The sequence below is a fragment of the Hyphomicrobiales bacterium genome (assembly GCA_017642935.1).
GTDB lineage: Bacteria > Pseudomonadota > Alphaproteobacteria > Rhizobiales > MH13 > MH13.
In genome coordinates this window covers 1,609,075-1,722,450 of record JAEPOK010000001.1, presented here as the reverse complement: position 1 = coordinate 1,722,450, position 113,376 = coordinate 1,609,075, and the positions used below count along the sequence as shown (strand labels likewise).

The 113,376-nt window shown below is 60.5% G+C and carries 116 protein-coding genes and 1 pseudogene (2 of these 117 cut by a window edge); 92 read left to right on the top strand and 25 right to left on the bottom strand.

Features of this window, described 5'->3' with window-relative positions:
* Positions 1-349, bottom strand: partial view of an SDR family oxidoreductase gene (locus tag JJ917_08180; protein MBO6698791.1) — the beginning only. It extends 428 nt beyond the left edge of the window; only the first 349 of its 777 coding nucleotides appear in the window; the start codon lies at positions 347-349; its stop codon lies off the left edge, out of view.
* Between the two features lie 18 nt (positions 350-367).
* The gene (locus tag JJ917_08175) at positions 368-1,060 is read right to left on the bottom strand and encodes a glutathione S-transferase N-terminal domain-containing protein (GenBank protein ID MBO6698790.1); all 693 of its coding nucleotides are present in this window, start codon (positions 1,058-1,060) and stop codon (positions 368-370) included.
* A 121-nt stretch (positions 1,061-1,181) separates the two neighbouring features.
* Between JJ917_08175 and JJ917_08170 the strand changes: the two genes are divergently transcribed.
* The 4 genes from JJ917_08170 to JJ917_08155 all read left to right on the top strand — a co-directional run bounded on the left by JJ917_08170 (position 1,182) and on the right by JJ917_08155 (position 5,022).
* Positions 1,182-2,069: a polysaccharide deacetylase gene (locus tag JJ917_08170; protein MBO6698789.1), complete on the top strand. Its 888-nt coding sequence runs from the start codon at positions 1,182-1,184 to the stop codon at positions 2,067-2,069.
* Between the two features lie 155 nt (positions 2,070-2,224).
* On the top strand, positions 2,225-2,731 hold the full coding sequence (locus JJ917_08165) for a TRAP transporter small permease (GenBank protein ID MBO6698788.1): 507 nt from the start codon (positions 2,225-2,227) through the stop codon (positions 2,729-2,731).
* Positions 2,732-2,791: 60 nt separating this feature from the next.
* Positions 2,792-4,006 (top strand): TRAP transporter large permease, encoded by a 1,215-nt coding sequence (locus JJ917_08160; GenBank protein MBO6698787.1) that lies wholly within the window; start codon positions 2,792-2,794, stop codon positions 4,004-4,006.
* 26 nt (positions 4,007-4,032) lie between these two features.
* Complete coding sequence (locus JJ917_08155; protein ID MBO6698786.1) at positions 4,033-5,022, top strand: TRAP transporter substrate-binding protein; 990 nt, start codon at positions 4,033-4,035, stop codon at positions 5,020-5,022.
* A 66-nt stretch (positions 5,023-5,088) separates the two neighbouring features.
* On the opposite strand, the gene JJ917_08150 is transcribed toward JJ917_08155, so the two are convergent.
* The 4 genes from JJ917_08150 to JJ917_08135 form a co-directional block, all read right to left on the bottom strand.
* Complete coding sequence (locus tag JJ917_08150; protein ID MBO6698785.1) at positions 5,089-5,784, bottom strand: hypothetical protein; 696 nt, start codon at positions 5,782-5,784, stop codon at positions 5,089-5,091.
* Positions 5,781-7,142, bottom strand: a complete 1,362-nt coding sequence (locus JJ917_08145) for a glycosyltransferase (protein ID MBO6698784.1) — start codon at positions 7,140-7,142, stop codon at positions 5,781-5,783. The genes JJ917_08150 and JJ917_08145 overlap by 4 nt, the downstream gene beginning before the upstream one ends.
* Complete coding sequence (locus tag JJ917_08140) at positions 7,139-7,576, bottom strand: host attachment protein (protein MBO6698783.1); 438 nt, start codon at positions 7,574-7,576, stop codon at positions 7,139-7,141. Before JJ917_08140 ends, JJ917_08145 begins: the two co-directional genes overlap by 4 nt.
* A 115-nt stretch (positions 7,577-7,691) precedes the next feature.
* On the bottom strand, positions 7,692-9,461 hold the full coding sequence (locus JJ917_08135) for a dihydroxy-acid dehydratase family protein (GenBank protein ID MBO6698782.1): 1,770 nt from the start codon (positions 9,459-9,461) through the stop codon (positions 7,692-7,694).
* A 177-nt stretch (positions 9,462-9,638) separates the two neighbouring features.
* Here JJ917_08135 and JJ917_08130 point away from each other — a divergent pair, with 177 nt between their 5' ends.
* From JJ917_08130 to JJ917_08090, 9 genes are all read left to right on the top strand, one after another.
* The gene (locus tag JJ917_08130) at positions 9,639-10,406 is read left to right on the top strand and encodes a FadR family transcriptional regulator (GenBank protein MBO6698781.1); all 768 of its coding nucleotides are present in this window, start codon (positions 9,639-9,641) and stop codon (positions 10,404-10,406) included.
* A gap of 10 nt (positions 10,407-10,416) precedes the next feature.
* The gene (locus JJ917_08125; GenBank protein MBO6698780.1) at positions 10,417-11,622 is read left to right on the top strand and encodes a mandelate racemase/muconate lactonizing enzyme family protein; all 1,206 of its coding nucleotides are present in this window, start codon (positions 10,417-10,419) and stop codon (positions 11,620-11,622) included.
* A gap of 36 nt (positions 11,623-11,658) precedes the next feature.
* The gene (locus JJ917_08120) at positions 11,659-12,624 is read left to right on the top strand and encodes a sugar ABC transporter substrate-binding protein (GenBank protein ID MBO6698779.1); all 966 of its coding nucleotides are present in this window, start codon (positions 11,659-11,661) and stop codon (positions 12,622-12,624) included.
* Between the two features lie 106 nt (positions 12,625-12,730).
* A complete protein-coding gene (locus tag JJ917_08115; protein ID MBO6698778.1) occupies positions 12,731-13,711 on the top strand; it encodes an ABC transporter permease in 981 nt (326 codons plus the stop codon).
* 2 nt (positions 13,712-13,713) lie between these two features.
* A complete protein-coding gene (locus JJ917_08110) occupies positions 13,714-14,448 on the top strand; it encodes a sugar ABC transporter ATP-binding protein (GenBank protein ID MBO6698777.1) in 735 nt (244 codons plus the stop codon).
* Between the two features lie 12 nt (positions 14,449-14,460).
* Positions 14,461-15,168, top strand: a complete 708-nt coding sequence (locus JJ917_08105) for an SDR family oxidoreductase (GenBank protein MBO6698776.1) — start codon at positions 14,461-14,463, stop codon at positions 15,166-15,168.
* The gene (locus JJ917_08100; protein MBO6698775.1) at positions 15,169-16,026 is read left to right on the top strand and encodes an aldose 1-epimerase; all 858 of its coding nucleotides are present in this window, start codon (positions 15,169-15,171) and stop codon (positions 16,024-16,026) included. It abuts the gene before it with no gap.
* Complete coding sequence (locus JJ917_08095; GenBank protein MBO6698774.1) at positions 16,026-16,922, top strand: SMP-30/gluconolactonase/LRE family protein; 897 nt, start codon at positions 16,026-16,028, stop codon at positions 16,920-16,922. The genes JJ917_08100 and JJ917_08095 overlap by 1 nt, the downstream gene beginning before the upstream one ends.
* Before the next feature lies 1 nt (position 16,923).
* The gene (locus JJ917_08090; protein MBO6698773.1) at positions 16,924-18,069 is read left to right on the top strand and encodes a fumarylacetoacetate hydrolase family protein; all 1,146 of its coding nucleotides are present in this window, start codon (positions 16,924-16,926) and stop codon (positions 18,067-18,069) included.
* A gap of 14 nt (positions 18,070-18,083) precedes the next feature.
* Here JJ917_08090 and JJ917_08085 read toward each other — a convergent pair whose 3' ends face one another.
* Positions 18,084-18,794, bottom strand: coding sequence for a spermidine synthase (locus JJ917_08085; protein ID MBO6698772.1), 711 nt, complete (start codon positions 18,792-18,794; stop codon positions 18,084-18,086).
* Positions 18,795-18,976: 182 nt separating this feature from the next.
* On the opposite strand from JJ917_08085, the gene JJ917_08080 reads away from it, so the two are divergent.
* The 22 genes from JJ917_08080 to JJ917_07975 all read left to right on the top strand — a co-directional run bounded on the left by JJ917_08080 (position 18,977) and on the right by JJ917_07975 (position 43,426).
* Complete coding sequence (locus tag JJ917_08080; GenBank protein ID MBO6698771.1) at positions 18,977-19,921, top strand: XdhC family protein; 945 nt, start codon at positions 18,977-18,979, stop codon at positions 19,919-19,921.
* Complete coding sequence (locus JJ917_08075) at positions 19,918-20,496, top strand: nucleotidyltransferase family protein (protein ID MBO6698770.1); 579 nt, start codon at positions 19,918-19,920, stop codon at positions 20,494-20,496. The genes JJ917_08080 and JJ917_08075 overlap by 4 nt, the downstream gene beginning before the upstream one ends.
* Positions 20,497-20,681: 185 nt before the next feature.
* Positions 20,682-21,947, top strand: coding sequence for an ABC transporter substrate-binding protein (locus JJ917_08070; protein ID MBO6698769.1), 1,266 nt, complete (start codon positions 20,682-20,684; stop codon positions 21,945-21,947).
* 125 nt (positions 21,948-22,072) lie between these two features.
* Positions 22,073-23,143, top strand: coding sequence for an iron-containing alcohol dehydrogenase (locus JJ917_08065; protein ID MBO6698768.1), 1,071 nt, complete (start codon positions 22,073-22,075; stop codon positions 23,141-23,143).
* A 166-nt stretch (positions 23,144-23,309) separates the two neighbouring features.
* The gene (locus JJ917_08060) at positions 23,310-24,089 is read left to right on the top strand and encodes a helix-turn-helix domain-containing protein (protein ID MBO6698767.1); all 780 of its coding nucleotides are present in this window, start codon (positions 23,310-23,312) and stop codon (positions 24,087-24,089) included.
* 126 nt (positions 24,090-24,215) lie between these two features.
* A complete protein-coding gene (locus JJ917_08055; protein MBO6698766.1) occupies positions 24,216-25,229 on the top strand; it encodes a branched-chain amino acid ABC transporter permease in 1,014 nt (337 codons plus the stop codon).
* Positions 25,230-25,232: 3 nt separating this feature from the next.
* Positions 25,233-26,306: a branched-chain amino acid ABC transporter permease gene (locus JJ917_08050; GenBank protein ID MBO6698765.1), complete on the top strand. Its 1,074-nt coding sequence runs from the start codon at positions 25,233-25,235 to the stop codon at positions 26,304-26,306.
* Between the two features lie 11 nt (positions 26,307-26,317).
* Positions 26,318-27,112, top strand: coding sequence for an ABC transporter ATP-binding protein (locus JJ917_08045; protein ID MBO6698764.1), 795 nt, complete (start codon positions 26,318-26,320; stop codon positions 27,110-27,112).
* On the top strand, positions 27,112-29,322 hold the full coding sequence (locus JJ917_08040; protein MBO6698763.1) for an ABC transporter permease: 2,211 nt from the start codon (positions 27,112-27,114) through the stop codon (positions 29,320-29,322). The genes JJ917_08045 and JJ917_08040 overlap by 1 nt, the downstream gene beginning before the upstream one ends.
* Complete coding sequence (locus tag JJ917_08035; GenBank protein ID MBO6698762.1) at positions 29,319-30,146, top strand: phosphoenolpyruvate hydrolase family protein; 828 nt, start codon at positions 29,319-29,321, stop codon at positions 30,144-30,146. The genes JJ917_08040 and JJ917_08035 overlap by 4 nt, the downstream gene beginning before the upstream one ends.
* A 28-nt stretch (positions 30,147-30,174) precedes the next feature.
* Positions 30,175-33,084, top strand: a complete 2,910-nt coding sequence (locus JJ917_08030) for a flotillin family protein (GenBank protein MBO6698761.1) — start codon at positions 30,175-30,177, stop codon at positions 33,082-33,084.
* Positions 33,085-33,522 (top strand): SRPBCC family protein, encoded by a 438-nt coding sequence (locus JJ917_08025; GenBank protein MBO6698760.1) that lies wholly within the window; start codon positions 33,085-33,087, stop codon positions 33,520-33,522. It begins immediately after the preceding gene.
* Positions 33,523-33,540: 18 nt separating this feature from the next.
* Positions 33,541-33,984, top strand: coding sequence for an SRPBCC family protein (locus JJ917_08020; protein ID MBO6698759.1), 444 nt, complete (start codon positions 33,541-33,543; stop codon positions 33,982-33,984).
* Positions 33,981-34,781 carry an FAD binding domain-containing protein gene (locus tag JJ917_08015; protein MBO6698758.1) on the top strand — a complete coding sequence of 267 codons (801 nt, stop codon included), beginning with the start codon at positions 33,981-33,983 and terminating at the stop codon, positions 34,779-34,781. Before JJ917_08020 ends, JJ917_08015 begins: the two co-directional genes overlap by 4 nt.
* Positions 34,781-35,281, top strand: coding sequence for a (2Fe-2S)-binding protein (locus JJ917_08010; GenBank protein MBO6698757.1), 501 nt, complete (start codon positions 34,781-34,783; stop codon positions 35,279-35,281). The genes JJ917_08015 and JJ917_08010 overlap by 1 nt, the downstream gene beginning before the upstream one ends.
* A 5-nt stretch (positions 35,282-35,286) precedes the next feature.
* Positions 35,287-36,981 (top strand): xanthine dehydrogenase family protein molybdopterin-binding subunit, encoded by a 1,695-nt coding sequence (locus JJ917_08005; protein MBO6698756.1) that lies wholly within the window; start codon positions 35,287-35,289, stop codon positions 36,979-36,981.
* Positions 36,981-38,033 (top strand): xanthine dehydrogenase family protein molybdopterin-binding subunit, encoded by a 1,053-nt coding sequence (locus tag JJ917_08000; protein MBO6698755.1) that lies wholly within the window; start codon positions 36,981-36,983, stop codon positions 38,031-38,033. Before JJ917_08005 ends, JJ917_08000 begins: the two co-directional genes overlap by 1 nt.
* A 3-nt stretch (positions 38,034-38,036) precedes the next feature.
* Entirely contained in the window at positions 38,037-38,918 is an 882-nt protein-coding gene (locus tag JJ917_07995) for a MoxR family ATPase (GenBank protein ID MBO6698754.1), read from the top strand.
* Positions 38,915-40,021 (top strand): VWA domain-containing protein, encoded by a 1,107-nt coding sequence (locus tag JJ917_07990; protein ID MBO6698753.1) that lies wholly within the window; start codon positions 38,915-38,917, stop codon positions 40,019-40,021. Before JJ917_07995 ends, JJ917_07990 begins: the two co-directional genes overlap by 4 nt.
* A complete protein-coding gene (locus tag JJ917_07985; GenBank protein MBO6698752.1) occupies positions 40,018-40,905 on the top strand; it encodes an amidohydrolase family protein in 888 nt (295 codons plus the stop codon). The genes JJ917_07990 and JJ917_07985 overlap by 4 nt, the downstream gene beginning before the upstream one ends.
* Positions 40,906-40,933: 28 nt before the next feature.
* Positions 40,934-41,785, top strand: coding sequence for an N-acyl homoserine lactonase family protein (locus tag JJ917_07980; protein ID MBO6698751.1), 852 nt, complete (start codon positions 40,934-40,936; stop codon positions 41,783-41,785).
* A gap of 45 nt (positions 41,786-41,830) precedes the next feature.
* The gene (locus JJ917_07975) at positions 41,831-43,426 is read left to right on the top strand and encodes an isochorismatase family protein (protein ID MBO6698750.1); all 1,596 of its coding nucleotides are present in this window, start codon (positions 41,831-41,833) and stop codon (positions 43,424-43,426) included.
* Here the strand turns inward: JJ917_07975 and JJ917_07970 are convergent.
* Positions 43,423-44,163 (bottom strand): SDR family oxidoreductase, encoded by a 741-nt coding sequence (locus JJ917_07970; protein ID MBO6698749.1) that lies wholly within the window; start codon positions 44,161-44,163, stop codon positions 43,423-43,425. The genes JJ917_07975 and JJ917_07970 overlap by 4 nt on opposite strands.
* Before the next feature lie 133 nt (positions 44,164-44,296).
* Between JJ917_07970 and dusA the strand changes: the two genes are divergently transcribed.
* A complete protein-coding gene (dusA, locus tag JJ917_07965) occupies positions 44,297-45,388 on the top strand; it encodes a tRNA dihydrouridine(20/20a) synthase DusA (protein ID MBO6698748.1) in 1,092 nt (363 codons plus the stop codon).
* Positions 45,389-45,426: 38 nt separating this feature from the next.
* Here the strand turns inward: dusA and JJ917_07960 are convergent, their stop codons facing one another.
* On the bottom strand, positions 45,427-45,882 hold the full coding sequence (locus JJ917_07960; protein ID MBO6698747.1) for a DUF2267 domain-containing protein: 456 nt from the start codon (positions 45,880-45,882) through the stop codon (positions 45,427-45,429).
* A gap of 185 nt (positions 45,883-46,067) precedes the next feature.
* Between JJ917_07960 and JJ917_07955 the strand changes: the two genes are divergently transcribed.
* Positions 46,068-47,750 carry a DUF853 domain-containing protein gene (locus tag JJ917_07955; GenBank protein MBO6698746.1) on the top strand — a complete coding sequence of 561 codons (1,683 nt, stop codon included), beginning with the start codon at positions 46,068-46,070 and terminating at the stop codon, positions 47,748-47,750.
* A 133-nt stretch (positions 47,751-47,883) separates the two neighbouring features.
* Here the strand turns inward: JJ917_07955 and JJ917_07950 are convergent, their stop codons facing one another.
* Positions 47,884-48,324 carry a DUF1801 domain-containing protein gene (locus JJ917_07950; GenBank protein ID MBO6698745.1) on the bottom strand — a complete coding sequence of 147 codons (441 nt, stop codon included), beginning with the start codon at positions 48,322-48,324 and terminating at the stop codon, positions 47,884-47,886.
* Between the two features lie 31 nt (positions 48,325-48,355).
* Here JJ917_07950 and JJ917_07945 point away from each other — a divergent pair, with 31 nt between their 5' ends.
* The 3 genes from JJ917_07945 (at position 48,356) to JJ917_07935 (ending at position 50,967) form a co-directional block, all read left to right on the top strand.
* Complete coding sequence (locus JJ917_07945; GenBank protein ID MBO6698744.1) at positions 48,356-49,759, top strand: dipeptidase; 1,404 nt, start codon at positions 48,356-48,358, stop codon at positions 49,757-49,759.
* Positions 49,760-49,773: 14 nt separating this feature from the next.
* Positions 49,774-50,355, top strand: a complete 582-nt coding sequence (locus tag JJ917_07940) for a TIGR00730 family Rossman fold protein (protein ID MBO6698743.1) — start codon at positions 49,774-49,776, stop codon at positions 50,353-50,355.
* A 111-nt stretch (positions 50,356-50,466) separates the two neighbouring features.
* On the top strand, positions 50,467-50,967 hold the full coding sequence (locus tag JJ917_07935; protein MBO6698742.1) for a ClbS/DfsB family four-helix bundle protein: 501 nt from the start codon (positions 50,467-50,469) through the stop codon (positions 50,965-50,967).
* Here JJ917_07935 and JJ917_07930 read toward each other — a convergent pair.
* A complete protein-coding gene (locus tag JJ917_07930) occupies positions 50,964-51,623 on the bottom strand; it encodes a haloacid dehalogenase type II (protein ID MBO6698741.1) in 660 nt (219 codons plus the stop codon). The two genes, JJ917_07935 and JJ917_07930, sit on opposite strands and share 4 nt — an antisense overlap.
* 148 nt (positions 51,624-51,771) lie before the next feature.
* On the opposite strand from JJ917_07930, the gene JJ917_07925 reads away from it, so the two are divergent.
* From JJ917_07925 to JJ917_07910, 4 genes are all read left to right on the top strand, one after another.
* Positions 51,772-52,692 carry a branched-chain amino acid aminotransferase gene (locus JJ917_07925; protein ID MBO6698740.1) on the top strand — a complete coding sequence of 307 codons (921 nt, stop codon included), beginning with the start codon at positions 51,772-51,774 and terminating at the stop codon, positions 52,690-52,692.
* Positions 52,689-53,258, top strand: a complete 570-nt coding sequence (locus JJ917_07920) for an isochorismatase family protein (GenBank protein ID MBO6698739.1) — start codon at positions 52,689-52,691, stop codon at positions 53,256-53,258. Before JJ917_07925 ends, JJ917_07920 begins: the two co-directional genes overlap by 4 nt.
* A gap of 188 nt (positions 53,259-53,446) precedes the next feature.
* Positions 53,447-54,046: a superoxide dismutase gene (locus JJ917_07915; GenBank protein MBO6698738.1), complete on the top strand. Its 600-nt coding sequence runs from the start codon at positions 53,447-53,449 to the stop codon at positions 54,044-54,046.
* Positions 54,047-54,121: 75 nt separating this feature from the next.
* Positions 54,122-54,739, top strand: a complete 618-nt coding sequence (locus JJ917_07910) for a response regulator (protein MBO6698737.1) — start codon at positions 54,122-54,124, stop codon at positions 54,737-54,739.
* Here the strand turns inward: JJ917_07910 and JJ917_07905 are convergent.
* Both JJ917_07905 and msrB read right to left on the bottom strand, forming a co-directional pair.
* Positions 54,736-56,835, bottom strand: a complete 2,100-nt coding sequence (locus JJ917_07905) for a S9 family peptidase (GenBank protein ID MBO6698736.1) — start codon at positions 56,833-56,835, stop codon at positions 54,736-54,738. The two genes, JJ917_07910 and JJ917_07905, sit on opposite strands and share 4 nt — an antisense overlap.
* Positions 56,836-56,846: 11 nt before the next feature.
* Entirely contained in the window at positions 56,847-57,284 is a 438-nt protein-coding gene (gene msrB, locus JJ917_07900; GenBank protein ID MBO6698735.1) for a peptide-methionine (R)-S-oxide reductase MsrB, read from the bottom strand.
* Positions 57,285-57,622: 338 nt separating this feature from the next.
* On the opposite strand from msrB, the gene JJ917_07895 reads away from it, so the two are divergent.
* From JJ917_07895 to JJ917_07850, 10 genes are all read left to right on the top strand, one after another.
* The gene (locus tag JJ917_07895; protein MBO6698734.1) at positions 57,623-60,037 is read left to right on the top strand and encodes a putative monovalent cation/H+ antiporter subunit A; all 2,415 of its coding nucleotides are present in this window, start codon (positions 57,623-57,625) and stop codon (positions 60,035-60,037) included.
* On the top strand, positions 60,034-60,453 hold the full coding sequence (locus tag JJ917_07890; GenBank protein ID MBO6698733.1) for a Na(+)/H(+) antiporter subunit B: 420 nt from the start codon (positions 60,034-60,036) through the stop codon (positions 60,451-60,453). The genes JJ917_07895 and JJ917_07890 overlap by 4 nt, the downstream gene beginning before the upstream one ends.
* Positions 60,454-60,455: 2 nt before the next feature.
* Positions 60,456-60,833: a Na+/H+ antiporter subunit C gene (locus JJ917_07885; protein MBO6698732.1), complete on the top strand. Its 378-nt coding sequence runs from the start codon at positions 60,456-60,458 to the stop codon at positions 60,831-60,833.
* Between the two features lie 13 nt (positions 60,834-60,846).
* Entirely contained in the window at positions 60,847-62,430 is a 1,584-nt protein-coding gene (locus JJ917_07880; protein MBO6698731.1) for a Na+/H+ antiporter subunit D, read from the top strand.
* 37 nt (positions 62,431-62,467) lie between these two features.
* Positions 62,468-62,947 (top strand): Na+/H+ antiporter subunit E, encoded by a 480-nt coding sequence (locus tag JJ917_07875; GenBank protein MBO6698730.1) that lies wholly within the window; start codon positions 62,468-62,470, stop codon positions 62,945-62,947.
* Positions 62,944-63,336 (top strand): cation:proton antiporter, encoded by a 393-nt coding sequence (locus JJ917_07870; GenBank protein ID MBO6698729.1) that lies wholly within the window; start codon positions 62,944-62,946, stop codon positions 63,334-63,336. Before JJ917_07875 ends, JJ917_07870 begins: the two co-directional genes overlap by 4 nt.
* Positions 63,333-63,704, top strand: a complete 372-nt coding sequence (locus JJ917_07865) for a monovalent cation/H(+) antiporter subunit G (GenBank protein MBO6698728.1) — start codon at positions 63,333-63,335, stop codon at positions 63,702-63,704. The genes JJ917_07870 and JJ917_07865 overlap by 4 nt, the downstream gene beginning before the upstream one ends.
* Positions 63,705-63,948: 244 nt before the next feature.
* Entirely contained in the window at positions 63,949-64,380 is a 432-nt protein-coding gene (locus JJ917_07860; protein MBO6698727.1) for a MucR family transcriptional regulator, read from the top strand.
* Between the two features lie 292 nt (positions 64,381-64,672).
* Positions 64,673-65,065 carry a chromosomal replication initiator DnaA gene (locus tag JJ917_07855; protein ID MBO6698726.1) on the top strand — a complete coding sequence of 131 codons (393 nt, stop codon included), beginning with the start codon at positions 64,673-64,675 and terminating at the stop codon, positions 65,063-65,065.
* 37 nt (positions 65,066-65,102) lie between these two features.
* Positions 65,103-65,723, top strand: a complete 621-nt coding sequence (locus JJ917_07850; protein ID MBO6698725.1) for a hypothetical protein — start codon at positions 65,103-65,105, stop codon at positions 65,721-65,723.
* A 22-nt stretch (positions 65,724-65,745) separates the two neighbouring features.
* Here the strand turns inward: JJ917_07850 and JJ917_07845 are convergent, their stop codons facing one another.
* Both JJ917_07845 and JJ917_07840 read right to left on the bottom strand, forming a co-directional pair.
* Positions 65,746-66,162, bottom strand: coding sequence for a SufE family protein (locus JJ917_07845; GenBank protein MBO6698724.1), 417 nt, complete (start codon positions 66,160-66,162; stop codon positions 65,746-65,748).
* 125 nt (positions 66,163-66,287) lie between these two features.
* On the bottom strand, positions 66,288-66,680 hold the full coding sequence (locus tag JJ917_07840; protein MBO6698723.1) for a DUF5330 domain-containing protein: 393 nt from the start codon (positions 66,678-66,680) through the stop codon (positions 66,288-66,290).
* A 285-nt stretch (positions 66,681-66,965) separates the two neighbouring features.
* Between JJ917_07840 and JJ917_07835 the strand changes: the two genes are divergently transcribed.
* On the top strand, positions 66,966-68,861 hold the full coding sequence (locus JJ917_07835) for a PAS domain-containing sensor histidine kinase (protein MBO6698722.1): 1,896 nt from the start codon (positions 66,966-66,968) through the stop codon (positions 68,859-68,861).
* Positions 68,854-69,750, top strand: coding sequence for a peptidoglycan-binding protein (locus JJ917_07830; protein ID MBO6698721.1), 897 nt, complete (start codon positions 68,854-68,856; stop codon positions 69,748-69,750). Before JJ917_07835 ends, JJ917_07830 begins: the two co-directional genes overlap by 8 nt.
* 12 nt (positions 69,751-69,762) lie before the next feature.
* Here JJ917_07830 and JJ917_07825 read toward each other — a convergent pair whose 3' ends face one another.
* Together JJ917_07825 and JJ917_07820 are read right to left on the bottom strand one after the other, a co-directional pair.
* The gene (locus tag JJ917_07825; GenBank protein ID MBO6698720.1) at positions 69,763-70,893 is read right to left on the bottom strand and encodes a carboxylate-amine ligase; all 1,131 of its coding nucleotides are present in this window, start codon (positions 70,891-70,893) and stop codon (positions 69,763-69,765) included.
* Positions 70,894-70,915: 22 nt separating this feature from the next.
* Positions 70,916-71,641, bottom strand: a complete 726-nt coding sequence (locus tag JJ917_07820) for a VIT1/CCC1 transporter family protein (protein ID MBO6698719.1) — start codon at positions 71,639-71,641, stop codon at positions 70,916-70,918.
* Positions 71,642-71,847: 206 nt separating this feature from the next.
* On the opposite strand from JJ917_07820, the gene JJ917_07815 reads away from it, so the two are divergent.
* Positions 71,848-73,257: a 3-deoxy-7-phosphoheptulonate synthase class II gene (locus JJ917_07815; GenBank protein MBO6698718.1), complete on the top strand. Its 1,410-nt coding sequence runs from the start codon at positions 71,848-71,850 to the stop codon at positions 73,255-73,257.
* Between the two features lie 77 nt (positions 73,258-73,334).
* Here JJ917_07815 and JJ917_07810 read toward each other — a convergent pair whose 3' ends face one another.
* Positions 73,335-73,889, bottom strand: a complete 555-nt coding sequence (locus JJ917_07810; protein MBO6698717.1) for a septation protein IspZ — start codon at positions 73,887-73,889, stop codon at positions 73,335-73,337.
* A 245-nt stretch (positions 73,890-74,134) separates the two neighbouring features.
* On the opposite strand from JJ917_07810, the gene JJ917_07805 reads away from it, so the two are divergent.
* The 3 genes from JJ917_07805 (at position 74,135) to JJ917_07795 (ending at position 78,051) form a co-directional block, all read left to right on the top strand.
* Positions 74,135-74,932, top strand: a complete 798-nt coding sequence (locus JJ917_07805; protein ID MBO6698716.1) for a dioxygenase — start codon at positions 74,135-74,137, stop codon at positions 74,930-74,932.
* A gap of 61 nt (positions 74,933-74,993) precedes the next feature.
* Positions 74,994-76,700 carry an NAD+ synthase gene (locus JJ917_07800; GenBank protein MBO6698715.1) on the top strand — a complete coding sequence of 569 codons (1,707 nt, stop codon included), beginning with the start codon at positions 74,994-74,996 and terminating at the stop codon, positions 76,698-76,700.
* Position 76,701: 1 nt separating this feature from the next.
* Positions 76,702-78,051 carry a glutamate--tRNA ligase gene (locus tag JJ917_07795; GenBank protein ID MBO6698714.1) on the top strand — a complete coding sequence of 450 codons (1,350 nt, stop codon included), beginning with the start codon at positions 76,702-76,704 and terminating at the stop codon, positions 78,049-78,051.
* 30 nt (positions 78,052-78,081) lie between these two features.
* Here JJ917_07795 and JJ917_07790 read toward each other — a convergent pair whose 3' ends face one another.
* On the bottom strand, positions 78,082-79,218 hold the full coding sequence (locus JJ917_07790; protein ID MBO6698713.1) for a DUF2865 domain-containing protein: 1,137 nt from the start codon (positions 79,216-79,218) through the stop codon (positions 78,082-78,084).
* A 127-nt stretch (positions 79,219-79,345) separates the two neighbouring features.
* Entirely contained in the window at positions 79,346-79,573 is a 228-nt protein-coding gene (locus tag JJ917_07785) for a hypothetical protein (GenBank protein MBO6698712.1), read from the bottom strand.
* Between the two features lie 408 nt (positions 79,574-79,981).
* Between JJ917_07785 and JJ917_07780 the strand changes: the two genes are divergently transcribed.
* The 5 genes from JJ917_07780 (at position 79,982) to JJ917_07760 (ending at position 84,734) form a co-directional block, all read left to right on the top strand.
* Positions 79,982-81,379 (top strand): cysteine--tRNA ligase, encoded by a 1,398-nt coding sequence (locus JJ917_07780; GenBank protein MBO6698711.1) that lies wholly within the window; start codon positions 79,982-79,984, stop codon positions 81,377-81,379.
* Positions 81,376-81,849: a GFA family protein gene (locus tag JJ917_07775; GenBank protein MBO6698710.1), complete on the top strand. Its 474-nt coding sequence runs from the start codon at positions 81,376-81,378 to the stop codon at positions 81,847-81,849. The genes JJ917_07780 and JJ917_07775 overlap by 4 nt, the downstream gene beginning before the upstream one ends.
* Positions 81,846-82,310: a GFA family protein gene (locus JJ917_07770; protein MBO6698709.1), complete on the top strand. Its 465-nt coding sequence runs from the start codon at positions 81,846-81,848 to the stop codon at positions 82,308-82,310. Before JJ917_07775 ends, JJ917_07770 begins: the two co-directional genes overlap by 4 nt.
* A gap of 281 nt (positions 82,311-82,591) precedes the next feature.
* Positions 82,592-84,214, top strand: a complete 1,623-nt coding sequence (locus tag JJ917_07765; GenBank protein ID MBO6698708.1) for a citramalate synthase — start codon at positions 82,592-82,594, stop codon at positions 84,212-84,214.
* Positions 84,215-84,230: 16 nt separating this feature from the next.
* On the top strand, positions 84,231-84,734 hold the full coding sequence (locus tag JJ917_07760; protein MBO6698707.1) for an N-acetyltransferase: 504 nt from the start codon (positions 84,231-84,233) through the stop codon (positions 84,732-84,734).
* Positions 84,735-84,740: 6 nt separating this feature from the next.
* Here the strand turns inward: JJ917_07760 and JJ917_07755 are convergent, their stop codons facing one another.
* The gene (locus JJ917_07755; protein MBO6698706.1) at positions 84,741-85,346 is read right to left on the bottom strand and encodes a TIGR00730 family Rossman fold protein; all 606 of its coding nucleotides are present in this window, start codon (positions 85,344-85,346) and stop codon (positions 84,741-84,743) included.
* Positions 85,347-85,480: 134 nt separating this feature from the next.
* Between JJ917_07755 and JJ917_07750 the strand changes: the two genes are divergently transcribed.
* The 6 genes from JJ917_07750 to JJ917_07725 all read left to right on the top strand — a co-directional run bounded on the left by JJ917_07750 (position 85,481) and on the right by JJ917_07725 (position 91,871).
* Positions 85,481-87,379: a LysM peptidoglycan-binding domain-containing protein gene (locus tag JJ917_07750; protein MBO6698705.1), complete on the top strand. Its 1,899-nt coding sequence runs from the start codon at positions 85,481-85,483 to the stop codon at positions 87,377-87,379.
* 97 nt (positions 87,380-87,476) lie between these two features.
* The gene (locus tag JJ917_07745) at positions 87,477-87,845 is read left to right on the top strand and encodes a winged helix-turn-helix transcriptional regulator (GenBank protein MBO6698704.1); all 369 of its coding nucleotides are present in this window, start codon (positions 87,477-87,479) and stop codon (positions 87,843-87,845) included.
* Positions 87,846-87,925: 80 nt separating this feature from the next.
* The gene (locus JJ917_07740) at positions 87,926-89,785 is read left to right on the top strand and encodes an ABC transporter ATP-binding protein/permease (GenBank protein MBO6698703.1); all 1,860 of its coding nucleotides are present in this window, start codon (positions 87,926-87,928) and stop codon (positions 89,783-89,785) included.
* An 88-nt stretch (positions 89,786-89,873) separates the two neighbouring features.
* Positions 89,874-90,575, top strand: coding sequence for a phosphatidylserine decarboxylase (locus JJ917_07735; protein MBO6698702.1), 702 nt, complete (start codon positions 89,874-89,876; stop codon positions 90,573-90,575).
* A 119-nt stretch (positions 90,576-90,694) separates the two neighbouring features.
* Positions 90,695-91,522: a CDP-diacylglycerol--serine O-phosphatidyltransferase gene (gene pssA, locus JJ917_07730; protein MBO6698701.1), complete on the top strand. Its 828-nt coding sequence runs from the start codon at positions 90,695-90,697 to the stop codon at positions 91,520-91,522.
* Entirely contained in the window at positions 91,506-91,871 is a 366-nt protein-coding gene (locus JJ917_07725; protein ID MBO6698700.1) for a DUF1491 family protein, read from the top strand. The genes pssA and JJ917_07725 overlap by 17 nt, the downstream gene beginning before the upstream one ends.
* A gap of 2 nt (positions 91,872-91,873) precedes the next feature.
* Here the strand turns inward: JJ917_07725 and JJ917_07720 are convergent, their stop codons facing one another.
* A complete protein-coding gene (locus JJ917_07720) occupies positions 91,874-93,127 on the bottom strand; it encodes a DUF2336 domain-containing protein (protein MBO6698699.1) in 1,254 nt (417 codons plus the stop codon).
* Between the two features lie 495 nt (positions 93,128-93,622).
* Between JJ917_07720 and JJ917_07715 the strand changes: the two genes are divergently transcribed.
* Positions 93,623-94,372: a hypothetical protein gene (locus tag JJ917_07715; GenBank protein ID MBO6698698.1), complete on the top strand. Its 750-nt coding sequence runs from the start codon at positions 93,623-93,625 to the stop codon at positions 94,370-94,372.
* A gap of 93 nt (positions 94,373-94,465) precedes the next feature.
* On the opposite strand, the gene JJ917_07710 is transcribed toward JJ917_07715, so the two are convergent.
* The 3 genes from JJ917_07710 to JJ917_07700 are packed head-to-tail and all read right to left on the bottom strand — an operon-like array spanning position 94,466 to position 98,038.
* Positions 94,466-95,200 carry a hypothetical protein gene (locus JJ917_07710; protein MBO6698697.1) on the bottom strand — a complete coding sequence of 245 codons (735 nt, stop codon included), beginning with the start codon at positions 95,198-95,200 and terminating at the stop codon, positions 94,466-94,468.
* Positions 95,200-95,808 carry a DUF1214 domain-containing protein gene (locus tag JJ917_07705; protein ID MBO6698696.1) on the bottom strand — a complete coding sequence of 203 codons (609 nt, stop codon included), beginning with the start codon at positions 95,806-95,808 and terminating at the stop codon, positions 95,200-95,202. The genes JJ917_07710 and JJ917_07705 overlap by 1 nt, the downstream gene beginning before the upstream one ends.
* 4 nt (positions 95,809-95,812) lie before the next feature.
* Positions 95,813-98,038, bottom strand: coding sequence for a PBP1A family penicillin-binding protein (locus JJ917_07700; protein ID MBO6698695.1), 2,226 nt, complete (start codon positions 98,036-98,038; stop codon positions 95,813-95,815).
* 214 nt (positions 98,039-98,252) lie between these two features.
* Here JJ917_07700 and JJ917_07695 point away from each other — a divergent pair, with 214 nt between their 5' ends.
* From JJ917_07695 to JJ917_07600, 20 genes and pseudogenes are all read left to right on the top strand, one after another.
* Entirely contained in the window at positions 98,253-98,801 is a 549-nt protein-coding gene (locus JJ917_07695) for a YcgN family cysteine cluster protein (protein MBO6698694.1), read from the top strand.
* Positions 98,802-99,061: 260 nt separating this feature from the next.
* Positions 99,062-99,574, top strand: a complete 513-nt coding sequence (locus JJ917_07690; protein ID MBO6698693.1) for a hypothetical protein — start codon at positions 99,062-99,064, stop codon at positions 99,572-99,574.
* Complete coding sequence (locus JJ917_07685) at positions 99,567-100,847, top strand: DNA-packaging protein (GenBank protein MBO6698692.1); 1,281 nt, start codon at positions 99,567-99,569, stop codon at positions 100,845-100,847. Before JJ917_07690 ends, JJ917_07685 begins: the two co-directional genes overlap by 8 nt.
* 211 nt (positions 100,848-101,058) lie before the next feature.
* Positions 101,059-102,273 carry a phage portal protein gene (locus tag JJ917_07680; GenBank protein MBO6698691.1) on the top strand — a complete coding sequence of 405 codons (1,215 nt, stop codon included), beginning with the start codon at positions 101,059-101,061 and terminating at the stop codon, positions 102,271-102,273.
* Positions 102,266-102,484 carry a hypothetical protein gene (locus JJ917_07675; GenBank protein MBO6698690.1) on the top strand — a complete coding sequence of 73 codons (219 nt, stop codon included), beginning with the start codon at positions 102,266-102,268 and terminating at the stop codon, positions 102,482-102,484. Before JJ917_07680 ends, JJ917_07675 begins: the two co-directional genes overlap by 8 nt.
* A gap of 3 nt (positions 102,485-102,487) precedes the next feature.
* Positions 102,488-102,703, top strand: a complete 216-nt coding sequence (locus tag JJ917_07670; protein MBO6698689.1) for a hypothetical protein — start codon at positions 102,488-102,490, stop codon at positions 102,701-102,703.
* Positions 102,703-103,242: an HK97 family phage prohead protease gene (locus JJ917_07665; GenBank protein MBO6698688.1), complete on the top strand. Its 540-nt coding sequence runs from the start codon at positions 102,703-102,705 to the stop codon at positions 103,240-103,242. Before JJ917_07670 ends, JJ917_07665 begins: the two co-directional genes overlap by 1 nt.
* 13 nt (positions 103,243-103,255) lie before the next feature.
* Positions 103,256-104,503, top strand: coding sequence for a phage major capsid protein (locus JJ917_07660; GenBank protein MBO6698687.1), 1,248 nt, complete (start codon positions 103,256-103,258; stop codon positions 104,501-104,503).
* Positions 104,504-104,611: 108 nt separating this feature from the next.
* Entirely contained in the window at positions 104,612-105,181 is a 570-nt protein-coding gene (locus tag JJ917_07655; protein ID MBO6698686.1) for a phage head-tail connector protein, read from the top strand.
* Positions 105,178-105,522: a hypothetical protein gene (locus JJ917_07650; GenBank protein MBO6698685.1), complete on the top strand. Its 345-nt coding sequence runs from the start codon at positions 105,178-105,180 to the stop codon at positions 105,520-105,522. Before JJ917_07655 ends, JJ917_07650 begins: the two co-directional genes overlap by 4 nt.
* Positions 105,519-105,923, top strand: coding sequence for a DUF3168 domain-containing protein (locus JJ917_07645; GenBank protein ID MBO6698684.1), 405 nt, complete (start codon positions 105,519-105,521; stop codon positions 105,921-105,923). The genes JJ917_07650 and JJ917_07645 overlap by 4 nt, the downstream gene beginning before the upstream one ends.
* 21 nt (positions 105,924-105,944) lie before the next feature.
* A complete protein-coding gene (locus JJ917_07640) occupies positions 105,945-106,361 on the top strand; it encodes a phage major tail protein, TP901-1 family (protein MBO6698683.1) in 417 nt (138 codons plus the stop codon).
* Positions 106,361-106,669, top strand: a complete 309-nt coding sequence (locus JJ917_07635) for a gene transfer agent family protein (protein MBO6698682.1) — start codon at positions 106,361-106,363, stop codon at positions 106,667-106,669. Before JJ917_07640 ends, JJ917_07635 begins: the two co-directional genes overlap by 1 nt.
* Positions 106,666-106,893, top strand: coding sequence for a hypothetical protein (locus JJ917_07630; GenBank protein MBO6698681.1), 228 nt, complete (start codon positions 106,666-106,668; stop codon positions 106,891-106,893). Before JJ917_07635 ends, JJ917_07630 begins: the two co-directional genes overlap by 4 nt.
* Before the next feature lie 271 nt (positions 106,894-107,164).
* Positions 107,165-107,269 (top strand): annotated as a pseudogene (locus JJ917_07625) (phage tail tape measure protein).
* Between the two features lie 14 nt (positions 107,270-107,283).
* Positions 107,284-107,925, top strand: coding sequence for a DUF2460 domain-containing protein (locus tag JJ917_07620; protein MBO6698680.1), 642 nt, complete (start codon positions 107,284-107,286; stop codon positions 107,923-107,925).
* Positions 107,918-108,799, top strand: coding sequence for a DUF2163 domain-containing protein (locus tag JJ917_07615; GenBank protein MBO6698679.1), 882 nt, complete (start codon positions 107,918-107,920; stop codon positions 108,797-108,799). The genes JJ917_07620 and JJ917_07615 overlap by 8 nt, the downstream gene beginning before the upstream one ends.
* The gene (locus JJ917_07610; GenBank protein MBO6698678.1) at positions 108,796-109,269 is read left to right on the top strand and encodes a peptidase P60; all 474 of its coding nucleotides are present in this window, start codon (positions 108,796-108,798) and stop codon (positions 109,267-109,269) included. Before JJ917_07615 ends, JJ917_07610 begins: the two co-directional genes overlap by 4 nt.
* Positions 109,270-109,278: 9 nt before the next feature.
* Positions 109,279-113,160: a glycoside hydrolase/phage tail family protein gene (locus JJ917_07605; GenBank protein ID MBO6698677.1), complete on the top strand. Its 3,882-nt coding sequence runs from the start codon at positions 109,279-109,281 to the stop codon at positions 113,158-113,160.
* 73 nt (positions 113,161-113,233) lie between these two features.
* Positions 113,234-113,376: the beginning of a hypothetical protein gene (locus tag JJ917_07600; protein ID MBO6698676.1), read on the top strand. It continues 193 nt past the right edge of the window; 143 of the gene's 336 nt are visible here — the first part of the coding sequence; its start codon is at positions 113,234-113,236; the stop codon falls past the right edge of the window.

Genomic DNA, 113,376 nt, shown 5'->3' with positions numbered 1-113,376 from the left:
CTGCCGTCGCATTGAGGCGCAAAGATCGCTCCCAATCATCCAGCGACAGAGACAGGATGCCGCCTTCGATCATAGACCCGGCGTTCGCCGCGACCGCGTCGATCCTGCCGGTGGCTTGAATGGTGGCCTGGACCATGCCTGACACCGAGCTCTCATCGGCAACGTCGGCATGCAGGGCATGGGCTTTCCCACCGCTCGACTGGATGTCTGATGCGACAGCCTCTACGCCTTCAGCGTTGATGTCCGCGCAGATGACGGTGGCGCCATCCTCGGCGAAACGCTGCGCGATAGCTTTGCCGATGCCTGATGCAGCCCCGGTGATCAAGGCCGTCCACGGGCCGTCGCGCAAATGGGAGCCTGGCATAGATCAGACGGGATCAGGCGCGAAAATCTGCGGATACATGTGCCTCATCGCCTCTTCGTCGAACTCCTGCTTGAAGGCGTGCTGAGTTGGCAAGGCTTTCGCTCGCTGTCCGGCTGGTCGCGCGTCCACTTCCTTCATCAAGCGATCAAGATTGGGATACTTTTCCATGATGTTGTCATCGGCCAGCATATAGGTCAGCCGGTCGCCCCAACCCCAGACCGCCATGTCAAGGATCGTGTAGGTTTCGCCCATCATGTAGCGGCCTTTGATAAGGCGATCATCGATGATCTGCCAGTGCCGCCGCGCCTCGAAATCATAGCGCTTGATGGCGTAGGGAATTTGCTCTGGCGCAAACTTGCGGAAGTGTACAGCTTGGCCGGAGTAGGGCCCAACGCCCGAGGCGATGAACATCAACCACGACAGCAGAGCGCCGCGTGCACCTGGCTCGTCCGGTGGCAGAAACTGTCCTGTCTTTTCCGCCAGATAGAGCAGGATCGCATTGCTGTCGAACACCGGTACATCGCCGTCAATGATGGCGGGAACCTTCGCATTCGGATTGATCTGTTTGTAGGTGTTGCTGTGCTGCTGACCTCGTTTGGAATCGATGGGGATCGGTTCATATTCCAGACCACTTTCTTCCAGGAAAAGCGCCACTTTCATTGGGTTCGGCGCGGAATTGTAGAAGAACTTGATCATGGCGTCCTTGGTCGTGCGATATTGTAACACTTGTGCGCATGTTGAACATGCGTAAGCTTGGCTGGCAAGCGCCCCTCGTTCAACACCAATCGCATTGGACTCATTTTTTATGGACCCACGCATGAACGGCGACCAGCCCTGGGCGACCGACGAAGAAACTTGGCGTAGCCTTGTTAATCGCGTGCGCGCCGGCCGCGAGCTTGCGCCAAAAACGTGGCCGGGTGGGGCGCAATGCGCGATGGCACTGTCTTTTGATTGCGACCATGAAACGTTTGAGCTTGGGATGGGCAAGGCCGCTGTCGGACGCCTTGCTTGGGGAGAGTTCGGCCGCCGCCGCGGCGTGCCGCGCATCCTGAAGGTTCTGGACAAGCACGACGTCAAGGCGAGTTTCTTTGTCCCGGCCGTTTCGGCGTTGATTGAGCCGAGCGCCCTCGGTCCGATCGTTGAGGCCGGGCACGAAATAGGCGTTCATGGCTGGATTCACGAAAACACGTCCAAGCTGGATCAAGAGACCGAACGCGAGCTTTTGCTGCGATCTCGCGATACGCTGGAAAAGCTGACTGGAACGACGCCGGTCGGACACCGCGCCGCCAATTGGGATTTGAGTGCTCACACCATCGAGTTGGTCGCCGAAGAAGGCTTTGCCTACGACAGCAGCATGATGGCCGATGACAACTGCTATGAGCTGCTGGCCGAGGGTCGCGAGACCGGCTTAGTCGAGATTCCCGTCGATTGGGTACGCGATGATGCGGTCTACCTCCTCTTCAATCGCGAGCCTGCGACACGACCCTGGACGGCGCCGACCGATGTACTCGACATCTTCAAGCGTGAATTCGACATGGCCTTTGAAGAAGGCGGCGTCTGCCAGCTTGTCTTCCACCCATTCGTCATTGGCTATCGTTCGCGCATCTGGCTGTTAGATGCCTTGATCGATCACGCGAAAGCCCGAGGCTCGGTTTGGTTTCCCACCCACGCTGAACTGGCTGAATGGGTACGTACCCAAGGGTAAGCCAGGAGCGTAAAATCTGCTGTTGTGCGCATCACGAACAAAAATTTGTCTTGCGCACTTTTTGAAAGTGCTCCATCCTTAGTAATTGTACGCAGGCTAACCTCTGCGACTGTTCGGGGATGGGAGGCTGGCCTTTGCGGGTGTTTGTGACGGCTATGGATCGGGTAAACGCGGTTGCCACTGTGGTGGTGGCAGCGCTGCTTGCGATCGTTGCGATCGCCGTCATGGGCCAGGTCACGGTCCGTTTCATTCTCACCGCCTTCGGCATCAATATCTCCGCCCCTTGGACTGAAGAGATTGCCCGTTACACGCTGATCTGGATGGTGTTTCTGGGAGCCGCGATTGGGGTGCGGCATGCCCGCATGATCGCGCTGGAGTTCGGCGTGCGCAAACTGCCCAAGGGTGTTGGTGTGCCACTCCGTTATGCCGTGATGATTATGAGTATGGCCTTTTTCGGTCTGCTCTTCTGGGTTGGCATGGACTTCCTGGAGCTCGGCCGCTCGGAGCGCAGCCCCGTGCTTGGTATCACCAGGGACTATGTCTATTGGGCGATGCCCGTCGGCATGGTGCTGATGATCCTCAACTCGCTGGCCCTGATCGCCGAAACCATCCTTGAGGGTCGCGATATCCGTTTCGCCTCCGACTTCGCGCCGGAGGACTAAAGCTTGGTTTTACTCGTTGTTGTTTTGTTGGCGCTTTTTGTTGCCAGCGTACCCATCGCGATGTCGCTCGGCATGGCTGCGATCCCAACGCTTGTCGATCGTGGCATCCCGTTTATCGCCATTCCGCAAGTCATTTTCGAAGCGCTGGACAGCTTCGCGCTCATGGCTTTGCCGCTCTACATATTGGCTGGGCGGCTCATGCAGCATGGCGGTATCGCCGGTCGCTTGGTGGATTTCGCCAAAGCCCTGGTGAGCTGGGTGCGAGGCGGGCTGGCGGCGGCCGTCGTCATGACGTCCATGCTGTTTGCCACAATATCTGGCTCGTCGGCCGCTACGGCTGCCGCCATCGGGTCCATGCTCATCCCGGAGATGGAGAAGCAAAAATATCCGCGCCCCTTCAGTGCGGCGGTTACGGCCTCGTCCGGCGAACTGGGTGTCATCATCCCACCCTCGGTAGCCATGGTGATCTACGGCGTCATCACCGGCGTCTCGATCACCGATCTCTTCATCGCTGGCTTCCTGCCGGGCTTGATGATTGCCGTCTCGCTGATGACAACCGCCATCCTGATCGCCTGGATCATGGGTTATGGCGAGCGCCAACCCTTTCGCCTTGGCCCTTGGGCGCGCGACGTCGGCCAGGCACTTTGGCGCGCCTCGCTCTCGCTCTTCATGCCGGTGATCATTCTTGGCGGGATTTTTGGGGGAATTTTCACCGCCACCGAAGCCGCCGTTGTCGCTGTCTTCTATGCCCTGTTCTTGAGCCTTGTCGTCTATCGCGAGATCGGCGTTCGCGATCTGCCGCGCATCTTCGCAAGCGCCGCCATCACGTCATCGGTGGTGATGATCATTGTCGCGTTTGCTGCGATGTTTGCCTTTGCGCTGCACCTCTTACGCGCGCCGCAGCAGCTCGGCATGCTACTCACCACGATTACCGAAAACCCCATCCTCTTCTTGCTGCTGGTCAACCTCTTCCTGCTCATCGTTGGCATGTTCATGGAGACGTTCGCGGCCATTGTGATCCTTGGACCGATACTGTCGCCCATTGCAGCCAGTTACGGTATCGACCCGGTCCATTTTGGCCTGATCATGATCGTCAATCTGGCCGTCGGCATGGTGACGCCGCCGGTCGGGGTCAATCTATTCATCGCCTGCGGCATAGCGCGCATCAGTATGGAGCAACTGATGCGTCCGCTGGCGATTTTCCTAGGTGTGCTCATCATCAATCTGTTGATCATCACCTATGTGCCGGGCATTTCGCTCGCGCTGCTCCGCTAAAACCAACAATTGGGAGTATCGATCGCATGACCATCAAAACGACCCTCATTGGGGCCGCTGTGGCATTCGCCTGCACCACGGGTGTTACACAGGCGCAAACCTACACCATGACACTTGCCCATGTGCTCAGCGACTCAAGCCCTTACCAAGTGATCTTGGAAGAGTTCAAAAGCCTGATCGAAGAGCGTTCCGGCGGTGACATTGCCGTGGAAATTCAGTGCTGCGGCCAGGCAGGTAACGAAACACGCGCCATTCAATCCATGCGCACAGGCATCCTGACGGGCGGCTTTGTTGGCGGCTCGACTCTGGAAAACGTTGTGCCTGCCTATCGCGTGCTGTCGCTGCCCTACCTTTTCGAAGACAAGGCGCAGGCCTACGAGATCCTGCAAAGTGAGATGGGCCGCGAGATGCTCGATCTGCTTGGCGAATTCGATATGTATGGCCTCGGCTTTGGCTCTATCTATGAGCGCTCGGTGGCTGCCAAAGAACCGGCGCGCGTCGAAACGATCGAAGACATGCAGGGCCTGAAAATCCGCGTTCTGCCGACGCCAGGTTTCGTGGAAGCCTACAACGCGATGGGCACGCAACCGACTCCAATGTCCTATGGCGAACTCTTCATGGCGATTCAGAACAATGTCGTCGATGCGCTGGAGATTTCGCCCGACGCCATCGTGGCCGATGGTTTCTATGAGACGGTCAACAGCTACACGATGACCCGCGCGCACCAGTCGACGACCGTCTTCGTGCTGTCGGAAAGCTGGTGGGCAGGCCTACCCTCCGACGTCCAGGAGATGATCCAAACAGCGGCTGACGATGCGATCGCCGTCGGTATTGAAGCCCATGATCGCCTGGCCGACGAAGGTCTGGAAACAGCCCGCGCAGCTGGCGTTGAGATCATCGAGCCGGACCTCGGCCCGTTCATGGAAGCGGCACGCCAGAGCTGGGATGTGATCCTCACCGATCAGCCTGAAGCGACCGAGTTCAAGGACCGCTTCGAAGCCTTCATGGCGCAGTAAGCAGACCGTCATTCACGAAATGGCCGTCCGGCGGGTAATACTGCCGGGCGGCCGCAACGCAAACACCTAGCCTTGGCCGTTGAGCCGATCGTGCACTTGCTTCCGCAGCGCCTCGATCTGCGCTGGATTACGCCCAAACCCGTTGGGCACCGCCATGGCCGGACCAACATCCAGCCGGACTTTTGCGAACGGCAGTGGTATTTTGAAGTGATCCCATCGGCTGGTGATCGCCCAGACTGGGCGGCTGGTAACGCGAATGGGCATCAGAGCCGCTGCCATCCGTGCCGCCATATGCAGAGCGCCAAGCTTCACCGCATGCCGTGGACCCAACGGTCCGTCGATCGCGATGCCGACCAACACTGGCCGGTTTGCGTCGCGCGTTTTTTCTAAAAGCACGTGACGCATATCGTGATATCCCTGGCGTCCCGGCGGCAGCAGGTAGGGGTCATAGCCAAACCGTCGGCAGATGCCTGCTATCACCTTTCCTCGAAACGACCTGCTGGTGAAGACCGTGACGGGCCTGCCAGCGGCAAGTGCAAACAGCGCCAGATAACTGCTGTGCCAGAAGACGGCAATAACCGGTTTGCCCGCAGCCAATTGCTCATCGATTTTGGCAAGTGCGTCGGCATCGGACCGCCAACTCAGCGCCAAAAGCCAGACGAAGAACGCGCAAATCCGCCCGAGCAGGGCAGCCAACCGATCCCAGCCCACCGAGCAGGGCTGGGTGTCTTCGGTGACATCATTGGCGGTTTTGACGGTCATGGCAGAGTTACGTCGGATGGCGCTTTCGGCGGCGGCACCAGCACGGCGTCAGAAACCGCCTGTGCAATGTTGGCAACAATATCCAGCTCGCTCTCCAGCCGCCGTCTTGCAAACTCCCAGGCACTTGCCTCTGGTGCCTCGCCTCTGGGCTCGCCTGCGAGCACGCTTTCATAAAGTGCCAAAACACGATCCAAACAGCGCGTTGTTGAAAAGTTATCTGCCGTTTGGCGCGCTGCCTGCCGCAGAGTTTCTCGCCTTTCCGATGGCAGATCGGCAAGCCAACTCAGCGCCTGCGCCAAGGCGCCCGCATCGGCGCTATGCGGTAGCAACCGACCGTTGATCCCGTCTTCGACCACCTCCCGCGCGCCTGGCGCGTCCAAGGCGATCACTGGCACGCCAGCCGCCATCGCTTCGGTGAGCACGAGGCCTTGTGTCTCAGAGATGGAAGAGAACGCAAACACGTCCTGCGCCGCATAGGCGTCCCACAACGGCTCACCGGTCAACACGCCGGTGAACCTTGCCCGGTCAGTCAATCCGGCGTCCGCAAAAGCTTGTTCCATGATTGATCGATAGCTTCCGTCGCCGGTGATCAACACCGCCGCTTTCGGCTCGCGCGCCAAAACATCGGCTATCGCTTGGACGAGAATGTCGAGGTTCTTTTCCGGCGCCAACCGGCCGACATGGCCAATAACAAACTGGTCGGGCGCTAGGTTCCAGCGCCCACGGGCTCGGTCACGCCTGCCGGAAGCAAAGGCATCGACATCGATACCGGTCGGAATCACCGTCATCGGCGCTTGCACACCATGGCGTTTGAGATGCTGAACGATGCTTTGGCTTGGCGCGATCACATGGTCGCAAAGATCGCAGTAGCCATGGGCGAGACTGAGCACGAGCCGTTGGAGCCAGGCGGAATCTTGCGCGATGTAATGGCCATATAGCTCATAGCGCGTGTGGTAGGTGAAGATGATCGGCACCTGGTAGACCGACGCAACGCGCAGCGCTGTATCGCCCAAAAGAAACGGGTGGTGGGTGTGAACGAGATCAGGCGCAAAATCGTCGATCACCTCGCTGAGTGGCCAGGTGAGCGGCAGGGGCATCGAAAAATCGCTGCCGCCAAAGCGCTGCAGCGCAACGATCCGCTCAACGCCCTCTTCCACGGCGGGTGTTCCGGGAAACTCCGGCGCCACAACCAGCACGCTGTGTCCACGCTCCCGCAGGCCAGCCACCAGACCGCTGACGCTACGCGCAACGCCGCCGACATGCGGCACATAGGTGTTGGTGAGCATCAAGATGTTCAAGCGCTGATCCTGCCCGATGGTGCCCTGTGACGACGCCCAACCAAGGTTTGGAGCGATCACACGGTTTTCAACACCGATTGTATGGCATCGATCGGTTGCTGGACATGATCGCCGACAATCTCGCGCAAGAGCGACTTCCTCGCCAGCGCGCTTAGTGAGTCGCGCACATGGCCAAGCGTTTTGGCATCCGCGACAAGGACCAAGGCCCGGTCGGGTTTCTTTGCGATCAGATCATTGAGATGTTCTGCCAAAGCCTTGGAAAACGCTGCCTTGTCGAGCGCTTTCCAATCGGTCTGTTCGACCGCTGTGCGCCGGCCACCAGCGACCGGGTAGCGGCCAGGTCGTTCCGTTCCGATCGCTCGGGTCGATTGCAGCGCAATCTCATCGGTCCAGACAACCTGCAAATCCCAGGCAACCGGTTTGCCGCGATTTTCCAGGACCAGATGGCGTTGCCCATTGGCAAGGGCAACAAGCGATGCATGGGGTAGTTTCAAGACGGCCTCAGCGAAGGAACCAAAGGGAGGCTCAACTCTTCGCATGCGGCGGGCGGGAGCCGTTGACAATCGTCAACCGCGAGCCTTCCGTCAGAACTAATGCAGAAGCCCGGCCTTAGTGATTGTCGCGCGGTAGGTTTCGACCAATCCGCTGGTAGGCAGTTGCCAATTCCAGGCATCCGCCTTGCGCCAGCTGGCCGACATTGGCGCGGTAGATCTCTTGCCAAGGCGTCTGGTGCTCCAGTTCCGGCTCGGTCCAAGCATCGCGCCTGGCCTGCCATTCCTCTTCTGGGACCACAGCATTTAGTGTGCCGTTTTCCACGTCGAGGCGAACCTTGTCGCCGGTTTTCAGCAGGGCGAGGCCACCGCCGACCACAGCTTCCGGCGACGCATTGAGGATGGAGGGGCTTTCCGACGTGCCTGATTGGCGCCCATCGCCGACAGTCGGCAGATGATTGATGCCCTGTTGGACGAAGGCGTCCGGCGGCTGCATGTTCACCACTTCGGCTGAGCCCGGATAGCCAACGCAACCTACATTGCGAATGAAAAGGATCGTCTCTTCATCAATGCCCAGGCTCTCATCATTGATGCGGTCGTGGTAATCTTCGGGGCCTTCAAAGACCACAGCCTTCGCCTCGAATACGCCGTCCTTCAGGAAGCGCGCGCGAAAATCCTGCGAGATCACCGAGGTCTTCATCAGGGCGCTGTCGAACAGATTCCCGGAAAGAACGATGAACCCGGCTTTTTCCCGCAGCGGGTTGTCGAAAGGCCGAATGACCTCCCGGTCTTCGCTGCGCGCGCCGTTGAGCGCTTCGGAGACAGGTTTGCCTGACGCGGTTATGACATCGCCATGCAGGTGACCAGCGGCCAAGAGCTCGCCCATGACTGCCGGCACACCGCCAGCGCGATAAAACCCTTCGCCGAGGAATTCGCCCGCCGGTTGCATGTTCACCAGCAGCGGCAAATCGAAGCCGACCGTTTGCCAGTCGGTGACGTCCAGCTCGACGCCTGCGTGGCGGGCGATGGCTTGAAGGTGTGGCGGAGCATTGGTCGAACCGCCGATCGCCGTGTTGACCCGGATGGCGTTCTCAAATGCCTGACGCGTCAAAATATCGGAGGGCTTAAGGTCCTCATGGGCCATCGCGACGGCGCGTTTGCCCGTCTCGAACGCCATCGCCATGCGCTCACGGAACGGAGCAGGGATCGCCGACGAGCCCGGCAGCGTCATGCCCAGGGCTTCGGCCATCGCGTTCATTGTTGAGGCCGTGCCCATCGTGTTGCAGTGGCCGAGCGAGGGCGCCGAGGCGCATGCTCGATTCATGAACTCATCATAGTCGATCTTGCCTTCGGCCAGCAGGCGGCGGGATTCCCAAATGATCGTGCCTGAGCCGGCGCGTTTGCCCTTCCACCAGCCGTCGAGCATGGGCCCGCCATTGAGCGCGATCGCCGGAATATCGACGGTTGCAGCACCCATCAACTGTGCAGGCGTGGTCTTGTCGCAGCCTGTTGTCAGAACAACAGCGTCAATCGGGTAACCGTGCAGCACTTCGACCAGGCTCAGATAGGCAAGGTTGCGGTCGAGCGCCGCGGTTGGCCGTTTGCCGGTTTCTTGGATCGGGTGAACCGGAAACTCCATCGGAATGCCGCCCGCATCGCGGATGCCAGCCTTGATCCGGTCCATCAGAAACAGATGGATTTTGTTGCACGGCGCGAGGTCGGAGCCAGTGTTGGCGATGCCGATCACCGGGCGACCCGATTGCAGCTCTTCCCGCGTGAAGGTCTGGTTTTGGTAGCGTTCCAGATAGAGCGCCGTCATGCCGGGATTGTTGGGATTGTCGAACCATTCCTGGCTACGGAACCGTTTGTTCGCGCGCGTGTTGGCCATGAAATCTCGTCTCCCGATCAAACTGTTTGTTTGCCTCAGGCTATAGACCCTTCAGATCGTGGCACAAAGGGCATTGTGCGAATGAAGCGACACCGCCGCGCGAAACTCCATTGCCCGGCAAGGCCTTGCAGCCAGCTTTCCCCCTTCAGGCATGTCACGTTGACGTTCTCATCAAAAATGTCTACAGGAATAAAAAACCTGTCGTACAGGTTGGGAGGAAATGGTTTGAATAACTCGGGCAGCCAGTCGGAAAAGAACAGCGCAGGCCGCGTCAGCGAAACGATCGGCGCGATCACGCGTCACATTCGCACGCACGAACTGATGCCCGGCGACCGTCTGCCGTCTGAATCGGCGCTCTCGAAGGATTTGAAGGTATCGCGCACCGTCGTGCGTGAAGCGTTCCGCTCACTGGCGGCGATGCGGATCATCGAACTCAATGTCGGCAAGCGGGCTACCGTCGCGAACATCGACCATGGTGCGATGTCGTTGATCATCGAGCATGGCGTGCATACCGAGCAGATCAATGTGCAACAGATTTATGATGTCCGCCGCACGATTGAGACGCGTATCGTCACCTTGGCAGCAATCCGTAGGTCTGACGATGAAGCCACCACGATCCTGAAGCTGGCTGAAGCCATGGCCGCGGCCGTCGGTACTCCCGAGCGGTTGATGGAGCATGATCTGGCGTTTCATCTTGCGCTCGCCCGAGCCAGCCGCAATCCGGTTTTCGAACTGATTGTCGGCGCCTTTCAGGGCATCACCCGCCAGACATGGCCGATTGGCTGGAAGAGCAGAACCAGCGAGCAAGCACGTCAAACGATGATCGACACCCATCTGCGTATCGCCAAGGCGGTCGCGGCAGGGGATCCCCAGCAGGCGGTGGAAGCGATGAGCAAACACTTCGATGAAAGTGTGCACGCTCTCCTCCAAGCCGGCCTCTCATAGGGGCGCCGGCGTGAAGATCACCAAACTTGAAACTATCCGTGTTGCAGAGCGCCCCAACCTTCTCTGGGTGCAGGTGCATACCGATGAAGGTTTGGTTGGATTGGGTGAGACGTTCTTCGGCGCTGCAACGGTGGAAACCTACGTCCATGAGTACATTGCCCCGCGTGTGATCAGCCGCAATCCGTTGCAGATCGATCTCCTAGCGACCGACTTGGTTGGCTATCTCGGCTTCCGCTCCTCGGGCGCTGAGGTGCGAGGCAACTCTGCGTTTGACATCGCGCTTTGGGACATTTTCGGCAAGGCAACCGGTCAGCCGGTCGCCCAGCTTCTTGGCGGGTTTAGCCGCGAGTGCATCCGCACCTACAACACCTGCGCCGGTACAGAATACATCAAGAAGGCCACCGGTCAGACCACCGCCAACTACGCCATGAATGGCGGTGGCACCCAGTATGATGATCTCAACGCCTTTCTCAACAATGCCGATGAGTTAGCGCTGTCGCTGAAGGAAGAAGGCATCACGGCCTTGAAGATCTGGCCGTTCGACATCGCCGCTGAAAAGACCCGCGGGCAGTACATTTCTGCCACTGATCTGGATGCCGCTCTGAAGCCTTTTGAGAAGATCCGCGACGCCGTCGGCAACAGCATGGATATCATGGTGGAGTTCCACTCCATGTGGCAGCTCCTGCCGGCCATGCAGATTGCCCGCGCACTCGAGCCATTCGAGACATTTTGGCATGAAGATCCGATCAAGATGGATTCGCTCTCCAGCTTGAAGCGCTATGCGCTGGCCTCCAAAGCTCCCATCTCTGCATCTGAAACATTGGGCTCACGCTGGGGCTTCCGCGATCTGCTGGAGACCGATGCCGCAGGCGTCGTGATGCTCGATGTTTCGTGGTGCGGCGGACTGTCGGAAGCGCGCAAGATCGCCTCCATGGCCGAAGCCTGGCACCTGCCGATCGCGCCGCACGATTGCACAGGGCCGGTCGTGCTCGCCGCCTCAACGCACCTGTCGCTCAACGCGCCCAATGCGCTCGTTCAGGAGAGCGTGCGGGCCTTCTACCACACTTGGTATCGCGACCTCGTTACCGCTCTGCCAGAGGTCACAAACGGCATGATCACCGTTCCCCCAGGCCCAGGTCTCGGGCTCGAACTCAACCCGGAACTTAGCCGGGCTTTCACAGTGTCGCGCAAAACGTCCGACGCTTCCACGGTCTAAGAACAGGCCCAATCTGCTCTAGGGAGGAGCAAAACCATGAAACTCAGATATCTTGCCGCCGCCGCCCTGCTGGCATCCGTTTCGACCCCGGCATTGGCGCTCGACATTGTCTTCACCCACCACTCTTCCGCGTCCAACACGTTTTGGCAGGCTGTTCAGAAAGGCTTTGATGATGCCTGTGATCGCGTCGATGCCGACTGCCAGATGATCTTCACGCAGACCGAAGGCTCGGTGCAAGAACAGCTTGCCAACATGGAAGCGGCCCTTGCGCGCGAGCCCGACGCGATCCTGACCTCCATCGTTGACAACACCGCCCTCGACGAGATCGTCCAGCGCGCCCGCGACGCAGGTGTGATTGTCATCGGCGTGAACGTAGATGATTTGGAAGGTGCAGCTGGCAATGCCCGTCAGGCATTTGTTGGACAGGGGTTTCTACCCGCTGGCTATTCGCTTGGCGAAGCCCAATCGGCCAATTTCCCTGACGAGGGGCCGATCAATGTGCTGGTTGGTATTTCTGCACCTGGCCAAAACTGGTCGGAGCAGCGCGGCGCTGGCGTTATGAACTTCATGGAAGACTTCGCTGCAGCCAATCCCGATCGCGAGGTCAATGTTGAGCGGATCGATTCCGGCACCGACCTTGCGACCGTGTCAGACCGCGTCGGTGCTTATCTCGGCGCCAACCCGGAAACCACAGCCTATTTCGACACAGGCTTCTGGCATGCCGGTGTGGCTCGCGTGTTGGCGGATCGCGGCATCGAGCCCGGCGAAGTGCTGCTGGGCGGCTTTGACTTGGTCCCAGAAGCCGTCGAGCAGATGCAGGCCGGCTACATTCAGGTCCAGGTTGACCAGCAGCCCTACATGCAAGGTTTTATGCCGGTGATGCAGGTCTATCTGTCCAAAACAATTGGCCTGGCTCCAGCGGATATCGACACGGGCCAGGGTATCGTGACACCGGACGATGCAGCCGCGATCATGGAGTTATCGGCGCAAGGTCTGCGTTAAAGCTGATCTGCACTAGGCTCTAAACCCCGGTCTTCCCCCTCAACAACAGTCGGCGCCTTAATGCGCCGACGCCTTCTGCTCCTCTGTTCTAAGGACGCCGCGTTCCATGAAACGCCTCCTCAAACTGTCCCTGCAAAAACCCGAACTGGCAGCGCTTTTGCTGCTGGTGATTTTGATCGGCGTCTTCCAGTTCACGTCCAACGGCTTCTTCCTAAGTTACGCCAACATGCGAGGGCTTTTGGGGTTCTTGCCGGAAATGGCGTTGGTTGCCGTTGGCGTCACACTGCTGATGATCTGCGGCGAGTTCGACCTTTCCGTTGGGTCGGTCTTTGCCTTGATGCCAATGACGATGGCCGTTTTGATGGTGGCTGGATGGGGGTTTGTGCCTGCCGCCGCATTCGGTCTTTTGGTGTGCGCGGCCATCGGCTTCATCAATGGCTTTTTGACCATCAAGTTTGGCATACCCTCCTTTATTACCACGCTGGGCATGCTCTTCATGGCGCGCTCGATGACGGTGGTGATATCCGGCGGTTTTCCCCCACGACTGCAAATGGACCGCATCCCGGAGCAATTGTTCATCGCCTTTGTCGGTCCTGGCGATCTGCTGCGCGCCTCTTTTCTTTGGTTTGTCGGTATCGCGCTTTTCATGGCGTTTCTGCTGGGCAAAACCAACTTCGGCAACTGGGTGCGCGCCACAGGTGGGTTTCTTCCCGCCGCACAAGCCATGGGCATACCCACTGCGCGAGTGAAGATCGCGTGCTTCATGATCTGCTCGATGCTGGCGGGCTTTGCCGGCATGATCCAGGTGCTGCGTCTGGGCTCGCCGCTGCCATCAATCGGTGAAGGTTTGGAGCTTCAGGCCGTCGCTGCCGCGGTGATCGGCGGGACGTCGCTCTTTGGCGGTGTCGGGTCCATTTTGGGTGGCGTGATTGGCGCAACGCTGATCCGCGTCATCGACAATGGCATGGTTCTCAGCCAGGTCGATAGCAACTGGTTCAAATTCGCTGTAGGCGCGCTCACAATTCTTGCCGTCGTGGCCAATGCCTGGCTGCGCAAGCGAGGCCGCGCCATGAAAGTGGAGACGTGAGCATGAGCCGCCAGCCCATCATTTCGGTCCACAACCTCCACAAATGGTACTCCGGTGTGCATGCGCTGAAAGGCGTCTCCCTGGACTTCCAACCCAACGAAGCCGTTGGTCTCGTCGGTGACAATGGCGCGGGAAAGTCCACGCTCATCAACATTTTGTCCGGTCTTCATACGGCCGATGAGGGCGATGTTTACGTGGAGGGCGAGAAGGTCTCGATCGCTAACCCTCGCGATGCGATGGATCTGGGGATCGAGACGATCTACCAGTACAATTCCATGGTTCCTATCATGTCGATTGCCCGCAACATGTTCATCGGTCGTGAGCCTTTGAAGATGTCTCTTGGTGGCATCGGCATTCTCGATGAAGCAAAAATGCGCGAGCAAAGCGTTGAGGCCATCGCAGATGTCGATCTGCATCTTCGATCGCCTGATGCTCTAGTCGGCGAGCTTTCTGGCGGTCAGCGCCAGGGCGTTGCCATCGCCCGCGCCATGCATTTCCGGTCGAAAGTGATGATCCTGGACGAGCCGACCAACCACCTTTCGGTCAAAGAGACGACGAAGGTGATCGGCTTTGTGAAATCACTCAAAGAGCAAAACGTCACCGGCATCTTCATCAGCCACAACATGCACCATGTGTTCGCCTGCTGCGATCGGATTGTGGCGATGGCGCTGGGCCAAGTCGTGCTCGACAAACCGGTCAATGAAACGAGCATCGATGAAGTACACGATCTGTTGTGAGGAGAAGGCGGTATGACCGATCTATCGGGCAAGAAAGCATTGATCACGGGAGGTCTTGGCACTCTTGGCGCGGCCATGGCAGCATCCTTCAAGGCGGCCGGGGCCGACGTCACCATCCTTGATCGGCCCGATGGATCGCCCTTGGAAGGCTATGGCTATCTCGGTGTTGATCTGAACAATTTGGCGGGGGCTGAAGATGCGGTGAAGCAGGCCACGCCCTTTGATATCCTCATCAACAATGCCGCGCTCATCATCAACAAGCCACATGATGCTTTCTCGCTCATGGAATACGAGGATCAGATTCGGGTGAATTCGTCGGCTGCGTTTGCTCTGTCGCGGGTCTGTGCTCCGGCGATGAAGGAGAAGGGCTGGGGCAAGATCATCAATCTCACCTCGATCACGCTGAACGGCCAGTGGGATGGCTATGTGCCCTATGTCGCCTCCAAAGGCGCGATGCTTGGGCTGACAAAAGGGCTGGCGCGTGAACTCGGACCTTTTGGGATCAATGTGAACGCTATTGCACCCGGCGCCGTGAAATCAGCCGCTGAAAATCGCGTGTTTGCCGACCGGCTGCAGGAGTACAACGACTGGGTGCTCGATCGGCAGTGCCTCAAATCCCGCATCGAGGCGAGCGACGTAGCTGACCTAGCGCTCTTCCTCTGCTCAGATTCCGCACGCATGATCTCCGGTCAGAATGTGGCCATTGATGGCGGGTGGTAGATGCTGGAACTGAAAGCGGGTGACGCAAGACTCAGCCTGCACCCAGAAATGGGTGGTGGGATTGCTGGGCTTTGGGTCGATGGCAAGCCGGTTTTGCGGGCTTGGTCGGGCAAGGCAGAGGATGGTCCCTTCGCTCTTGCCTCCAACACTCTGGTTCCGTTTTCCAACCGGATTGATGGTGGTTTCACCTATAAAGGCACCTTTCACCCGATGGCGCAGAACATGGATATTGATCCATTGGCCATCCATGGAGATGGCTTCCAGAAGGAATGGTCGGTTGTTTCGTCCAGCGAAAGCGACGCGGAATTACACCTGCCTGATGGCGCTTTCGGACCTTATGCCTACGAGGCGACGCAGACCTTTTCGCTGAGCGAGACTCGCTTCATCAATACGCTGACCATGATCAACAGGGCCGACATCGCGCTTCCCTTTGGCGGTGGATTTCATCCCTGGTTCCCACGCACTGCGGAAACACGCCTGCAGGCCAATGCGCCTGACCATTGGCCGGAAGGTGAGGGCAGTTTGCCGGCCTTAGACAGGTCGCAACAACCGCCTGAGGACTTCGATTTTTCGACCTCCAAGCCGTTGCCCAACCGGTGGATCAACGCCGGTTTTTCGCGTTGGGATGGTAGGGCGCGTATCACGCAAGGCGATGACGCAGTCTCGGTGACGCTCGCCAGCAAAACGCTCACAACGGCCATCATCTATTCTCCAGAACCGGGGTGTGGGTTCTTTTGCTTTGAGCCGGTGTCACATCCCGTCAACGCCCACAATCTTCTTGGAATGCCTGGCCTCCGAGTTCTGCAGCCGGGTGAAAGCCTGGCGTTGGACATGTCTTTGGACTGGGGAGCCACCTAATGGATTTTGTGCCCGTCCATGACGGTCGATACGCCGTCGCCGAAGGTCCGGTTTGGGATGCCCCAATGGGTAAGCTTTTCTGGGTCGACATTATCGGCAAGACCATCCACGCCTTTGATCCGACAAGTGGCGCGCAGCAGGTGTGGTCGTCGCAAGACTTTCCGACTGCACTTGCGATTTCCAAGGATGGAAACCGAGCGCTGGTCGCTTTGGCTTCCGGCATGAGGTGGTTCGATTTCGACACCGGCTCATTCACGTCTTTTGCCGATCCTGATCCCATGCCGGGCAATCGCCTCAACGAAGGCAAGTGCGACCCGCAGGGCAGGTTCTGGACGGGATCGATGCAAACGAACCTCAACGAAGATGGATCAGGACGCGATATGGATCGCAATTCCGGCGCGCTGTTTCGTGTCGACCCGGACGGATCCACCCGCCGTCACACCGAGCATGAGTTTGGTATTTCCAACACACTGGCCTGGTCGCCCGATGGCAAGACCTGCTACTTCGGGGACAGCACCCGCAATGTGATCTTCGCCTATAACTGGAACGCTGACGAGGGCACGATAAGCAACCAGCGTGTTCTCCTTGAAGGCTATGATCGCGGAGCCCCCGACGGATCTGCGATGGATGAGGATGGCTGCCTCTGGAATGCGCGGTTTGGCGGTTCCTGCCTCATCCGCATCACGCCAAATGGCAACTTGGACAAGGTGATCGAGCTGCCGGTGACCAACCCTACAAGTTGCACATTCGGTGGTCCTGACCGTAAGACGCTATTCGCGACATCGGCGCAGTTCACCTTGAGCGAGGCACAGCTAGCCGCGAACGCAACCGAAGGCGCCGTGTTGATGGCATCAATGCCTGTGGCGGGTGTGCCGGACCATCGATTTGGAGCCTGAAATGAAAAATGCCCTGCTACTTGGCCGCGTTTGGCGCGCGGACTCTGGGCGCTCGGTGGGTCCGTCTGTGGTGACCGTGCGTGGCGACGATGTGGTGGACATCACGTCATCAAGGGCGCCGACGGTTCGTGACATCTGCGAATTGGACGACCCCGCGAGCTATGTTGCCAGTGCAGATGGCGAGGTGCTTGGCACTTTAAACGAGATCATGGCTGCGGCAGTTGGTGATGACGCTGGTACCCATCTTCTGGCGCCTTGCGATTTACAAGCGGTCAAAGCCTGTGGCGTTACCTTTGCCGGATCGATGGTTGAACGCGTGATCGAGGAACGCGCTGCCGGTGACCCCTCAGCCGCGCAGGCGATCCGCGAGCGGATTGGGGCTCTGATCGGCGAAAGCCTGAAGAACATCACGCCGGGCTCAGATGAGGCCATGGCCGTCAAGCAGGCGCTGATCGCCGAAGGTCTTTGGAGCCAATATCTGGAGGTCGGCATTGGCCCGGACGCTGAAGTCTTCTCCAAGGCCCAAGTGCTTTCATCGGTTGGCCATGGAGCCAAAGTTGGTCTCCACCCGTCTTCGAAATGGAACAACCCTGAGCCAGAAGTGGTTCTGACGGTCTCGTCCAAAGGAGCGATCCTAGGCGCGACGCTGGGCAATGATGTCAATCTGCGCGACATTGAAGGCCGATCGGCCTTGCTGCTCTCAAAAGCCAAGGACAACAACGCGTCCTGCGCCATCGGCCCCTTCATTCGCTTGTTCGATGACGGTTTCACGCTGGATGATGTGCGCAACCAGACGCTGACCTTGCACGTGGAAGGCGAGGACGGCTTTGTGATGCACGGGCATTCCGACATGTCGCAGATCAGCCGCGACCCAGCCGACCTAGTGGTGCAGACGCTGGGCGCGCACCATCAATATCCAGATGGGATTATGCTGTTTTTGGGCACGCTGTTTGCGCCCACGCAAGACCGCGATCCCGACGGTGCGCCCGGTGATGGGTTCACCCACAAGCTAGGCGATGTGGTGACTATCTCTTCCCCCGATCTCGGCGCGCTCACCAACTCAGTCGATCTCTCGACCAACTGCCCGCCCTGGACGTTTGGCACGCGGGCATTGATGACCAATCTTGCGCAACGGGACCTTCTTTAGTCCGATCACGCTGGTCAGTCCGTCTCGGCTTGCGCCAGATAGACGGTTTGGGTGAACGGGTTGCCCGTCAATGGGTTGTCGAAGGTCACTGGTTCTGCCCATGCCTTTGGGAAGGCGGCGCTTAGGCGTTCGAGAAAACGCGGATCGGTAGGCTTGTCCGACCACAGCCCAAAAACACCACCGGGCTTCAAGTGGCCCTTGAGCGCCTGCAAACCGTCTACGTGATAGAAACCCTCGCTGCGGCCATCCAGAAGGTGGTCGGGATCATGGTCGATATCAACCAGCACGGCATCGAAGCGACGTCCGGGTTGGTCGGGATCGAACCCTTCGCCCGACGCCATAGCGAAGAAATCGCCATCCATCAGTCGGCAGTTTGGAGCATCAGCCAAGCGAGTCCCCATCGGCAGAACGCCGGACTCGTGCCATTCGATCACTGGCTTGAAGAGTTCCACCACAACAAGCTCCGCCACGGCATTGTGGCCAAGGACGGCATCAGCGGTGTAGCCGAGCCCAAGCCCGCCGACCACCACATCGAGCGACGTACCTTGGCACGCCGCAACACCCAGTTGCCCAAGCGCCACTTCCGAAGCGGTGAAATGGCTCGACATCAAGAACTCATCGCCCAGCAGGATTTCCCAAACATCCTCGCCAAGCTTCACGTCGTAGCGACGTCGGAGGCTGAGCGCGCCGCTCGGTGTCGGACAGTAGTCGAGTTCTTCAAACAACGCGCTCATCTGACTTCTGCCCTAATTTCCTGGTCGCCGACGTGCACGGTTAGCATGATTGGCCACGTCCATGGACCGGAGAATGCTGCGTGGATGTGAAATCCATGGCAGGGGATTGCTTAGCGCAGCCTTGGCACCCTCTTGCGAAAATCCTCCCAAACGCCCACCTTGCCGGCCAAGATATGCTGACACTGACGCCACCCACACGCGATCCCATCGATGCGGTGCTTGATGCGCCAGGGGATGCTGTGCTTGCCGTGATCGCTGGTGTCGAGGGGCCGTCCTACCGTCCCGTCGGCGCTATGATGGCGGTGTTTCCCCCTGAAAGACGTGTCGGCACGTTGTCGTCTGGATGCATCGAAAGCGATATAGCCTTGCATGCGATGGAGGCGGCCGAGGCTGGTCGTCCGCGGATGCTTCGGTACGGTCGTGGCTCGCCCTACATGGATATACAACTGCCCTGTGGGGGCGGGCTGGACATCTTGTTGTTGCCGTCCCCGGATCAGGCGGCACTTGGACAGATAAAAAAGAACCGGTCCGCCCGTGTTGCTTGTTCGCTCAGGATAGACACCGAAACGGGCGCGATGGAGGTAGTGGAGAGCGGCCTCACGCATCGCGACGGAAACCAGCTTACTGTTCGCTTTGAGCCGGACATCCGATTTCTCGTTTTTGGCAAAGGCCCTGAAGCCAGCACCTTCGCGGCACTGGTGCAGTCCGCTGGCTACCCAAACCTGCTTCTCTCGCCAGACGTTGAGACGCTCGACCATGGATCGGTCGCCGGATGCGAGACACGACATCTGACGACCCAGGCCTTTCCAGCCGATCTGGCTGCCGACGATCGCACCGCCATCGTTCTCTTTTTTCATGATCACGATTGGGAGCCGCCGATACTGGCAGGCGCGCTTGGGACCTCCGCCTTTTACATCGGTGCACAAGGCAGCCAGCGCGCCCGTGATGCACGCCTACAGGCTTTGCAGCTGATGGGCATCGAGTCGGTCAGCCTGGCGCGACTGCACGGCCCCGTTGGCCTTATCCCGTCGGCACGCGACGCGGGCACCCTTGCCGTTTCAGTTCTGGCCGAGGTGCTCGGCAAAGCTATGTCGGTGGCCAATACCGAGGCAGCATGACGGTCGCTGGCGTCTTGCTGGCTGCGGGGGCTTCTCATCGCTTTGGTGCGGACAATAAACTGCTTGCGATGCTCCACGGACGACCCTTGGTACGACACGCGGCGGAGGCAATGTGCGAGTTTCGTCCGAGCGTGTTGATCGCCAGCACAAAGTCGCCTGAGATTGCAAAACTGCTCCCAGAATTTCAGATCGCTACGCCGCCTGAAGAGGCGCCTGAACAATCCGACAGTCTGCGCGCTGGCGTTTGTCTTGCCGAGAGCCATGGTGCAACGCGCATTTTTATTGCGCTGGCAGACATGCCGTTTGTCACGGCTGACTTGTTGAATGAGGTTGTCGATAAGTGCACCGACAGCCGACCAAGTGCGGCAACGGACGGTCAACGAACGATGCCGCCGGCATGCTTTCCGCAACCATACTTCAATGCGCTGAAGACCCTAAGCGGCGATCGCGGCGCTGGTGCGCTGCTCAAAGAGTTGCCGCAGGCTGCACTCGTCCAAGTCGCGGACGACATGCTCATAGACATCGATACACCCAACAGCCTCAGCGCCGCTCAATCCGATGCGGGTCTGCGTTGACTGCGAGCGCGTGCATTTGCTTTCGAAAAGAAAAAAAGACGCTCGGGTATGCAGGCAAACGTAAGGTCATCGCCTGCCAGGGCTCGCCTTCATAGGCTTCAACAAGTTGCTGAACGCTTCTGGCAGGCGGCGAATTCGGTGATGGCAAACAATTAAAGCCTGCGCTTTGCTTAGGGAGGATACCCATGAAGAAGGCGTTATTGACCGCCGTGCTGGCCGCATCAGTCGCACTTCCTGCGTCTGCATTCGCTCAGGACGAGCCGATCCGCATCGGCATTCTGGTGGCACTGGAAGGCGCATTTGCCGAAGGCGGCGCTGACGGCGTGCGCAATGTCGAAATGGCTCTGGAAGAAGCAGGCTTCATGGCCGGCGGGCGCGAAATCGAGTATGTCGTCGCTCCGTCCGACACGACGCCGGATACGGCCGTGCGCCAGGCTCGTAAACTCGTCGAGCAGGACAATGTCGACATAATTCTCGGACCGTTGTCGGGTTCGGAAGGCATTGCGCTTCGCGACTACGCGAAGACGGTTCCAAACATCACCATCATCAACGGCATTTCAGGTGCGCTGGAGACGACGTGGGTCGATCCGGCTGAGAACTTCTTCCGCTTCAACCTTGATGGCGCACAATGGGGCGCTGGTCTGGGCACCTATGTGGTTGAAGAAAAGGGCTGGGATCGTGTTGCAACGGTCGCCGCTGACTACTCATTCGGCTACACGAACTTCCTTGGTTTCGCCGTCGACTTCTGCCGCGCTGGGGGGGAAATCGTCGAGCGTTTCTGGGTCCCACTTGGGTCGTCTGATTTTGGTGGCGTGATTGCCGCGCTGCCTGATGATGTGGACGCTATCTACCTTGGCGTGGGTGGTACCGACGCCATCAACTTCCTCAACCAGTACCAGCAGGCTGGTTCGGAAACGAACTTGATCGGCGGCACCATCATGGCCGACCAGACCGTTCTGACCTCGCGCGGTCGGGCCAAGGATGCCTTGATCGGCACGCCAACCTCTGGGCCGCTGGCCGTGGACAACACCGACCCGGCTTGGACGGACTATGTTGCACGCTACCAGGCAGCCTTCCCCGAAGATGAGCGTTTCCCTGCGCCATCACTGTTTGGTGTTGGCTACTACGTGGCTGCTTTGGCTGCCATTGAGGCGCTGAACCAAGTTGATGGCGACCTCAGCGACGACCAGGCCGCTTTCCAGGCTGCCCTGGGCGCGCTGGCGCTGGAAACCCCGCTTGGGGTGGTGGAGCTCAATGAAAACCGCCAGGCAACCGGCACCGTGTTCATCAACGAAGTCGTTGAGGACGGCGAAGGTGGGCTGACCAACCAGCTTGTGGCGACGCAAGAGGGCGTCAACCAGACACTTGGCATGTCGGCCGAAGAGTTCCGTGCAATGGGCTTGCCATCGCGCGACACGCCAGACTGCACGGCGCTGGGTGGCGCCGGCTAACCTACCAACGAAATGCAGCAAGGCCGGGACTCATCCCGGCCTTGTCAATTCCGGTCCCGCGTCTTCCCTCCAGGCGCTTGAAGGTTGGCATCGGCCAAGCTCCGCGGCCATGCGAGGTAAGCGGCATGTCGTTGATCACGTTTCTGACGCGCGTCCATTTCGCAGACCGCGTTCTTGAAGACGCGCTGCCCGAAGCGTTGAACCGCTTGGGCGCGACGCGACCGCTCCTGATTGCCGATGCCGCCGGCCATATCGGCGATACCGCCAGCCGCCTAGAACATGCGCTTCCGCTCGATGCTATCGTCACAACCTTCCCGCAGTTAGGACCGAGCGTACCAATCGGGCGGCTGCGCGCCGCCAGTGAGGTTTTCGTCAAAGGCGATTGTGATTCCTTGATCTGCCTCGGCGGGAAAACGGCTCTCGACTTCGGTCGAGTGTTGGCCGCCTTTGAGCCTGGTACTGCCTCGCGCCCGCTCATTGCCGTGCCCACCACCGTGGCCAATGTCGGCCTTGGGCCGGTCCATATGCCGGGCTTGATGGCAAGCTCTGGCAAGCTGCGGCAACCGGCTTTGCCTGCCGCCATCCTATTGGACGCGACGATGACGCTTGCAGCTGAACCCCATACGCTTGCCGCCAATGGTTTCAATGCGTTGACCAACTGTATCGAGGCCTTTCTGGCCACAGCTTACAACCCGCCTGCCGACGGCATCGCGCTGGAGGGCATCCGCCGCTCCTCCCTGTTTCTTGAACGCGCGGTGTCCGAACACGGTAATCTGGATGCCCATCGCGAACTACTGGCCGTGGCCCTCAATGCGGGCCTTGCCGCGCAAAAAGGCCTTGGAGGTGTTGAAGCTTTGGCGCGTGCAGCCGAAGACGAGATTGAAGGCACCGGCGCCCATGGGCGTTTGCATCCCTCGGTGATGCGGCCGGTTCTGGCTTTCAACGCACCCGCCGTCGGTGGACGCTATCAGCGCATTGCCGAAGCGATGGCGCTGCCGGGGCAAAGTGATGTTGCCGACGCGCTTGTGACAATGGGCCAACGGCTTGGATTGCCTGAGCGATTGGGAACCGAGCCTATCGACGGTCAACGGCTGGACAGCGTTGCCCGGCGCGCTGCCGCCGACCCGGCCAATCTAACCAATCCGCGCCATGCGACGCAGGCTGACTACCGCGCGCTTCTGGAGCAGGCGCTTTAACCGACCTTACCATGCGGCATCGCGCTTGACGTTGCTGGGCACATGGGGAAGTCTACTTAAAAAAGGCATTAAAAAAGATGCTGAAAGGGTGGAAACAGTGAGCAGTGCCATAGCCGTCTTTCACGGCGCGTTCGGTCGCGTGTGTTTGTATTCCATGGATCGTAAAATGGCGCCGCATGGTCACCGTGAGGGCCATCTTGTGTTCCACGTGGCCGGACCTGCCGGACAAATGGTCGTCGAGGATAAGGCCGTGCCAATTTCTGCCGGACAGGCCGTGGCCGTAAGCCCTTGGCAGGGTCACTATTACGAACCGCTGATCTACAGTGAGCCAACGCTAGCGCTGGTCTTGTACATCCGTCCGGGCTGGTTCTTGGAGGCCGCGCGCCAGGTTTCGGCATCGATGCGTTTTGGCCGCAACGGCATTGAGGTCACCGATCACCTGGCGCGGATGGTCGCGGAAACCGCGCGCGTCATGCTTGATCACGACATGGAAGATCCCCTGTTGGAGGACCGCCTATGTACGCTCACCCAAGCCGCCTTTGATCAGTCCTGGCAGTGGACCGAACGCGGTGCTGCCTTTACCGGGCCGCATACGCCGGCACGCGACTTTCGCATCCGCAACGCCTTGCGGCTAATGCAGGACAATATCGGCGGGGAGTATGCGCTCAACGTGATCGCCCGCGAGGTGGGTCTGTCGCGCCCCCATTTTTACAAGCTCTTCCGCGCTCAAATCGGCCTGACGCCGAACCTTTATCTCAACGCTTTGCGCATGGAGCGGGCGATTGAGCAGCTCAGCGCAACGCAGGCGCCGGTCTCTGATATCGGCCTGGACCTCGGCTTTTCCAGTCAGGCAAGTTTCTCGCGCTTTTTCATCTCCAACGGGGTTGTGCCACCGTCGAACTATCGGCGTTCGGTGCAGTCAGTGGAGTTGGTTCATCCGCAATGACCGCTCGAAATTGGCGCCTCCTGGAAGCGCCTTTTTTGCGGACCTGGAGCGCAATCAGAAGACTGTCGGGTATGCGATCGTGACCAGGCGCGCGTTAGCTTCCCGGCAAAGGAGATTGTCGCCCCCATGATCGGATTCGCATCCAGACACCCCATTTGGTCTCTGATCATTCTGCTCGCGGTTGCAGTCTTTGCCTGGATGATCTTTGCGCCGTGGCCTCCTGGTCTTGAGGAGGCGTTGGGCCGCAAACGGATTTTCCTCAACGCGATCTTTGGTGGCGTGACGCTGGGTGCGCTCTATTTCTTGGTCGCCTCAGGTTTCACCCTGATCTTTGGACTGATGCGCAACGTTAATCTTGCCCATGGATCGCTCTACCTGCTGGGTGGCTATCTGGGATTTGAGATATCCGAGTTCACCGGCTCGTGGCTCCTTGCCTTTCCGATCGTTTTCATCATCGTCGCGCTGTTGGGCGTCATCTTACAGCATCAGGTGTTCCGCCGGATGGACGGCGAAGACCTTCGCCAGACCATGGTCACGATTGGTCTGTCGGTGGTGCTCGCCGATCTCATGCTCTGGTACTGGGGCGGGCAAAGCTACACCATCTTCGCGCCCGATTGGCTGTCGGGGCCGGCGACCTTGCCGGTCATTTCATCGATCCGCGAATCCGGTGAGATCGTCTATCTGCGCTACCCCGCTGTGCGTATTGCCATCCTGGTGGCGGCCATCGTCATCGGTATTGGCATGTGGTTGCTCCTTAACCGCACGCGCCTCGGCATGTTCGTTCGCGCTGGTGTCGATGACCGCGAGATGCTCGCCGCGTCAGGCGTGCGCATTCAGTACATTTTCTTGGCAGTTTTTGCTTTCGGCGCGGGTCTGGCCGGGATTGCCGGCATCGTTGGCGGCACATTCCAATCGCTCAGTCCGGGCGAAGACACACGCTTCCTCCTGGCATCGCTCGTCGTAGTGATTGTCGGAGGAATGGGCTCCATCCCTGGTGCCGCGCTTGGAGCTCTCATCATTGGCCTGTCGGAGCAGCTTGGGTTGGTCTACGCCCCCACCTATTCGGTCGTGTTCACATTCCTGATCATGGCCGTCGTCCTGGCGTTTCGGCCCCAGGGACTGTTGGGGAGCACGCGGTAAGCCATGGCGGTCATCGGCAACACGGACAGAATCGATGGCAAGGCGAGGTCCGCCCCTTCGCAAAGCTGGTGGGAGCGCATACCGACAGCAGCCTGGGTGCTGGCCGTGGTGCTGCTTTTCATGCCGGTCGTCGCCAATGACTTCATCTTGTTCCAGGTTTTCGGCTGGACGTTCATTCTGGGCATGATCGCGTTGTCGCTGATGTTTTTGGCCGGCTATGGCGGCATGGTGAGCCTGATCCAGATGTCAGTCGCGGCCATGGCCGGGTATATGGTGGCGATCTTCGGTATCTCAGGCATCACCGAGTTGTCGTTGGGGATGCCGTGGTGGATCAACATCCCGCTGGCGATCGTGATCGCAACAATCTTCGGTACGCTTGTTGGGGCGCTAGCCGTGCGCACCGAGGGTATCTACACGATCATGATCACGCTGGCGATCGCGTCAGCCTTCTTCTATTTCTCCCGGCAAAACTACACGATTTTCAACGGCTACACCGGCTTCAACCTGGTGGTGCCGCCGCAGCTTTTTGGTGTCGATTGGCGACAACCGATGCCGTTCTACTACCTGACGCTGGGCTGTGCGTTCCTGGCCTACATTGCTGTCGTTTACGTGTCGCGGGCACCCTTCGGTTTGGCCTTACAAGGCGTGCGCGACAACCCCCGGCGCATGGCCGCACTGGGCTACAACATCGTCGCCCATCGGATTGCGGCCTACGCCTTTGCAAGTGTCATCGCCGCCGTGGGTGGCATTTTGCTGGTCTGGCAGAACGCACAGATCGCACCGGGCACGGCCGGGATCGGCGCGGTTATCGACATCTTGGTAATCGCCGTGATTGGCGGCCTTGGCCGTCCGATCGGCGCCTTCATCGGCGCGCTTATCTATGTCGTGCTGAGCACCTTCGCACCTGATTTCCTACTCTCCATCGGCCTGTCAGGCGAGCGGTTCAATCTGCTCATCGGGCTTGGTTTTCTGGCGATCGTTTACTTTTCGCCCGACGGCGTTTTGGGCCTGTGGGAGCGCTGGCGCGCCAGCCGACACAAACGCGGTGATCCCCTCGTTGGGAGCGATGGATCATGAATGTGATCGCTGTGCCAGACAGCGCCGAACGTATGGTTTCGGTCAGCTCAGGCAACGCGCTTGAGCTGCGCGGTGTCACCAAGATGTTTGGCGCCTTGGCGGCAATTTCCGACATCACCTTGACGGTCGGGTCTGGCGAGCGCCGCGCCGTGCTGGGCTCAAACGGTGCTGGCAAGACCACACTGTTTAATTGCGTTACCGGCGATTTTTTCCCGACCAGCGGAACCATCCGCCTGTTTGGCGAAGATGTATCGCGCTTTCCCGCCTATGAGCGGATCCGTCGCGGGCTGCGACGCACCTACCAGATCAGCCTGTTGTTTGGCGGTCTGACCGTCCGAGACAATGTTTACCTGGCTTGTCGCGGGGTTTCGCGTGGCCGCTTTTCGATGCTGCGCACCCGCCAGAACGACCCGTTGCAGGTTCGGGTTGGCGAGCTGATTGAAGCGGTCAATTTGACCGATGCCAGCGACGCGCTGGTGTCCGAATTGAGTTATGGGCAACAGCGACAGCTTGAAATCGCCCTGGCACTGGCCGGTGCGCCGCGTCTCATTCTGTTTGATGAACCTGCCGCCGGCCTGTCGCCGACCGAACGCACCGAGTTGATCAACATCCTAACGTCGCTGCCCGGTCACATCGGCTACGTCATCATCGAGCACGATATGGACGTCGCCCTGCGCGTCGCTGAAAGCGTCACGATGATGCACAATGGGCGGGTCTTCAAAGAGGGTACGCCGGAAGAGATCGAGAATGATCCTGAGGTGCAGGCGCTCTATCTCGGTCATGGCGAAGACGGGGGTGACGCGTGATGGCGACCACCAGCCGCCGCGGCCCTGCCGCCCTGGAGATCAAGGGCCTGAACGTCTTTTATGGCGCCTCGCACGCGCTGCAAGGCGTTGATCTGCAATTGGAGTCAGGTGTCCTGTCGGTCGTTGGTCGCAACGGCATGGGCAAGACGACCCTTTGCAAGGCGATTATGGGGCTGGTGCCAGTCGCCAGCGGTTCCATCAGTTTTGACGGCCAATCGCTGGTCGGCAAGGACCCGACCGACATCTCTCGCCTGGGCATTGGCTATGTGCCCCAAGGACGCCGGTTGTGGCCGACGCTGTCGGTCGACGAACACCTCAAAATGGTCGCGACCAAGAATGGCTCTTGGACCGTTGAACGGGTGTACGCGACGTTCCCGCGCCTGGCCGAACGAAAGGGCAATGGCGGCGCCCAACTGTCGGGTGGCGAGCAGCAGATGCTCGCGATCTCACGTGCGCTTCTGTTGAACCCGCGCCTGCTGGTGATGGACGAGCCGACCGAGGGTCTTGCCCCGGTCATCGTCGACCAGGTCGAACAGATGCTGATGCAGCTCGCCGACGAAGGCGACATGGAAGTGCTCGTGATCGAGCAGAACATCGGTGTGGCCTGCGCGGTGGCCGATGACGTCGCCATCATGGTCAATGGCCGCATCGCGCGTATGGCGCCTGCGGCGACGCTTGCCGCTGACCGCGATCTGCAACAGCGTTTGCTGGGCGTCGGCCGCCACGCGCACGATGATACGCCAGAACCCGAAGCGCAGACTGATCGCAGCGCCGGAGGCGAGGCCGGGCAGGAACGGGCAGCGCGCGCGACCAAGATCTACAACGCCAACCCGACCAATCCCAATCGCTGGTCAAAGCCGGTGCCGGTTGCGCAGCTTGAGCGTCTTGCACGCGTTGTCACGGCCTCGACCCCGACGACCACCAGCGTTCCGCAGGTGGAGATCAGGCCGCTGACCTCGCCAGGCGAAAGCGTCGTGCTTGTTGCCGGTACGCTCGACACCAAAGGCGATGAGCTGCGTTACATGCGTGATATCGTTCGAGCCGCCGGTTTGCCCGTTCGCATGGCCGATCTCTCCACGTCAGGCGGACACTCTGGCGCGGAAGTTCCGGCCCATCAGATCGCCGCCTTCCACCCGCGTGGCGCATCGGGTGTGTTCACCGGAGATCGCGGCACATCAGTGACGGGCATGGTTTTGGCCTTTGAACGATGGATAGAGCGGCAGTCCGGCATTGCCGGCATTCTCTCGGCGGGCGGCTCTGGCGGCACCGCCATGGTTGCGCCTGCCATGCGCGCGCTGCCCGTGGGCGTGCCGAAACTGATCGTGTCCACAGTCGCATCGGGGCAGGTGTCGCAATATATCGGCCCATCGGACATCACGATGATGCATTCGGTCGCCGATGTGCAGGGGCTGAACGTGCTGACCGAGGAAGTGCTGGGCAATGCCGCCAACGCCATGGTTGGCATGGTCAATGCGCGGCGCGCTGCAGCGGCCAGCAAAATCGCCAAACCACCAGCCAAGCCCGCCGTCGGCCTGACCATGTTCGGCGTGACGACGCCGTGCGTGCAGCAAACGGTTGCACGCCTCGGCGATGACGTGGATTGCCTGGTTTTTCATGCCACCGGCATTGGTGGCCAGTCGATGGAGAAGCTCATCGACTCTGCCAAAATCACTGGCGTTATCGACACCACCACCACTGAGATCTGCGATATGCTGGTGGGCGGTGTTTTCCCTGCAACGGAGGATCGCTTCGGCGCGGTGATCCGCACGCGCATCCCCTATATCGGCTCGGTCGGCGCAACCGACATGGTAAATTTCGGTGCGCCTGAAACCGTGCCGGATCAGTTCAAAGGCCGTACATTCTACGAGCACAATCCGCAGGTGACGCTGATGCGCACCACGCCGGACGAGTGCGCCCAAATTGGCCAATGGATCGGCGGTCGCCTCAATGAAATGGAGGGGCCAGTGCGCTTCTTCCTGACTGAGGGCGGCGTCTCGGCTCTCGATGCGCCGGGCCAACCGTTCCACGATCCTGCCGCCAACGCCGCGCTGTTTGGTGCGCTCAAGACAACTGTTCGCGCCACGAGCAACCGACAACTGATCAGCGTGCCCCACCACATCAATGACCCTGCCTTCGCCGATACGCTTGTGAGCGCCTATCGCTCGCTGCATGGCGGTCGGCCCGTACGAGGAAAGCAAGCAAGCCGATGATCCCCCGACATCAGATACTCGAGAAATTTCGCTCCATGATCGCTTCAGGTGAGCCCATTATCGGTGGCGGCGCGGGCACCGGTCTATCGGCAAAATGCGAAGAGGCCGGCGGCATCGACCTGATCGTAATTTACAATTCCGGGCGCTACCGCATGGCTGGACGCGGCAGCCTGGCCGGGTTGATGCCCTATGGCGATGCCAATGCTGTGGTCATGGAAATGGCAGGCGAAGTGTTGCCAGTCGTGAAAAACACGCCGGTGCTAGCGGGTGTTTGCGCCACCGATCCGTTCCGGCTGATGCCGGTGTTCCTGGATGAACTCAAGCGTGTTGGCTTTGCTGGCGTTCAGAACTTTCCAACGGTCGGGCTTATCGATGGCAGCTTCCGCGCCAATCTTGAGGAAACCGGCATGGGATTTGGCCATGAGGTGGACATGATCCGCCTCGCTGCCGAACGCAACATGCTGACCACCCCTTACGTCTTTGACGAAGACAGTGCAGCCGCGATGGCTGAGGCTGGCGCAGATGTAATTGTCTGCCATCTTGGGCTGACAACGGGCGGATCGATTGGCGCTGATACGGCCGTAACGCTGGAGCAGTGTCCAGCGCTGGTCGATGCCTGGTCCAAGGCCGCGCTGGCGGTCAACAAGGATGCCATCATCCTGGTGCATGGCGGACCAGTGGCGATGCCCGATGACGCCGACTTCGTCCTAAAAAACACCGAAACCTGCCACGGCTTTTACGGCGCCTCTTCCATGGAGCGTTTGCCGACCGAAGTGGCTTTGACCGAACAAACACGCGCGTTCAAGCGCATCAAGGGCCGCTGACGCTTCGTCAGCGGGATGGGAGGATCTCATGTCCGGACAACTTATCGGAGAGCTGATTTTGTGGCTGATCGCGGCGGTCATCGTCATCGCGATCATCTACTGGGTCATGCAGTGGCTGTATAAGCGCTCAACCAAGGAAGTCGCGTTCGTGCGCACCGGCTTTCTGGGCGAAAAGGTCGTCATAGATGGCGGCGCATTTGTTTGGCCGATCATCCACGATATTACGCCGGTCAATATGAACACGCTGCCGCTGGCGGTCAGCCGATCCAATGACCATGCCTTGATCACCAAAGACCGCATGCGCGTTGATGTTGAGGCCGAGTTCTACATCCGCGTACGCCAGGACAAGCAGTCTGTCGCGATGGCCGCTTCCACGCTCGGGCGCCGGACCCTTGAAGCGCAAAATCTGCACGGCTTGCTGTCGGGCAAGTTTGAAAGTGCCATGCGCGCGGTGGCCGCCGAGATGGACATGGCCAGCATGCATGAGAACCGCCACACTTACGTTGAGCGCGTTCGCTCGCTGGCGCAGGATGATCTGGAGAAGAACGGGCTGGAGTTGGAGTCCGTCGCCATCATCGACATCGACCAAACCGCGCTGGAGTATTTCAATCCGTCAAACAGGTTTGATGCCGAAGGTCTGACCTCGCTGATCAAGGACATTGAAGAACGCCGCAAGCTGCGCAACGACATCGAGCAGGACTCGATGATCAAGATCCGCGCGCGCAACCTTGAGGCCGAAAAAGAAGCGCTTGAGATCGAACGCGAGAGCGAGTCGGCCAGGCTTGCCCAGGAACGCGAAGTTGAGTTTCACCGCGCGCAGCAGCGTGCTGAATTGGCCAGGGAACGGGCCGAGCGGGAAACCGAAGCTGAGAGTGCGGAAATTTCCGCCAAAGAAGCGATTGAGAAGGCGCGCATTGCCAATGAGCGGGGTATCGCCGAAGCGCGCATAGCCTCCGAACGCGAAATCAGAGCCCGCGAAATCGCTCGTCAGAAAGACATTGATTCTGAAGAGATCGCAGCCCGCGAGACCACAGAGACCGCGCGCATCCTGCAGGAGCGCGCCATCACCGAAGCTCGTATTGCCAACGAGAAAGAAACGCAGGCTCTGGAGATTGCCCGCCAGAAGGATATCGAGAACGAGGAGATCTCGGCCCGCGAAGCCACAGAACGCGCGCGTATCGCTCAAGAGAAGGCTGTTGCCGAAGCGCGCATCGCCAAGGATCGCGAAACGCAGGAACTTGAGATCCAGCGCCAGAAGGCCGTGCGCCAGGCGGAAATCGAAGCCAATGAAGCCAACGAAAAACGCCGCATGGCGCAGGATTTGTTGCTCGCCCAGACCCGCATCAAGGGCGAAGAGGACATCAAGCAGCGCGAGATTGCCCGCCAGCAGGCGCTTGACGAGGCAGAGATAACCTCGCGTGAGACCATTGAGCGCTTGCGTATTCTTCAAGCCGCCGAAGTGTCAGAAGCGCGCATTTCTGAAGACCAGCGGGTGCGCGAACTGGAGATCGACCGACAAAAGGCGGTCGAGGCAGCCGAAATCGCAGCGTCCGAGGCCGTTGAAGCCGCACGCATCGCCCGCGAGAAGCAGATCGCCGCCACGCGGATCGCGGCCGACGAAGCAACTCAGAACCTCGAAATTGAGCGCAACAAAGCTATCGATGCAGCGCGCATCGCTGCAGAAGAGGCAATCGAGCAGGCCCGCATTGCGCAATCCAAAACCGTGGATGCCGAGCGCATCGCCGCTGAACAGGAGGTGCGCGCCCGTGAGATCGAGCGCGAGGAAGAGCTCGAAGCGGCCGACATTGCTCGCCGCGAGAAGGTCGAGAAGAAGCGGGTCGCCACCGAGCTTGCGCTTGAGAAAGATCGTATCGCGAGCGCCAAAACGCGCGAAGTGAGCGACATTGAACGCAAGCGCATTGTCGAAGCGGCCGACGAAGAGCGCGTCGTTGCTCTTGCTGAGAAGAAGGCCGAACGCGCCGCAGCCGAGGCCAGCGTCAAGCAGGCAGAGATTTCTGCCAATCAGTCGGTGGAAACGGCTGAAATCGGACGCGAGAAGGAAGTCGAAGCGGCGAAGCTCGAACGTCGTCGGGCGCTTGAGCAACTTGAGATCGCTCGCGTTCAAATGCTGCGTGAAGCTGAGATCGCCAGCCAAGAAGAAGTGGAGCGCGCACGCGTCGCTTCCGAACGCGGCCTGGATGAAATCCGCATCGGCCACGAGACCGAGCGCCGTCGCCTTGAGGTGGAACGCGAGCGCGAAGTCGAGACCGTGCAGATGGAAAAGGCCATCGTGCTCTATCAGAAGTCTCTAGAAGAGAGCGCGGCACGGGCTGAGGCTGATGCCGCTCGTGCGCGGGCTGCCGAGGCGGAAGAGAAGGTCCAGACCGTTCGCGAGACCGAGGCTGCCAACCGCAAGAAGTCAATCGATGTGTTAATGGCCGAAAAGGCCGCTGCCGAGGCCAAGCACATCGCCGAGGCCGAAAAGCTACGTGCTGCCGTCGAGGCCGAGGCACAGCGTCTCATCAACGAGGCCGAGAATGTCCTCACCGATCCAGCGCGCGCCTCTCTGTTCCGCCGGAAAATGCTGGAGCACGTCGAAGGCATTGTGTCGGCCAGCGTCAAGCCGCTTGAGAAGATCCAGGACATCCGGATCATGCAACTGGACGGCGGGATGGGCGGCAGCAATGGCGTCGGTTCGGATGGATCGCCGACCGATGAGGTGATCAACTCTGCGCTGCGCTATCGTGTGCAGGCCCCGCTTATCGACAGCCTTCTGGCCGACATTGGCGTTGATGGCGCAAACCTGTCCAAACAGGGTGGCTTGATCCGCGAAGCATCCGACATGCAGCGCGTGGCCAATGAGGTCGCTAAGGGCAAAGGTTCATCAGGCGGCGACGGGTCCGGCAAGGGCTCGGACAAAGACGGGGGCAAAAAGTAGATGGCCCGCGTCTACATCTCTTCGGTAATCGATGTGCCAGCCACACGTGTCTGGGAGCGCGTGCGCGACTTCAATGGCCTGCCACGCTGGCACCCATCGATCCGCGACAGCCGCATCGAAAACGGCGAACCGGCCGACAAGGTCGGCTGCATCCGCGACTTTCACCTGCAGAACGGCGATCGCATCCGCGAGCAGCTGCTGGGCCTGTCGGACTACGACATGTTCTGCACCTATTCGATCCTGGAAAGCCCGATGCCGCTAACCGATTATGTCGCGACGCTGCGGCTAACGCCCATCACCGATGGCGATCGCTGCTTCGCTGAGTGGAGCGCAGAATTCGAGTGCGCTGAGGAGGAGGAAGAGGGCCTGGTGAACGGTATCGGCAATGATGTCTTCCAGGCTGGGTTTTCGGCGCTCAAACGGCAACTGGCCACCTAGGCGGCGCGAGTTTCGGACATGGTCAAAGTCGTCAAAAGCACAATCATTGAAGCGCCGGTGGAGGACGTATGGGCCATCCTGCGGGACTTCAATGGCCATGATCAGTGGCACCCTGCGGTGGCGCAAAGCGCCATTGAGCGTGGCAACCCGTCCGACATGGTGGGCTGCGTGCGCCGTTTCCGGCTTGCCGATGGGTCAGAGCTGCGGGAGCGGCTTTTAACGCTATCGGATATCGACATGGCCTTTACCTATTGCCTGGAGGATACGCCCATCCCGCTGCTCAATTACGTTGCCCATGTCCGCCTGACCCCGGTGACCGACGGGGACTGGACCTTCTGGAACTGGGAGAGCCGTTTCGACACGCCAAAAGGCCGGCAAGAAGAACTCAAAACGCTGGTTTCTGAAGGCGTTTATCAGGGCGGTTTTGATGCGATCCGCGAACAATTGGGGCTTGCCGCATGACCGATGTGCAAACCGTGTTAACGCTGGCCGAAGCCGCCCGGCAGATGGGCGCCGACAGCGCCTATATGGGCGGCGGCACTGTGCTCATGCGCAACGTCAATGCCGGCGAAGCGCCGCCGCGACTGGTGCGCGCCACGGACCCTGCGCTGACTGAGATTCGCGCCATGGGCGACCGCGTAACGATCGGCGCCGGTGTGACGATGGCGCAGATTTTGGCGCAACGTGAGCTGGAGTTCCTGCACCCGGTTGCGCGCCAGATCGGCGGTCCGCAAGTGCGCAATATGGGGACTGTTGGCGGAAATATTTTCGCTCCGCATCCCTACGGCGATTTCGCCGTCGCGCTGCTCGCTTTGGGTGCGCAGGTGACAATGGCAGGCGGGTCCAATGCCAGACCCATCGACGATGTTTTGCGTGACCGCGAACGACCGTCAGGCCTTGTCGCTACGTTGGAGGTTCCGCGTCCCCCGTCAGGAACTTTTGGCTTTCTCAAGGTCAGCCGGGTGAAGCCAAAGGGCGTTTCTGTGCTTTCCATCGCCGTGTTCGCCCCACAGTCCGGCGGGCGCATCTCAGGTGCGCGTGTGGCATGGGGCGCGATGGCGGATCGACCTGTGCGCGGCAATGCTGTGGAGCGCGTTATGGAAGGTCAGTCCCTGGGCGCAGGAATCGTCGACCGCGCCGCCCAGGTCGCTGCTGACGGACTCAACCCACCAACCGATCCGATCGCTTCAAGCTGGTATCGCAAAGAGGTGGCGAGCGTGCATCTGCGCCGTCTGTTGCAATCCATGGGAGCCCGCTAATGGCCCACGATGCATCCAAAAAGAAGCCGGTCAACCTGACGCTAAACGGCGCACCGACGGCTGCTTTCGCTGACCCGGGGCAGAACCTACTAGACTTTCTGCGTCGCGGCGTCGGCGACCTGACGCCGAAATATGGTTGCGGGCAGGGCACCTGCGGCGCCTGCACCGTGACGATAGACGGGCAAACGCAGCTCTCCTGCTTGGTCTTGGCTGAATCCGTGGACGGGAAAACCGTTGAAACTGCAGGCGGCCTTGCCAATGGCGCGCAGCTCGACCCGCTGCAAGAATCTTTCATGGAGAACTTTGCAGCCCAGTGCGGTTACTGCACCCCCGGAATGCTCGTGTCCGCTCGCGCCTTGCTGGAGCGTAATCCGCGCCCAACGCGCGAAGAAGTCATTGAAGGCATCTCTGGCAATCTCTGTCGCTGCACCGGCTATGAGCCGATCATTGAGGCCATCTTGCAGGTTGCTCATGGCAGCACCGGGAGGGCCACCGGATGAACGACATGGCCAACACATTCGAGTTCCGCAAAGAGTTCTTCGCCGATGAGCGCGATGAAAATCTCAACGAAATCGGCAAACGCATCCGCCGCCAAGATATCGAAGGTCATGTAACGGGTCGTTCCCCGTTCTATGATGACCATCTGTTCGATGGCTTGCTACACATGCGCTATGTGCGCTCACCGCACCATCATGCCCGCATTCGCCGCATTGATACCTCACGCGCCGAGAACATGCCGGGCGTTGTGCGCATCATCACCGGTGCCGACGTACCGGTGAACCTGAACACGCTGCTCGCGCTGCTTGACTTTGGCTTGGATGATGAACCGGTCCTCTCAGACAAGAAGGTTGCCTATGTCGGCGAACCTGTGGCGGCCGTCGTTGCCCATACCGAAGCTGAAGCCCGAGCCGCAGTCAAAGAAGTTCACGTGGATTGGGAGGTGTTGCCTCACGTCCATGATGTGGAAGAGGCGCTCAAGCCCGGCGCGCCAACGGTATGCGATGTCTATCCAGGCAACGCCTTCGTTTACCACGGTAAATACGACCACCAAAAGCTGCGCTTTGGGGATGTGGATGCGGCCTTCAAAACCGCTGACCATATCGTTGAGACACGTCATCAGATGTCGCCCATCGAGCAGGCGCCCATAGAAACCTGCGGTGCCATTTCCGCGCCAGAACAGAATGGCCGCTACGTTTGCTACACCGGTACGCAGGCGCTGTTCTTCTCGCTGGGCACCGCCTCCAAGGTCCTTAACGAGCCATCCTCAAGGCTGCATTTTATCGGTGGCACGGTCGGTGGTGGTTTTGGCGGTAAGGTCGATTCAATCCACGAACCGCTGTCGATCCTCGGCGCGATGCTCACCGGCAAACCTTGCAAATCGCAATGGGATCGCGAGGAGGAGATGCAGGTTGGCGCCCCGCGAGGCGCCGAGCGTTGGTACATCACCGATGGCGTGATGAATGATGGGCGCATCGTGGCCCGCAAGTTCCGCGGCTATTTCGACTGCGGCGCTTACACCCGCCTATCGTCCTACGCGGTGATCAAATCGGTCGGCCACCTACCTGGCCCATACACCATCCCCAACGTTTATGCCGATGTCTATTGCGTTTACACCAACCGCACGCCTGCAACGGCCATGCGTGGCTTTGGCATCACCGGCGTCGATTTTTCAATTGAAGCGCATATGGATCAGGTTGCCGACACCATTGGCATGAACCCTATCGACCTGCGCATTCTGAATGCCTATCGCGACGGCGATATGAAGGCCCATCGCCGCGTAGCCAAGAACTGCGCGTTCATCGAGTGCTGTCAGGTCGTCGCCGAGAAAGCAGGCCTGACCATCAAACCAGAATCCAAAGCTGCTTCTTCACTCCGAGATGGAGGCGGCGTGCGCGGTCAGATACCCGCCCACACGGCCATTGATCACGACGGCGCCGTGGAAGGCTTTGAAAGCACATCTTACGCCCGCAAAGGCGGTTCCAGTCCAACCACTGGCAGCGTGCCCTCCACACCCTCGTCGGTGCCAGCGCAACAGGCACCTGTTCAGCCTTCAAGCTACCAACCCGTGCCGCAATCGACCCCAGCACCGCAGCCTGCACCAGTGCAGCCGGCGCCCGCAGCTCCCCCCGCTGCAGGTCAACAACCGCGCAAGCGCGCCTCCACCCGCTTTTCTTCCATCTCTGGATTCAGGAGGCGCTGATGACTGTTCACACAGGCCGCGGCTTTGCGGCCATCAACTATCCCATCGGTATGAACCTTGGCGGCGACCCGTCGCAGGCGCTCGTCCATTCCAATCCCGATGGCAAGTTCACCGTTGCCTTGTCCGCTATCGATCTCGGCCAGGGCATGAAATCGGTGACCCGGCAGATTGCAGCCGAAACGCTTGGTGTCCCGATCGCTGATGTCTATGTGGACACCGCCGACAGCGACACCGGCCCGCACGACATGGGTTCGTTCGCCAGCCGCGGCACCCACCGCATGGGCAATGCCGTGATCATGGCGGCGCAAGAAGCGCGCTCGGTGATGCTGGAAGCCGCTGCTGAAGAACTGGAAGTGGACCCCGGCGATTTGGTCACTGATGGGCAGGGTAACATCCATGTGAAGGGCGCCCCCTCGCGCTCAATCACCACCATGGCGGCAGCGCAGGAGGCACAGTTCAAGCAAGGGCGCACCATAGCCGGGCGGGGGATCTTTCTCATTCCCTTGTCTGAGGTTGATCCCGAAACCGGCGAGATGAGCCCGGTCACCACCTTCGCCCATGCCGCCATACTGGTTGAGGTCGAAGTGGATGATGAGACCGGCGAAGTGGCCGTGACGGACATGCAGTCGGCCTATGAGGTTGGTCGTGCCCTGAACCCGGGCATGGTCGAGCAGCAACTGCGCGGTGGTGCCTGGATGGGCATGAGCCATGCGGCGTGGGAAACGACAGAACCCTACTACCCGCAACGTGACCATGGGCCGGTCGACTTCAATGACTACCTGATGCCTGGTCCTGGCGATCTGGCACCGCATCACATCTCTGTTCTGGAACGCCCCGCCCAAGATGGTCCCTATGGTGGCAAAGGCCCGGGCGAGATGTGCGCCAATCCGGTGCTCCCGGCAGTCGTCAACGCTATTTACGATGCCGTCGGTGTTCGCCTCTATGAGTTGCCCGTGACGCCGGAAAAAGTGCTGCGCGGTCTGCAAGCCAATGGCGGCGCCAAACCCCGTCAGATGCTCTCATCCTCACACCTTTCTGGGCAGGCTGGATAATCTATGCCCGTTCGCCAGCTCCCTGCCGGATTGGACGGACCGCAGCCGTTGGCGGATGCACTGCGTGACGCGCAGTACATAGCGTCCGATGATCTGGCGACGGCAACGTTCCTGGCGCTGTCCTTGCAAAAGCCGTTGCTCTTGGAAGGCGCACCGGGAGTCGGCAAAACCGAATGCGCCAAGGCCTTGGCCTCAATCATGGGCCGCGAGCTGGTGCGCCTGCAGTGCTACGAAGGCATCGATGCGTCGGCGGCGATGTATGAGTGGAACTTCCCGCGCCAGATGCTCGCGATCCGCCAAGCTGGTGATGATTATGTGAACCTTTATGGCGACGAGTTTTTGATCGCCCGTCCGATCCTGCAAGCGTTGGAAAAACCCCGCGACCGCGTGTTGCTGATCGATGAGATCGATCGCGCCGACCATGAGTTTGAGGCGTTCCTCTTGGAGTTCCTATCGGACTTCACGCTTTCAATCCCGGAACGCGGCACTATGCGTGCGCCAGAGCCGCCCATCGTCATTCTCACTTCAAACCGCACGCGCGAGCTGCACGAGGCGCTTCGCCGCCGCTGCGTCTACCACTGGATCGACTATCCGGACCCGGCGCTTGAGGCCAACATCGTGATGATGCGCGCGTCGACCGTGGCGCAAGATACAGCCCATAAAGTTGTTGCAGCCGTTGGCCAATTGCGCGGGCAACCCTTGGCCAAGCCGCCAGGGGTCGCTGAAACGGTTGAGTGGGCTGAGGCGGCAACGCTTCTGCATGCCCAAGGCGCTCCCTGGCCGCGCGCATTTGCGCGCGCGATTGGCGTGGTGCTGAAGGATCAGGATGATCTTGAATTCATCGCGCCGCAAATCGATGCGATGCTGGAACGGGTGGCGTCATGAGCGTCAGCCTCTTGCCCAAAGCGGCAACTCCCTTTCTGCAGTTTGCCGTGGCCTTGCGCCAAGCCGGGTTTCCTGCTGCGCCCGAGCAAACGGAGGCGTTCCTGGCCTCGGTTGGGTTGCTTGGCCCCACCTCGATCCTCGACGTGCGTCGAGCCGCCCACGCGGTGTTCGGGCCAGCACCGGAACGCCGCGAAGACTTCGATAACGTATTCGACAGCATCTTTCTGGGTCGCAGTTTCGCTGCGCCTGCCGAAGGCGACCCGGAAGACATGCCCAACGCCTATGACGGCGGGGAGTTCGAGTTGCTGCCCGACCCCGACGAAGAAGAACCATCGGGTGGAGAGGCTACGCAAGCTGAACGGTTGAACCAGCGCACGCTGACCGCTGAGGATGAAGACGCAACACTGCGCCTTTTCGCCAAGGCCGCACCGCGTACCCTGCCGCGCCGAACCTCCCGTCGCATGCGCGGCGGCAAGGGCCGCCTGGCAGATGCCCGCCGAGCATTCCGTGACATGTTGCGACGTGACGGTGAGATTTCAGCGCTGCCAACCCGCACGCGCCGTCAGCGCCAACGCCGTGTCTTGATGCTGATCGATGTGTCCGGCTCCATGAAAGCTGGCACCGACAGCCGCCTGCGCCTGGCCCACGCTTTGGTGCAGGCCGGCGAACGGGTGGAGGTGTTCACCCTTGGCACCCGTCTCACCAGGGTGACTCGCGCACTCAAGCATCGCAACCGCGACCAGGCAATGGCACTGGCGTCGGGTCTGGTCGCCGACTGGGATGGCGGCACTCGGCTGGGCGACGCGCTGGCCGTGTTCCTGTCGGTTCCTCGTTTTGCATCTTTCGCGCGTGGCGCGCTCACCATCATCGTGTCGGATGGATTGGAGCGCGGCGGTCCGGACGCTTTGGTCAGTGCGATGAACAAACTGCGTGGCCTGTCCTGGTCAACCTTGTGGCTGTCTCCGCTGGCAGCTGATCCAGCCTATCGCCCGGATACCGAGGCGATGCGGCTGATCCTGCCGATGATCGATCAACTCGGTGATGGCTCGTCCGCGCAAACACTGGCCGCTGAAGTGATGTCCTTTGCCAAGGGTGCCAGGTGATGCAAGTTGTCGACTCCCATTTTCATGTTTGGCAGCAGGCCGATTTGCCATGGTTATCCGGGCCAATGCAGCCGCGCATTTTCGGCCCTTATGAGCCGATCCGCCGCGACTATCTGATGACCGAGTATCTTCAAGATATCCGCAACACTGGCGTTGAAAAGTCTGTCTATGTGCAGGCTAATTGGCCAGTCGACCAAGCTGAAGCAGAAGTTGCCTGGGTTAGCCAGGTTGCGCAGGAAACTGGTTGGCCACATGGTATTGTTGGCTACGCTGACATGACGATCAAGGATGTCCGCCCAGCGCTGGATCGGCTGGCCGCTTTTCCTCGCATGCGTGGCATTCGCCAGCAGTTTCACTGGCACGAGAACCCGTTGTTTCGTTTCGCACCGCATGGCGATGTGTGCCGGGACAAAACCGTGCAAGCCAACATCGCCCACCTTGCAGATTATGGCTGGACCTTCGACCTCCAAGTGTTTGCCGGTCAAATGGACGGCGCCTGCGAACTGGTAGACGCGTGCTCAGATGTGACGTTCATCTTGCAACATGCCGGCATGCTGACCGACACCAGTCATGGCGGACGCGAGTTCTGGCGCACCCAGATGGCAAAGCTTGCCAAGCGCCCAAACGTTGTCTCCAAGCTTTCCGGCTTCGGCACATTCATCCACATGCGCGCGCCCGAACACATCACCTGGCTGACCCGCGAAACGGTCGCCTTGTTTGGCGCCGATCGCTGCTTGTGGGGTTCGAACTTCCCCATCGAGAAACTGTGGACCGACTATGGCTGGCTTCTCGATACACATCGCACCGCAGCCGGCGGGCTTAGCGCCGGCGAACAAGCTGCCGTTTTCAACAACACTGCAAGCCGGGTTTACCGACTTAACTAGAACAACAGACTGACTCTGGGAGGACGCAATGGCGTTAGAAGTGAAAGTGCTCGACTATGGCGATATCGAGCTGGAATCCAGTTTTCTGGTGTTGGCGCGCGATTGTGGCCGCACACGGCGCGTGCCGGTTTACGGCTTTCTGATTCTTGGCGGTCAGTACCCTATCGTTGTTGATACCGGCTATCGTGACAACGCGATCATGGAAACGCTTGGTATGCGCGGCCTGCAATTCCACGAAAACATGATCGAGCGCCAACTGGCCAATCACGGCGTGAAGCCAGGTGACGTGCGCTATGTGTTGCACACCCATCTGCACATCGACCATGCGGGCAAAGACGATCACTTCCCGATGAACACCACGGTGGTGATCAACCGGCGTGAGCTGGAATACTCGGTCTCCGGGCTTATGCATCCGCAGTATCCCAAGCCCGACATCATGCACCTTGTCGAGCGTCTGCACACGCCCGGCGCCCTGCGGCTTGAAGATCTGGAAATCTCCGGTCCCATCGAGCTGATCCCCGGCGTTTACCTGGAAGCCGCTGGTGCGCACACTGAAGGCTCGATGAACGTGCATGTCGACACAGCCGATGGTCGTGCCACGATTTGCGGCGATGTGATCTACGATTTCAACGATCAGATCATCAATCCGCTCCACACATTCGGACCTGAAGAATACCAGCCGACCGGGAACCATGGCGGCTCCAAGCGCAACGAAAAAGCGCAAGTTCGCAAGCTGATGTATTCCGGCGCCAAGTTTCTCCTACCGGTGCATGACAAGCCCGCTTTGATCGAAAACGGACAGGTCGTTGGGCGGCTGGACATGGCGGTTCCCGGCCCTGTCAGCCAGTCCGTTCCCCGCCGCGACTGGTTTCCAATGTGACGCCGTCCGGTAACGCATTCATGTAACGCTTAAGAGGCGCGCGCCATGACACACCAGGCGATGGACCCGGCCTTCAACGGGCTGATTGATGAGCATGCGCCGGTTCGCCAGGCGGGCTCCGGTTTCACCTTCACCGAGGGACCAATCTGGCATCCGGTGGAGCATTATCTGCTGTTCTCCGATATGCCTGGCGATGTCAGACGGCGACTTGATCGGTCCGGCGTGCGAGAGGTGATGAACCCATCGCACAAGGGCAACGGCATGACCTACGATGCCGGCCTAAACTTGCTCGTGTGCGAGCATTCCACCAGCAGCGTGACGCGCTTTTCGCCCGATGGCACCCGCACGGTTTTGTGCAGCCATTTTGAAGGACGCGAGTTGAACTCGCCGAACGATCTGTGCGTGAAATCGGACGGATCGATCTGGTTCACCGATCCCTGGTATGGCCGGATGCCAGGCTTTGGTGTGGAACGCCCGCGTGACCTTGGGTGGCAGGGCGTTTTTCGCCTGCCACCGGACCATCGCCCCGGCGATGAACCGGAACTGGTCGTCGATCGCTACACCTTCACCATGCCCAACGGTCTGTGCTTTTGCCCGACTGAAGACCGGTTGTTCATCAACGATACCGAGCAGGCGAACATCCGGGTTTATGATGTCGAAGGCGACAAACTCACCAACGGTCATGTGTTTGCGTCCGGCATCAAGGACAGCCTGCTGCCCGGCGTCCCCGATGGCATGAAATGCGACGCGCAAGGCAACATCTGGGTCACGGCGCCAGGTGGGCTTTGGGTCTATGACCCTTCCGGCAAGCATTTGGGCAAGGTGGCAATCCCCGAGCTTGCCGCGAACTTGCATTGGGGTGGCCCGGATTGGCGCACCATGTATGTCTGCGCGACGACCAGTGTGTACGCGTTCGACGTAAAAATCGGCCCCCGCAACGAGCCATTCATGCGTGCCCGCGGCCAAGCGCCTTCGACCAGCACGGCTGGGGCTAGTTCGGCGTCCTCTGCCGCCGCGCCTGCATCGACTGGCGACGCCTTGCAACTTGATCCCTCACGTTGTGCGCTGATCATTCAAGACATGCAAAATGACGTGGTGATGGAAGGCGGCGCGTTCGCCGACTCCGGCTCTCCGATCCATTGTCGTGAGCAGAACGCCATTGCCAATGTGGCGCGGCTTGCCGAGCATTGCCGAAAGGTCGGTGTGCCGGTCATTCACGTGCACTTCTTGGTACCGCCGGGTGCCCCCGGCCTGACCCTCAACGCACCGCTGTTTGAGGGCGTGGTGGATAACAATGCGCTGGTTGAAGGCACATGGGGCGGTTCGCCAGTCGCCGAACTTGAGCCGCGTGCAGGCGATTATGTCGTCAAGAAGAACCGTATGTCGGCTTGGGAAGGCAGCCAGCTGGAAACCATTTTGAAGGCCGAAGGACGCGATATGATCATCGAGACCGGCGCCTGGACCAACATGTCCATTGAGCACACGGCACGGACCGGTGCCGACAAGGGTTATGTGATGGTAATTCCGGAAGATGGCTGCTCGACGATGAACGCCGATTGGCACAACGCCTCGATCAATTATGCGCTGCAAAACGTTGCGCTTGTCACCAAAACCGACGAGGTGATCGCGGCCTTGCGCTAGTAAACCGCGCGCCCACCCGACAGGTCGAAGACGCCGCCTGTTGTAAAGGAGCATTCCTCGCTGAGCAGCCAGCACAACATGGCGGCAATTTCCTCGACCTGACCAAAGCGGCCCATCGGGATCTTGCTGAGCATGAAGGCGATATGCTCTTCGCTCATTTGATCGAAGATTTTGGTGCGCACCGCGGCGGGCGTGGCGCAGTTCACGGTCACGCCGGTTTGCGCCAGTTCTTTGCCAAGTGACTTGGTCAGGCCAATCACAGCAGCTTTTGACGCGCTATAGGCGGACGCATTGGGATTGCCCTCTTTGCCCGCGATTGAAGCCACGTTGACGATGCGGCCATATCCTGCCTCGCTCATCGCCGGGATGACGGCCTTGTTGCAGTACATCAGGCCGTGCACGTTGACATCGAACACCTTGCGCCAAGCGTCTTCTGGATAGTCCGCCACCGTCGCATTGGGCCCGGTAATGCCCGCTGAGCACAGAAGGCCATCGATGCGACCGCGAGCAGCAAGGACCTTATCGCGCGCGGCGTAAACAGCCTCTGGATCGGTGAGATTTAGCTCGATGCCCATCACATGATCGCTGGCCTCATCGGGCAAATCGCTCAGCCCGGCCAAATCCAAGTCCCAAACGGCGACATGGGCGCCTTCGCCCAGGAGCCTGCCAACCGTCTCGAAACCGATGCCGGAGGCGCCGCCGGTGACGATGATTGTTCTTCCCTCAAATCTACGCATTGATTGTCACCCTCACCAAACTAGAACTCGCATTTGCATCGCCAAAAAGTCCCCACCTTTGGAGCGGGCCCAAGTTACGTCCCACCGCAATGGTATTGGATTTTGAAGACCGCACCAGTGCGTCCGCTTTACGATGGCGACCATATCAGTACAAGGTCGAGCGACCGCCTTCGGGCTAGATGAAAAACGATCGCAGACCGTGAACCAAGACAACCCAGCGCAGTCCGATACACGACGTCGTCTGTCCATCGCCCCGATGATGGATTGGACGGATCGCCATTGCCGCTATTTCCATAGGCTGATGTCGCAACGGGCTGTGCTCTATACCGAGATGGTCACAGCTGACGCTGTCAGCCATGGCGATCGCGACCGGTTGCTCGGCTTTTCGCCGGAAGAGCATCCCGTCGTGCTCCAGCTTGGTGGTTCCGATCCGCAAAAGCTGCCCGAAGCCGCCCGCATCGGCGCTGATCGCGGTTATGACGCGATCAATCTTAATTGCGGCTGCCCCTCGGACCGGGTTCAATCGGGTACATTTGGTGCCTGCTTGATGCGCGACCCAAGCCATGTCGCAAGGCTGGTCGAAGCGATGAAGCGCGCCACCGACATCCCGGTCACTGTGAAGTGCCGCATCGGCGTTGATGATCAAGACCCGCATCAGGTGCTGCCTGATTTCATCACCAAGGTTCGTGATGCCGGCGTCGACGCGGTGATTGTCCACGCCCGCAAAGCTTGGCTGGAAGGGCTCTCCCCAAAACAGAACCGCGATGTTCCACCGCTCGACTATGATCTGGTGTTGGCGATGAAAGCGCAGTTCCCGGACCTCTGGCTCGGCATCAACGGTGGCATTGCAACGCTGGCAGAGGCCAAGACGTTGTTCGATCAGGGCATGGACGAGGTGATGATTGGCCGAGCGGCTTATCAGTCCCCAGCCGATATTCTGCTGGACGCTGATGAGGCGCTGCTTGGCGAACCATCTGCCAGCCAATCACGCGGCGATATCGTCCGCGCCATGCTGCCCTATATTGAAAACCACATCGCGGGAGGTGGGCGGCTCAACCAGGTCACGCGGCACATGATCGGACTGTTCTCGGGCCTACCAGGGGCGCGCCAATGGCGGCGCATCTTGTCGGAAGGCGCGCATCTGGAAGGCGCTGGGCCGGACCTTGTGCTCCAAGCGCTCAGCGCAGTCGAGCGTCCAGAAACAGAAAGGGCCACGGCTGCGTGAGCAAGCCACGGCCCTAAGGTCTGCAACCGAAGCGCGTCTTAGGTGAACTGATCCATGCCTGGGATTTGGGCGATGATCTGGCCAACAACTTCGTCGCCCGCTTTCTCGCGAGCAAAGCCGACAACTTCCTGCGTCACGCCTTGGATCTGGCCCATGTCGAGACCGGCGCTCATCAGTTCGCTGGCCGCCGACATCAAGCCGCCAGACTGACCTCCGACAAGTCCGCCAACTGCTCCGGCAAGGCCGCCAAGGCCACCGCCGGACCCGCCCATCAGGCCACCCAGTGCACCGGCCAAGCCACCACCGGTCTCGCCGCCACCCTCGCCAAGACTGGCGATAAAAGCGTCGGCGCCCGGAATTGCGTCCACAAGCCGGCTCATCGCATCATCTGGGCCTTCTTTGTTGAGGAACCCAAGGATCACCCCAATGGCCGTCTGCGCCGTCTGTTCATCGATCCCAACCGCGTCTGTGATCCGGCCAATCAGTTCTTCCATGCTCAAGTCCTTCCTGTCGCGAGCCAATGCGTTGGGCGCACCCTTGCGATGGCCGTGGCGGGATTTCAAGGCATTTCCTGGCCAAAGCCCTTGCATCAGGGGACAAATCCCAAGACAAAGCGTTGCTCTTGCAGGTTGCTATCTGATCAACCTCCACCCATGCGACCGCCAAAAACGGGACCACCATGTACAAAGACGATGCCATTTATCTTGGAACAGCAGGCTCTGACAGCGACGCTCCGGCACCGCAATATCTGGCGCTGAAGCTTGCCAACCGGCACGGGCTGATCACTGGCGCAACCGGCACAGGCAAGACCGTGACCTTGCAGATTATGGCCGAAGGTTTTTCGCGCGCTGGCGTCCCGGTGTTCTGCGCCGATGTGAAGGGTGATCTTTCCGGCATCGCGACGGCCGGCACGTCGAAGGATTTCCTTGAGGCGCGGGCGGAGACAATCGGTTTTGCCGAGAACTATGAATACGACGCAACGCCAACGATCTTCTGGGACCTTTTTGGTGAGAAGGGGCACCCGATCCGTACCACGATTTCGGAGATGGGGCCGCTGCTACTGTCGCGCCTGATGGACCTTAACGAGACGCAAGAAGGCGTGCTCAACATCGCGTTTCGCATCGCTGATGAAGAAGGCTTGATGCTGCTGGACCTCAAGGATCTGCGCGCCATGTTGCTCAGCCTTGATGATCGCAAGGATGAGATATCGGCCAAATATGGCAACGTTTCCACCGCTTCCATCGGTGCCATCCAGCGGCGCTTGCTGGTGCTTGAAGATCAAGGTGGGGCGAACTTCTTCGGCGAACCGGCGCTGAAAATCGCGGACTTCATGCGCACCCACACCGATGGCCGTGGCATCGTCTCGGTGCTTGCCGCCGACAAGCTGATGAACAATCCACGGCTCTATGCGACGTTCCTGCTTTGGCTGCTCTCAGAACTATTCGAGGAACTGCCAGAGGTCGGCAACCCGGACAAGCCGCGCGTGGTGTTCTTCTTTGATGAAGCCCATTTGCTGTTTGATGAAGCGCCCAAAGCGCTGCTGGAACGCGTCGAGCAGGTGTGTCGCCTGATCCGCTCCAAGGGTGTCGGCGTCTATTTCGTGACGCAAAACCCACTGGACGTGCCCGATGAAGTGCTCAGCCAGATCGGCAACCGCGTGCAGCACGCTTTGCGCGCTTTCACGCCGCGTGATCAGCGCGCCGTCAAAGCCGCCGCCGAAACGTTCCGCCCCAACCCGGAACTCGACGCGTTTGAGGTCATCACCCAACTCGGCGTTGGTGAGGCTTTGGTGTCAACGTTGGAGAAAAAGGGTGTGCCGTCCATCGTGCAGCGCACGCTGATCCGTCCACCATCCTCGCGTCTCGGCCCGCTGGAAGATGATGAGCGCGCCGCGCACATCAAAACCTCGCCCATCCTCGGCCAGTATGATGAGCCGGTGGATCGGGAGTCTGCCTACGAAATTCTGAAAAAGCGCGGCGAGGATGCAGCCGCTGCCGAGGCGCGAGCCTTGCAAGAGGAAGAAGAGCGCAAAGCCCGCGAGAAGGAAGAGAAAGAACGCGCCCGCCGTCGCGACGATTATGAGGACGACGAGGATTACGATGATCGCCGGTCCGGCAGCCGCCGCACGCGTTCGGGCTTCGATATTCCCGAGTTTGGTCCCCGCAGCCGGAACTATGATTATGGTGAGCGCGACAGTCGCCGCACCGAGCGCCGCACAAGTTCGCGATCTAGCTCGTCCCGCCGGCGTCGATCAACGCGCCAAACGCCGACCGAAGCGATGATGAAATCCATCATGCGTTCGGCAGGCACGCAAATCGGTCGTGCCGTAGTGCGTGGCATTTTGGGTAGCTTGCGGCGTTAGCGTCTTCCGATGTTATCCTCTCCCTGGTGGCGGGGATCCATTCCAGCGGATGTTCGGCAGCACCTGAGCTGCAATTGAGTTCACTGGAACAGATCCCTGTGACGAGCACAGGGATAACCTCAAGAATGCAGCGCTAACTGCCGGTCACCGGATACATCTTGCCCAAATCATCAAGCCCGGCGCGGACCAGTTCCTTGAGAACGTCGGTGTCAACGTCTGCGAGCTTGTTGATGTAAAGGCAGCTCTTTCCAAGCGCATGTTTGCCGAGCCGATCCAGGATGAAACCATAATCTTGATAGCCAGGCATGATGTAGATGCTGAGCTTGGCCTTGCGTGGGGCAAATCCGGTGGCAAAGAATGAGCCTGAGTGCCCGCTTTTGTACTCGTAGTCATAGCGACCATAGCCGATCATTGCAGAGGTCGGACTCGCCCCCCAAAGCACTGGTTCCCACCCCGTAACATCACGAAACAGCGCGTACAGCGCGAGGCCTTCCTCGCGCCGACGATCCGGTTCAACAGCGCGCAGATAGTCGGCCACACTTGCGTCCAAGGTCTGCGTCTTGTTCTCTGCCATCCCAACCTCCGGTTCTGGAGCCGATTCTATCATGACAAGCCAATCCCCGTCACTCGACGGCGCCTTGAGCGCAGCCGACACGCAGTTTGATGCAAGCCTTGAACGGCTCTTCGCGCTGCTGCGCATCCCCTCCATCTCCACCGACCCGGCCTATGATGCCGACGTGAAAAAGACTGCCGCCCACATCCACAGTGACTTGGAAAGCCTGGGCTTCAATGTGACCACGTACACGACGCCTGGTCATCCGATGATTGTGGCCAAGTGGGACGAAGCGGCAAGCGACGGACCGCGGGCCCTTTTCTACGGCCACTATGATGTGCAACCAGTCGACCCGCTGGAGCTCTGGGATCGCGACCCGTTTGATCCGGCCATCGAAACCCGTGCCGATGGGTCAAAGAAGATCGTCGCGCGTGGCGCCGCCGACGACAAAGGTCAGATCATGACCTTCATTGAGGCTTGCCGCGCCTGCATCGATGCGACCGGCAAACTGCCGATACCGATCACGATCATCCTGGAAGGTGAGGAAGAGTCCGGCAGTCCATCCTTGCCTGGATTCTTGGACGCCCACACCGAGGATTTGAGAGCTGATGTGGCACTCGTCTGCGACACCAACATGTGGGACGCGCAAACGCCGGCTATCACCACGCGTTTGCGGGGCCTTTTTGGCACCGAGGTGGTGATTAAGGCTGCCGACAAAGACTTGCACTCCGGCTTGTTCGGCGGCCCGGCGCGCAATCCAGCTCATGTGCTGGCCTCGATCATCGCCGATCTGCACGATGATAACGGCCGCATCACCTTGCCGGGATTTTATGACGGCATCGCCGAAGTTCCCGACGATGTGATGGCCAGTTGGAACCAGCTTGGTTTCTCCGCCGACGATTTCCTCGGCGCCGTAGGCCTTTCAGTGCCTGCCGGCGAAAAAGACCGCACCACGCTCGAACAGATGTGGTCGCGCCCGACGCTCGAAGTGAATGGCATGACATCCGGCTATACGGGGCAGGGGTTCAAGACGGTTCTCCCGGCCCAGGCCTCGGCGAAAATCTCCTGCCGCCTGGTGAAGGGCCAAGATCCTGAAGCCATCCGCAAAAGCTTTGAAGCGTTTGTGACCGAACGCCTGCCAGCCGATTGCACGGCCGAGTTCCATCCCCATGGCATGGGCCCAGGTATCGAACTTGATGTCACTGGGCCGGCATTTCAGGCCGCCAAACGGGCGCTGACCGATGAGTGGCCAAACCCCGCTTCCTTCACCGGCATCGGCGGTTCGATCCCCATCGTTGGCCAGTTCCAAGACCGACTTGGCCTCGACAGCGTGCTTGTCGGGTTCGGCCTGGCCGATGATCAGATTCACTCGCCCAACGAAAAGTACGAGCTGGAAAGTTACCGCAAAGGCATCCGCTCCTGGGTCCGCATCCTGCACGCTCTGGCGGACGGCTGATGAGCGCGGCGACGATGAAATCCGTGTGCGTCTTCTGCGGGTCCAATCCGGGTAATCATCCCGATTATGCCGCCGCCGCCGAAGCGCTGGGCCAAGCCATCGCCAAGCGTGGCGCGTGCCTTATCTATGGCGGCGCGGAAGTCGGATTGATGGGGATCACGGCTGATGCGGCCTTGGCGGCGGGCGGTGAGGTCATCGGCATCATTCCCAAGGCGTTGATGGACAAGGAAATCGGTCACAAGGGCCTGACGCGGCTCGAAGCCGTTGGCTCCATGCATGAGCGCAAGGCGCGCATGGCCGAACTCTCCGATGGCTTCGTCAACCTGCCGGGCGGCACCGGCACCTTGGAAGAGATGTTTGAAGTCTGGACCTGGGGCCAGCTTGGCTTCCATGACAAGCCGATTGGCGTGCTCAATGTGCGCGGTTTCTACGATCCGCTCATGACGTTCCTGGACCACCAGCGGGATGAGGGTTTCGTCAAACCCGGCCTGCGCGACACGCTCTTGTCTGCCGATAGCCCGGGAACGCTGCTGGACGCTATGGAAGCTTACGAGGCGCCCGTCGTTCAAAAATGGGTGGAGCGCGAAACGCTCTAACGCTCCTGTCAGCTCACGTCAGTAGCCGGCACGCGAAGTCTCATCCATTGACGGCGCGCAATGGCATGTTTCGCCGATCATGGTTCTTCAGCCGTAGCCAAGAGGAGAGCCATGGCTGCCATCGACAAAAACGAGCTGCGCGCTGTCACCGAAAAAGAGTTCGCCAAACTCATCAAGCTTCTGGACGGCTTGGACGAAGACTTGGCGGAGCGACCCGACACGACTGGTGGCGTGTCCATCAAACAGGTCATTGGCCATCGCGTGCACTGGATGGATCTGTTTTTCGGTTGGTACGAGGATGGCAAAGCTGGAAAAGAGGTTCAAACGCCAGCACCTGGCTACAAATGGAACCAGTTGAAGCCTTACAATGCGACGGTCTACGAGGCCGCTGCCAAGCAACCCTGGTCTGATGTCCTGGCGCAGCTGAAAGAACGCCACGCCAAGCTCCTCGCTTTCATTGATGGGCTGGACAATGACGTGCTTTACGCCAAGCACATCTATCCCTGGACCAATGATTGGGCGCTTGGGCGCTGGGCGGAATCCTCCGGCCCAAGCCATTACCGGTCGGCTGCCAAGTTCGTGCGCAAAGTGAAACGCGACGCGGCGCCCTAAAGCGCGGGCAGTCCATTCAAGTCCGCCAACACGGCAGCAGGCGACAGGTCCAGATACTCGTCCGGCATCCCTGACCGATTGATCCAAACCGTGCGAAACCCAAACGCGGTCGCACCTGCTATGTCCCACCGGTTGGAGGATTGGAACGAAACCTTGTCGGGGAAGGTGCGAAACTGGCTGGTCGCCATGTCATAGACGTCAGGGTGCGCCTTATAGGTGCGCAACTGATCGACCGAGAGAACCGCATCGAGCAACGCCCCGATCCCGGCAGCCTCTACAGCGCCATCAAGCATGGACGGTGACCCGTTGGACAGAATGGCAAGCTTCGCGCCGCTCTCGGACAGCGTCCGCAGCACGCTGGGCACTTCGGGGTAGCAATCAAGGCGCGAGTAGGCGGTCAGCAGATCATCGCGATAGGCCCGGTCGACTCTCGGCACCAGGGCAAAGGCCGTATCCAGCGCTTCTTCGGTGAGTTGCCAAAAATCCTTGTAGCGCCCGGCCAGCGCCCGCACCCAGGAATATTCCAGCTGCTTGTCGCGCCAGATCTGCGAAAGCTTCGCGCCATCGGGACCGATCTGATCGGCGTAACGGCGCACCGCCGCATGAACGTCGAACAGGGTGCCATAGGCGTCGAAAATATAGACCGGATAGGGCATGCAGTGGGCTCTCAATGCGGGGAGGGCGAGCAGGGGAATGCCGGCGCAGTTCTAGGGGCATGGCAAGCAAGGTCAAGCCTTGCCTATGGCCCATAGGCTTGCGAAGAAGAAAGCAACGCTGTGCAGTCCTCCAACCTTTGGCGCCGTCATGAATCACCACACGCACGCTTCCGGCCACCATCACGCGCACCACGGAACCTCCACCTTGCCCGATTGCTGGACGTTCTTTGATGGCAAGTGGCAGGAGGGCAACACGCCGGTCGCCGGTCCGATGACCCATGCGCTGTGGTGCGGTTCTTCGGTGTTTGATGGCGGGCGCATTTATGATGGCATCGCGCCGGATCTTCTGGCCCATTGCGCGCGGGTGAACCGGTCTGCCAAGGCGCTCAACCTCGCTCCGACGATGGAAGCCGAGGAGATCATGGCCCTGGCACTGGAGGGCGCGAAAAACTTCTCTGCCGATCAGGCGCTTTACGTCCGTCCCATGTACTATGCCGAAGGCGGTGGTTTCATGGGTGTGCCGCCCGATGCCAGCACGACGCGTTTCATCATGGTGCTCTTCCACGCGGCGATGCCAGAAGCCGAGGCAGGCATGTCAGCGTGCGTGTCGAGCTTTCGCCGTCCGACGCTGGAGACGATGCCGACCAATGCCAAGGCCGGGTGTCTCTACCCGAACAATGGTCGGGCGATCTTGGAAGCCCAGCAGCGCGGCTTCCAGAACGCGCTAGTGCTCGACATGCTGGGCAATGTCGCCGAATTGGCAACATCCAATATCTTCATCGCCAAGGATGGCGTGGTGCGTACCCCGGCGCCCAACGACACCTTTTTGAACGGCATCACCCGCCAGCGGATCATCGGCCTGTTGCGCGACGATGGCATTGTAGTTGAAGAGGTGAAACTGACCGTCCAAGACTTCCACGAGGCGGATGAGATTTTTTCCACCGGGAATTACTCCAAGGTCATGCCGATCACGCGTTTTGAAGATCGTGAGCTGCAACCCGGACCGGCAGCCGGCAAGGCTCGCGCGCTCTACACCGCATTCGCCAATGATGGATCGCACGCCCTGTGAGCGCTGCAATCATGAAGGCAAATCGCAGCCAGTTGCTGCTGATCGATGTGCAAGAGCGCCTGGTACCCGCCATGCAAGACAGCGATGGTGTGGTCTCGGCGTGCTCTTTTCTTGCCCAAGCCGCAGGTCACTGCGGCGTGCCGGTAGTGATTTCCGAGCAGTATCCGAAGGGCCTCGGGCACTCGGTGCCGGCGGTGCTGGATTCAGCAACGCGCCCATCCGTTGTCGAGAAGACCGCATTCTCGGTCGCTCAAGAAAAGAAGCTTCTCGATAAGCTGCGGAAGAAACGCGCCGACCAACGGCGAGATCAGATCGTCATCGGCGGCGTGGAAGCTCATGTCTGCGTGCTGCAATCAGCCCTTGAGCTTTCAACCTCAGGCTTTGAGGTCTTCGTTGTCGCCGACGCGGTTTCCTCCCGGCACATAGGCTCGCGTGACATCGCGCTATCGCGGCTTGCCCATGCTGGCGTCGTGCCGGTGACCAGCGAAATGGTGGCCTTCGAATGGCTCGGCGATGCCAAGGCCAAAGCTTTCAAACAGATCAGCGCTCTGGTGCGGGCGCGCTGATCGACGTCGTGACTGAAACGGCGACCGACCTGGCGACTGACGCTAGGGCCAACTTTTCGATTTCCATGCAACGCAAGGCGCTATCGGAGCGTTTTGCCATTGTCGGCCTATCCGATCAGCCTTAAGTAAAGACCCCAAGGTGGCTGCCGTGCCACCGATCCCTTTCAACTATCATTTGGAGACCTGTTATGGCCTTTGAACTGCCTGATCTTCCCTATGCTTACGATGCGCTTGGCCCGTACATGTCGGCTGAGACACTTGAGTTTCACCACGACAAGCACCACCAGGCCTACGTCTCCAAAGGCAATGAACTTGCCGAAGCCGCCGGCATGGCTGACAAGTCGCTTGATGAAATCATGAAGGCAAGCTTCGGATCGAACGCGGCGCTCTTCAACAATGCCGGTCAGCACTTCAACCACATCCATTTTTGGAAATGGATGAGGCCGAACGGCGGCGGCACATCGCTGCCGGGCGCGCTTCAGTCGGCGATCGACTCCGACCTTGGCGGCTACGACAAGATGCGGTCCGATTTCATCGCCGCTGGCGTTGGTCAGTTTGGCTCCGGTTGGGCCTGGATCGCCGTAAAAGACGGCAAGCTGGAAATCATGAAAACGCCGAACGGTGAAAACCCGGTCGTGCACGGCGCCGCGCCCATTCTTGGCTGCGATGTTTGGGAGCATTCCTACTACATCGATTACCGCAACGCTCGTCCGAAATACCTTGAAGCGTTCATCGACAACATGGTCAACTGGGACTATGTCGCCGAGCTGTTCGAAGCGGCCAGCTAAGGCGCCAACAAACAACGTAGCGTCGGCCAAGCTGACGCTACGTTTATCCGTTGTTAGTCCCCGCACGGTAACTTCATGTCCATGCCTGGGGACTCACAATATTTGAACAAGTCGGCCATCGTGCTCGACGATAATCCGCAGATGCGCGGCATTTTGCGTTCAATTTTGAACGCCATGGGCCTGCGTTCTGTCGCCGAATTTTCCGACGCCATACCCGCGCGCAACTATCTGCAAGGCCATCATGTAGATGTGGCGGTGCTCGACCTGGTGCTTGGCAGCGATATGGATGGTCTGGAACTTGCGGGCGCCATTCGCCACGACCCGATGATCGTTAATCCAACCATGCCGATCATTTTGGTGACAGGCTATGCCAACGTCGCGGTGATCGATCTTGCTATCAATGTGGGCGTCGATGAACTGGTGACCAAGCCCTTGCGCGCCCGCGACCTGATCGCGCGTGTGGAAAAAGCGATCCTGCGGCCACGGTCCTACATTCGCACGCCATCCGGCTATTTTGGCCCCGACCGCCGCCGTCGTGCGGACCCGATGTATGACGGGCCGGAAAGGCGCCACGTCGATCTGGCGGACGTCATTGGATCGCAGGCCGAGGCCCGCAAAGCGATCAAGCTCTTGCGCCCCGATCCGATCATCGAGCAGCGCTCGATCGACGATGCTGTTGTTGAGTTAGACTAAGTCGAAGCGCTCCGTCCGGCAGTGGCCAGAGCAAACGCAAACACCTCGCCAATCTCATCCAACCGGTCAAAGCGGCCAGCTGCGCCGCCATGACCAGCGTCCATGTTGGTTTTCAGCAGGATCGGCGCTTCAGAGGTACTGAGCTCGCGCAACCGTGCCACCCATTTCGCCGGCTCCCAATAGGTGACGCGCGGATCGGTCAGCCCGGCCAAAGCGAAAATCGCCGGGTAGGATTGAGCGGCCACTCCGTCATAGGGCGAATAATCTTTGATCCGATGGAAGGCTGCCTCGTCCTCGATGGGGTTACCCCATTCCGGCCATTCCGGCGGGGTGAGCGGCAGCGTATCATCGAGCATCGTGTTGAGTACATCGACGAACGGCACCTGCGCGATGATGCCAGCGAACTTCTCTGGCGCTATGTTGACCACAGCGCCCATTAGCATGCCGCCCGCCGAACCGCCCTGCGCGATGATCTTGGCGTCATTGGCAATGCCAGCGCTGACCAGATGGTCGCGCGCCGCGATGAAATCGGTGAACGTGTTCACCTTGTGCTCGGCTTTGCCCTGTTTGTACCAGGCAAAACCTTTGTCCTTGCCACCGCGAATGTGGGCGATGGCGTAGACGAAGCCGCGATCGACCAGCGAAAGCGCATTGGTGGAAAAGCTGGCTGGGATCGAAATGCCGTAAGAGCCGTAGCCGTAAAGCAGGCAGGGGGCAGAGCTATCGTCGGCATGGTTGGCGCGCGAGAGGACGGTGATCGGAACCTCGGCCCCATCCTCAGCGGTGGCGAAAAGCCGCCGCACGCGATAATCGGCCGGGTCATGGCCAGAAGGCACTTCTTGCACCTTGCGCACGGCCTGCTCGCCGGTTTTGAGGTTCACATCGACCGTGCTTTGCGGCGTGGTCGGTGAGGAATAGGAAAAACGTAGCGTGTCGGTGGCGAACTCGAAATTCGTTCCGATCCCCAGCGCATAGGCCTCCTCATCGAAGGCCACGGCTTCGGTCTTTCCGTCGGCGCTGCGGTAGCATAGCCGCGGCAATCCGTCGGCGCGTTCCAGCCAGATGAGCCAGTCGGCGAGCGCCAGATGGCCAAGAATCAGACGACCTGGGGCATGCGCCACAAGATCGTTCCATTGGTTTTTGCCAGGCGATGATACGGGCGCGTCGACAATTTTGAAGTCTTCGGCGCCGTTGGCATTGGTCAGGATCACCAGCCGGTCACCCTGGTGCTCGACCGAGTATTCGTGGCCGATTTCGCGTTCTGCAACGCAGGTCAATGCGGCGTCATCGGCTTCCAGATCGAGCAGCCAGACCTCGCTTGTCTGGTGATCGTGGCAGTCGACAACGAGAAACCGGCCTGATTGCGTGCGCCCGATGCCAACGAAAAATCCTGGATCGGTCTCTTCATAGATCAGTGCATCGTTCGATGGATCATCTCCGATCCGGTGGCGAAACACTTTCGATGGCCGGTGATTGTCATCAAGGCGAGTGTAGAAAACCGATTGCCCGTCGGCAGACCAAACCCCGCCGCTGCTGGTTTCTTCGATCGTGTCGGGAAGGTCCTCACCGATCGCCAGATCCCGGATGCGCAGCGTGTACTTTTCTGAGCCCTTGTCGTCTGCCGACCAGGCCATTTTGGTGTGGTCATCGCTATGGGACGCGCCGCCAAACTTGAAATAGGCCTTGCCCTCAGCCAAAGCGTCGCCATCCAGCAGAACCGCTTCCTCGCCACCTTCGCGTGACGTGCGCACGAACAGCGGATGTTGCCCGCCGTCACGATACCGCGTGCCATAGGCGTAGACGCCATCAGGTGCGGGCACCGAGGCATCGTCCTCTTTGATCCGCCCTCGCATTTCCTTGACCAACGTCGCTTTCAGGTCCTGCAAGGACGAGAGCGCGGCCTCGGCATACGCGTTTTCAGCTTCCAAATGGGCGCGAATATCAGCGGCCAGCGTCTCCGGCTTACGCATGACCTCTTGCCAATTGTCGGCGCGCAGCCACGCATAAGGGTCGGACAACGTAACGCCGTGAACAACGCGGATCGTCTCGCGCTTGGTAGCAACCGGCGCGGTAAGATCAGGGGTAGAAAAAGGCAAGGTTCGCGGCCCTAGCTCTCGGACTCTTCGGGTTCGAAATGCAGCGCTACGCCGTTCATGCAGTAGCGCAGACCCGTCGGCTGAGGCCCGTCGGTGAACACGTGACCCAAATGCGCGTCGCAGCGCGAGCAACGGTTTTCCACCCGGCGCATAAAGAACGAACGGTCCTCATGGTCTTCAACCGCGCCTTCACCAATGGGTTGGAAGAAGCTTGGCCAACCCGTGCCTGAATCGAATTTCGTCTCCGACGAAAACAGCGGTTGGCCACAGCAAATGCAGCTGAACACACCCTCACGCTTTTCCTCGTTGTAAGGATGGCTGAACGCCCGTTCGGTCCCGTGCTTGCGCGCTACCTTGAAGGCTTCCGGCGTTAACCGCTCTTTCCATTCGGCCTCCGACAGGCTCTTCGGATCGACGTCTGCGGGCAAGGGATCGTAGGTCTTGGACATGGGGTCCTCATGGCGAATGGGAAAGCAAAGTGAGCAGCGAACATAAGCGCTTACCGGCGAACAACAAGCGGTCAAAGCGGCAGCTCATCATCAGAAATAGCCGCCCAGCGGAGGCGAAAGCCTGTGAACCAATCCAATGGGTTACTTGTGGCAAGGCGTTAACTTGTGCATTTCAGGCACAGGTGCGGCGCTATGTCGTCCTTTTTGAACCGAAAACCATTGACCGGGGGCGCAGGGCGTATAGGTAAACTTCCGAAGGAGAGCCTCCTTCGCCTGCCCGATTCGCGTGCAGTTCGTCCCGCCATTGTTGTCACTAAGATAGGCCCGTACGCTCCGTGATCGGACCCGACAGCCCTGCAGGTTTTTACCTCGCGCTTGCCGCGCCGTTCATCGCCGCCGCCATTGCCCCCTTCGCCCACAAATGGCTTGGGCATAAGGCTGCCTGGCTGCTGGCCCTCGCGCCGGCCTACATCGTCTTTCATTTTCTAGGCTATATGGTGCCGACCGAAACGGCCGATGGCGTATTGCCTTCGGTGGCCGAGGGTGGGCGCTATCTGTTCACCTTACCTTGGGTACCGTCGCTCGGCATCGGTGCTGATTTTTACGTTGATGGCCTGGCGCACACCTTTGCGCTGCTCATTTCCGGCATTGGGTTTTTCATCGTCCTCTATGCCGGTGGCTATCTGAAAGGCCATGAGCATCTCGGGCGGTTCTTCTCTTTCATTCTGCTCTTCATGGGCTCGATGCTTGGCGTGGTGCTCGCCGACGATGTCATCACCCTGTTCGTCTATTGGGAGCTGACATCGATCACATCGTTCCTGCTGATCGGTTTCAATCACAAAGCTGAGCGCTCCCGCCGCGCTGCCATTCAAGCGCTGGTCGTCACCGGTGGCGGTGGCCTTGCCCTGCTTGCCGGCTTGCTGCTGATGGCGTCCTACACGGGCACCTTCTCGCTGTCGGAAATGGCGACGATGGCGCCGGCGATTAAAGGCAGTGTGCTTTACGTGCCGATCCTGCTGCTGGTGCTTGGCGGCGCCTTCACAAAGTCGGCGCAGTTCCCTTTCCATTTCTGGTTGCCCAACGCGATGGAAGCGCCGACGCCTGTTTCGGCCTATCTGCACTCGGCCACCATGGTGAAGGCAGGCGTCTATCTGTTGATGCGGCTTAACCCGACGCTAGGCGACACCGTTCTTTGGTCGACGATCCTGCCCATCTTCGGCTGCGTAACGCTCTTGGTCGGCGCGATCCTGGCGCTACGCCAGACCGATCTAAAGCTGATGCTCGCCTATACGACGGTGGCCTCGCTCGGACTTTTGGTGGCTCTGACAGGTACATCCGACGAAGCGATCATCAAAGGCGCAGCCCTTTATCTCGTCGCCCACGCACTCTTCAAAGCCGCGCTCTTCATGGTCGCCGGCACCATCGATCACGAGGCTGGTACGCGCGATCTCACCAAGCTCGGCGGTCTGCGCTCTGCGATGCCGATTACGGCGGCTGCTGCCTTGCTAGCGGCGCTGTCTATGGGCGGTTTGCCGCCGTTCATCGGGTTCCTTGCCAAGGAATACATGTACAAAGGCGCGGCCTATCCCGATCTGCAATCGATCCTGCTGACGACGTCGCTGGTCCTCGGCAACGCCATGATGTTTGCCGCTGGCTTCGCGGTTGCGCTGCGCCCCTTCTATGGGCAGAAGAAAGAAACGCCGAAAAACGCCCATGAAGGCCCGCTGATGCTGTGGGCCGGTCCAGTGACGCTGGCGACGCTCAGCCTGATCGGCGGCCTGTTGGCCGCCACGACCGGCAACATCGTTATCCAGCCGCTGCTGTCGGCGATCCTTGGCGAAGATGTTTCGGTAAGCCTGCACCTTTGGGAAGGCTTCAACATCGCTGTGGTCCTTTCGCTGGTGACCATCGCCATTGGCACGACGCTTTACCTCTTCCTCGATCGCGTCCGCGCCATGATCGCCGGCGTCTTGGATTTCATCGGTTGGGGTCCTGATAAAGGCTTCGATCAGGCCATCGCTGGCCTGGTTTCGATCTGCTATGCCATCACGCGGCGCATCCAGTTTGGCCGTATGGAAGGCTATATGACGATCACCTTTGCGCTGGTCGCAGTCGCCTTGATTGTCCCGCTCACCGTTTTCGGCGAGTGGCCAACATTGACCGAACTGCCTGACCTCAGCGACGTCGCGTTCTATGAGCTTGCCGTCGTTATCATTGCGCTCATCGGCATCGCTGCCGTGCTGACAGCGTCCAATCGCCTAACTGCCATTGTCTCTCTCGGCATCCAGGGCTTTGCGGTCGCGCTGATCTTCATGCTCTTCGGCGCGCCCGATCTTTCCTTCACCCAGTTTATGGTGGAGACACTGTCGGTTGTGATCCTCGCCCTGGTTCTGACCAGGCTCGCGCTCTTTAAGCGCGACCATCGCTCGTTCTGGCAGTCGATGATGGATGGCGTGATCGCGATTGCCTGCGGCATCGGCTTGACCGGCCTTCTGCTTTCGGTGCTCTCGCACCCGTTCGACACCCGCCTGGCCGAGTTCTTCACGGAGCATTCCTATCCGATTGCACAGGGCCGCAACATCGTGAACGTCATCATCGTGGACTATCGCGGCCTTGATACGCTCGGTGAAATCGGCGTCGTGCTCATTGCGGGTCTGGCGATCCTTGCCCTGGTTCGGTTGAAGCCGAAAACCAAGAAACCGGTCACCACTGATCCAGCCGCTGAGCAACCTGTTCGGGAGGCCGCCGAATGAACACCGTGATCTTCCGGGCCCTGGCGCCTTACCTGACCACGTTGATGGTTATCTTTTCCGTTTTCATCTTGCTGCGCGGCCACAACGAGCCGGGCGGTGGCTTTATCGGCGGGCTCATTGCAGCGTCAGCGTTAGCGATTTACGGCATCTCGAATGGTGTGCCAGCGGTTCGTCGCGCGATCTGGGCGCACCCGATGCATATCGCCGCCTTCGGTCTTTTTCTATCCGGCGTGTCGGGCCTGCCATCGATGATGGTCAATGCGCCTTTCCTCACTGGGCTTTGGACATCACCAGTGATCTTCGGCGTTGAACTGAAGCTGTCCACGATCCTGATCTTCGACATTGGGGTCTATTTGGTGGTCCTTGGGACGATCGGCGGCATTGCGCTCGCCCTTGAAGAGCGGACGGACAACTGACCATGGAGTTTGTGCTTTCCGTCCTTATAGGCGTCTACTTCGCGGCATCGGTCTATCTGATGCTCTCGCGCCATGTGATCCGCCTTCTGCTCGGCGCGGCCTTGCTGTCGAACGCGGTCAACTTGTTGATCTTCACCGCCGGTCGTTTGACTCATGAAGTGCCGGCGTTCATCCCGCTCGGCCTCACGGCTCCGCCGACCGTTACCGCCAATCCATTGCCGCAGGCGCTTGTTCTGACGGCGATCGTGATCGCCTTTTCGATTTTTGCCTTCCTTCTGGTGCTCGCCATGCGGGCCTACCAGGAGCTGGGCACCGACGATACCGACCATATGCGTGTGGCTGAGCCGGTCGATGCGCCGCGCCCACCGCAGGGATACTGAGGACTGAACACGCATGGCCGGTGAAACCGACTCTTCCTCTTATGTCGATCTGAGCGTCGCCTATGTCGACGCAACGGTGACGGCTGCCGACTATCTCGTCGTGCTGCCGGTCGCAGGACCGCTCATCATGTCGGCTTTGGCGCTGATGATGCGTCGCCAGCCACACCTTCAGCCTTGGATCGCCGGCATCACGCTTGGTGTTGTTTTCATTGGCAATCTGGCGTTGACCGCGCGCGTTCTGGACACCGGGCCAGTCTTCATGGCCATGGGCCGGTGGCTGCCGCCCTTTGGCATTTCGTTCAACGCCGATGCGCTCAGCGTCATCATGGTGCTGACATCTTCGTTGGTCGCGCTGGTCAGCGTCCTTTATTCAGCCAAAAGCGTGGATGGCGACGGGCGACGCTATGGCTTCTACCCGTTCCTTTTGATGCTCACGTCCGGTGTTTCCGGTGCTTTTCTGACCGCTGACCTTTTCAACCTTTATGTGTGGTTTGAGGTACTGCTGATTTCGTCTTTCGGCCTCATCGTGCTTGGCAATTCGCATGCTCAGCTCGACGGCGCTGTGAAATATGCTTTCTTAAACCTGGTCGCCACCACGCTGTTCCTCATCGGCGTTGGCTATACCTATGGCCTGTTCGGCACGCTCAATATGGCCGATCTAACGCTGCGCATCGCCGAGAGCCAAGCTGGCGGAAGTGGCATGCCGCTGGCGACGATCGGCGCCTTGTTCATCTTCGCGTTTGCGATGAAAGCTGCAGCCTTTCCACTGAATTTCTGGCTGCCGGCAAGTTATCACACGCCGAATATTGTCACATCGGCGGTCTTCGCGGCGCTGCTCACCAAGGTTGGTGTCTACGCCCTGCTGCGTGTTGCCGGCATGCTGTATCCCGGCACCTTCGATACGTTCCAGGAGGTTCTGGTTTGGATCGCCGCGCTAACGTCGCTGCTTGGCGCAGCCGGTGCGCTGGCGAGTACCGACATCCGTAAGGTGCTCGGCTTTTTGGTCCTTTCAGGCATTGGCGCGATGTTTGTCGGCATCGCGGTGGCAACGCCGGATGGCTTGCGCGGCGCGATCCTTTATGCCGTCCACTCCATACTCGTCATGGCCGCGCTTTATCTGGCTGCCGGTGTCATCGGGCGCATGAACGGGTCCTTCGATCTGCGTTCGGTCGGCGGGCTTTATCGGGTTAGCCCTTTCTTTGCTGCCCTCTTCCTCATTCTTGTGTTTGCCATATCAGGCCTGCCGCCTTTTTCCGGCTTCTGGCCGAAGGTCATATTAGTGCGCGCGTCCATGGATGCAGGCGAAGGTTGGCTGACGGCAGCCTATCTAGTGTCCAGCTTCATCGCGATGATCGCCATCGGCCGGGTTTGGCTGTTCGCTTTCTGGCGCAACGATTTGGACGGCGCAGCCGTTCCCGTCACCGGTCTTTCCCTTGATGAAGCGCGCGCTTATCTGACGCCGATAGCGATCCTGGTTGTGGTGATTGTCGGCATCGGCATCATCGCCAATCCAGCCGTTCACCTTGCCAGCCTGGCGGCGGTTGGGCTTGTCGATCCGAGCGCCTATATCACGGCAGTATCGCCGGTCGTGCCATGATGATCAGAAACACCAACGCAGTGCAGGGAGCCCAAACATGACCGGTATGTTCCTCGTCAACGTGCTGTTGGCGGTTGCTTGGGTCTTCGTCACCGGCGGCTTTTCTTTCCTCAACGGGCTGTTCGGGTTCGTCCTCGGGCTTGGCGCCCTGTCTCTCATCCGCGAACAGATCGGAACGATCGGTTATGTGCGTCGCGTGCGTCGCATCTCATCGCTTGCCGTCCTGTTCCTGTACGAGCTGACAATGTCAGCGATCCGTGTCTTCAAGCTGGTGCTGACGCCGGACCTGTCCAAGCTGGAGCCGGGTTTCATTGCTTACCCACTAACCGTTGATCGCGATTTTGAGATCAGCTTGCTTGCCAATTTGATTACGCTGACACCGGGCACGTTGTCGGTCGATGTCTCCGACAACCGCCGTACGCTCTACATTCATGCGATCCATGTCCCGGACCCTGAGGCACTGAAGGAAGACATAGCCACCGGCTTTGAACGGAAGATCATGGAGGCGTTTCGATGACGACTCAGGATTTTCTGTATGCTTGCACGCTCATTGCTTTGGGCGTTCTGGTCATTGCTTTTCTGGTCATCGCTGCGCGCATCATCATCGGGCCGACGCTGCCCGACCGGGTCCTTGGGCTCGACATGCTGGTTGCGACCGGTATCGGGTTCATCGCCGTCGTTGCGGTGAAAACTGGTTACTTCCTGTTTCTTGATATCGCCATTGCGCTTGGTCTTGTCGGCTTCTTGGCGACCGTCGCTTTTGCGCGTTTCGTTTTGAAACGCGACCGCCCACCGGAAGCTGATCCGGACGTTATCGATACAGTGCATCGCGCCCATCCGCCGCGCAGCACACCAGTTAAGCCCAAGCAAACCGTGCGCGCGCGCGCCGGAGGCAGCCCATCATGAGTGGCATCATCGATATCTTGACTGGGCTGATCATCATTGTCGGCGCAGTTTTCACGCTGGTTGCTGCGCTTGGCATCTTGCGTTTTCCTGACCTTTACAGTCGCAGCCACGCCGCTTCGAAGGCCGGAACTTTGGGCTCAGGGCTTTTGCTGGCCGCCTTGGCGCTCCACTCGGGCGAACTAGGTGTTGTCACGCGTGCCTTCGCCGCATTCCTGTTCTTGCTATTGACCGCCCCGATCGCAGCCCATTTGCTTGCACGTGCTGCCTATTATGTTGGCCATAAGCCCTGGGAAGGCACCCGTATTGACGATCTGGCCGGTAAATACAAAGATGATGGACGTACATTGCGGTGCGATAGCCACGATTGACCTTCGCACTTTTAGCGAATGCCTTTGTTGTTTGCGTTTCATTAGGTAAATTTGTTTCAACAGTTTGAATAGCAGTCAGACCATACTTATCTTTGCCTTTGGCGATTGCTGAGGCTAATAAGAAATTGTTTCGATGTCTGAGAATCAGCCTCAAAACGCATTTTTAGACCCCTTGGTCACAAATTTGCCTGCCCCGCGCCGTTGGATAATCGAACAGGCGCGTGCACGCGTGAAAGGAATAATGATGAGCGAAGAAACAGCTGAAGCTGTCGACACCTCCGGTGCACTTGTGGACCTGACAGCGGACATCGTGTCGGCTTATGTCAGCCACAATGTCATCCCGGCAGCTGACTTGCCCAATTTGATCAACGACGTGCATGGCGCACTCGGCACTCTCGTCGGCTTGCCTGCCGAGCCGCCGAAGGAAGAGCAGAAGCCTGCCGTTCCGCCGAAGAAGTCGATCACACCGGATTATCTGATCTGCTTGGAAGATGGAAAGCGCTTCAAGTCTCTCAAGCGTCACCTCAAAACCCATTACGATCTGTCGCCTGAGCAGTATCGTGAAAAATGGGGCCTGCCGTCGGACTACCCGATGGTCGCACCGAATTATGCTGAAGCGCGCTCGCGTCTTGCCAAGGAAATGGGCCTTGGACAGCGTCGCGCCAAAGCAAGCTAACGCGATACCACTAAACTTGGGGTTTCGCTGGTAAGCGGGCATCCAGGTCTTGAGTTAGCGGGCAGATAGCTGCCGCATCAAAAACGCCGCGGGAAAGCACGCGGCGTTTTTCTTGTTGGAACGAGGCCATAAACTTATCCCCGCCGAACTTCTGATGGATAACTTAGGAATTAATACCTAAGATGCCTAAGAGGAGGTTCACGTGACGAATAGGGTCGCTCAGTTTACATCCACTCGCCCGGTGGCGATTGCCAATCTACCAAGTTCCCCAAGAAATGGTGGCCAGTCCGCAGTGTCGGATAAGCAACGTTTGCGCGAAAGAGGCGTTGTTCAAGCCCGTGTACGACAGGTCGAAGCCTGCGTTGCCAGCGTGTTTGGCGTTCCCCACGAATCGCTGCGTGCCTCGACACGTGGCAAAGCCGATGTCGCGCGGGCCAGGCAGGTGGCCATGTACCTCTGCCACACCGTTCTCGGCTTTTCCCTCACCACAGTTGGCGACTTGTTTGAGCGCGACCGGACCACGGTTGGCCATGCCTGCCGCCTGGTGGAGGATTTGCGCGACCGCTCGGTGTTCGATGACCAGATTGCCTATTTGGAACGCGCCGTCCTGGCTGGCTGCCTGACCCTAGTTGTCCGCGCTGAACGGCCTTCGGCGGCTCTTTCGGGTGGGCATGCCTATGCCTAAATCAGAACTTAGAGACCCTGCCGGCGCAGCGCCGAACTTGGCAACTGAACTTCGCCGCCTGCTTAAGCGCGTTCAGAACGGTAAAGCCATAGCGTCGCGCCAAGCCAGAGCGCTGAAAGCCGAGGGCCTAATAGGCGAGACCACCAGGGGTTTGAGCCTGACGGCCAAAGGCAGCGCGTTGCTCGATGCCCCTCAACTGGTGACCAGTGGCGACGGACCCGTCCAGTTGCCCGATGCGATGGACCGGCTCGCCAACCCCCGCAAGGGCGAGACCGCATTAATAGAGACCTGTGATTTGGCCGCCGCGCGAAAATTCCAAAGCGATCTCCAACGCGCTGGCTTGCGTCAACGGATCACCCAAAACTGGTCGCTCGCCTCGCTCAGCCATGGCGGCGCGAAATCCTCGGCAAGCTCGGCGCGCCACGAACCGATCTCCATGCTTGACGCGCGCGACCGGGTGAACCGGGCCTGCGCATCTATCGGTCCGGAGTTCTCAGGCCTTTTGATCGATGTCTGCTTGTTTGAGAAATCGCTGACCGGGGTTGAGCACGAACGCCATTGGCCGGCTCGGTCGGCCAAGCTTGCCATTGCGCTCGGCCTGCGCGCGCTCGCCCGCCACTATGGTTTGACTCGCACAGCAGAAGGTGTGGCGCGCTGAGTCACCGCTAAAGAATGAAAAATCAAGCGGCCTTCGCGGCGCTCGCTTCGTGGTGGATGCGCTCGATCATCGAGCGTAGGCCGTTGGAGCGCTGCGGCGACAAATGTTCGTCCAGGCCAAGAACCGATAGCCGCTCAAGGGCATCAATCTCCAGCGCTTCGCCGGGCGAGTGGCCATTGTAAAGCGCGAGCACGATGGCCACCAAACCGCGAACTATGTGCGCATCGCTGTCGCCGCGAAAGTGCAGGTTGCCTGCCTCGCCGACTGGATCACGCACCAGCCACACCTGGCTGGCACAGCCGAGAACCTTGGAGGCCTCATTGCGCTCTTCATCCTGTAAGGGCTCGAGCGTACGGCCAAGCTCGATCACATACCGATAGCGATCTTCCCAGTCATTCAGGAACTCGAAATTGTCGCGAATTTCGGAAAAATCAGCCATGGGCCTGTCATCCACATTTGGAGCCACTCCGACCGAGGTCGTGATCGCCTCCATGCAGATAGCTCTCCAGGGACCGCTCGGCAAGCCGATCAAACGCCCGATTGTTCAAACAGGCTGACCAAACCTCAAAGCGGCGGCGCGTCGCTGGCCGGGATGCGATTGTCCGCAGCCATGATCAGCGCCGCGACATCATCGCGATCAACTGAGCTTGGTGGCACTGGCGTGTCATCATCCAGGCCCACCTGGATCGTTGGCCCGCCATTTCCGTCGGCAAGCCAGCCTTGGACGACACCGGCAGAGTACACCGCCTTCTGGCGCAAGACATCGACGGTCGCCGAGCCAGTGGCGCAAGCGCCGGGGTTGCGATCACAAAAGCCGCGCATATCGCTGACGACCGTTTGCATGGCCGACAAGGTTTCCAACGCGCCTGGTCCACCGGCGATGCCGGCTTCTTCGCGGTCGATAGGCAGCACCAGCAAAATCAAGGTGAGCCAAAAAGCTGTTCGTATCAAAAACATGGTGGAGCGTCCGTCCCGTTGAAGCTCGATTGCCGCGAAACTACCAGCCAGCCGTGAAATGCCGGTGCAAACTAGAGCCAGTCTTTGAGGCAAAGTTGAGCCAATTGCGAGTGAGCCGCGAAACCAAGAGTTAACCATGGTCCTTGGAAAGCGGTCGTCTGAAGCACCCAAATGGGCCGCAAGGCGATGCCCTTTACCGTTCATTCAAGGCTGCCTGCGAGCGTGATGGTCGAAGGGGTTTGCACTGGGAAAGTGTAGCTCTGCCCACAGGCAAGACGCGGTTTGATGAGTATCAGCGTACAGACCGAAAACGCACCGACCGGTGCAGATGGCGGCGATGCGGCGGTCGCCAAGCGGACGAAGCGTGCGCGCCTTTCCAGGCGTGAAACGCCGCGTTACGCTCCCCTTTTCTATCTTTCATCCATCGGGTCTTTGGTGTGCCTGGCGCTTGCCATGCCGGCCGCGATCACTGCCATGCGTGATACGGCCCAAATGGTGCTCGTTGCAGCGCTATCGGCGCATTTGGTGGCGCTTGGCCTGTTCACGCTGGCAAAGCGGGTTCGCGAAGGCGCGTTTCTGTCGGCCATGTGCTTCATCGGGCTTTTGTCCTGGGGCACGTCGCTCACCGGTGGTCTTTCGTCGCCCTTGTTGGTCCTCTTCATGCTTGCGCCGATTGAGGCGATGCTAACGCGGCGTGCCGGTTACACGCAGCTTGTCTTCATGGCGACGCTGGTTGGCCTTATCCTGGCAACGATGCTCGCCAAGCCGATGGGTGCGGGCTTTACCATGTCATCGTTTCAAGCGACCCTGATGACGACGCTTGGCGTGCTCTACGCGCTCAGCCTTGCGGCACGCATCCTGCGGGCCAACTCCTTGAAGGATGTGCGTGCGCAAGCCGCGCGCCGCGCCATCGAACAGTTTCACCGGGTCACCCATGATGTATTTTTGATCGTCGAGCGCGACGGCACCGTCTTGCAGGCGTTTGGCGCCCTGCGTTCGGTGCTTGATTGTGATGCTGGCGGCATGGCGCGCTCCGGTCTCATGCAACGCATTCATGTTTCCGATCGCCCAAGCTTTTTGGCGACACTTGACCGGGTCAGCGCGACCGGCAACCGCGACACCGTCGAAGTTCGGCTTCGCACCGGCGAAGATGGTTCCCCCCAACGGTTCATTTGGGCTGAAATCGATCTTTCTATGCTGCCCGGGTCGACCGCTGAGCGTGAAATCTGCGCGTTGGTACGCGACATCAGCGCCGTCAAACAACGCGCCTCGGAACTGACACTGGCTCGCGAAAAAGCCGAGGCTTCCGATGCCGCAAAGGGCCGTTTCCTGGCGACGATGAGCCATGAGTTGCGCACGCCGCTCAACGCGATCATCGGGTTTGCCGATATTCTCGATGAGGAAGTGTTCGGAGCGTTGGGCAACGACCAGCAGCGCGAGTATGTCGGCCTCATTCGCGAGTCCGGCGGCCATCTCCTGCAACTCGTCAACGATTTGCTCGACATGTCGAAACTCGATGCTGGCCATTTCCAGATTGTCGCCGAGCCGTTCTCGCTGACAACTGTGGTGGATCGCTGCACGCGGCTGGTCAGCCAGCAGATTGAAAAGGCCGGCCTGACGCTAACAATCGATGTGCCCGATACGCTCCCAGAGCTTGTCGCCGATCAGCGCGCGGTGCGTCAGGTTTTGATCAACCTGTTGTCGAACGCCTGCAAGTTTACCCCAAAGGGCGGCACGATAACGCTGCGCGCACGCAAAGATGCCGGCAATCTTGTTCTATCGGTCATCGACACGGGCATTGGGATTGCTGCCAAGGATCTGGGCAAGATCGGCCAGCCGTTCTTCCAGGCCAACAATGCCTATGACCGCGATCACCAGGGCACCGGCCTCGGGCTTTCGGTGGTCAAAGGGCTTTGCGAACTCCACACCGGATCGCTTTCGATCTCCAGTGTTGAAGGCGAGGGGACAACCGTCACCGTGCGCATTCCGTTCAACGGCCCAAAGGCCTGCGCGAATGGCCAAACCGAAACCAACGTTGCCAACACCGTGGTCCTCGCCAAGCTCCAGCGTGAACGCTCTGCCGCCAATCCCGAGCCGCAGAAGGCTGGCAACTTGATGCCGGACGCCGGTTCACCGCAACAAGATTTGTTTGAAGAAGAAGGGCAGCGCGCTCATGGTTAGGCACGAACCCACCCTGGACGGTCGCGAAGAAGCACTCGACCAGCGCTATGTGTACCATCGGCCGGGTCGCGGCGCGCAAGGCCACGATGCGTATGGCGATGATGGGTATGATGACGGCTATGGTTATGACGACGAGCCCTACGGCCTGATCGACCGCATTCTTGCAGCGCCCGGCAAACTGGCCGTCACCACCGTCGCGCTGGTTGCCTTTGCCGTCGTAGGTGTGAACGCCGCCTACATGCAGCCTGGCGCCCACCCGGCGCCGCTCCTCTCGACGCGCGATCAAGCCCCTGCACTTGCCTTGCCACTCGACGGAAGTCGGTTGCAGGAGCGCGCAATCACGATGGCTCCGGCACCAATCGTGCCGCCGTCGCGCAGCTATGACGCCACGGCCTCGATTCCTTTGCAATCGGCAACGACGCAGGATGACATCGCTTCGTTGATCGAGCGCCAGCCCTACGCCGTACCGACACCGACGCCGCGGCCGCAGTTTGCGGCAGCGCCCGTCATCCAACCGACGGCGACGATACTCGCCGCGCAACGTCCAAGTGCGCCCGTGCCGCGTCGGGTTGAAACGATCGCGGTGAATGATCCGATCGGTGCTCTGCTTGCGCCGGTGGTCACACCCAATCCAACGGCCGGCACCAACCAACCCTTGCCGCCCTCGGCCGCGACACGCTCGGCCCAGCCGCTTGTCGCTGCGGTGCAGGCGGTATTGGCCGATATGGGCTATCAGCCCGGCAGCATTGACGGCGTGATCGGACCGAGTACCGAAGAGGCCATCCGCCGCTTCCAATTGCGCCGCGCGCTTGAGCCAAATGGTCAGATTACCAATGATCTGCTGCGCGAAATCGAGCGCGTGACCGGCACGCGGATCACGTCATCTTAGGCAGCGCCGGCGCTAAAACGCCACCGTTTCGGCGACCAGAAAGTCGACCACATCGCGCAGTGCTTCTTTGGGCGTTGCGCCGTCCTCTATTCGTTCGCGATAGTGCGCAAGCTGGCGGTCCGCCGACGTTCCTTGTTCGCCTATGGTGCGCAGATGGGCGAGCTCGTCCTCGCAGCCTAGCTCGCGCGCATCTTCATCTAGAAGATCGATCAACTCCTCAATGAGCTCGGTCATCGGTACCAGTTCGCCACGGCCGAAATCGACCATCTCGCCTTGCACACCATGGCGTTGGGCAAGCCAGCGGTTCTCTTCGATCAGAAAGTGCGAGTAGCTGCGCCACTTCTGGTTTTTCCCGCGCAATCGGAAGAGCATGCGCGTCAGGCATTGAAAAAGCGCCGCCACGGCCGCGGCATCGGCCACGTTGGTGCACACATCGGCGATGCGCATTTCCAGGGTCGGAAACTTGTCGGACGGTCGCAGGTCCCACCAGACTTTTGTTGCGTCCTCGATCAGGCCGACCCGCACCAACGTATTGATCGTGCGCTGATACTCCGAATAGCCCGCAAACTGTTCCGGCAGGCCGGTGCGTGGCATTTCGTCAAACACCGCCAGGCGGTAGCTCTTGAGCCCCGATACGTTCCCCCGCCAGAAGGGCGACGAAGTCGTTAGCGCCAGCAGATGCGGCATGAAATAGGTGAGCTGGGCCATCAAATCGATACGCAGATCATCATCCTCGATCCCGACATGCACATGCATGCCGCAGATCACCAGCCGCGCCACCACCATTTTCAGATCGTCCGCCAGAGCGTTGTAGCGCTCCTTGTCGGTATGGATCAGCCGGTCCCACTCGGCGAACGGATGCGTCGAAGCGGCCATCGGTGCAAGCCCATAAGGCGCGCTGGCAGCGTTGAGGCAGCTGCGCATGTGTTGAAGCTGCGCGCGGGCTTCGGCCACCGTTTCGCAGACCGGTGTCCCAACCTCGATCTGACAGCGCAGAAATTCGTGCGTGACCTGATCGCCAAGGACGTCCTTGCATGCTTCGAACGCGGCTTCGGGAGGATTGGCGGCTAAATCTCGGCTTTCCCTCTCCACCAGCAAATATTCTTCTTCCATGCCCAGGGTGAAGGAGGGAGTTTTTGTCATGCCGATTCCTTGGGCTAAGCCCTTAGGTGAAAACGCCATTCAAGACGTGACCGATGCCAAATGCAACGATCGCGGCCGAGAGCCCGATGGCGAGCGTTTCCAAACTGGACCGCCACCAGGGGGTGAGCGACCATCGGCTCTTGCCCCAGCCGATGCCCGCAAAGGTCAACGCGGTAGCAACCAAGGCGATCCATCCGGCATTGGGAACGGCGAACAGGAAGGGCACGAGCGGCACCAGTCCGCAGACCAGAAACCCGCCGAAGGTCGCGATCGCAGCGCGCATCGGCGAGCGCCGGGCAGCCGCAACGCCATACTCTTCGGCCAGCATGGTGGAGATCCAGACCTCGCGGTTGGCGGTGATGACCTCAACCGCATCGTCTAAGATTTTTCCGGCAAAGCCCTTGGCCGCAAAGATTTGCCGGATCTCTTCGCGCTCGCCATCGGGATAGCGTGCAATGTGATCCGCCTCGACTGCGCGCAACCGCGCGGCGTCATCATTGTCTGCCTTGGTGCCAAGATAGTTTCCCGCCGCCATGGACAGCCCGTCGGCCAGCAGATTGGCAAATCCGAGTATCAGGATGATCTTCGCTGACAGCGACGCGCCTAAACTGCCGGCAACGATGGCAAACGTCGTCACGGCACCGTCGATCCCGCCATAAACCCAGTCCTGCAGATAGTTGACCCGGTGTCCGTCGCGCAGGCGTTCGGCAATCCCGTCAGGTGTGTGAGAGTGATCTGTCTGGCTCATGATGACACCTTAGCGCTTCTTTAGAACCATTCCATAGTGTTGCCGCAAAGCCCGCTATGCGTTCGATCAACCCGGCGCGCGGGCGTTAGGCGTGTTGCAATCATTGAAATTGACGCCGGTCTCCATTAGGAACCGCCCATCCTTCGTCCTTTTTGTCTGTTTTACCCCGTGAGGCCGAAGGGTTTTTGGGAGAGAGTATTATGCCAATGTCGAAACTGCCGTCCCGCCCTCTGGCCGATTGGAGCCCAAGTTCCTGGCGTTCCAAGCCGATCCTGCAGGTTCCGACCTATCCCGACGCCCAGGCCGTTGAGGATGTCGAGGCACGGCTTGCCTCCTATCCCCCGCTCGTTTTTGCAGGTGAGGCCCGCAGTCTGCGCGCTGAACTGGCGCGGGTGGCCAAAGGTGAAGCGTTTCTGCTTCAAGGCGGTGATTGCGCCGAAAGTTTCGCCGAACATGGCGCGGACAATATCCGCGACTTCTTCCGCGCGTTCCTGCAGATGGCGATTGTGCTGACCTATGGCTCGGCCCGTCCGGTTGTGAAGGTTGGTCGATTGGCGGGCCAGTTCGCCAAGCCGCGTTCCTCCGATATTGAGAAGCGCGATGGCGAAGAGCTGCCCTCCTACCGCGGCGACATCATCAATGGCATCGACTTCAACGCGGCCTCGCGCATTCCCGATCCGGCCCGCCAGGACATGGCCTATCGCCAGTCGGCGGCCACGCTGAACCTGGTGCGCGCTTTCGCGTCGGGGGGATATGCCAACCTTGAGAATGTTCAGGAATGGATGCTCGGCTTTGTCGCCGACAGCCCGCAAGGCGAGCGCTATCAGGAGCTTGCTCAGCGGATTTCTGAGACCATGGATTTCATGCGCGCCATCGGCATCACGTCCGATCAATATGCGCGCCTGCGCGAAACCGACTTCTACACCAGCCATGAAGCACTGCTGCTTGGCTATGAAGAGGCGATGACCCGCAAGGACTCCACGTCCGATGATCCCGACGCCTGGTACACGACCTCCGGGCACATGATCTGGATCGGCGACCGCACGCGCCAGCTCGACCATGCTCATGTCGAGTTTGCCCGTGGCGTGCGCAACCCGATTGGCATGAAGTGTGGCCCCTCCATGGAAGCCGACGATATGCTGCGCCTCATTGACCGGTTGAACCCGCTCAATGATCCAGGCCGCCTGACCCTCATTGCCCGCTTCGGCCACGACAAGGTGGAAGCCCATCTGCCGGACCTCATCCGTGCGGTGGAACGTGAAGGCAAATCTGTTGTTTGGTCCTGTGATCCGATGCACGGCAACACGATCACCGCCAACAATTACAAGACGCGTCCGTTCGAGCGCATCCTTGGCGAGGTCGAAGCCTTCTTCGATGTTCACGAGGCCGAAGGCACCTATCCTGGCGGCATCCATGTGGAAATGACAGGCAAGAATGTCACCGAATGCATGGGTGGCGCCCGCGCCATTACCGCTGAGGACTTGCAGGACCGCTACCACACCCATTGCGACCCGCGCCTCAATGCTGACCAGGCACTGGAGCTGGCGTTCTTGGTGTCGGAGCGCCTCAAAAAGGGCCGCACCAGCGCGCCGGTGGAACTGCCTCAGGCGGTGTAATCAACCGCACTCATCACCGAAAAAGCGGGGCTTCGGCTCCGCTTTTTTTGTTGAACGTTCGGATGACGAACCGCCAGCTAAGCGGCTTGTTCCTCGTCCTCATCTTCATCCCAGTACCACCAGGCCACCGCATAGGTGATGGCAAAGTAGATGCCGAATGTCACCGGCCCTGATGCGACATTGTAAGTGACCCAGAGATCGGTGGAGGTGTTGCGCCACACAAGTTCGTTAGCACCAGCCAGCGTAAGCGCAAGGCCGATCCAGGCAAAGTGCAGAACGGTCCACCCGGTTGGGATCATCTCCAGCTTGTAGCCCATCGACCGCTGCAACATACTCGGTCTCGCCAGCATTCCAGCGGTCAAAATCAGCGCGAATGAAACGCCGCCAATCGTTGGTTTGATTTTGATAAAACGTTCATCGTCCTGCACAAGCCCAGCGCCCAACATGACAACCGAGAGCAGAACGGTCGAAATCGCCAAAAACGGCAATTGGCCATCGATACGATAGCGCAACAACACCGCAACGATGGCGGCCAGAATGGCCGCAGCCGTTGCCACGTAAAGGGTCGAAACAGCGTTGATGGCCAAAAAGACCAGACCTGGCAGAAACTCGAGAAGAAGGCGACGATCCAAGTCTGACTTATCCTTGGTTAAGGGGGAGGGCTTCGGCACCGAATGGCCGTAAGTAGCAGCGGAAATGTGGCGCGCGCAACAATCGTAGGGTCGCAGCGCAACGGACCAAAACCGCTGGTAGCAACCCGATCATTGTTGAGTTTCATCGAACGGCACGTCGCGCATTGGCCGGCTTGTTGGCAACGGTCCGCGCGTCTACGGTCCGGCCACTGATCCTGTCCGCAAGGCGATACAAAGGCCACGCCATGACCAGAATGCCAACCTTGTTCGTGTCGCACGGCGGGCCCAATGTGGTCACCGACCCGTCACCGGCGCGCGACTTCCTGCGCAGCCTCTCCAGTTTCGCGCCCAAACCCGACGCCATCGTCATCGCCTCGGCCCACTTCGAAGCGCCAGGGCCAAGCCTCATGCGTGATGCTGCCCCGGGAATGATCTATGACTTTGGCGGCTTTGCACCTGAACTTTATGACATGGTCTATGCAGCACCAGGTCACCCGGCGCTGGCGGATAAGGTGGTCGGCCTGCTGAACGCGGCGGGGTTCGAACCCAATACCGTTGAGCAGCGTGGCTATGACCATGGGATGTGGAATCCGCTGATCCTGGCTTACCCTGAGGCCGACATACCGGTCGTTGGGCTATCCACCGATCCACATCAAGACGGCACATGGCATCTGCGTGCTGGTCGGGCGTTGGCACCGTTGCGTGCAGAAAACGTTTTGGTGATCGGCAGTGGCCATATCACCCACAATCTGCGCGAGGTGATTGGTCTGATGCGCGGCAAACCGGCAACGCCGGGGTTTGGCCATAAGGTCAGCGCCTTCACAGACTGGTTTCACGGCGCATTAACAGAGGGCGACGAGGGCGCGCTGGCCAACTGGAAAAGCGAGGCGCCCTACGTGGCAGACAATCATCCAACCGATGAACATCTCATGCCGCTTTTCACCGCCTATGGCGCGGCGGGCGAGGGCGCAACGGGTGAACGCATTCACAACTCCACAGAATTTGATGGCGTTTTTGCCTGGGACGCCTACAGATTCACCTAATTTGCTCAAAGTGAACAAAAGGGTTGTTGCAAGCCTCCCAGCGCGGCGTTAGAGCGGTGGCATGACCAACACTGTTCCAAACTCCCTGAAGATCGCCGTCGCACAGCTGAACCCCGTGATGGGAGATTTGGCCGCCAATGTTTTGATGGCCCGCGACGCGCGCTTGGAAGCCAAGCTGCTGGGTGCGGATCTCGTCGCCTTCGGCGAGCTGTTCATTTCGGGCTATCCGCCGGAAGACCTAGTCGACAAGAACGCCTTTCTGCACGCCTGCCGCGAAGCGTGTGAGGAACTGGCTAAGGAAACCGAGGGCAGTGGTCCATCGATCTTGATGGGAACGCCTTGGCTCACCGATGACGGCAAACGGTACAATGCGGTCGTCCTGATGGAAGGCGGCAAGGTCACGGCGATGCGCGCCAAGGTCGATCTACCCAACTATTCGGTGTTTGACGAAAAACGCGTGTTCGATGCTGGCCCCATGCCCGGCCCGATCGATTTTCGCGGCGTGCGCCTTGGCGTTCCGGTGTGCGAGGATGCCTGGTCAGAAGACGTGCCGGAGTGCTTGGCCGAGACGGGAGCCGAACTCCTGATCGTGCCCAACGGCTCGCCCTGGTGGGAAGCCAAGAACGAGGAGCGCCAGCAGGTCATGGTGCAGCGCGTCGTCGAGACCGACTTGCCGCTTCTCTACATCAACCAACTCGGCGGACAGGATGAGCTGGTGTTCGATGGCGGCTCGTTTGCGCTCGCCAAGGACCGCACGCTGGCGCTGCAAATGCCGCAGTTCGAGTCGGGTGTTCAGATGGTCGAGGCCGTGCGCGAAGCCGAAGGCTGGACATTTGCCCGTGGACCGCTCGCCAAACTGCCCGACGATCTGGAGGCCGACTGGCGCGCCTGCGTGATGGGTCTTGGCGACTATGTGAACAAGAACGGATTTCCCGGTGTCGTGCTTGGCCTGTCAGGCGGGATCGACTCGGCCATCTGCGCGGCCATGGCGGTTGACGCGCTGGGTCCAGGCCGCGTGCACTGCGTGATGATGCCCTACGAATACACCGCCCAGCACTCTCTGGAGGATGCAGAGGCCTGCGCCAAGGCGCTCGGCGTGCGCTACGACGTCGTGGAAATCCATGCGCCGGTTGAGGGGTTTCTCAGCGCGCTTGGCCCCTTGTTTGAAGGCACCGAGTCCGGTGTGACCGAGGAAAACCTGCAGTCCCGTACACGCGGTACGATCCTAATGGCACTGTCGAACAAGTTCGGCTCGATGGTGGTTACCACAGGCAATAAGTCTGAAATGTCAGTGGGGTATGCCACGCTTTATGGCGATATGAACGGCGGCTTCAACCCAATCAAAGACGTCTACAAAACCGATGTCTACCGGATGGCTGCCTGGCGCAATGGCCATCATCCTGATGAACTGCGCGGACCGGCCGGCGAAGTGATCCCCGAGCGGATCATCACCAAGGCGCCGTCCGCCGAGCTGCGCCCCGACCAGACCGACCAGGACTCGCTGCCCGAATATGACGTGCTCGATGGTATTTTGCGCGGGCTGGTGGAGGACGAAAAATCGATCAGCGATATCGTCGCCGACGGCTATGAAGTGGAAACGGTTGGGCGGATCGAGCATTTGCTTTATATCGCCGAGTACAAGCGTCGGCAGGCTGCGCCTGGCGTGAAACTCACCAGCCGCGCCTTTGGCCGTGACCGGCGTTATCCCATAACCAACCGCTTCCGGGACCGCCGCGATCCGGCCCATCCCTCAGGCACTTCGGATTAGTATGACTGTTGTTCGTTTCGCCCCGTCTCCAACGGGCTATCTGCACATCGGCAATGCCCGTACGGCTTTGTTCAACGCTTTGTTTGCGTTGAAGACTGGTGGCCAGTTCGTGCTGCGCCTGGACGACACCGACACCGCCCGCTCGACCCAGAAATTCGCCGACACCATCCAAGAGGACATCGCCTGGCTCGGCATTAAAGTCGACCGGCTGGAAAAGCAGTCAGCGCGCATGGCTCGCTATGATGGTGTGCGCGACGAGTTGAAGGCCAAGGGCCTGCTATATGCCTGCTATGAGACCGCCGAAGAGCTGGACTATAAGCGCAAGCGTCAGATGGCCCTTGGCAAGCCGCCGATCTACGATCGCACAGGGCTGAACCTATCCGATGAAGAGCGCAAAGAGCTGGAAGCTGAAGGCCGGACGCCTCATTGGCGCTTCAAACTGACCGGCAAGCGTGTGGAGTGGAACGATCTCTGCAAAGGCCCGCAAGCCATTGATACCGCATCGCAATCTGATCCCGTGCTGATCCGCGAAGACGGCACCTATCTTTACACACTGCCCTCAATCATCGACGACATCGACTTCGCCATCACCCATGTGATCCGCGGTGAGGATCATGTGTCGAACACTGGTACGCAGATCGAGATCTTCGAGGCCCTTGGCGCCAGCGCGCCGCAATGGGGGCACCACAATCTGCTGATCGCTGCCGATGGGTCGGCCCTTTCCAAGCGTGAAGGATCTCTGTCATTGAAGGCTTTGCGGGAGGAGGGCACCCAGCCCATGGCGGTGGCCAGCGTCGCAACCCTGGTCGGGACTTCGATGGCCATTGCGCCGCGCGAGAGCCTGGCGGCCCTGGCCGAAGACTTTGATTTGTCGAAGGTTTCTTCTGGCCCGGCGCGCTTTGAGCCGAAGCAGATCGCGGACTTTTCCGCCCAGATGGTCCATGCCCTGGAGCCGGCGGATGTGGCCGACACGCTCGAGCAGATCGGCGTTCCCAACGACCTCCAGGCGGACTTCTGGCTGGCGGTGCGCAAGAACTGCAACGCCCCTCAGGATGCCGAGGCCTGGTGGCAGATGCTCAACGCGCAAAGCGTTGAATCCAATCTGGAAAACGATGATGTCGCCTACATCCAGACGGCTATTGCTCAGCTGCCTGAGGGCGCCATCACGTCGGAAACCTGGGGTGTATGGACGGGCGCGCTGAAGGCAGAGACCGGACGCAAGGGCAAGGGTCTTTTCATGCCGTTGCGCAAGGCACTCACCGGCATGGAGCGCGGTCCCGAAATGGGTCCGATCATCGTTCTGCTTGGTCGCGACAAAGTGCTAGACCGTCTGGAACAAGCCGCCCGTTAGTCGCGACAAACCCCAAGAACGTCGCGACGATTAGTTGGCGAAATATCCATAGTCAGGTCCGACCCTGCGAACCATTTGCTCGCCATCCTGTTCTGGACGGGTGAGGGAGCGTAGAGCGGAAAAACTCACCCCCGCATCGTCGAGTGCACGTGTCTCCGGATCGCTGGCCATGTCCGGCCGCGCCGTCGGCTGTGGAACCTGCGGACCGGTCGGTCCCGTGGCGGCAGATCCATTGGCCGCCCGCAATTCTTCGAGCACCGCCGCCGAGGGCGTGCAGCGATTGTCCGGGTCGAAATTCTCCCGGTAGGCAAACGCATAGCCTTGCGTGGTGTAAGGCTCGCCGGTCAGCGTGTTGATCATGGCGTCAACCTGCTCACCGGGATTGCGATAAGCGTAAAGTTCGACACTCGTTCCCGGGCACATGGCGGCGCAGAGGCCGCGATCCTCATCGAACCGGTCGCGCGTCGTTGAAAAGCTGATCGGCCAATAGAAACCGTCACTCGTGCGCACGCACATGGTGCGGTAGGTGCCGCCCCAGCCGCGATACTCCGGCTCGCGCAGAAACTCGCCCGGCCGGTCGAAACCGCGACCAGAGGGCTGGCCCGGAAACACGATGCCGGACGGATCGGCCGGTCGGCGCGCCACATAGGTCGGCTGCGAGCGAATGCCGAAGATCGCTTCCAGCAGATTGCCCGGCTGAACCGCTTGTTGAATTTGCTGTTGTCTCTGGCCCGGTCCGCATTGGGTGGCAAAGACCCGCTCCAACTCGGCGATCCGCGCCATGTCACGCCCGCCGCCGGAGCGCGCCAATTGACGCTGCATCTGGCTCAAGTTGGCCTGCATCTGGGTGAGGGTTGCCACGATCGATCCACATTGCGGTGATGCGCCAAAGGCGCACTGGAACCGGTCATAGGCGCCTTGCGCCCGCGCCAGTTCGCGCATCTGCTGGTTGACGGCTTGTTGCAATTGGCCGGACCCGCCGCCACCGCCATTGTGCAGGGCGGCGAGCTCACCCTGGATACGTGCGCAAGAATTTTGAGCTTGGGCTTGCGTGGTGAAGCCCAGACCGATGGCAAAAAACACCGCACCGAACGACAGCCCCAGCTTCCTGGAGCGCCGCTTAAGAGCCTGTGTCCAATCGTGTTTGGCGTTTGCCGTCACGTTCATCCATCCATCGGTTGCCGAACTCGCATCGCGCCGAGCGCTCAACGCCCAAACCGACCTCTGCGTTCCGACCTTTGCCGACCCTATCATAGCAGGGTTAGCCAAAGGTTGGTCGAACCTTAGGGCAGGCTTAATGAACCCAGGATGAATACTGGTCTTGGCGGGCTTGAACGCGTGCAAAAGGGCGCAGATCGAAGGGTTGCAGCCGTTCGCGGGCGCAGGGCGTCAGACCCATCTCGGTGGACTTGGCCGTGTAGGCGGCGACCTCTTTCGCATCCTCGACTTCGAGCACGGCATTCTCGCCGGCCTTCAGCCAAAGCATTGCGAACAAACGGCTTTCCTCGTGAGTCAGACTCATGCTGTAACCTTCCCTGATCGATCGACCCCTCTCTTGGCGGAGGTTGCCGATTGCGGATCTCAAGTTGCGGCACACTGCACCAGCCCCATCCGGCGCGCCGTGTTGTTCATCACACCTTCGGTGCGCATGTGTCGCTCAACGCAACCTGCACACCTGCACTGACAAATGGATTAAGGCTTGACGAGTTTGCTCAAAACACGGCAGGGAAAAGGCCATGTTTAGGCCGTGTGATTATCAAACCCTTGCCAACTTGGTTGCAATTGCAGTCATTGGCGCAGATGAGATTTGCAGCTAGCGCACCCATCGCTGGCACGGCCCCGTTTTGCTCCCATCCTACTAAAAACGGTTCCTCGCCAGCGGCGATGAACGACGTGGTATGGCCAGATTTCTGGCAATGGAAAGAGCGAAATGACCTTGCAGTTCACCAACACCGCTACCCGCACCAAGGAACCCTTCGTTCCGATCGATGAAACGAACGTGCGCATGTATGTGTGCGGACCGACGGTTTATGATTTTGCCCATATCGGCAATGCCCGCCCCGCGGTGGTGTTCGACGTGCTCTTTCGTCTGCTCCGCCATGTCTATGGCGAGGATCACGTCACCTATGTGCGCAACATCACCGACGTCGATGACAAGATCAACGCGCGCGCTGCGCGCGACTTCCCCGATCTGCCGCTGAACGAGGCGATTGCGCGGGTGACCGAAAAAACCACCGCGCAATACCATGCTGATCTGGAAGCGCTGGGCTGCCTTCAGCCAAGCGAAGAGCCGCGCGCCACCCAACATATCGGCGGTATGATCGTGATGATCGAAACGCTGATCGCCAAGGGCAATGCCTATGTCGCCGACGGCCCGGAGGGCAAGGAGGTGCTGTTCGACACTGCGAGCATGGACGGATCATCCGGGCCGAGATATGGCGCGCTCTCGAAACGCAATCTGGATGAGCAGAAGGCCGGCGCGCGTGTCGATGTTGAGGGCCACAAAAAGAACCCCGGTGACTTTGTGCTCTGGAAACAGTCCTCAGCCGAAGAGCCAGGCTGGGACAGCCCCTGGGGTAGGGGGCGTCCGGGCTGGCACATCGAATGCTCGGTGATGAGCGCCCACCATCTGGGCGAAACGTTCGACATTCATGGCGGCGGGCTGGACCTGATCTTCCCCCATCATGAAAATGAGATCGCCCAAAGCTGCTGCGCCCATGGGACGGAGAAGATGGCCAACACCTGGCTGCACAATGGCTTTGTGCAGGTCGAAGGCCGCAAGATGTCGAAGTCAGAGGGTAACTTCGTCACCATTCATGATGTGCTGAATACCGAGAAAGTGGGTGGCCGCAAATGGCCGGGCGAAGTGGTTCGCCTCGCACTCCTCATGACCCACTATCGCGAGCCGCTGGATTTCTCTGTCAAGCGGCTGGAAGAGGCGGAAAACCTGATGGCCAAATGGCCCGAGCCCGAAACCAGCGATACGCCGTGCCCACCCGAAGTGTTTGAAGCCTTATTGGATGATTTGAACACGCCTGCGGCGCTCCAGGGTATGCAGCGTTTGTGCGGGCGCGACACGGCTGCGTTTGCAGCCGCCGCAGCGGTGCTGGGCGTTTCCAAGGCGGCTGTACCCAGCGTTGAGCTTTCGCCCGCCGAAGCGGAAATTATCGACCGTGAAGTCGCTACACGCCTCGGCTTTATCGCCAACAAAGACTGGAGCAACGCCGACCGCATTCGCGACGCGCTGGCGCAAAAAGGCATCCAACTGAAAGACGGCAAAGACCCGGAGACGGGCGAGCGCATCACGACCTGGGAGGTGAAGCGATGAACGCCTCGCTTTCCGGTGGGTGCCAGTGCGGCGCGGTGCGCTACCGCGTGACCGGCACGCCCGAAACGCCGCATCTCTGCCATTGCCGTATGTGCCAGAAGGCTTCCGGCAATTACTTCCTGCCGCTCGCCTGGGCACCGGGCGACACGCTCACGATCACACGTGGCCAGCCGTCTTGGTTCCATTCCTCCGATCCGGTGCGTCGTGGTTTTTGCGGGAACTGCGGCACACCGCTGTTCTTCGATACGCTTGATTCCAAAGGCATGGCTTTCACCCTGGGCAGCCTCGATGACCCTGCCGCCCTGCCGCCGGAGATGAACGATGGCGAAGCGGGCCGTGTGCCGTTTTTCCATCGGCTTGGTGATCTTGGCTCCAAAGAAGTGGACCGCGATGCTCTGTCGCCGGTGATCGACGCCACCAACCACCAGCATCCCGACCGCGACACGGAAAGCTGGGAGGCGAAGCGATGAGCGGTCCTTACACAGGCGGCTGCCAATGTGGCGCCGTGCGCTATCGGTTCTCATCCCTTGGCCGGGCGTCCATCTGCCATTGCCGCATGTGCCAGAAGGCGATGGGCAACTACTTCGCGCCGCTTGTCGAGGTGGAAGGGTTTGAGTGGACGCGCGGCGAACGTGGCCTGTTTGCGTCCTCCAACCTGTCCAATCGCGGTTTCTGTGCGCAGTGCGGCACGCCGCTGACGCTTGAGACGGACGACATCGTGGAAGTGGCGATCGGCTCTCTTGATGATCCCTCTGTTGCACCGATTGAGTACCACGCCAACGTGACCGACAGGCATGAGACGGTTATGCACCTCCACACCATTCCTGACGCCGACCCGCAGCGCCGAGACGAGAATGACGCCTGGAACGCCCGCATTGTCTCGCGGCAGCACCCTGACCACGACACAGAAACGTGGGAGATGAAGGGATGAGTGCGCCATATCCTCATCCGTCATCCTCGCCCTTGTGGCGGGGATCCATTCCATCACGTCATCCGAACCAGGGTGTTGCCAGTGCCTGCACAGGAATAGATCCCTGTGATGGTAGCGAGACCTGTGGCTCGCGGACCCACAGGGATGACGGCAAAGGACCGGTCCAATGACCAAAGAACGCCTCTACCTGTTTGATGCGACGCTGCGCGCTCGCGTTGCGCGCAAGGGCAAAGCCCTGAGCACACGCAAACAAAAGACGGCCGTCGCGGGGAGAACCCACAATGCTTGACCAGAAAGAGAGATTGTATCTCTTCGACACGACACTGCGCGACGGCCAGCAGACGACCGGCATCGATTTCTCGCTGGACGATAAGATCACCATCGCGCGGATGCTGGATGAGTTGGGTGTCGACTATGTCGAGGGCGGGTATCCTGGTGCCAACCCGACCGACAGTGCCTTCTTCGAAGAAAAACGCACCCAAAACGCCACGTTCACAGCCTTCGGCATGACGCGGCGAGCCGGTGTGTCCACCTCCAACGACCCAGGTCTGAAAGCGCTGATCGATGCGGCCGGTGACGCCATCTGCTTCGTGGCCAAGAGCTGGGACTATCATGTCCGCGTGGCGCTGAAGACCACCAACGAGGAAAACCTTGCCTGCATTCAGGACAGCGTCATGGCGACGCTCGCCGCCGGCAAGGAGCCGATGGTCGATTGCGAGCACTTTTTTGACGGCTACAAGGCCAACCCGGACTATGCGCTGGCCTGCGCAGAGATCGCCTTCCAGGCGGGCGCGCGCTGGGTAGTGCTATGCGACACCAATGGCGGTACGCAGCCCGATGAAATCGAAGCGATCGTCAAGACCGTGATGGAAAAGGTGCCAGGCACGCATCTTGGCATCCATCCACACAATGACACCGAGCAGGCGGTAGCAAACGCACTGGCGGCAGTGCGCGCGGGCGTGCGCCAGATCCAGGGCACGCTGAACGGCATCGGAGAGCGCTGCGGGAACGCCAACCTCACCAGCCTCATCCCGACGCTGATGTTGAAAGAACCCTACGCCAGCGCGTTTGAGATCGGCGTGACGCCGGAGCAGCTCGCCAAGCTCACGGTGACCAGCCGCGCGTTTGATGAAATTTTGAACCGCGCGCCGGATCGCCATGCGCCCTATGTCGGTGCTGGTGCCTTTGCCACCAAGGCCGGGATCCATGCCTCGGCGGTGCTGAAAGAGCCAGAAACCTATGAGCACATCCCGCCTGCAACGGTGGGCAACACGCGCCGGGTTCTGGTGTCGGACCAGGCGGGCAAATCCAATCTGGTCGCCGAGCTCACGCGCCTTGGTCTCGATGTCGATCCAAAAGACGCGCGTTTGAACGATCTGCTTGCCGAACTCAAAGAGCGCGAGGCCTCTGGCTACAGTTATGAGGGGGCTGACGCCTCGCTGGCGCTGCTCGCCATGCATCGCCTTGGTACCGTACCGAGCTATTTCAAAGTCGACAGCTACAAGGTGGCCGTGGAGCGCCGCTTCAACGCGCTCGGCCAGGAGATCGACCTCTCCGAGGCTGTCGTGAAGGTGGAAGTGGACGGTGAGCGGCTGATGTCGGTGGCCGAGGGCAACGGCCCGGTCAACGCGCTCGACAACGCCCTGCGCAAGGACCTCGGGCGTTTTCAATCGGTGATCGAGTCCCTGGAACTGGTGGACTACAAGGTGCGTATCCTGAACGCCGGTACGGCAGCTATAACGCGTGTGTTGATCGAGAGCGAAGACACGGTGACTGGCGAGCGTTGGTACACGGTTGGCGTGTCGGAGAACATTGTCGATGCCAGTTTCCAGGCGCTGGAAGACTCCATCATCACCAAGCTGATGCGCGCCGACGGGCTGATGCTCGCGCCGGCAGCGGAGTAATCCCATGACCTGCCCGATGGCGCGCGAAAGCAAACCGACAGACCTTCCAGGGCTAGAAGCGCTCTACCCCGCAGCCTTTCCAGATGAGGATTTGCTCGCCTTGATGCGCAGCCTAGAGGTGGAGCCCGATGTGCTGTCCCTGGTGCTTGACCAGTCCGACGCGATCATTGGGCACGTCGCCTTCACGCCATGCACCATTTCTGACGATCGCCGGCCGCTTGCTTTGCTCGGCCCGCTGGCGATCCACCCAAAATGGCAGAAGCAAGGTTGGGGCGGGGCCTTGGTCCGCGAAGGGTTGGCGCGCCTGCGCAAACAGGGTGTCGCTGGCGTTCTGGTTCTTGGTGACCCAGCCTATTACGGCCGTTTCGGATTCGTGGCCGAGCCAAACCTATCCCCGCCGCATCCCTTGCCGGACGAGTGGGCGGGCGCTTGGCAATCCTTGGCCTTGGGCGATGAGAATTTGGGCGAGGGGCAGTTGAAAGTGCCCCCGGTATGGGACAACCCCAAGCTCTGGGTGTGAGTAGGTCTACAACCGCTCCAGCGTGTCCTCGTCGCCCTCCAAGGCTGCCTCTGACAGCGCGGCGACCTCATCGCGTAGCTTTGGCACGATCTCGCTGACATCTTCGGTGATGAGATAGCGGATCATGGTCTGCTGAGTGATGAATCCCTCATCGATCATGTGATCCATTAACTCGGTCAGCGGGGCCCAGAACCCGCCAATATCGGCCAGCAGCACTGGCTTTTTGTGGCGGCCGAGCTGTGCCCAGGTGATCATTTCGACCACCTCTTCCAGCGTGCCAATGCCGCCGGGCAGGGCAACAAAGGCATCGGCTTCGTCGAACATGCGGCGCTTGCGCTCATGCATATCGTCGGTGATCACCAGATCTTCGACGCGGCGCAGCATAACCTCACGCTCTTCCAGGAAGCGCGGGATAACCCCGGTCACCTTGCCGCCTGCGTCCAGACAGGCGCGCGCAACGGTGCCCATCAGACCGACCGATCCGCCGCCATAGACAAGCCGTATGTTGGAAGACGCCAAAGCCTCGCCGAGGTTTTGGGCGGCTGTTTCATAGGCCGGATTTTGGCCGGTGCGTGAGCCGCAATACACGCACACTGAAGTCAATTTGCTCATGGCCCTTGAGTGACACCGGCCAAAGCAAGCGTCAACCGCCGTTATCCTTAGGTCCCGTGCCGGTTCCGCGTTCCTTGCGTGCACTGCAAAACGGTACTAAACCCGGGAGACTCGGCCTTTGTGAAGGAAATGTGATGAACTCTGGTGTCGTAGGCGCTGTGGCCCTGCTGGCGGTTGGTGGCGCGCTCTATCTCGGTTCAACGTATCTGGGCGATTATTTCGCTGATCGCAATGCTGCAACGCAGCAGGCAGCGGAAGAAAGCGCTGAACCGTCCGACGCTCTGGCTTTGGTTCCTGAATCCGCTGAAACCGCTGTTGAAGAAGCTGCAGAGGCTATGGCCGAGACGGCCGAAGGCGCCGCAGATGCCGTCGCCGAAACGGCTGACAGCGCCGTTGACGCCGTTACCGACTTGGCCGAAGGCGCCGCCGACGCCGTGACGGAGACTGCGACGGAAACAGCTGATTCGGCGTCAGAGGCAGCCGGCGAAGCCACCGAAGACATGGCGGAGACCATGGCGGACGAAATGACCGAGACGGCCATGCTCACCGAAGAGGCCGCGCAAGAGGTTCTGCAAAACCTTGGCAGCGACCTACCCGAAACCGCCTCTGAGCCTGGCACGACGCCGGTTCTCGATGTCGTGCGTGTCGAGCCCTCTGGTGAAGTGTTGATTGCCGGCAATGCGCCGCAAGGCGAACGCGTCGGCCTTGTCTACAACAATGAGGTCGTCGCCGAAGCTGAAGTAACCGAGGGCGGAGACTTCGTGCTGGTGCCAGAAGAGGCCCTGCCGAGCGGTGAGGGAACGCTGGAAGTGGTCGTGATCGATCCGGACGGTAACCGCGAAGCGCAATCTGATGAGCAGGTGGCGCTTGTGCTGCCCGAGGAAGGCAATGAGGCCGGTTTCCTTGTCGGCGTGCTGCGTCCAGGCGAGCCGGTTGAAATCATCGAGCGGGAAGCACCGGAGGCCGAGGCTGGCGCGACGGAAGTCGCTTCGGTTGCCGAACCAACATCAGCAGCGGATGAAACCGCCGATGCAACTCCGTCAGAGACGGAAACAACTGCTGAAGTTGATACCGCTGCACGCGCCGAGCCTGAGGCAACAGTTGAAACCGATGTCGTCTCTCCGTTTGTCGTTGTCGACGCCATAGAGCTTGAAGGCCAGGAGATTTGGATCGCTGGGGCTTCCATTCCCGGCACAATTATCCGCCTCTATCAGGACAATGAACTGCTTGGCGAAACTATCACCGGCGAGCAGGGCCGTTATCTTTTTGAAGGCACGTTGCGCGACGCCACGGGCGACGTCACCGTCCGCGCCGACGCGCTCGCCACGGGCTCGGCCGCTGTGATCGCCCGTGCCGAAGTTCCGTTCGAAATGCCAGGCATCGAAATGGCTGCAGTTGCTGCGGACGCGGCTTCGGAGGCCGCTGAGACGGTTGCTGAAACCGCATCAGCTGCCGGAGAGGCCGTCGCCGACGCCACTTCAGGAGCCGCCGAAAGCTTGAGCGAAACGGCCGCCGACGTGGCCGAAGCAGCAGGTGATGCCATCGCTGAGACCGCCAGCGAGGTTGCAGACGCGGTCCAATCAGCCACCGACAGTGCGACGACCGCAGGCACGACAACGGAGACAGCGGAAACGGAGTCGGCCACCACTGAGACCGAAACGGCGGCCACGGCGCCGACCACCACACCCGCTAGCACCAGCGAAACAGCGGCGAGCGAACCCGCATCCAATGTTGAAGTCGCAGCATCGACGCCTGCGGCCACGAACACCGAGCGCGTGTCCGTGCTTGACACCGGACGCGTCATCATCCGCCGCGGTGACAACCTTTGGCGCCTATCGCGCCGGGTCTTCGGTCAAGGCATCCGGTACACGTCGATTTATGATGCCAATCGCGACCAAATCCGCGATCCTGCTTTGATCTTCCCCGGTCAGGTGTTTGATCTGCCGACACCGCAGGAAGAGTGGGGCGAAGTGCCGGGCGTTGAAGCGCTTGAACCGGACCAGATCCCCGGCCCGGACGTCGTTCAAAACTAGGCCTTACCGTCGGCCGACCCAAGGGCGCTAGGCCACGGGTTACTACCCATGGGGTTGTCGCGTTGATGCGGCGGGACTATTTCATCGGCAGATGACGATGAAACCTCCACCGCAATACAGGGTGTCGTGCGCAGCCGATGATGAGGCCCTGGCGCGCACCGCCAAGGCGCTCGCCCATCCGGCGCGGCTTGCGCTTTTGCGCGCTTTATCGGCCGAGCGCTGCTGCTGCGGGCACCTTGTCCGTGACCTGTCCCAGCGTGACATGACCCTGGCCCAATCCACCGTCTCACAGCATTTACGCGTGTTGGTAGATGCCGGGCTCGTCACCCGCACGACCTGCGGCGTGGAAAGCTACTTCAATGTGAACGCCAGCGCCCTTGCGGCCGCCTTAGATGCGTTCTCGACCCTGAAAACGTCTGGCGCAGCCGAAACGCTGCCCGCCACCCAATCCTTCAAGAAGGCGTAAGCCCTATGGCGATTGCCGCCGATACCTCGCAAAACAAACAACAGGGCGAAAAGCCCGCGCTCTCGGTCGATGACCGCGCGATGGGCGACACGCTGCGTGTCCTGTTCCCCTACATATGGCCGCATGATCGGCCTGATCTCAAAATGCGCATCTACATTGCGCTTTTCATTCTGGTGCTCGCCAAGCTGGTCACCGTTCTGGTGCCCTACAGCTACAAATGGCTGACGGATTCCTTGACCGGTGAGCTTGGCGCGCCTGCCAGTATTCCTGAATGGTTGATCGTGCCGATGATGCTGGTGATCGCCTATGGCGTCGGCCGGTTGATGATGGTGGGCTTCAACGAGTTGCGCAACGCGCTGTTCGCCAAGGTTGGCCAGCACGCCGTGCGCAGCCTGGCCAACGAGACCTTCAACCATATCCACCGCCTGTCGCTGCGCTTCCACTTGCAGCGCCGCACCGGCGGCCTGTCGCGCATCATCGAGCGCGGCACCAAGGGCATTGAGATCATCATTCGGTTCTTGATCCTGACGGCGGTGCCGACGCTGCTGGAATTCGCGCTGATGATCGCCGTTGTGACCTATCAGTTCGATTGGACCTATGCCGGAATCGTGATCGCCATCGTCGTGGCGTTCATTTGGTTCACCAAGGTTGCCAGCGATTGGCGCATCGCCATTCGCCGGGCGATGAACGAGGCCGACACCGACAGCAACACCAAGTCGGTTGACGCGATGCTGAACTACGAGACGGTGAAATATTTCAACAATGAGGCCATGGAAGCCCGCCGGTTTGACGGCGCGATGGCCAAGTATGAGAAGGCTGCAACGCAGACCTTCACATCGCTGGCCACGCTGAACTTCGGCCAGACCTTTATTTTCACGGTTGGGCTGGTCGTCTGCATGATCATGTCGGCCCAGGCCGTGCAGGCGGGCACGCAGACCCTCGGCGACTTCGTGATGATCAACGCGCTGCTTCTGCAGCTTTGGCAGCCGATGAACTTCCTTGGCTTTGTTTACCGCGAGATCAAGCAAGGCCTGGTCGATCTTGAAACCATGTTCGACCTGCTGCGCCAGAACCCCGAGGTTACCGACAGTTCCAATGCGGTCCCGCTGCAGGTGAATGGTGGCGCGATCTGCTTTGAGGATGTGCGCTTTTCCTATGATCCCAACCGACCGATCCTGAAGGGCATTTCCTTTGACGTGCCGGCCGGCAAGCAAGTCGCCCTGGTCGGCCCATCGGGTGCCGGCAAATCCACGATCTCGCGACTGCTCTATCGGTTTTATGATGTGAGCGAAGGCGCGATCACCATCGATGGGCAAAACCTGAAAGAGGTGACGCAGGCAAGCTTGCGCCAGCAGATCGGCATGGTCCCGCAGGACACGGTGCTGTTCAATGACACCATCGCCTACAACATCTGTTACGGCCGCCCGTCGGCGAGCGAAGCTGAAGTGCGCGAGGCGGCGCGTATGGCCCAGATCGCCGATTTCATCGAGCAATTGCCCGACGGGTTTGACACCCAGGTCGGTGAGCGTGGGTTGAAACTCTCCGGTGGTGAGAAACAGCGTGTGGCGATTGCGCGAACGCTGCTGAAAGCGCCGCCGATCTTGATCCTGGACGAGGCGACCTCAGCGCTCGACACGCAAACCGAAAAAGAGATCCAGGCTGCCCTCGATGTGGTCTCCAAAGACCGCACCACGCTGGTCATTGCTCACCGATTGTCGACCGTCATCGACGCCGACGAGATCATTGTGCTCAAAGCCGGGGAGATCGCCGAGCGTGGCACCCACGATCAGCTTCTGGCGATGAATGGGCTCTACACCACCATGTGGAACCGTCAGCGCGAGGCCAGCGAAGCGGAGAAGAAACTGGCCGAAACCCGTGCCCAGGATGTGGAAGGCGTGATCGATCGGGGGCCGAGAGCCGGGGAGCTCAGCCGCGCTTAGCGTGCGTCTTGCTCTGTTTCTCGACAAGGCTCGCCGAACCCGATAGGACCGGCGATCCCCCCATTCGCGTTGTGAGTTCCGCCCGTCCATGAGCATCATTCAGTCTATCCGCACCGCCATTCCGCCGATCAATCCCGCCGGTTATCCGTTCATCGGTCTGTTCGCGCTGGCGTCGCTGGCGCTTGGGTTTCTGTCGATCAGCCTGTTTTGGATCGGTGTTGGCCTGACGATCTGGTGCGTTCTGTTCTTCCGCGATCCGGCCCGCGTGACCCCGGTTGACGACAGCCTGGTGATCAGTCCTGCCGATGGCCGGGTGTGTTTCGTCGGCCATCGCGCGCCGCCGCCGGAATTGGGTCTCGGCGATCAGCCAATGCGCATGGTCGGGATTTTCATGAACGTGTTCGACGTGCATGTGAACCGCGCGCCGGTTTCTGGATCGATCACTAAAGTCGCCTACAAAGAGGGCGCGTTTTTCAGCGCCGATCTGGATAAGGCCAGCGAAAAGAACGAGCGCAACGGGTTTGTGTTTTCGACGCCGCATGGTCCCCTGGCCGCCGTTCAGATTGCAGGTCTTGTCGCCCGTCGCATCCTTGCTTGGAGCGCGGAAGGCGACAGCGTGACGGCGGGCGAGCGTATCGGGATGATCCGCTTTGGCAGCCGAGTGGATGTCTATCTGCCCGAGGGCGCGAAGGTGGATGTCGCCATGGATCAGCGCACGCTGGCCGGTGAGACGGTGATCGCCCGCTTCGGCCAGGCATCATCCGGCGAACGCTTTCACCGGACGAGCTGATATGACGGCGCGCGCATGACTGGCCTTTTTCAAGATTTTGAGCCCAGTGCGGTTGGCGCTTGCGCCAGAGCCAACAGAAATGGACGCCTGGATGGCAAGCTTAGACGGGGCAGGCTGAAATGACGGGTTTGTTCCAAGACTTTGAGCCGGGCGGAAAGCCGGGCACAAGGCGCGGTCGACGCTGGCGGCGGCTGAACCGTGTGCCGCTGCGCATGGTGCTGCCCAATATGGTCACGCTCCTGGCGCTGTGCTCCGGGCTGACCGCCATTCGGTTGGCGCTGGAAGGCCGCTTGGAGCTGGCCATGATGGCCATCCTGCTGGCGGCCTTCCTGGACGCCCTCGACGGCCGCTTGGCGCGGATGCTGAAAGGCACCAGCCGGTTCGGCGCGGAGCTCGACTCGCTCACTGATTTTGTCAATTTCGGCGTCGCGCCGGCGCTCATTCTTTACCAGTCGTCCCTTTCGGCCATCGACAATCTGGGTTGGATCGCCGCGCTGCTCTACGCCATTTGCACAGGGCTTCGATTGGCCCGTTTCAATGCTGCGCTCGATGTTGAAGGACCTGACCACAAGGCCGATTTCTTCACCGGTGTGCCCGCACCTGCTGGCGCCTTGCTGGCTCTGTTGCCGATGTATTTTGCGCTGCTTGGCGGCGACTGGCTCACCGGATCGCCGATCCTCGTCGCCGGTTACATCGTCATCATCGGCCTCTTGATGGTGTCATCTTTACCGACGTTCTCAGGCAAGCGGTTGGGCGCGAGGCTCCCCTCTGACAGCGTCCTGCCTTTGATGGTGGCCGCGGCTGCGATGATCGCGTTGCTCGTCGCCTTCACTTGGCATGTACTGATTGGACTGTCGTTTGCCTATTTGGCGTCGTTGCCGGTCGGTGTCTGGTACGCTCGCAAGCTCGACCAGAAGGCGGTTCGTACCGATGCGCCTCACGAGTGATTTCGTCGTCAGCGCGCTGGTACGACGTGTCCAGGGCGAGGGGGCGTATGCCACGGTGGCGCGCCATGGCGACGACACAGCTGGCGCGATCTTCGTTCTGGTGGATGGCCTGGACGGTCAGGTCGCGCTCTATGGTCCCGCGCCGCCACAAATGGACGATGCACCCTTGCCGGCCGATGCCGCGCTGACCGGCAACCGTCTGTTCGCGCCCATTCCCTTGGAGCCAGAGCCAACCCGCGCGGCCGCTGAAGACGCTTTGCAGCGTCAGATGCGCTTTGATCCCGATGTCTGGGTGGTCGATATCGAAGACCGCAAGATGCGGGCTTTCGTTCCGACGGTTGATGCCTGAACTCAGATTGCTTTGCGGAAGCCCTGTTGCGGCGCGGGCGCCTTGGTGCTTGCAAGTTCCATAATAGAGCGCGTCTGCGGACGCTGCGTTGCGGTCGGCTCCGGCTGACGGGCCGGCGTCTCGCCGCGCATCGCACCAACGATCAGCCGTGCGGTCGCTTCAGGCATGGCATTGAACCGATCGACCAGGGCGAACGTGTCGCGCGGGCTGCCGGTGAGACCGGTCTTGCCGAGGATCAGCATGCGGGCAAAGGCCGTCGAGGAAAGCTCAGCGGCCTTGGCAAGCACTAACAGCGCATCGCCATCCGCTTCATCGAGCAGTTTGCCAACCAGCGTGCGGTCCAAGTCGAGGGTCGAGGCAAACAGATCGGCAAGCTTGTCGGAATCGCGCAGCGCAATCACGGTCAAAAAGGCCAGATCGGCATCGTTGCGCGTCGGGTCGAGTGCCTTGCGTGCGTCTTGCAGACTGACGGTTCCAGGTCGGTCCTCGGCGAGGCGGCGCATGACGGCGCGCCGTCCGGCGCTGTCCAGTTTGGCGAAGTCCTGAGCGCTGCGTCGCGGATCGGCGGTGCCGGTTGGATAAGAGCGCGGCGTCTCGGCAGGTGCCGGAGGTTGAACCGCTGGCGCTGGTTCGTTCGCTTTGGCCGCCTTGCGTTCCACCATCTTCTGCGCATCGGCACTGAAGTCGGTTTGCCGATTGTCGAGAAGCGCCTGCAACACTGCGCCATTGCCATCGGCAACCAGCATAGTGATGTGCTTGCCCTGCAGCGTGTGATGGCGTGCGATCAATTCGCGGATATCGTTGCCGCGCTCTTCCAGGAAGTAGGCAATCGTCTCATCGCCGAGACGGTTGGCGCGGATCAGAATGGTCGCCGCGCGATCATTGGCCCGTGCAAGACGGTCGGCCAGACCGCTGTTCACATCCTCGCGGCCCGCCACCGCTTTAGCGAGCGAGACAAGCTCCTCTTCGCTCGCAATGCCGATATAGCCGTGGGCCAGTGCGGTCAGGCGGGCGAGCTCTTCGCCACGACCGCGCGGCGTCAGGGCCAGCAAGGTGGAAACTGCGCCCAAAAGGTTTGCGCCGGCCAAAGGCGAGGTGCGACGGGCAGTTGCCTGGCGGGCGGCTGGCGTGGAACCGTCGGTTGAGCCAATCGATGGACCAGTCGCCATCCCAATCTCATCCCGGCGAGCGCTTGAACCGGCGTCATCGCCGGACGCCGTGTCAGAACTGCCCCAAAAATCCGGAAGGTGCGCCATGGATGGTCTCGTTGCGTGGCCAATAAAGAGAGGCCTTCCTTGTGCCCCAACTCCGTTAGCAAAGGATTAACCTTGCCCAATTCTTAATGCTCCGGCCTGGGGCGCTCGCGTGGTGATTCGCTGCGCGCATGCGGCACCCAGCAACGCAAAAAGGGGCGCGGTTCTTTCGCACTGGGCACGTTTACGACCTGATTGAAACAACAAGCGCGGCATGATCATGGGTGATGGCAGTCGAAAACCCAGTTCTTCCAACCGGCGTGGCCTGAGACAGGCAGCGGGCGCGGGCGTGCGCCATCGGCGCTCGATTGAACCGGTGACCAACATTGTACCGTTCTCTAGCGTTTCCAGCCGACCACGACAGGATCACGCGCCGCTGCCGCAGGATCATGAGGCGCAGATCGTCCTTTTCACCGGCGTTCAAATCGTGCGCAGCCGTCGGCAAGGCTAACAATGCGCGCAATGCCAAAATCCCAAGGCTCTCTCTGGCGCGCGAGCGTGGCAATTGCTTGCGCGGGCGCTTTGGCCGCATGTGCGCAAACCGGTGATTTCGGCCGTCAACGCCCCAACGTCATCAATGACAGCCTGCTGCCTGTCGTCGGTATGGTGTCCACCTATTCGGCGGGCGAGCCGGTTTCCCATTTCAACTACACCGATGATGAGCGCACGCTGCGCAATCTTGGTTGGACGCTGGTTGTGCCCACCCATGCGCATGATTGGATCGGCCGCACGGCCGCTGAACTGCAACGCGCTGAGATCGTCCGGCGGCTTGACCTTGTGCTCAGCCCCGAACGCTATTCGGCGATGCTGTCGGGCCAGCGCTATGGCTCCAGCGAGGCGCGCTATGCCCGCATCATGGATGATGCGGTGAAAGACATGGCTGCTATTCAGCCCTACATGGCCTATGTCGCGCGTGTCCGCATTGCCGATGAACAGCGCATCAATGCTGCAATCGGATTGCCGGACATTGGCGCGTCAGAATTGGCCGCCGCACACGGCCGCATCGCCGAAAACCAGCGCCAGATGGCCTGGGTAAAACGCGCTATGCTCTTCCGGCTCTATGCCTATCGTTATGCGGTCGATCGGTTGATGATCCAGACGCCGTCGCGCCTTGCCGGCCAAACGATCGACCGGCTCAATGCACTTGAAGCGCTGATCCAAAACGCCCTGGCAGTGGATATGGAGCAGGCCCCGATCAGCCACCCGGGTCAACAGATCGATCTCCTGGAAATCGTCGCTAAGGCGTGAAACCGCATGAACACAATGCGTCATAGCCGGATCAAGTTCGGCCATGATGGGCTATGGCGGCGAGGGTGACGACTGGGATGACGCTGTTGTCCCTTACCCGCCGTCCGCCGGCGCTATGTCCGGCCGCACAACCGGCTGCGGCACGCTGGGAGGACCGGCGGGGGCGGTTGGTTGCTGGCCCGCCTCAGAACCATCTTGATCATCCTCCGGCTCGGCGAAGGTGAAGGTCGCCAGTGAGCACTCCATCAAAGACAGCTGATCGCGCAGCGCAGGGCGCAGCGCATTGTAGGTCGCAAGCCCGCTGATCCGCACCAGGCCAAGCGGGCCTTCCATCTCCACCACCAGCGCATCGCGCGGCAATTGCGCACCGGCCGCTGACAGGTCGCGCGCCAGGGCAGGGCGCATCACCAACAGCTCAAGTTCGCCGCCGGAGGCAGCATTGTGGTTCACCGAACCAACGACCAGACCGCTGAGCGTGTGCACCGAAATCGACCAGAACGGTACGTCAAGACTGCCTGATACGCGAACGGCGCCATCGCGCAGATCAAAGCTGCAATAGACACTGTCCTTGCGCGCATCGGCATAGCGAAAATTGGGGCGCAGCTCACCGGCTTGGCCGGTGTAAAGGCGCGGTGCGGATTCGCCTGGTGGGATCACCTCATCGATCAACACCCCGCGCCCGATGGTCGGTAGCGCGAACACGATGACAAAATGCACGACCAGCGTCGCCAAAAAGGTCAGCCCGAGCCATAGGCCAAGGGCGCTGGCGACTTGCCGGAACGTGGGGCGCTTACGCACTTTGGGCAAAAAGAAACTGGTATCGACCATCACCCGCACCCCAGGGCAGTTGAGGCAACATCGATGATCGGCAGGGAAGCTTCGCCGGTCTCGGGCACCGAATTGATGGCGCCGTCATAGACATGCAGGACCAGGCTGATGGGCTGATTGGAACCGACGAGCAGGGAGTTCGGGGTCATGGGTCGTGGCCCGATGGTCAGCGAGAAGCTACCGTCGGCATTGTAGACGATGTCCTGGCTGTGCAGGGCAAAGCGCGACGCAGCGCCAGGGTTTTCCGGATCGCTGTCACCGATCGTCGCGCCATTCGGCTGGGCCAGCGAGAGCGTCCATAGCCGCGCAATCTCGACAAAACCAGTAACGGTGATTGAACAGGTCGGCACCAAAGCCTGGCCGTCATGCGATGTGAGCGCCACGAAGCGCATGCCCTCTGCGCTGCCCGGCGGCAATTGTCCCGACGAGGCGAGGAAGGCGTGCGCGTAGGGATCAGCTGACGCGTCTCCCACTGCACGTACCGCTTCCCAAGGGCCGATCTGCAGCATGCCGGTCGGGCGCAAGGTCTGCGTGGCGTAGATGGCGCTCACGGTGCCGGCGACAACGGCGGTCAGCGCCATCGATAAGAGCCACAACAGACGCGCCATAGGGTTAGTTTGCCTGTTCGACCTGTGGATCAGCCTGGCGGATCACCGTGTCGGATGTCCCAAGCGCATCGATATCGAAGGAGGTGCGCAACTCGCGGGTGTTGGTTGGGTCGAACCGATTGGCGAGGCCTTGCAAGGTCAGCTCCATGCTGTCGCTGAGATCGGTCGCGAGGTCCAGCCCTTCATCGGCGGCATCGCGGGCCGTGACCAGTTCGACATCATCGCGCACCGCTTCATCGACGCCAGGCATCAGGGGCGGCTGGCTGTCGCGATGGGCAAGCTCCATGATCGACTGCCATGTCATCGCCGGCAGACGACCACCGGTGAGATTGGCGGTCGAAGTAAAATCATCATTGCCATACCAGACGCTCGCCGTGTAGCGGCCCGTGTAGCCGATGAACCAAGCATCGCGGTAGGCCTGGGTGGTGCCGGTCTTGCCGGCTGCAGTAATACCGGGAAGCTGGGCGCGGCGTGCGGTACCCGCCTGGATCACCTGGGTGAGCATGGTGTTCATGCCGGTCACCGCCTCGGCCGAGAGGATACGCGGTGCCGCCGGGCCATCGACAGTGCGGTCATAGACAAGTTCGCCGTCAAGCGTGCGCATTTCCATGATCGCGTAACCGCTGGCCCGATAGCCGCCATTGGCGAGCGAAGCATAAGCGCTGGCCATATCGAGCGGCGTCACCTCGGCAACGCCAAGCGGCAACGGACGGGTGATCGGCAATTCGGAACGAATACCCATGTCATAGGCGGTTTCGACGATGAGATCGCGGCCCATCGCCTCGGCAAGGCGCACCGGGATGGTGTTGATCGAGCGGGCGAGCGCGGTTGTCAGTGTCACACGACCACGATAGCTGCGACCATAATTGCGAGGGCTCCAGCCGCCGATCGTGATCGGTGCGTCCACGACAATGGAGCGCGGCGTGTAGCCATTCTCAAGCGCTGTCGCGTAGACGAAAACTTTGAAGGAGGAGCCTGGCTGGCGCAGCGCATGAACGGCGCGGTTGAACTGACTTTGACCATAGTCGCGACCGCCAACCATCGCGCGTACGGCGCCATCATTCTCCATGAGAACAGCAGCAGCTTCACGCACTCGGTAAGCGCGGCCGGATTCGGACAGATTATTGAGGACCGCGCGCTCAGCGCCCGCTTGCAACCGGGTGTCGAGGGTTGAGCGCACGACCAGCACGCGCTGGCCTGGCGGGGCGATCTCACGAACTTCTTCGAACACCCAGTCAAGGAAGTGGTTTGGCGCGGACAGTGCATCGCGCGGCACGGCAGACGCAGGGTTGAGGCGCGAAAAGAGGACCTGGCCTTCGGTCAGGAACCCGGCTTCGACCATGTTGGAAAGCACTTCGCTCGCCCGCTGGCGCGCCGCAGCTAGGTTGAGGTGCGGTGCATAACCAGCCGGCGCCTTGTAGAGCCCGGCAAGCATCGCCGATTCGGCCAGCGTGATGTCGCGGACATCCTTGTCGAAGTAAAACTCCGCTGCCGCCACCACGCCGAATGCACCGCCGCCCATATAAGCGCGGTCCAGGTAGAGCTTCAGGATGTCATCTTTGGTGAGATTGACCTCAAGCCAAAGCGCCAGAAACGCCTCAGTGATTTTGCGCATCAGCGTGCGCTCGTTCGACAGGAAAAGGTTTTTCGCCAATTGCTGGGTGATCGACGAACCACCTTGAACAACGCCCTGCGCGCGAACATTCTCAAGCAGCGCACGGGTTGTGCCGATCACATCGATGCCGAAATGCGAATAAAACCGGCGATCTTCGGTCGCCAGCGTCGCCTGGATCAAATGGTCCGGCATTTCCGACAGCGGCACACTGTCATTCTGCAACACGCCGCGGCGCCCGATCTCCTCGCCATAGCGGTCAAGGATGGTGATCGCAAACGTGTCCTGGGCGCGCCAATCGCTGGAAATGCGTTCAAACGCTGGCAGCGCCAGGACCAGGGCCAGCACCGCGCCCAGCGTTCCGAACGTCGCGACCTCGTCAAGCACCTCGACGGCTGCGCGTTTCAGGCCGCGTACGCGAAATCGGTCAAAGAAGCGCCGGATGCCCGAAAGGGAGCGGCTGAACCCTTGCCCGATGTGGAACAACGCCGTGTCCAGCGCCGCATCCAGCTCGATCGGACGCGGCAAGCCGCGCCGCGGGCGGAAACCTTGAGCGCGCTCGGGCCGTTCGTGCGGCTCCGTCTCTTGACTTGGGGGGATCGGTGGCGTTTCGCTCATCGTCGGCGGTCAACGGTCTCAGGTCGGCCAAGAACCGGCAAATCTGGCCGGGATGGCGGGGAGGACAAGGCATATTGGACGCGTCAGGTATGGCAAAGCGACGCCAACCGCTCAAGCCCTGAGAAGCAAGCGACGCCATCCCGCACGTGCCTTTCTTTTACGCGGACGTAGCGTTTGCCGCCAGACGCGATTTTGCTAAAAGGTGAAGCGAGATATGTCTGTGACTTTTCCGCCAGCAAAGGCCCCCCAAGCTGTGGACCAACCAAGCCCCTCCGCGCCGCCGTTCTGGCAGACCAAGACGCTTGAAGAACTATCAAGCACCGAATGGGAACAATTGTGCGATGGCTGCGGCCGTTGCTGCCTGTCGAAACTGGAAGATATCGACACGGGCGCCATCGCCTTCACCTGCGTCGGCTGCACGCTTCTGGACCCGGAAACGGCGCGGTGCAGCGATTACCCCAACCGCTTCGCCAAGGTGCCCGATTGCCTGGCCATCACGGCTGAGATGGCGCGCAACTCGGCCTGGCTGCCGCCGACCTGTGCCTACAGCCGGGTAGCCAGGGGCGAGGGCCTCGATTGGTGGCATCCGCTGGTATCGGGCACGCCGGACACGGTGATTGCAGCGCGAATCTCCGTCGCTGGCCGGGTGATCAGCGAAGATCATGTCGATCCAGCCGATCTGGAAGACCATATCGAAAACTGGCCGGACGAGGATCCCGAAGTTCCGGCGAGCGAGTATTATCAAGCGGCATCAAGCGCTTAGTCGCGATCACATCAAGACAATAAGAAAAATTTCCTAAAAATAGGAAAAAAGTCCTTGACCCACCGTGCGGTGTTCGGGTACAAAGTGGGCATCATCGCAGAATTGGGTGTCTGGAAAGGCCGTTAAATCCGGTCAGCGACGTCCCAACAGGCGGTCACCCCCGAGACAGTTTCAGCGGTCCCGCGCAAGCGGCGGCCGCTTTTCTTTTGCCGAAACCATCAAAACCATCTGCCAATCAGCCACCGAAGAATCGAGGCCGCATGCCCCCAACACCGCCTGTGGAGCTTTCCGAAGAGGCGTGGCGTGCCATTCGCGCTGCCTATGAAGACGAAGTGTTCACGGTCGATGCGATCACCCAGCAATATGCAGTCTCCCGCGACCGGCTTTACCGCCGCGCCTACAAAGAAGGCTGGGCGGCCCGGCGCGATACGCCGCTCTCTGCTGGCCGCTACAAGCCGCCGCCAACGCCGCAAATGGCTACAACAACGGAAAAACGGGCCGCGCTGGCTGCGCGGCTTTTTCATGCCTTGGAGGAACGCATCATGGCGATTGAAGACGAAATCCTGCCCGGCGATGCCGCCCATGGCGAACGCGATGCCAAGGCGCTGACGGCCATGGCAAGGGCGCTCGACATGCTCGGCGAGATGCTGGAAGCCGCCGACGCTGGCGCCGCCAATCCTGCCAAGATCGAGGATCAGGAGATCGACGTCGATGAGTTCCGCAATTTGCTTACGGACCGCCTTGATCGCCTGCGCCAAGGTGGGGATGAGTGAGGGCTTCACCAACCGATTAAGTGATCGCGCCGTTCTGCGCCTCTGCTACGACTGGGACAGTTGGGCGCGAGAAGACCAACGCCCGCCACTGGACCCCTGGTCGACCTGGATGCTGATGGGTGGCCGCGGCTGCGGCAAAACTCGCGCTGGCGCCGAATGGGTCCGTGGCGCCATCGAAGGCCGGGCCAGCTATGCGCTGGCACCAAGCGGCCACGTTGCGCTGGTCGGCGAGACGTTTGCCGATGCCCGCGAGGTGATGGTCGAAGGCGTTTCGGGCCTGCGCCGAACCGCACCGCCCTGGAACCAGCCGCGTTATGAGGCGACCCGCAAGCGCCTGGTTTGGGAGAATGGCGCTGTCGCGCAGCTCTTCTCAGCAGAGGACCCTGAATCCCTTCGTGGACCGCAGTTCGACGCGGCATGGTGCGATGAAATCGGCAAATGGCGCTACGGCGAGGACGCGTTTGATCAGCTGGCGTTCGGCCTGCGCCTTGGCCAGCAACCGCGCTGCGTCGTCACGACGACACCGCGCGCCACCCCATTGGTGAAACGGTTGATCGCTGACCCGACCTGTGTCGTGTCGCACGCCACCAGCCACGCCAACCGGGCGTATTTGGCCGATGGGTTCTTGGAAGGTTTGGAACGCACCTATGGCGGCTCACGACTGTATCGCCAAGAGGTCGCAGGGGAACTGATCGCCGATCGCACCGACAGCCTTTGGCAGCGCGACACGATCGACAGCACGCGCCTTGCCGCCCCGCCACCGCTACAGCGGGTCGTTGTGGCGGTGGACCCGCCAGCGTCCTCGCATGCCAAATCGAACGCCTGCGGGATTGTCGCTTGTGGCGCCATCGCTGATGGCCAGTTCGCGGTGCTTGCTGACGAAACGTGTCAGGCGGCTCGGCCCGAGGAATGGGCGCGCCGCGCCATCGACCTCTTTCACGAGGTGAGGGCGGACCTCATCATTGCCGAGGCCAACCAGGGCGGCGATATGGTGCGTTCGGTCTTGGAACAGGCAAGCCGCGACGTTCCTGTGAAACTGGTTCACGCCAAGCGCGGCAAGTGGCTGCGCGCTGAACCTGTGGCCTACCTTTACGCCCAGGGACGCGTGCATCACGTCGGCGCGTTCGCAGCGCTTGAAGATGAAATGCTCGATTTCGGCCCGGAAGGTTTGTCCGCACCCGGTAAATCGCCAGACCGATTGGACGCGCTGGTCTGGGCGATCACCGAATTGATGGGAACCGGCGACCTGCCGCCGAGACTTCGAAGTATCTGAGTTGACTTGACCGGCCTCGCTCCGGTCTTTGCCGGACCGCCTGCTCAATTGCCAGCTTTGCTCCGTGCCTTCGGCCCGACCGCATGTTTGCCAGCGGCGCTCCGTGCCTTTGGCTCGATCGCTTAGCTGGTGACGCTTTCAAAAGGAGACTTTCATGTTCTTCACGCGCCCGCGCCAAGCGGAGAGCGCGAGCGAATCCGCTCGTCAAAAAATGTCGGAGAGGGCAGGCGATGCTGCTCGTCTCGATACGAAATCCGGCGCCCCAATCGGTCGCCCGCATTTGCCGCTGTTTCAGCTGCACACGCCCGGCAGCCCGGTCTGGACCGACACCGGCTATGCCAGCCTTGCCCGCCATGCCTATTGCCGCAATCCGGTGGCGTTTCGCGCGGTAAGGCTGATCAGCGAAGCGGCCTCCTCCGTTCGATTGGTCCTGCGCTCCGGCAACCAAGAATACAGCGACCACTGGCTGCTTGATCTGCTGAACTCGCCTGGTCCGCATCTCTCCCGCACGGCGTTGATGGAAACGCTCTGCGCGCACCTTCTGTTGGAAGGCAACGCCTATCTTCTCGGCAGTTTTGCCGATGGACGGCCGACCTCCCTCTTTCCCCTTCGCCCCGACCGCGTGCGGGTGAAAGCCGGCAGCGATGGCTGGCCGGTGGGCTACCTCTACTCGGTGGGTCAGCAGACCGTGACCTTGCACCCTGATGCCGATACCGGGCTGATGCCGCTGGCGCATATGCGCCACTTCCATCCACTCGACGATCACTACGGTCTTGGCTGTTTGGAGCCGGCGCGCACCGCGCTGGATCTGCACCAGGGCGCGAGCAACTGGAACAAAGCGCTGCTCGACAATGCGGCCCGTCCGTCCGGCGCTTTGGTCTATTCCGGTGGCAATGGCCATTTGGACGGTGAGGCTTTCGAGCGGCTCAAGGTTGAGCTGGAAAACACCTATCAGGGTGAGGCCAATGCCGGGCGTCCGCTGCTGCTTGAGGGCGGCCTTGATTGGCGACCGATGTCGCTGAGCCCCAAGGACATGGATTTCCAAGAAGCGCGGCACGGGGCGATGCGCGAGATTGCGCTCGCTTTCGGTGTGCCGCCCTTGATGCTCGGCCTGCCCGGCGACAACACCTATGCCAATTACGCCGAGGCCCAGCGCGCCCTTTGGCGCCAAACCGTTTTGCCGATGGTTGGGCGGATTCTGGATGGCATCACCCATTGGCTGGCGCCGCTCTCGCCCAAGGAAAGCTTTGACCTGGCAGTCGATCTCGATGCCGTCGAGGCACTGTCCACCGAGCGCGAGGCGCTTTGGCGCCGCGTCTCTTCGGCGACATTCCTGAGTGACGAAGAAAAGCGCATGGCCGTCGGTTATGGCGCCAACGATCAGGCCGAACCTTCGCCGTCTGAGGCTGGACCTGCCGATGATTGAGCAATTGGCGACGCTGTTTTTTGAGCGGGGCGACATTGGCCATGTCGCCCTTTTTCTTTGGGCGGCAAGCACCTCTGGCCTCGCTTTGGCGCAGCTTCGTCAGCTGTCGCGCACCACCCGCAGTTTCGAATCCTTCGTGATGGCCATCGCTCGCCTCAACGCCTTCCTCGTCACCGAGACCCCGCCTGCCAACCCGCCGAAAAGGACTTGAAGCATGGTCAAGCGTTCACCAGCCGCCAAACGCAAGCGCCGCAAGGCGCCCACCCGCACGATCCTGCCGCGCAGCGGCGCCCATATGGCGTCTCATGAGGCGGCCGCCATCGACGCGCTGTTCGATGCTTTCGCCCACAATCTTGCGCGCAAACTCGCCGCCCGCGCCGAGCGCACCGGTGGCGGCCAAACGCGCAAGCCACGGGGGGAATCCCGTTGATGCCATCTGACCTGCCTTCATCCGTCGATGGCTTTCGCTTTGCAGGCTACGCCAGCCTGTTCAACGTGACCGATCTATCCGGCGACACCGTCTTGATGGGCGCGTTTCATCGTTCTTTGCGGGCGCGTGGCGTGGCCGGCATTCGCATGCTTTGGAATCATGATCCGGCCGAACCGATCGGGGTCTGGACCGCGATCCATGAGGATAGCCGCGGCCTGCGCGTTGAGGGCCGTCTGACCACCGCCGTCGCCCGCGCCCGCAGCCTGGCGGCGCTGATCAAGGATGGCGCGCTCGACGGGCTCTCCATCGGCTTTCACACCCTGCGCGCCAACCGGCCGAAACCCGCCGCCAAGACCGGCGCCGGACGGCGTTTGATCGAAGTTGATCTCTGGGAGGTCTCGCTGGTGGCCTTTCCCATGCAGCCCGGCGCGCGTGTCGATCGGATCGAACCGGGTGAGCCAGCACCTTCGCCCGCCCATGCCCTAACGACCCATGCCCTGCCGAACCCGCCCGCACACTCTCCCACTCTGCAAGCCTAAAGGACCAAAACCCATGACTGACGCCAACCAGGATCGCGAGATCAAAGCGCAAACCTCCGCCGATCCATCCACCGAGCCGCAAATCGTTGCCTCCTTAATGGAAGCGCTCACCGCCTACCGCGATGCCAATGATGAGCGTCTTGACGCCCTGGAAAAGCGTGGAAATGCCGATCCGCTGCTGGCCGACAAGCTGGCGCGCATCGATGCCGCGCTCGATGCCAACACCGACAAGCTCAACCGCTTATCCGCGGCTCCACAGCGGCCACGCTTGGAAACGGCTTCGGCGCGCCTGGAACGTTCCGATCATGCCCGCGCCTTCGAGACCTATGTTCGTGTCGGCACGATTGCTGGCCTACAGGTCAAAGCCATGGAATCGGGCACCGATGCCGATGGCGGCTATCTGGTGCCGCAGGAAGCTGAAAGCACGATTGGCGATCACCTGACGGCCCTCTCGCCAATGCGCTCCATCGCCACCGTGCGCCAGGTGTCCTCGACCATCTTCCGCAAGCCAGTAACCACAGATGGCTTCGATGCCGGCTGGGTGGCCGAAAACGCACCGCGGCCCGAAACCGGTTCGGTGGTGCTGTCGGAAATCGCTTTCCCGACCATGGAACTCTACGCCATGCCGGCGGCCACCGCGACGCTGCTCGATGATGCGGCCATCGACATGGATGTGTGGCTGGCTGGCGAGGTGGATGCGGCCTTTGCCGAGCAGGAAAGCTTCGCCTTCGTCAAAGGCAATGGCACCACGCAGCCGCTTGGGTTTCTCTCGGCGCCGACCGTTGACGAAGCCAGTTGGGCCTGGGGAAATCTCGGAACCGTTTCCACAGGCGTTGATGGCGATTTCCCAGTCTCCGACCCCTCCGAGGTGCTGATCGATCTGGTCTATGCGCTGAAGTCCACCTACCGCCAGAACGGCAGTTTCGTCATGAACCGTTCCACCCAATCGTCGCTGCGCAAGATGCGCGATGCCGATGGCAATTACATCTGGACGCCGCCCTCGGCAGCCGGTGTCAAAGCCTCTCTGCTCGGCTTCCCGGTGGTGGAAATGGAAGACATGGATTCCATCGGTTCGGATGCCAAAGCCATCGCGTTTGGTGATTTCCGCCGGGGCTATCTAATCGTCGACCGGATTGGAGTGCGTCTGCTGCGCGATCCCTACACCGCCAAACCCTACGTGCTCTTCTACGTCACCAAGCGTGTCGGCGGCGGCATCCAGGACTTTGACGCCATCAAGCTGCTCACCTTCTCAGCGGCGTAACCTGAAGGGAACCCTCCCGCCCTTTTTGCCTCGCTGAGCTGCAAACGGCCTGCCTCTTCCAAGTGGCGGGCCGTTTGCGTTGGATTTTCTCTTTTTGGAGCCTCGCGCATGACGCTGGTGCAATTAACAAGTCCGGCCATCGAACCGGTCAGCCTCGATGATTTCAAGGCGCATGCGCGCATTGACACCGAGGATGAAGACACGCTGCTGGCGGCCATGCTGCTCGCCGCGCGGGCCCACACCGAAACGCTGTCGGGCAAGCTGTTCATCACCCAAACATGGCGCATGCTGGCTGATGAGGTGCCCAGCGACGGCCGCATCGCGCTTCTGGTACGCCCCATTCGCTCCGTCGATAGCGTTGTGGTCTATGACGCCGCCGGTTCGGCGTTGACCCTGGAGCCGGAAGACTGGCTAGCTGACCTTGGCGGGCGGTGGCCGCGCCTGATGCTGCGCCGTCCTGCCGTCACCCGCATGCGCGCGATGAACGGCATCGAGATCGACGTGACCGCCGGTTATGGCGACACGGGGCTCGATGTGCCCGCTGTGCTGCGCCACGCGATCCTGATGCTTGCTACCCACTGGTATGCCCACCGCGCGACGGGCTTTGATTTTACCTCCGCCGGTGAGCCTGATGGGCTGTTCGAGCTCATCGAGCCGTTCCGCGAGGTGCAGTTATGAGCCGAACCTTTGATCCAGGCGCGCTCAATCTGCGCATGCAGGTGCTGGAGCCGGTGGCCTCCGATGATGAGATCGGCGGTGGCACCATCGCCTATACACAGCGCCGCTCGGTTTGGGCCGCCTTCGAGGAAGATGCGCCAGCCCGTCAAAGCGCTGACCCTGTGAACGACGCGCTGGCCACCGGCACGGTGCGCACCCGTATCGCACTGGCACCACCGGTCGGTTGGCGGCTGCAATGGAACGCCCTTGGCGGCATGCGGGCGGTGGAGGTCATCGCCGTCCAGCGCGGCACGTCGGCCGATCCGTTTGATCTGTGCGCCGTGCGTGAGGTGACATCATGACCAACCTCGCCACCCGCGATGCAGTCAAAGCGCTGGTGGCAGCGCTCCAATCCGATACAGCGCTTGGCGCCTTCACCATCACCGACCGCCCCGCGCGGCCAAGCGCCCTGCCGCATATCCGCGTCGGCCCGGTGAGCGAAGAGCCATGGTCCACTGGCACATCCAACGGTGCGAAACTTTCCGTTTCGCTGGCGTTGACCAGTCGCTCCGGCAGTTTTTCCCTTCTTGTCGATGCCGCTGACGCCATTGCCGCGCTGCTCGAAACGCCGCTGACGATCACGGCGGCAACGAGCGTCGTTCAGCGCCTGACGACCACCCGTTTTGCCCATGAGCCGAGTGGCAATCTGGAACGCGCGACCCTCTCGGTCGCGCTGCTCATCGATCTTGGCGACGCCCCTTGATCCAACTTTTGCGAGGCTTTCATGACTGCCCAGTCCGGACGCAATCTGCTTCTGAAAATCCACAACAGCCAAACCGACGAGTTTGAGACGGTCGGTGGCTTGCGCGCCCGCGCCATCGGCTTGGCGCAGGAACTGGTGAACGTTACGCATGGGGAAAGCGAAGGGCGTTGGCGTGAGCTGATCGGCGATGCCGGCCTGCGCCATGGCAAGATTTCCGGTTCCGGCCTGTTTCGCGACGCCGCCTCCGACACCCGCGTGCGCGGCCTGTTCTTCGATGGCGCGGTCGCCACGTGGCAAGTGGCGATCCCCGATTTCGGCACCATCGAAGGGCCGTTCCTCGTCACAACGCTCGACTATGCCGGGCGGCACGATGAAGCGATCACGTTTGAGATGGTGTTGGAATCGGCCGGCGCGCTCACTTTCCAGGCCGCCGCCTGATGGCCAATCGCTATCGCGGCGAGGCGAGCCTCGAAACGCCCGACGGCGCGCTGACCTTGCGCCTGTCCCTCGATGCGCTCGCCCGCCTTGAAACAGCGTTTAACGTTGAAACGCTCGGTGCCCTCACCGAGACATTGGTGGGCGGCGATCTTACGGCGCACCAGTTGCAGACGGTCTTGCTCGAAGCGCTCGTTGCCGGTGGTGATGTGGATCGGCCAAAGGCTGAGGCACGGCTCCGGCAAATCGGCACGCCGCTGACCTTGCGCCAGGCCTATGTCGATCTGATGCGCGCGACCTTCGCGCCATGACCGCTATCGTCACGCTTGAAGGCCTGGTCGATTGGTTGATGCGTCAGCGGTTTGCAACGCTTGAAACCGTCTGGACGCTGAGTTTGCCCGATGTGCGCCGCGCCGCCCATCTGGCCAATCCGCAGACCAGTACATTGCCGCCGTCATCCGACGATCTTGCTGCGCTCATGCGCGCCTTTCCCGACACGACAAAGCTTGAGGACAACGGCCATGGCCAACCCTGAACCATCTGATTTCACCACGGGTCTGCGCGAAGAACTCAGCGATCTGCAGGCCGACGTGACGTCCTTGTCCGGAGATATCACCAAGAGCCTCGCTCAAGCCCTGGTCGAGGGTAAGGAACTGGACGGTCTGCTGCAAAGACTCATCCTAACTCACTCCAACAGCGCGTTATCCTCAGCGATGGGCGACGCCTACAATTTGGTCGGATCGCTTGGCGAAAGCCTGGTCGGCGCCGCTATCGGTGGTGTGACTGGCGGCGCGGCGAACATTTTCAACGTCAATGTCGCAACCCCTGATGCAGCGAGTTTTCGGGGCTCGGAAACCCAACTGACCGCCTCGCTTGCCCGCGCCGTTTCGCGCGGCCAGCGCGGGCTTTAGGGGGCGTCATGACCATCCCCGGCTTTCACGACGTCAGCTTCCCCGTGCCTGTCGCCCGTGGTGCTCGCGTCACCACTCACCGACAGACTGACATCGTCACCCTTGGCTCCGGCCATGAGGAGCGCAACACCCGCTGGAAACACGCCAAGCGCACCTATGATGCCGGTGGCGGCGTACGCTCGCTGGATGATCTCTACGCGGTACAGAGCTTTTTCGACGCTCGCCTTGGTCAGCTCTACGCGTTCCGTTTTCGTGATCCGCTCGACCATGCCTCCGGGCCGCCTGGCACAACCCCGCAACCAACCGATCAGGTCATTGGCACCGGCGACGGCATCACGCGAACGTTCCAGATCATCAAGCACGTCAGCGACGATGTGGTTCGATCTATTCGGCTGCCGGTCGCAGGATCGGTGTCGGCAGCCATCGACGGAGTGCCGACGATCAATTTCTCGGTCGAACTGGAAACCGGCGAATTGACCTTCGACGCCGGCACGACCCCAGCGATCGGCGCCACGGTTACCGCAGGGTTCCTGTTCGACGTGCCCTGTCGCTTCGACACCGACACACTCGACATCGATCTGACGGCCTTCAAAGCCGGATCGTTGCCGACGATCCCTCTGAAAGAAGTGTTCTTGAAGGAGCCAGTCGATGCGTGAGCTTGATGCGGAACTGGCGGCCAGCCTTGCGTCGGGTTGCACAACGCTTTGTCGGTGTGTGCGCCTCACCCGGATCGACGGGCAGGTCCTTGGGTTCACCGATCATGATGCGCCGCTCGCCATGGACGGCGGTACCTTTCTGCCCGCCGATGGGTTTGAGGCAAGCCAGGAAAGCGCCGCCCTTGGTCCCGCCGCTGGCGAGTGGGATCTGCGCGCCGCGCTCACCGATGATCGGATCACCCAGGGTGATTTGCTCGCCGGTCGCTATGACGGCGCGGAAGTTGAAACCTTCCTGGTCGATTGGCAGAGCCCAAGCGCCTTTGAGCGCCTGTCGTCGGGCACGCTTGGCGAGGTGACCAGCCGTGACGGCCTGTTTCAAGCCGAAGTGCGCGGACCGTTCGCCGCCTTTGACCGGGTGCGTGGACGGGTGTTTTCCGCCCGCTGCGATGCCGAGCTGGGCGACGCCCGTTGCGGCGTCAATCTCGGCCAACCAGCCTACACGACCGAAGCCACTATAGATGCTGTGCTCGAACCGCACGTCTTTCTGATTGCGGCGCCGAGCGGGCAGGCAAAAGGCCATTTCGATGGCGGCGCCTTTCAACAGGGCACGGACAACCCGGTGCGCATCCGCGCCCACAGTGTCGATGGGTCGCTCGCGCGCATCACGCTTTGGCAGGCACCGGTAACGCCATTGGAGGCGGGTGCTGAGGTCACCTTGAAGGCTGGCTGTGACAAGAGCTTTGCCACCTGCAAGGCACGCTTTGCCAATGGCATCAACTTTCGCGGCTTTCCCTATATGCCTGGCGATGATTTCGCCCTGTCCAATCCGGCCAACAGCGACGGCAATCTCGACGGCGGGAGCTTAGGATCATGAGCGCGCAAGCCTTGGCTGCACACCAACCCAACGTGGCCGCCGACCGCGAGGCGGTCCTGGCCGAAGCGGTACGATGGATTGGCACGCCCTATTGCCATCAAGCGTCAAAACGCGGCGTCGGCGCTGATTGCCTCGGTCTGATTGTGGGTATTTGGGATGCGCTGGCGATAACGCCACTCGTCCTGCCGCGGCATGACCAACGCAGTTGGGCACACCATGCCGACGGTGAGCCGCTGCTCGATGGTCTGCGTCAGTTTCTGATCGAAAAATCCACGCCAACCGCTGAGCCCGGTGATGTGCTGGCCCTGCGCTGGCGGTCAAGCTGGCCGGCCTCCCATCTGGCCGTGCTGATGGAGGATGGCACCATCGTCCACGCCTATGAAGGCGGGCGGGTCGTGCGGTCCAACCTTGCGCCCTGGGCGCCTCACATAGCCGCCTGTTTCGCTTTTCCACCTTTCTCCAAAACCTAGGAGGTCACCATGGCCACGCTCGTCCTCGGCTCGATCGGCAGTGCCGTCGGCGGCACGCTGGGTGGCCCGACCGGGGCTATCATCGGCAAGGCCATCGGCTCGTTTGCCGGCAATGTCATGGACAACCATCTGTTCGCCACATCCTCCTCCTCGCACGCCGAGGGCAGGCGTCTGCAGAACATCGACGTGCAGACTTCCACCGAGGGCGCGGCAATCCCGCGAACTTTCGGCCGCACGCGGCTGGCCGGCCAGATCATCTGGGCAACGCGCTACGAAGAGGTTGCAACGACGACCCGCCACAAGACTGGCGGCAAGGGCGGGGGAGGCGGCGGTGGCAGCCAGTCGACATCAACCACCACCACCTACAGCTACTTCGCCAACTTCGCGATCGGCCTTTGCGAGGGGTCGATCGCCAGCATTGGCCGCGTTTGGGCCGACGGCAAGCCGCTGGACCGCAACACGGTTTCCATGCGCGTGCACACAGGCGGTCCGGATCAAAGCGTTGACCCCCTGATTGCCGCCAAAGAGGGCACAGCGCCGGCCTTCAAAGACACAGCCTATGTGGTTTTCGAGCGCATGCCGCTGGAACCTTATGGCAACCGTTTGCCGCAACTTGCCTTCGAGATCATCCGCCCGGTCGGTGGGTTGGAAGACAAGGTGCGCGCGGTCACGCTGATCCCCGGCGCGACGGAGTTCGGCTATCATCCGGACCCGGTCGTCCGTTCCTCTGGGTACGGGGTTACTGAAGCTGAAAACACCCACGACACTGTGGCCACAACCGATTGGCATGCATCGCTGGATCAATTGCAGGCGCTCTGCCCAAACCTGGAGCGCGTAGCGTTGGTGGTCGCTTGGTTTGGCACCTCGCTGGAGGCCGGCGCTTGCCAAATCGAGCCGCGCGTCGAGCGCCAAGATAAGGTCACGTCGGTGCCCTGGACCGCGGCAGGCTTGACGCGCGCCCAAGCGAACACGGTTTCCTTGCACGATGGGCGCCCGGCCTATGGGTCCAGCCCCAGCGATGCCAGCGTGGTCGCCGCGATACAGGATTTGAAGGCGCGCGGCATCAAGGTCACGCTGATGCCGTTCATCATGATGGACGTGCCCGCCGACAACACGCTCACCGACCCTTGGACGGGCGCCGGTTCGCAGCCCGCCTATCCCTGGCGCGGACAGATCACGGTCTCGCCTGCGCCGGGCCAGGCGGGATCGCCCGATGCCAGCGCGGCGGCTGCCAGTCAGATCGCAGCCTTTGTCGGGTCTGAAATCCCGCCAGCCAGCGAATGGTCCTTTCGCCGCTTCATGCTGCACTTGGTCGATCTTGCCAACCTGGCCGGTGGCGTCGATGCGTTCATTCTCGGCTCGGAGATGCGCGGCCTCACAACCGTCCGCGATGCGCCGGGATCCTATCCTTTCGTGGACGGGCTGGTGGGCCTTGCCGCTGACGTGCGGGCCAAGCTCGGATCGGGCACGATCATCACCTACGGCGCCGACTGGACCGAATATGCCAACCACCAGCCAAACGACGGTTCCGGCGATCTGACCTTCCACCTTGATCCGCTCTGGGCGAGCCCCGACATCGATGTCATCGGCATCGATCAGTATCAGCCGATCACCGATTGGCGTCCTACGCCAGACCATCTGGATCGTGCGCTTGGCGACGGACCGCATGACCCGGCGGTGATCGAAGCGGGCCTGACCGGCGGCGAAAACTTCGACTGGTACTATGCCAGCGAGGTTGATCGCGCAGCCCAAGTGCGCACGCCGATCACCGATGGAGCCTATGATGAGCCGTGGGTGTTTCGTACCAAAGATCTCATCAACTGGTGGACGCAGCCGCACCACAACCGGGTCGGCGGCGTGCGCCAAGCATCGCCGACCGCCTTTGTTCCGGGCCAAAAACCTATATGGATGACGGAGTTCGGTGCTCCAGCGGTTGATCTCGGCGGCAATCAACCCTCGGCTTTCCCCAGCGATAAACCGGACAATGATAGCCTGCCCTTTGGCTCCAAGGGCTATCGCGACGACGCCCAGCAACGGGCGATCCTCGACACAGCTCTGACCCTTTGGGGCGAGGAAGGCGGCGCCGCCAACCCGCTTTCACCGCTCGATGGTCGCGCCATGATCGATCCGTCCGCCGTGCATCTCTGGACATGGGATGCGCGGCCTTTTCCGCTCTTTCCCTATGCCAGCGAGGTTTGGAGCGACGGCGTCAACTGGACCCGCGGCCATTGGCTGAATGGCCGCCTTGGCGCCGGTTCGCTGGGGTCGGTGATCCTGGCCCTTTGCGATCATTTCGATCTGCCGCCGATGGATGTCGGTGGCGTGCACGGCATGATCGATGGCTACACGCTGGCCGAACCGACCAAGGCCCGCGCGGTTTTCGATGATCTAAGTGCCGTCTATGCTCTCGATATCATTCCCAAGGCCGACGGCGCCAAGGTTACAATGCGCGCTGGCGTGGCGCGCCAAGATATCGCCGAAGACAAGCTGGTCGCGCCCTCAGAGGGTCCCGTCGTGACAGTCACGCGTGAAGATCGCGAATCCGTACCGCGCCAGGTCACACTTGGGTTCGCAAGCGCCATGCACGACTATCAGACTGGCATTGTGCGCTCGGTCCGGGCCGATGATGTGTCGGGGCCCGACCGGTTTCGCGCCATTACGGTCAATCTTGATCCCCGGTCCGCTGCCCAGATCGCCGAGCGCATGCGCCAGGAAGAGATGGTGCGCGCGGCGACGCTGCGCTTCACACTGCCGCCGAGCCTGCGGGCCCTTGAACCCGGCGATGTGATCGACCTTGTTTTAGAAAAAGCCGAGCGCCCGGTTCGGGTTTGTATCGACCGTCTGATTGATGGCGCCGAGCGCAGCGTTGAGGCCCATTGCGTCGATCCCTCCCTTTACGATCAGGCGCCGGACAGCGATTTGCCGTCCAAAATCGCGCTGCGACCGGTGTTCGGCCCGGCCGATTGCGTGCTGCTCGATTTGCCAAGCCAAACATCGGGCGGTGAGGCGCCGCACAATGTGAAGCTTGCCGCCTTTGCCAGCCCTTGGCCGGGAACGCTGGATGTTTTTGCTGGCAGCGACGCCGGGGGCTTCGACCGTATTCAAGCAATCGGTACCCCATCGGTGACCGGCGTCTTGGTCGAAGACCTGACACCTGGACCAGTGGCGTACCGCCATCGCGGTGGTTCATTCCTGGTGGACGTTCAGACTGGTTCGCTGGCCTCGATCACGCATGAGGCCTTGCTTGCTGGCGGTAACCTTGCCGCTCTTGTCACCGACGATAATCTTGAAGTTCTGCAGTTTGGCTCGGCGGACTTGGTGGCCGAAGGGCGCTATCGTGTGAGCAATCTTGTGCGTGGCCTTGGCGGCACCGAACACGCCGCCTCGATGATGACATCTGCTGGCGCGCGTTTCGTTCTGCTCGATGAGAACCCCGTCGATCTCAACCTTTCTCCACAAGCTCTGATCGGTGGCACCACCCTGCGCGTCGAACCGCACAGCGGCGGGGTCGGGACGTTTTCAAGAACCGAGCAGTCCGCAAACGCGCTTCCACGCAGTTTGCAACCCTTGGCGCCCGTGCATCTGCGGGCGAGCTTCCTATCGGGCGGTGATCTTACGTTCAGCTGGATCAGGCGGAGCCGTGGCACATCGGACCTTTGGGAGCTGTCATCCATCCCACTTGGTGAAGAAACCGAGCTCTACCGTGTCACCGCATCCGCCGGTGGCACGATCGTTCGCCAGGCTGAGGTGGCCGAGCCCAGTTGGATCTATGCCGCCACCGACATCACCGCCGATGGTCTGACGCCGGGCGACGAGCTTCAGTTCTCTGTCGCGCAACTGGGCACGGGCGGACGGCTTGGCGCATCGCGCAGCCTGGCCATCATCCTGTAACGCCCGCATCTGGACGCAAATCTGAGCAGCTTGTTCAGTTACGGTTCATCCAATTGGCGCTATAAGCTGGGCCATGATGACCTTCCGCGCTTTCCCCTCTCCCCTGCTTTCGCGCCTGATCGCCGCCGGCCTTGTGGCCGCCGCGATGATCATTGGCGCTACCTCGCCGCAGGCGCAATCCTGTTTGTCGGCTTCTGAAACGCGCTCCGCGATCGC

Excerpts from the sequence above, each read along its gene's own strand:
- JJ917_08015 (MBO6698758.1), top strand. The coding sequence starts at position 33,981 with ATGACCGATGTGCAAACCGTGTTAACGCTGGCCGAAGCCGCCCGGCAG.
- JJ917_08150 (MBO6698785.1), bottom strand. The coding sequence starts at position 5,784 with ATGACCGTCAAAACCGCCAATGATGTCACCGAAGACACCCAGCCCTGC.
- JJ917_07705 (MBO6698696.1), bottom strand. The coding sequence starts at position 95,808 with ATGGCGCGTCTGTTGTGGCTCTTATCGATGGCGCTGACCGCCGTTGTC.
- JJ917_07655 (MBO6698686.1), top strand. The coding sequence starts at position 104,612 with ATGACGCTGGTGCAATTAACAAGTCCGGCCATCGAACCGGTCAGCCTC.
- JJ917_07695 (MBO6698694.1), top strand. The coding sequence starts at position 98,253 with ATGTCTGTGACTTTTCCGCCAGCAAAGGCCCCCCAAGCTGTGGACCAA.
- JJ917_08095 (MBO6698774.1), top strand. The coding sequence starts at position 16,026 with ATGGATTTTGTGCCCGTCCATGACGGTCGATACGCCGTCGCCGAAGGT.
- JJ917_07660 (MBO6698687.1), top strand. The coding sequence starts at position 103,256 with ATGACTGACGCCAACCAGGATCGCGAGATCAAAGCGCAAACCTCCGCC.
- JJ917_07875 (MBO6698730.1), top strand. The coding sequence starts at position 62,468 with ATGACCGGTATGTTCCTCGTCAACGTGCTGTTGGCGGTTGCTTGGGTC.
- JJ917_07790 (MBO6698713.1), bottom strand. The coding sequence starts at position 79,218 with ATGAACGTGACGGCAAACGCCAAACACGATTGGACACAGGCTCTTAAG.
- JJ917_07935 (MBO6698742.1), top strand. The coding sequence starts at position 50,467 with ATGGCTGCCATCGACAAAAACGAGCTGCGCGCTGTCACCGAAAAAGAG.
- JJ917_07805 (MBO6698716.1), top strand. The coding sequence starts at position 74,135 with ATGACCAGAATGCCAACCTTGTTCGTGTCGCACGGCGGGCCCAATGTG.
- JJ917_07795 (MBO6698714.1), top strand. The coding sequence starts at position 76,702 with ATGACTGTTGTTCGTTTCGCCCCGTCTCCAACGGGCTATCTGCACATC.
- JJ917_07670 (MBO6698689.1), top strand. The coding sequence starts at position 102,488 with ATGGTCAAGCGTTCACCAGCCGCCAAACGCAAGCGCCGCAAGGCGCCC.
- JJ917_07970 (MBO6698749.1), bottom strand. The coding sequence starts at position 44,163 with ATGCGTAGATTTGAGGGAAGAACAATCATCGTCACCGGCGGCGCCTCC.
- JJ917_08165 (MBO6698788.1), top strand. The coding sequence starts at position 2,225 with ATGGATCGGGTAAACGCGGTTGCCACTGTGGTGGTGGCAGCGCTGCTT.
- JJ917_07880 (MBO6698731.1), top strand. The coding sequence starts at position 60,847 with ATGGCCGGTGAAACCGACTCTTCCTCTTATGTCGATCTGAGCGTCGCC.
- JJ917_08080 (MBO6698771.1), top strand. The coding sequence starts at position 18,977 with ATGCTGACACTGACGCCACCCACACGCGATCCCATCGATGCGGTGCTT.
- JJ917_07815 (MBO6698718.1), top strand. The coding sequence starts at position 71,848 with ATGTCGAAACTGCCGTCCCGCCCTCTGGCCGATTGGAGCCCAAGTTCC.
- JJ917_08175 (MBO6698790.1), bottom strand. The coding sequence starts at position 1,060 with ATGATCAAGTTCTTCTACAATTCCGCGCCGAACCCAATGAAAGTGGCG.
- JJ917_07975 (MBO6698750.1), top strand. The coding sequence starts at position 41,831 with ATGACACACCAGGCGATGGACCCGGCCTTCAACGGGCTGATTGATGAG.
- JJ917_07820 (MBO6698719.1), bottom strand. The coding sequence starts at position 71,641 with ATGAGCCAGACAGATCACTCTCACACACCTGACGGGATTGCCGAACGC.
- JJ917_08130 (MBO6698781.1), top strand. The coding sequence starts at position 9,639 with ATGTCTACAGGAATAAAAAACCTGTCGTACAGGTTGGGAGGAAATGGT.
- JJ917_07685 (MBO6698692.1), top strand. The coding sequence starts at position 99,567 with ATGAGTGAGGGCTTCACCAACCGATTAAGTGATCGCGCCGTTCTGCGC.
- JJ917_07605 (MBO6698677.1), top strand. The coding sequence starts at position 109,279 with ATGGCCACGCTCGTCCTCGGCTCGATCGGCAGTGCCGTCGGCGGCACG.
- JJ917_08005 (MBO6698756.1), top strand. The coding sequence starts at position 35,287 with ATGGCCAACACATTCGAGTTCCGCAAAGAGTTCTTCGCCGATGAGCGC.
- JJ917_07940 (MBO6698743.1), top strand. The coding sequence starts at position 49,774 with ATGAAATCCGTGTGCGTCTTCTGCGGGTCCAATCCGGGTAATCATCCC.
- JJ917_07610 (MBO6698678.1), top strand. The coding sequence starts at position 108,796 with ATGAGCGCGCAAGCCTTGGCTGCACACCAACCCAACGTGGCCGCCGAC.
- JJ917_08040 (MBO6698763.1), top strand. The coding sequence starts at position 27,112 with ATGGCGACCACCAGCCGCCGCGGCCCTGCCGCCCTGGAGATCAAGGGC.
- JJ917_08110 (MBO6698777.1), top strand. The coding sequence starts at position 13,714 with ATGAGCCGCCAGCCCATCATTTCGGTCCACAACCTCCACAAATGGTAC.
- JJ917_07765 (MBO6698708.1), top strand. The coding sequence starts at position 82,592 with ATGCTTGACCAGAAAGAGAGATTGTATCTCTTCGACACGACACTGCGC.
- JJ917_07780 (MBO6698711.1), top strand. The coding sequence starts at position 79,982 with ATGACCTTGCAGTTCACCAACACCGCTACCCGCACCAAGGAACCCTTC.
- JJ917_07770 (MBO6698709.1), top strand. The coding sequence starts at position 81,846 with ATGAGCGGTCCTTACACAGGCGGCTGCCAATGTGGCGCCGTGCGCTAT.
- JJ917_08090 (MBO6698773.1), top strand. The coding sequence starts at position 16,924 with ATGAAAAATGCCCTGCTACTTGGCCGCGTTTGGCGCGCGGACTCTGGG.
- JJ917_07825 (MBO6698720.1), bottom strand. The coding sequence starts at position 70,893 with ATGACAAAAACTCCCTCCTTCACCCTGGGCATGGAAGAAGAATATTTG.
- JJ917_08155 (MBO6698786.1), top strand. The coding sequence starts at position 4,033 with ATGACCATCAAAACGACCCTCATTGGGGCCGCTGTGGCATTCGCCTGC.
- JJ917_08105 (MBO6698776.1), top strand. The coding sequence starts at position 14,461 with ATGACCGATCTATCGGGCAAGAAAGCATTGATCACGGGAGGTCTTGGC.
- JJ917_07720 (MBO6698699.1), bottom strand. The coding sequence starts at position 93,127 with ATGGCGCACCTTCCGGATTTTTGGGGCAGTTCTGACACGGCGTCCGGC.
- JJ917_08160 (MBO6698787.1), top strand. The coding sequence starts at position 2,792 with ATGTCGCTCGGCATGGCTGCGATCCCAACGCTTGTCGATCGTGGCATC.
- JJ917_07860 (MBO6698727.1), top strand. The coding sequence starts at position 63,949 with ATGAGCGAAGAAACAGCTGAAGCTGTCGACACCTCCGGTGCACTTGTG.
- JJ917_07635 (MBO6698682.1), top strand. The coding sequence starts at position 106,361 with ATGGCCAATCGCTATCGCGGCGAGGCGAGCCTCGAAACGCCCGACGGC.
- JJ917_07755 (MBO6698706.1), bottom strand. The coding sequence starts at position 85,346 with ATGAGCAAATTGACTTCAGTGTGCGTGTATTGCGGCTCACGCACCGGC.
- JJ917_08135 (MBO6698782.1), bottom strand. The coding sequence starts at position 9,461 with ATGGCCAACACGCGCGCGAACAAACGGTTCCGTAGCCAGGAATGGTTC.
- JJ917_07640 (MBO6698683.1), top strand. The coding sequence starts at position 105,945 with ATGACTGCCCAGTCCGGACGCAATCTGCTTCTGAAAATCCACAACAGC.
- JJ917_08010 (MBO6698757.1), top strand. The coding sequence starts at position 34,781 with ATGGCCCACGATGCATCCAAAAAGAAGCCGGTCAACCTGACGCTAAAC.
- JJ917_07830 (MBO6698721.1), top strand. The coding sequence starts at position 68,854 with ATGGTTAGGCACGAACCCACCCTGGACGGTCGCGAAGAAGCACTCGAC.
- JJ917_08115 (MBO6698778.1), top strand. The coding sequence starts at position 12,731 with ATGAAACGCCTCCTCAAACTGTCCCTGCAAAAACCCGAACTGGCAGCG.
- JJ917_07680 (MBO6698691.1), top strand. The coding sequence starts at position 101,059 with ATGTCGGAGAGGGCAGGCGATGCTGCTCGTCTCGATACGAAATCCGGC.
- JJ917_07735 (MBO6698702.1), top strand. The coding sequence starts at position 89,874 with ATGAGCATCATTCAGTCTATCCGCACCGCCATTCCGCCGATCAATCCC.
- JJ917_07910 (MBO6698737.1), top strand. The coding sequence starts at position 54,122 with ATGTCCATGCCTGGGGACTCACAATATTTGAACAAGTCGGCCATCGTG.
- JJ917_07845 (MBO6698724.1), bottom strand. The coding sequence starts at position 66,162 with ATGGCTGATTTTTCCGAAATTCGCGACAATTTCGAGTTCCTGAATGAC.
- JJ917_07835 (MBO6698722.1), top strand. The coding sequence starts at position 66,966 with ATGAGTATCAGCGTACAGACCGAAAACGCACCGACCGGTGCAGATGGC.
- JJ917_08055 (MBO6698766.1), top strand. The coding sequence starts at position 24,216 with ATGATCGGATTCGCATCCAGACACCCCATTTGGTCTCTGATCATTCTG.
- JJ917_07745 (MBO6698704.1), top strand. The coding sequence starts at position 87,477 with ATGAAACCTCCACCGCAATACAGGGTGTCGTGCGCAGCCGATGATGAG.
- JJ917_07980 (MBO6698751.1), top strand. The coding sequence starts at position 40,934 with ATGGCGTTAGAAGTGAAAGTGCTCGACTATGGCGATATCGAGCTGGAA.
- JJ917_08020 (MBO6698759.1), top strand. The coding sequence starts at position 33,541 with ATGGTCAAAGTCGTCAAAAGCACAATCATTGAAGCGCCGGTGGAGGAC.
- JJ917_07800 (MBO6698715.1), top strand. The coding sequence starts at position 74,994 with ATGACCAACACTGTTCCAAACTCCCTGAAGATCGCCGTCGCACAGCTG.
- JJ917_07690 (MBO6698693.1), top strand. The coding sequence starts at position 99,062 with ATGCCCCCAACACCGCCTGTGGAGCTTTCCGAAGAGGCGTGGCGTGCC.
- JJ917_07775 (MBO6698710.1), top strand. The coding sequence starts at position 81,376 with ATGAACGCCTCGCTTTCCGGTGGGTGCCAGTGCGGCGCGGTGCGCTAC.
- msrB (MBO6698735.1), bottom strand. The coding sequence starts at position 57,284 with ATGTCCAAGACCTACGATCCCTTGCCCGCAGACGTCGATCCGAAGAGC.
- JJ917_07725 (MBO6698700.1), top strand. The coding sequence starts at position 91,506 with ATGCGCCTCACGAGTGATTTCGTCGTCAGCGCGCTGGTACGACGTGTC.
- JJ917_08070 (MBO6698769.1), top strand. The coding sequence starts at position 20,682 with ATGAAGAAGGCGTTATTGACCGCCGTGCTGGCCGCATCAGTCGCACTT.
- JJ917_07750 (MBO6698705.1), top strand. The coding sequence starts at position 85,481 with ATGAACTCTGGTGTCGTAGGCGCTGTGGCCCTGCTGGCGGTTGGTGGC.
- JJ917_08120 (MBO6698779.1), top strand. The coding sequence starts at position 11,659 with ATGAAACTCAGATATCTTGCCGCCGCCGCCCTGCTGGCATCCGTTTCG.
- JJ917_08075 (MBO6698770.1), top strand. The coding sequence starts at position 19,918 with ATGACGGTCGCTGGCGTCTTGCTGGCTGCGGGGGCTTCTCATCGCTTT.
- JJ917_07665 (MBO6698688.1), top strand. The coding sequence starts at position 102,703 with ATGCCATCTGACCTGCCTTCATCCGTCGATGGCTTTCGCTTTGCAGGC.
- JJ917_07740 (MBO6698703.1), top strand. The coding sequence starts at position 87,926 with ATGGGCGACACGCTGCGTGTCCTGTTCCCCTACATATGGCCGCATGAT.
- JJ917_07960 (MBO6698747.1), bottom strand. The coding sequence starts at position 45,882 with ATGGAAGAACTGATTGGCCGGATCACAGACGCGGTTGGGATCGATGAA.
- JJ917_07675 (MBO6698690.1), top strand. The coding sequence starts at position 102,266 with ATGATTGAGCAATTGGCGACGCTGTTTTTTGAGCGGGGCGACATTGGC.
- JJ917_07930 (MBO6698741.1), bottom strand. The coding sequence starts at position 51,623 with ATGCCCTATCCGGTCTATATTTTCGACGCCTATGGCACCCTGTTCGAC.
- JJ917_08065 (MBO6698768.1), top strand. The coding sequence starts at position 22,073 with ATGTCGTTGATCACGTTTCTGACGCGCGTCCATTTCGCAGACCGCGTT.
- JJ917_07890 (MBO6698733.1), top strand. The coding sequence starts at position 60,034 with ATGAACACCGTGATCTTCCGGGCCCTGGCGCCTTACCTGACCACGTTG.
- JJ917_07865 (MBO6698728.1), top strand. The coding sequence starts at position 63,333 with ATGAGTGGCATCATCGATATCTTGACTGGGCTGATCATCATTGTCGGC.
- pssA (MBO6698701.1), top strand. The coding sequence starts at position 90,695 with ATGACGGGTTTGTTCCAAGACTTTGAGCCGGGCGGAAAGCCGGGCACA.
- JJ917_08050 (MBO6698765.1), top strand. The coding sequence starts at position 25,233 with ATGGCGGTCATCGGCAACACGGACAGAATCGATGGCAAGGCGAGGTCC.
- JJ917_08030 (MBO6698761.1), top strand. The coding sequence starts at position 30,175 with ATGTCCGGACAACTTATCGGAGAGCTGATTTTGTGGCTGATCGCGGCG.
- JJ917_07955 (MBO6698746.1), top strand. The coding sequence starts at position 46,068 with ATGTACAAAGACGATGCCATTTATCTTGGAACAGCAGGCTCTGACAGC.
- JJ917_07915 (MBO6698738.1), top strand. The coding sequence starts at position 53,447 with ATGGCCTTTGAACTGCCTGATCTTCCCTATGCTTACGATGCGCTTGGC.
- JJ917_07700 (MBO6698695.1), bottom strand. The coding sequence starts at position 98,038 with ATGAGCGAAACGCCACCGATCCCCCCAAGTCAAGAGACGGAGCCGCAC.
- JJ917_07650 (MBO6698685.1), top strand. The coding sequence starts at position 105,178 with ATGAGCCGAACCTTTGATCCAGGCGCGCTCAATCTGCGCATGCAGGTG.
- JJ917_07995 (MBO6698754.1), top strand. The coding sequence starts at position 38,037 with ATGCCCGTTCGCCAGCTCCCTGCCGGATTGGACGGACCGCAGCCGTTG.
- JJ917_07870 (MBO6698729.1), top strand. The coding sequence starts at position 62,944 with ATGACGACTCAGGATTTTCTGTATGCTTGCACGCTCATTGCTTTGGGC.
- JJ917_08000 (MBO6698755.1), top strand. The coding sequence starts at position 36,981 with ATGACTGTTCACACAGGCCGCGGCTTTGCGGCCATCAACTATCCCATC.
- JJ917_07760 (MBO6698707.1), top strand. The coding sequence starts at position 84,231 with ATGGCGCGCGAAAGCAAACCGACAGACCTTCCAGGGCTAGAAGCGCTC.
- JJ917_07945 (MBO6698744.1), top strand. The coding sequence starts at position 48,356 with ATGACAAGCCAATCCCCGTCACTCGACGGCGCCTTGAGCGCAGCCGAC.
- dusA (MBO6698748.1), top strand. The coding sequence starts at position 44,297 with ATGGCGACCATATCAGTACAAGGTCGAGCGACCGCCTTCGGGCTAGAT.
- JJ917_08025 (MBO6698760.1), top strand. The coding sequence starts at position 33,085 with ATGGCCCGCGTCTACATCTCTTCGGTAATCGATGTGCCAGCCACACGT.
- JJ917_07630 (MBO6698681.1), top strand. The coding sequence starts at position 106,666 with ATGACCGCTATCGTCACGCTTGAAGGCCTGGTCGATTGGTTGATGCGT.
- JJ917_08100 (MBO6698775.1), top strand. The coding sequence starts at position 15,169 with ATGCTGGAACTGAAAGCGGGTGACGCAAGACTCAGCCTGCACCCAGAA.
- JJ917_07950 (MBO6698745.1), bottom strand. The coding sequence starts at position 48,324 with ATGGCAGAGAACAAGACGCAGACCTTGGACGCAAGTGTGGCCGACTAT.
- JJ917_07990 (MBO6698753.1), top strand. The coding sequence starts at position 38,915 with ATGAGCGTCAGCCTCTTGCCCAAAGCGGCAACTCCCTTTCTGCAGTTT.
- JJ917_07925 (MBO6698740.1), top strand. The coding sequence starts at position 51,772 with ATGAATCACCACACGCACGCTTCCGGCCACCATCACGCGCACCACGGA.
- JJ917_07710 (MBO6698697.1), bottom strand. The coding sequence starts at position 95,200 with ATGGTCGATACCAGTTTCTTTTTGCCCAAAGTGCGTAAGCGCCCCACG.
- JJ917_07615 (MBO6698679.1), top strand. The coding sequence starts at position 107,918 with ATGCGTGAGCTTGATGCGGAACTGGCGGCCAGCCTTGCGTCGGGTTGC.
- JJ917_07645 (MBO6698684.1), top strand. The coding sequence starts at position 105,519 with ATGACCAACCTCGCCACCCGCGATGCAGTCAAAGCGCTGGTGGCAGCG.
- JJ917_08035 (MBO6698762.1), top strand. The coding sequence starts at position 29,319 with ATGATCCCCCGACATCAGATACTCGAGAAATTTCGCTCCATGATCGCT.
- JJ917_07840 (MBO6698723.1), bottom strand. The coding sequence starts at position 66,680 with ATGTTTTTGATACGAACAGCTTTTTGGCTCACCTTGATTTTGCTGGTG.
- JJ917_08060 (MBO6698767.1), top strand. The coding sequence starts at position 23,310 with ATGGCGCCGCATGGTCACCGTGAGGGCCATCTTGTGTTCCACGTGGCC.
- JJ917_07885 (MBO6698732.1), top strand. The coding sequence starts at position 60,456 with ATGGAGTTTGTGCTTTCCGTCCTTATAGGCGTCTACTTCGCGGCATCG.
- JJ917_08170 (MBO6698789.1), top strand. The coding sequence starts at position 1,182 with ATGAACGGCGACCAGCCCTGGGCGACCGACGAAGAAACTTGGCGTAGC.
- JJ917_07785 (MBO6698712.1), bottom strand. The coding sequence starts at position 79,573 with ATGAGTCTGACTCACGAGGAAAGCCGTTTGTTCGCAATGCTTTGGCTG.